The organism is Microbispora sp. NPDC049125, assembly GCF_040802045.1.
GTDB lineage: Bacteria > Actinomycetota > Actinomycetes > Streptosporangiales > Streptosporangiaceae > Microbispora.
In genome coordinates, this window is the sequence record NZ_JBEZDW010000009.1 from 54665 (window position 1) to 169696 (window position 115032).

Consider the following 115032-nt stretch of genomic DNA (forward strand, 5'->3'; position numbering starts at 1 on the left):
CCTCGTCGTCGACGACCTCGACACCGAGATCAGCCGGCTCCGCGACGCCGGCTTGTCCTTCCACAGCGACGTCGTCTCCGGCCCCGGCGGCCGCCAGATCCTGCTCCCCGATCCCGCCGGCAACCTCGTCGAACTCTTCGAACCCGCCCACACTCCAGCCGCCACCCCACCGGCCCGAGCCTGACCGGCGCCCACCGCGACCGCGTCCGCGTCCCGAATCGCCTTCACGCAGCGCCCACGGAGATCGGTCAGGAGGAGGCGATGAACTGGTCGTACGCGAGCTTCGCCACCAGGGCGGCCACCACGCACAGCAGCACGATCCGCACGAACCCGGAACCCCGCTTCAACGCCATCCGGGCGCCGAGCTGGGCGCCGGCGATGTTGCAGACGGCCATGCCGAGCCCCAGCGCCCACAGCACGTGCCCCTGGGCGGCGAAGACGATCAGCGCGCCGAGGTTGGTGCCGGTGTTGATGACCTTCGCGGTGGCCGAGGCGTGGACGAAGTCCATCCCGAGGATCGAGGTGAAGGCGATCAGCAGGAACGTCCCCGTCCCCGGGCCGAGGATGCCGTCGTAGAAGGCGATGCCCACCCCGGCGGCCGCGACGGCCGCCAGGACCCGCGCGCCCGTCCTCAGGTGCGGGTGCGGCATCCGGCCGAAAGCCGGCCGCAGCGTCACGAACGCCGCCACCCCGATCAGCACGACCATGACCAGCGGTTTGAGCACCGCCGCGTCCAGCAGGGCCGCCGACAGCGCGCCCACCCCGGCGAACACCACCGCCAGCGCCCCGGCGGGCACGGCCACCGCCCGGTCGAACTTCGTCTTCCGGGCGTACGTCACGGCGGCGGAGGCCGTGCCGAAGATGGCCGCGGACTTGTTGGTGGCGAGCCCCTGGACCGGGGTGAGGCCGGCCAGGAGCAGCGCCGGGAGCTGCAGCAGGCCTCCCCCGCCCACGACGGCGTCGACCCACCCGGCGGCCAGGGCCGCGACGAGCAGGAGCACGATCTGACCGGCATGCATGTGGCGGGCCCCCTTTTGCCTCCGCTTGGCCCATGGAGACTATCGGGCGAGGCCCGGCTGCGGATCGCGCGGTCCAACGCCCCTCCGACCCCCGTTTCCGCCGGTGAGAGCCGCCGTGCGCCACGCCGGCCGGGGCCGCGCGCTCCCCTCAGCTCGTACGGGGCTCAGATCGGCCCGCGGCCGTCGTCGAGGTCGTCCGGCGCCGGGCTCCGGCTGCCGGAGCCGCTCGACGAGGGGATCGGGGACGGCTGCTGAGGCTCCGGCGTGGTCGGCACGGGCGGCGGGGTGGGCACGAAGTTCGTCGCCGGAAGGGGCCGCGGCGACGTCTGGCCGTCGCCGCCGCGGAACAGCAGCAGCCACAGCGCCGCCGCCATCACCAGCACGAGCGTGGCCAGCAGGGTCGACGCCAGCACGACCGACCGCCGCGACGACACCGGGGGCGGCGCCGGAGCGGGCGGCGCCGGCAGCGCCGGGCTGCGGTCGCCCAGCCAGTAGGGCACGAAGTCGGGCCCGTGCCGCTGGCCGATGAGCGTGCCCGACACCATCACCTGATCAAGGAAGCGCTCGGCCCCCGGCCCGCCCGGCACGTACGGCACGGCCACCCACGGCGCGTGCCCGTCCTCCATGGCCACCACGGGAGGCGTGTCCGCCCCGACCCGTCCCCTCACCCGGTCGACCAGCGAGGCCCCCCAGCCGCGGACGCCGGTGCGGTGGTGCCGCTCGGCGTTCCTGACGGCGGTGACGAAGCGGTCCCTGGCGGCGGCGTCGAAGGCCGCGCCGCTGGTGAGGACGGCCACGGACACCACCCGGCCGTCCGGGCCCTGCCCCAGGTAGACCAGCCCGGCCGGGGCCGTCTGGAGGCGCGCCTGCAGCACGTACGGCCCCAGGCGGGGCGGATCGCCGTACTGCAGCGGTGTGACCATCACCCCACATCAAAACACACCAGGCCGCGAGGAGTGTGGCACGCGGCCGGGCGGGCAAATGGGAGAGAAATGGATTCTCCCGCCGAGTCACGATTGAATAACGCGCATGACCGTTGCCCATGAACGCAGTGACCCGGAGCCCCGCAAGAGCATGACCGCACAGGAGACGACCGGAGACGGCGGGCCGGAGCTGGAGTCTCTGCGCGAGGCCCTGGCCGAGGTCCGGCGAGTCATCGTCGGCCAGGACCACATGGTGGAGCGGCTCCTGGTGGCGTTGCTCGCCCGCGGGCACTGTCTCCTGGAGGGAGTGCCCGGCGTCGCCAAGACGCTCGGGGCCTCGACGCTGGCCACCGTGGTGGGCGGCACTTTCGCGCGCGTCCAGTTCACCCCGGACCTGGTGCCGAGCGACATCGTGGGCACCCGCGTCTACCACCCCAGCACCGAGCAGTTCGACATCGAGCTCGGCCCGGTGTTCGTCAACTTCCTGCTGGCCGACGAGATCAACCGGGCGCCGGCCAAGGTGCAGTCCGCGCTGCTGGAGGTGATGGCAGAGCGGCAGGTGACGCTGGCGGGGCGCACCCATCCGCTGCCCAGGCCGTTCATCGTGCTGGCCACGCAGAACCCGATCGAGTCCGAGGGCGTCTACCCGCTGCCCGAGGTGCAGCGCGACCGCTTCCTGTTCAAGGTGCGGGTCGACCACCCCAGCGCGCACGAGGAGCTGGAGATCCTGCACCGGATGAGCGTCCGGCCACCGGTGCCGCGGCCCGTGCTCGATCCTGAGCGGCTGCTCGCGCTGCAGGACATGGCCGAGGAGGTGTCGGTCCACCAGCTCGTCGCCGACTACGTCGTACGGCTGGTCATGGCGACGCGCAACCCCGCCGACTACGGCCTGCGCGACCTGGAGGAGACCATCGAGATCGGGGTCAGCCCCCGGGCGACCCTGGGCCTCATCGCGGCCGGCCGGGCCCTGGCCCTGCTGCGGGGGCGCGACTACCTGCTGCCGGACGACGTCCGCGACGTGGCCGTCGACGTGATGTCCCACCGGCTGATGCTGACCTTCGACGCGCTCGCCGACGACGTGGACGCGAGCGACGTGGTCCGCAGGATCCTGCAGGCCGTCCCGCCGCCCCTCGTCGTGTGGAACCAGGGTCAGCGTTGAACGGCACGACGGGGGTGACGGGCCGATGAGCGGGCCGAGCCCCGACGACGCGCTGCGGCGCCTGGAGCTGACCGTGCTGCGGCGGCTCGACGGGCTGATGCAGGGCCGCCACCAGGGGCTGATCCCCGGCCCGGGCAGCGAGCCCGGCGACACCCGGACGTACGTGCCCGGCGAGGACGACGTACGGCGGATGGACTGGGCGGTGACCGCCCGCACGACCGTCCCCCACGTGCGGGACCTGGTGGCCGACCGGGAGCTGGAGACCTGGGCGCTGGCCGACCTGTCGGCCAGCATGGAGTTCGGCACGGCCGACGTCTCCAAGCGCGACCTGGTCATCGCGGCCGTCGGCGCCATCGGCATCCTGGCGGGACGGGTCGGCGACCGGTTCGGCGCGTACATCCTGCACGGTGAGGACGTGCACCGTTACCCGGCCAGGCCGGGCCGTCCGGCGCTCTACGCCCTGCTGCACTCGCTCCTCGGCGCGCCGCCGTCGGCGGGGTCGGTCGATCTGGGGCCTGCGCTGGAGATGATGTCGGCGGCCCATCGCAAGAGGGGGCTGCGCGTCGTCGTCTCCGACTTCCTGGAGGACCCCGGCTCCTGGGAGCGGCCGCTGCGCCGCCTGGCCGCCCGCCACCAGGTGCTGGCCGTCGAGGTGATCGACCCCAGGGAGCTGGAGCTGCCCGACATCGGGTTCGTCACGCTCACCGACCCGGAGACCGGCCGCTCCCGGGGCATCCGGCTGACCCGCCAGATCCGCGACCGGTACGCCGAGGCGGCGGCCGAGCAGCGGGAGACGACCCGGATCGCGCTTCGCCGCGCCGGGGCGGGGCATCTCGTCCTGAGGACCGACCGCGACTGGGTCTTCGACATCGCCCAGTTCGTGTTGCGGCAGCGGCGCGCCTCGCACCTGATGCGCCGCCTCGCCACCACCAGAGGAGCGGGCTCGTGACGTTTCTTTCCCCCGGCTGGCTGTGGCTGTTCGTCGCGGTGGCCGCCTTGGTGGCGGGGTACGTGGCGGTGCAGTTCGCCCGCCGCCGCTACACCGTGCGGTTCACCAACCTGGCATTGCTCTCCCTGGTCGCTCCCGAGCGGCCGGGGTGGCGGCGGCACATCCCCGCCGTGCTGTTCCTCGTGATGATGAGCCTGATGATCCTGGGGGCGGCCCGCCCGGCCGACGCCGTCAAGGTGCCCCGCGACCGCGCCACCATCATGATCGCCGTGGACGTCTCGCTGTCCATGGAGGCGGCAGACGTCGCGCCCACCCGGCTCGTGGCGGCCAAGGCGGCGGCCCAGCAGTTCGTCAACGACCTGCCGGAGCGGTTCAACGTGGGCGTGGTGGCCTTCGCCCGGTCGGCGGCGGTGGTGATCTCCCCCACCACCGACCACGCCGCCGTCACCACGTCGATCGCGAACCTGACCACCCGGCCGGGCACGGCGATCGGCGAGGCCGTGTTCAACTCGCTCGACTCGATCAGGTCGTTCGACCAGCGTGCCGTCAACGACCCGCCGCCGTCGGCGGTCGTGCTGCTGTCCGACGGCGACAACACCTCGGGCCGGTCGGTGAACGAGGCCATCGAGGCGTCCGTCGGCGCGAAGGTGCCGATCTCCACCATCGCGTACGGCACGCCGGAGGGCACGGTGACCATCGACAACCGTTCCGTTCAGGTGCCGGTCAACAAGGCGACGCTGAAGTCGCTGTCGGACGGCACGGGCGGCCGGGCCTACACGGCGGAGTCGGGCAGCGAGCTGCGGGAGGTCTACGCCCAGATCGGCACGTCGCTCGGCTTCAAGATCGTTCATCAGGAGGTCACCCAGCGGTTCGTCGTCGCGGCGGTCGTGGCGGGGCTGCTGCTCGGCGCCGCCGCCATGGTCCTCGGCTCGCGCATCCCCTGACCGTCGTCCACAGGCGGCCGCCGCGGGAGATCGGCGTCCCCGGGCGTTGGTACGTTTGGGCACGTGGCCCATTACTTCGAGGAGCGTCCCCAGGCGGCCAGCCGCCCCGGCACGGTCGCCCTGGTCCTCCCGGACCTGCACCTGCGCCTGGAGACCGATCGGGGCGTGTTCTCCCCCGACCGGATCGACCACGGCACCCGCGTGCTCCTGGAGAGCGTCCCGCCGCCCCCCGCGGACGGCGATCTGCTCGACCTGGGCTGCGGTTACGGGCCCATCGCCCTGACCATGGCGTCGAGGGCGCCGGCGGCGACGGTCTGGGCCGTCGATGTGAACCGCCGTTCGCTGGAGCTGTGCGAGCGCAACGCTAAGAGCGCCCGCCTTGACAAAGTAAGGTCGGTTCACGTCGACGAGGTGCCGCAGGACGTCAGGTTCCGGGCCATCTGGTCCAACCCGGCGATCCGCATCGGCAAGGAGGCCCTCCACGGGATGCTCACCCGGTGGCTCGACCGGCTGACCCCGGACGGCGCCGCGTACCTGGTGGTGCAGCGGCACCTCGGCTCCGACTCGCTGCAGCGATGGCTGAACGACCAGGGCCGGCCCACCTCCCGCCTCACCTCCCGCGCCGCGTACCGGGTGCTCGAGGTCGGCGCCCGACGAGAAGGAACCGTGAGCGACCGATGACCACGAGCGGCGAGCGCGCCACCACCACCAGCAGCGCGGGCGCGGGCACGAGCACAGGCGGCGAGCGGCCCGTGAGCGGCGCGAACCCGCGCAGGCAGCTCAGGCCGACCGATGTGAAGCGGCTCAACCGGACCTGGCGGCGCGGCACCGAGGCCCGGCTCGCACTGATCCTTGAGTCGGTGACCGGCCCGTTCAACATCGGGTCGATCTTCCGCACGGCGGCGGCGTTCGGGGCGGAGACGATCTGGCTGGCGGGCAACGCGACCCCGCCCACCAACCCGAAGGCGCAGAAGACGGCGCTGGGCACGGACCGGCTGGTGGAGTGGCACGAGCCCGTCCCGGTGGGCGAGGCCGTGAGGACCGCCAGGCAGGAGGGGTACACGGTCGTCGCGGTCGAGCTGACCGGCGACGCCGTCCCGCTGCACGAGGCCAAGCTGGACGGAGACGTCTGCCTGCTCCTCGGCGGCGAGGACCACGGCTGCTCCCCCGCGTCCCTGGAGGCGGCCGACGCCGTCGCCTACATCCCTCAGGTCGGCCGGGTCGGGTCGTTCAACGTGGCGGTGGCCGCCGCGATCGCGATGGCCGAGGTCAGACGGCAGGAATGGACGTCAATGGGCCGCCCGTGACCCAAATGTTCACCGCCGCGCGCTGACGTCCCGCCCCGCCAACCGGCATACTCCTGCTCGTGCACCGCCGTTTCGCGTTCCTCGACCATCCCGGGCCGCTCGCCTTCGCCCACCGCGGCGGAGCGGCCGAGGGCCGCGAGAACACCATGGCGGCCTTCTCCCGGGCCGTCGACCTCGGCTACACCTACCTGGAGACCGACGCCCACGCCACGTCGGACGGCGTCCTGCTGGCGTTCCACGACCACACCCTCGACCGGGTGACCGACCGGAGGGGACGCATCTCCGAGCTGCCCTACCGCGAGGTCAGCAAGGCGAGGATCGGCGGCCGGGACGAGATCCCGCTGATCGAGGACCTGCTCGGCACCTGGCCGGACGTCCGGGTCAACATCGACGTCAAGGAGACCCCGGCGATCCTCCCCCTGGCCCGGGCGATCCGCCGCACCGGCGCCTACGACCGGATCTGCCTCACGTCGTTCTCCGACCTGCGCCTGGAGCAGGCGCGCCGGGTGCTCGGCCGTGAGGTGTGCTGGTCCCTCGGGCCGCGCGGGGTCGCCGCCCTCCGCACCGCCGCGCTCGGCGGCGGGTACGGCAGGCTGCTGGCCAGGCTGGCGCAGGCGGGGGCGCCGTGCGCACAGGTCCCGATCGGCTTCCGCGGGCTGCGGGTCACCACGCGCGCCCTGGTCCGCACCGCCCACGCGATCGGCATGCAGGTCCACGTATGGACCGTCGACGACCCGGGGTGGATGGGCCGCCTGCTCGACCTGGGAGTCGACGGGATCATGACCGACAACATCACGGGCCTGCGCGACATGCTCAAGTCACGCGGCCAGTGGCATCCGCGAGCCCAGTAGACCACCACAAGCCCACCGTGCGAACGACCGCCCATCAGGCGAGGAGACAGCCATGACCGCCCCCCAGGTCGTCGACGAGGAGACCCCCGGCGCCCGCCGGCGCGAGCAGCGCGGCTGGTACTGGTACGACTGGGCCAACTCGGCCTTCCAAGCCACCGTGCTGACCGTCTTCCTCGGGCCGTACCTGACCTCCGTCGCCACCACGGCGGCGGGCGGCGAGGGCGGCTTCGTCTCGTTCCTCGGGCTGGACCTGCGGCCGAAGGCGTACTTCACGGCCCTGGTCACGATCTCGGTGCTCCTGCAGATCGTGGTCATGCCAGTCGTCGGGGCCCTGGCCGACCACACCGGCCGCAAGAAGCAGATCCTCACCTTCCTCGCGTATCTGGGCGCATCGGCGACGCTGGGGTTCTACTTCGTCTCCGGCGGGGCGTACCTGCTCGGCGGCCTGCTGTTCCTCGTGGCGAACGTCGCCTTCGGCGCCTCGATCGTCGTGAACGACTCGTTCCTGCCGCAGATCGCCGGGGCGGAGGAGCGCGACACCGTCTCCAGCAAGGGCTGGGGATTCGGCTACCTCGGCGGCGGGGTGCTGCTCGCGGCGAACCTGGTGCTCTACCTCGCCAGCGGGATCGAGGAGGGCCTGGCCGTGCGGATCAGCCTGGCGTCGGCCGGGCTGTGGTGGGCGGGCTTCACGATCATCCCGCTGCTGCGCCTGCGCAACCGCCCGGTCGCGTCGCACGACACCGGCCCGGCGCAGGCCGTCGCCGGCAGCATCCGCCAGCTGGGCCGCACGATCGGGGACCTTCGGCGCTTCCCCCGGACGCTGCTGTTCCTCGCCGCGTACCTGATGTACAACGACGGCGTGCAGACCGTGATCGGCTTCTCCGCGACCTACGCCGACCAGGAGCTGGGGCTGGGCAAGACCACCCAGATCAGCGCGATCCTCATCGTGCAGTTCGTCGCGTTCGGCGGCGCGCTCGCCTTCGGCCGCCTGGCGCTCCGGTTCGGCACCAAGCGCACCGTGCTGGGCAGCCTCGTCGTCTGGACCGCCGTGGTGGGCGCGGCCTACTTCCTGCAGAAGGGCGCCGCGGTGCAGTTCTACGCGATCGCGATCCTCATCGCCATCGTCCTCGGCGGCACGCAGGCGCTCTCGCGCTCGCTCTACTCGCTGGTGATCCCGCCGGGCAGGGAGGCCGAGTACTTCAGCCTGTACCAGATCAGCGACAGGGGGTCGGCGTTCCTCGGCTCGCTCACGCTGACGCTGGCCCTCCAGCTCACCGACAGTTACCGCGTCGCGATCGTGTCGCTCGTGATTTTCTTCGTGATCGGCTTCGTCCTGCTCGCCGCCGTCAACCTGCCGAAGGCCATCAGGGAGGCGGGAAACGAGGTACCGGAGCACATCTGAGACCAGTGAGCCGCAAAAAGCGCGATTGGATCAGGTCTCAGCTGGGAATCCACACACGGTATCAGGCGTTGTACGCGGTGGCGAACGAACCCCTCTCAAGGCGGGGACCTCAGGAGGCTTAACAAAATGGGCGAGCGTGCACTTCGCGGTACCCGGCTCGGCGCGACCAGCTACGAGAACGACCGCAACACCGACCTGGCTCCTCGCCAGGAGGTGTCCTACACGTGCCCGAAGGGCCATCTCACCACCGTGCCCCTCGCCGCGGAGGCCGAGATCCCGACCACCTGGGAGTGCCGGAGCTGCGGAAGCCCGGCGCTGCGGGTGGACGCGGAGCAGCCCCAGCAGAAGAAGGCCAAGCCGCCGCGTACGCACTGGGACATGCTCCTGGAGCGGCGCTCCATCGAGGATCTTGAGGAAGTGCTCAACGAGCGCCTCGCGATCCTCCGTGAGCAGCGGCGCAAGAGCGCGTAGGACGCCCAACCGGAACGCCCCCGAACGGCATCGCCGTCGGGGGCGTCCTCATGCCGGGGCGCATTCACATCGGGTGCCCGTGGTGATCGCGGGCGTGGCTTTCGCCGTGGCCGAGCTCGGCGATGATGTGAGCGGCGAGCACGATGGCGAACAGGACGCGGGCGGCGGCCGATCCGCCCCGCCCGCACCTGCCGCGCGACACGCCGGTCAACCTGTGCGGACGACGGCGAGCGGGCCCCGGGCGTGGTGGAGCAACGCCTGGCTGACCGACCCGAGGACCAGGCCCGCGAGCTCGCCGTGCCCGCGTGAACCGACGACGAGCAGGTCCGCGCCGTCCAGCGCCCGGCACAGCGCGTCGACCGGATGGCCCCGGACGACCTCCTCGGCCACCGTGACACCCGGGTGGCGCTCCCTGTGCCCGGCCAGCGCGTCCTGCAGCAGCCGGACCTCCGCCTTCTCGTCGTCGAAGTCGTCCGGCACGGGGACGAGCCCGGCCCCCGCCGCCCAGGGGCTCCACGCGTGGACGGCCCGCAGGCGGGCGCCCCGCAGCTCCGCCTCGGCGAACGCGAAGTCCAGCACCGCGGCGCCCGCAGGGGAGCCGTCCACGCCGGCGACCACCTCGCCGCGCGGCACCGGGGGGACCTCCCGCACCACCACCACGTGGCACGGAGCGTGCCCGGCCAGCCCGTACGCCACCGAGCCGAGCAGCAGGCCCCGGAAGCCGCCGAGCCCGTGATTGCCGATAACCAGCAGCTCGGCGTCGCGGGCCGCCTCGATGAGCGCGGGACGCGGATCCCCCGGAAGCAGCGCCTCCTCGATGGCGACCCGCGGCGCCACCTGGCGCGCCCGCTCCACCGCCGCGGTGAGCACCCCCGCGGCGCCCTGGCGCATCCACCTCGCCACGCCCGCGTACGGCTCGTGCCCCTCGCCCCCGCAGGCCCACCGCGGCAGGGCGTGCCCCACCTTCAGCGGGACACCGCGGAGATCGGCCTCCCTGGCGGCCCAGGCCGCCGCCTCCAGACCGGCGAGCGACCCGTCCACCCCGACCACGATCATGACGCCCCCCTGCGTATGCCCCCTCCCCTTCCATCCCCCGGCGGCCGCCGGATGCAACGCCGAAGCCCCGCGCCAGGTCAGGCGGGGGGTGCGACGGCCGATTCCCGCCAGCCCGCCCCGTAGGGCCCGGCGGACGATGGGGGCATGACCTACCAGATCAGTGCCATCGAGCCCGGCGTGACGGACCGCCTCAGGAAAGCCGACGACGCGGGGCGGGAGCCGCGGGTCGTCACCGACGACGGGGGCGGCAGCCCGCTGCGCTGCTGCCTGCGGCGGTCGGCGCCAGGAGAGACGATCATGCTGGTGTCGTACGCCCCGCTGCGCGGCTGGGCGGCCGAGACCGGCGCGGATCCGGGGGCGTACGAGGAGGTCGGCCCGGTGTTCGTCTGCGCCGAGCCCTGCGAGGGGCCGGACGACGGCTATCCCGTGGCGATGGGCGGGCCGCGGCGCGTGTTCCGCGCCTACCGGGCGGACGGGTCCATCCTCGCCGGCCACCTGCTCGGCGATCACCTGTCGGCGGACGCCTCGGCCGCCGGGTCGCTGCTGGACACGCTCTTCGCCGACCCGGAGGTCGCCCTGGTCCACGTGCGGGCCGTCGAGTTCGGCTGCTTCCTCTTCGAGGCCCGCCGGGCCCGGGATCTCGTCCCGGACCCCGCCGGGTGACCGTGCGGTGAACCACGGTCGCCGGGCCGTCCGCGCTCGTGGGCGTGGAACGCGGCGCAGCATGCCAGCAGGGCCAGCGCGAACACCGGCAACCAGGCCAGGCGGGCGAGCACCCAGCCGGGGTCGTCGGGGACGGTGCCCAGGCCGGGCAGCGGGCCTCCGGCGAGCAGGCCGAGCGCGGTCACCACGATGAGGGCGGTCTGGTGCCAGAGGAAGATCGTCATCGCGGCGAGGTTGACCAGTGCCACCACGGCCCAGACGGCGGGGCGCCGCAGCACCCGGCGCAGCGGGTCCAGCAGGAGCAGCGCCGCCCCGCACTGGGCGAGGCCGAACGTGACCGCCGCGAGGGTGGGTGGGGACTGGTTGGAGATCCGGGCGCCGGGCACCCCCACCATGGCGGCCGGGTAGCCGGCCCAGAGGACGAGTGCCGCGGTGGCGGCGCCTCCGCCGAGCAGCAGCGCCCATCCCGTCGTGCGGCCGCGCAGGTCGCCGCGGGCCCAGGCCGCGCCCAGGCAGTACGGGACCAGCCAGCCGCCCGCCACGTTGGCCCAGCCGAGCCAGCCGGGCCCCCCGAGACCGTAACGGATCACGTCGATCAGCGCCACGGCGGCCAGCGGCCACACCGGGTGCAGCCTGGCCACCTGCGGGGTCGCAGCCGTCAGCGCCGCGAAGACCAGCAGGAACCACATCGGTGACAGCACCAGTTTGACCAGGACGCGCACGGTGTCCAGGTCGGCGCCGGCGGCGAGCATCACGCCCGCCACGACGCTCCAGATCACCAGCACGACGGTGACCGGCCGGAACAGCCGGGCCATGCGGGTGGTGAGCCACCGCCGGTAGGTCAGGCCCCGGCCGCGCGCCCTGACGTGACTGTCCGCCGCCATCTGCCCGCCCACCAGGAAGAAGACCGCCATCGTCTGCAGCAGCCAGGAGGCCGGGGCGAGCTGGGGCATCTGCCGGAGGGGGCTGCCGACGCGCACTGTGCCGCTGTCGGCGACCAGTGCCGTCACCAGCCAGTGGCCGAGCACCACGCCCGCGATGGCCGCGGCGCGCAACGCGTCGACGGCACGGTCGCGGCCTGGCCCGGTCTCCGCCTCGATGCGCCGGATGAGGTCACGCACCACGGCTCCCCTCGGAAGGGGCCTGCCCTGTGACGATCCTGGCGATGTTGTCCAGGGCCACGCCGGGTCGCAGGTAGTCGCTGTGGCCGCCGTCGCCCGCGGCGAAGACTCTCGCGCCGAACGCGGGCGAGAGCGGGTCGGCGCCGAATCCGATGGTGGCGAAGGGAAGGCGAAGCCGCGTGTTCGGCACTCTCGCCGTCCAGTCTCCGGTGCCGCGGCCCGCCCAGACGGCCGCCCGGGTGTGGAGCTCCGCGACCGTGCCGGCGGTGGTGCCCACGCTGCCGAACAGGACGATGCCGTCGACGTCCAGCCTGGAGGCGGCCCGGGCGCAGACCACCGACCCATAGGAGTGGCACAGCAGGAAGACGCGGGCGGCGGGCCTGACCGTGCCCAGCTCCCGCACGAAGGCGCGCAGGTAAGGGACGGCCTCGTCGGCGCGGCCGGGTGTCAGCGTCGCCAGGCTCACGGTGCTCGGCGTCCGGTACCCGAGCCAGGCGATGACGGCGGACCGGTCACCGATCTCCTGCCGGAGCCTCATCGCGCCGCCTCGCAGGAGTCCGTACCTGTCCAGGCTGGTGCCGGCTCCGGGAACCAGCACGGCGATCCGCTCGGCGTCCGGCAGTTCGCCGAACACCTCCGCGGCCCGGCCGCCGTCGCGGCCGTCGAAGAACAGGAAGGTGCGGGCCGGGTCCGCCATGGCGCGCAGCATCGCGGCCCGCCACCGATCACCATGACCGGCGGCCATCCGCTCAGCCGCTCGCATGCCGTCCCGGCTCTCGGCGTATCGGACGGCCAGGGCGGCGGGGGTCGCGGCCCTCAGCGGGACGAGCGGGCGGGGAACGGGCGCCGGGACGGCCGCGGGGCGTGCCGCGCCCGTCATCGGCGCCACCACCGAAGCGGCGATGAACGCCGCCGTCAGCGCCCGGCACCGGGGGGAGGATTCGATCACCTGCCCGACGGTGCCGCAGGCCCTGCCCGCGCCGCATCGGACCGCCGGCGGCATTCGCCGCAGCGCCGGTGGACCGGGGGTGTACACCCGTGGTCCGATGCCTCGGCGGGGGGCGGGCGGTTACGCTCCCGGCATGCACGTCACCTCACCGCTGCCGCTGCTGAAGCGCGTGCCGCCCGGCGCCTGGACGGTGCTGACCTGGTGCGCGGGCATGGCGTTCACGTTCCTCACGGGCATGAGGCTGCCCGGTGAGTGGGAGCCGGCCGCGCGTCTCGCGGTCCAGTTCTACCGGATGGACGGCCTGGCGTTCCTGGTGGTGGCCACGGCCTTGGTGCTGGCCGGCGGCGTTCTGCTGCGCCGCAGGCCGCTGCCAGCTCTGGCCCTGCTGCTCGCCGCGTCCGCCGTCGCGCCGACCGCCCTGGGAGTCGGGGAGATCCCTCTGCCTCAGTTCGTGGCGGTCGAGGTCGCGCTGTACTTCGTCTCGGCTGCCGGACCGCGCCGGACCGGGATCATCGCCGTCGCCATGGCGCTGGTCGTGCTCGCCGGGTACCTGGCCACACGGTTGCTGTTCGGCTGGCCCATCGGAACCTCCGCGGAGCTGGCCGTGGCGCTGACCGCCGTCGTCGCCTGGCTGCTCGGCAATTCCGTGCGCCAGGCCCACGAGTACGCCGAGGGACTGCGCGCCAGGGCCGCGGCCCAGGCGGTGACCGACGAGCGGCTCCGCATCGCCCGCGAGTTGCATGACATGGTCGCGCACAGCATCGGCATCATCGCCCTGCAGGCCGGGGCGGCGCGCCGGGTCATCGACACGCAGCCGGTACGGGCACGGGACGCGCTGGCCGAGATCGAGACGGCCGGCCGGGAGACGCTGTCGGGGCTGCGCCTGATGCTCGGCGCGCTCCGCCGGGCCGATCCGGGGCAGCCGTCACAGGAGTCACAGTGGTCGTCACCCATGTCACAGGTGCCGCCGTACGGTCCGGCGCCGGGCTTGGCCGATGTCGACCGGCTGGCCGCGACGACGACGGACGCCGGCCTCCACGTCGACGTGCGGTGGAGGGGCGAGCGGCGTCCGCTGCCCCCGGACATCGACATGTCCGCCTACCGCATCGTCCAGGAGGCGCTGGCCAACGTGGTGCGCCACGCCGGCACGCGGTCCTGCCGGGTGTCCATCGACTACCGGGACGAGGAGCTGTCCATCGAGGTCCTCGACAGCGGCCGCGGCCCTGCAGGCGGAAGCGGATACGGCCTGATCGGGATGCGTGAGCGGGTCGGCCTGCTGCGCGGCACCCTCTCCGCCGGGGCGCGCCCCGAAGGCGGCTTCCGGGTGGCGGCCCGCCTGCCCGTTCCGGCGGGAGCCGGATGACCGTCCGCGTCGTGCTCGCCGACGACCAGCCGCTGGTCCGCGCCGCCCTGCAGATGGTCATCGCCGACGCCCCGGACCTCGAACTCGTCGGGGAGGCCGGAACCGGCGCGGAAGCGGTGCGGCTGGCCGGGGACCTGGCCCCCGATGTCGTGGTGATGGACATCCGCATGCCCGGCATGGACGGCATCGAGGCCACCCGGCTGATCACCGCTGGTCCCGGCACGGCGCGCGTCATCGTTCTCACCACGTTCGACGACGACGACTACGTCCACGGCGCGCTGCGCGCCGGCGCGTCGGGATTCCTCGTCAAGGACATGGCCCTGGAGGACATCCTTACGGCGGTCCGGGTCGTCGCCGCCGGTGACGCCCTGATCGCGCCCAGCGTCACCCGCCGCCTGATCGAGGAGTTCGCCGGACGGCCCGCCTCCGTCCCCCGCGCCCGTGAGCTCGACGGCGTCACCGCGCGTGAACGCGAAGTGCTGACCCTCATCGGGCGCGGCATGTCCAACACCGAGATCGCCGCCGAGTTGGTGATCAGCGTCGCCACCGTGAAGGCGTACGTGACGAGGTTGCTGGCCAAGCTCGACGCCCGCGACCGGGTCCAGCTCGTCATCATCGCCTACGAGGCCGGTTTGACGTCACCGTCTTCCTGACCGGAGGGACGGGGAGCGATCACGCCGCCGGCCGTTCAGGCGAGGGGAAGCCGCAGGACGAAGCGGGCGCCGCCCGCCGGGGCGTCCTCGACGTGGACGTCGCCGCCGTGGGCCTGCGCGATCGCCCGGGTGATGCTCAGCCCCAGGCCGGCGCCGTCGCGGTCCCGCCGCCGGCTCTCGTCCAGCCGCGCGAACCTGTCGAAGACGCGCTGCCGTTCGGCCTGGGGGACGCCGTCGCCGTCGTCGTCGACCACCAGCCACGCGTGACCTCCCTGCCGGCGCACCTCCGCCTCGACGCGGTGGCGGGCGTGCCGCTGGGCGTTGTCGAGCAGGTTGGTCGTCGCCTGCCGGATCTGCTCCCGCACGGCGGTGACGACGACGGCGTCCGCCTGGCGCACCTTGACGGCGAGCCGGTCCCGCCGCCGGTTCACCTCCTGCTCGACCAGGTCGCCGAGGTCGATCAGCTCCCTGTCGCGATCGGTGTACGCCTGGGTCCGCGCCAGCATCAGCATGCTCTTCACCACGGCCTCCGCCCGGTCGAGGCTGGGCAGCGTACGGCCGACCAGCCGGGCCACGTCGGTCTGGTCGTGGTGCATCCCCGCCTCCTCCAGCTCGGCCCGGACCGCCGTGAGCGGGGTGCGCAGCTCGTGCGCGAGGTCGGAGGCGAACCAGCCGAGCCGGGAGGCCAGGTCGATCGTGGCGTTGATGTTCTCCGTCAGCCTGGCCAGCTGAGCCGGCGGCCCGGAAGGGCCGCAAGGAGCGGGAGCGGGCAGCGGCCTGGGCACCCCGCCCGCTTCGACCCGGGAGAGGTGGGTGCTGATGGCGTCCATCAGGCGCCGCGTCCGCCATTCCCTGATCCTCGAAACGGCGGAGTATCCGACCAGGCAGAGCAGTGCCGGTATGTAGATCAAACGAGCGAGCCTTCCGCGCAGGGCCGTGGGAAGACCGAGACCCGGCCGCCGAGCGGTCCTGCCCGCCCCGGCGCGCGGCACGCGCCACGGCGGACGATCGTCCCGTGTCATGGCATGCCCCCGTGCTCCGCACCGGCGGGCGCAGCGCGCCGTTGCCGATGACTTCCCTACCTGTTGTACGGGCACTCGGACGCAGGGGGTTGCGAGGGCGGCGCTTGGCCTGGGTAAAACCTGCCGCTCAGCCGGGGTCCTCGTCCCCGGCCGTCCGGCGGGGCCGTACGACCGCGACCGGGCAGTGGGCGTGATGCAGGACGCCGTGGCCGACGGAGCCGAGGACGGCGGCGGCGACCCTGCCGAGCCCGCGCGAGCCGACCACCACGAGATCCGCCTGGCGGGAGGCGTCGGACAGCGCCGCGACGGGGTGGCCGGACACCACCGACTCGGCGACTTCCACGTCCGGGTGCTTGTCCCGCCACGGCTCCAGGCGCCGGCGGAACCCGGCCGACTCCCGCTGGAAGACCTCGTCCAGCACGTCGGCGTAGCCGAGGGCGAAGGGGGACGACGCCGGGATCTGCCAGGCGTGCACGGCGCGCAGCCGGGCCTTTCGCAGGCGGGCCTGGGCGAAGCCGTACTCAAGGGCCGCCTCCGAGTGGGACGACCCGTCGAGCCCCACGACGACCTCGCCGTGCACCGCCTGCGAGGGGCCCCGGACGACCACGACGGGGCAGGGGGCGCGCCCGGCGACGCCGATGCTCACCGAGCCGAGGACGAGCCCGGTGAAGCCTCCCATCCCCCTGCTGCCGAGGACGATCTCGCCGGCGTCGCCGGCCTCCGCCATGAGGCTTCCGATCACCGTGCCCTCGGCCAGGGCGGTCGTCACCTCGACGCCGGGGGCACGCCCGCGGGCACGTTCCGCGGCGGCGCCCACCACGCCCTCGCAGTATTCGGTCAGGGACTCGTCGAAGCCCGGCACGGCGTGGAAGGGGTACTCGTGCGCCCACTCCTCCCGTACGTGCACGACGCGCAGCGCCGCGCCCCTGCGGGCGGCGTCGTCGGCCGCCCACTCCACCGCCGCCGTGGCGGCCGGTGAGCCGTCGACGCCGACGACGATCCTTCCGGTCATGCTCATCTCCTTGTCGGGCCGGCCGGAGCCGGGCCGGCTCCGGGGACGCTCCACTTGAGGCGGGTGCCGCCGGGCGGGGGCGAGGTGACGGGGAAGGCATGCCCTCGTTCTCCGCCATGACACAAGCCTTCCACCCGGGACGCGACGGCGCCCATCCCCCTTCGCGGGGGACGGGCACCGGCCGATGGCGGCTACTTGAGGATGGGGTGGCGCTTGACCAGGCCGGTCGCGCCCCACAGCTTGCCGAGGCCCAGGGTGTCGCCCGCGCCCACCAGGGCCAGGCCCACCAGGACGATCGCGTAGACGATGTGCTCGTCCAGGAAGGGGTTGGTCTCCAGGGGGAGCTCCGCCGCCCACATCATGAGCAGGAGCAGGCCGCCCGCGCCGGCCGCGATCCGCATGCCCACACCGAGAATGAGGGCGGCGCCGATCCCGGCCAGGCCGATCATGAACAGCCAGTCCACCCAGGCCTGCCCGGCCAGGCCGTTGAAGAAGCCGCCGAACGTCTTGTCGGCGGTCCCCTTGAGGAAGCCTGTGGTGGGGCTGCCGCCTTCCAGCCAGGCGCGCTTCGCGGGAGTGGCGAAGCCCCAGCCGAAGGTCTTGTCAAGGAAGGCCCAGAGGAAGATCCAGCCGACGGCGATCCGGGCGACGGCCCAGACGTGGTCCACCGTGCGCGTCTCCCGCTGGAGGGGGGCGGCGTTCGTGACGGGGAGTGCGGCGTCGGCGAGACGCTGCTCGCTCTGGTGACGCCCGTGGATGGTGGCCATGGCCGGCCCCTTTCAATGCTGTCGTCTTCTGTCGCACCTCCATGACACCGTTTCCCGCCGTCCCGCAGCAGTGCCGTACGGCTCTCACTCGCGCAGCCGAGGTCCCCCTGCTTCGGGACCTTGGTCCTTCAATCGCCGGCGACTCCGGGAAACGCGCAGGCGAGCCGTCCGGCGACGCGAAAGCCCGGCCGGGGCGCGCGAAGTCCGGGGCCGGGCGTGGGGGCACAGGCCGCGCCGGGTGGGATCGGCTTTCCCGCGCGGCGGCGCCGGAGGGCGTCAGCCGTCGTCGTCCAGGACCTCGGAGGAGGTGCGGCGGACGCTGGCGAGCTCGTCCAGGACGAAGCCCAACCTCATGATCGTCTGAGGGTGTTCACCCGAGCACACATGTCTGCGGATGAACTCCCGCAGCTCCTCCATCTCCAGCGCCTGCGTGTGGAAGGCGACGCTCAGCCCGTACGCCGAGCCGTGCAGCAGGACGCGCTGCAGCGCCTGCCCGGCGGCCAGCCAGTCCGCCGGCAGGTCGCCGGGGGTGGTGAGCACGGCGACGAGGCCGGTCGCGCTGGACAGCCGATCGTCGGTCTCGCCTCCCCACTGACGGCTCCCCGCGTAGTCGCGCTGGGCGAAGTGCTCCGGATAGGTGCGCCGCGGCTCGGCCGGGTACGCGGCGGCGGGCACGCCGTCCCGCCGCCCGCTGTCCGGCGGCCGGGCCCAGCGCATGATCTCCAGGCGGCGCGGGCGGTCCTCCCCCTGGACGGCCTGCGCCGCCCCGGTCAGCGAGGCGAGCACCCGGACGGCGGCGTCCGCCCTGACCGGCGTCAGGTGGGCCGCCTCGGCGGCCGCCTCCGCGACCAGCGCCTCGATCAGCCGCTCGGGCACCGACAGCGCGGTGAAGCCGGACCTGTGGGTGCGGCGGCGCTCCACCTCCGCGTGCAGCAGCCGGGTGTGCTCGTCCGGCGGCGCGCCCGGGCGCACCCGGACGGTGGCCAGCAGGAGAGGCCGCTCTGGATCGGGCAGCAGCCGCACCTCGGGCTCGCAGCCCTGCGCGCGCAGCGCGATCCGCACGGTGAAGAGCGCTGCGCCGCAGCTCACCAGCATCTGCCGGCCGGCGGCGTCGGCGAGGCGCAGCTTCCTGTCCGGGTCGGCGCGCAGGCTGATCTCGTCGCCCGACAGGGCGAACGACCATGGCTGGGTGTTGTGGATCGAAGGCGCCCATATCGCCGCGTCGACCGCGGTGCGAGCGGCGCGGGAGATCGCCTCGGACGTACCGGTGTTCATGACTGCCCCCCATCTCCCGTCCTCCATGCCAGCGTGCCTCGCGGTGCCGTGCCTGGTCAGCGATGAAAGTCCCAAAAGGGGGGGACTTTCGGCCACGGATCGGCCGCCGATCGGCTCAGGGCGTGCCGTCCGGCGCCGGGGCCGCCGGCTCCGTCCGCGCCGCGACCGCTCTCAGGGCGACCACCAGGTCCTCGCCCGATGGGACGCTCGCCGGATCCGACAGCCACAGGGCGGCCGTGCCGACCAGCAGCGCCTGATAGAACGCGCCGACCGCGAGCGCCGTGTCCACGTCCGCACCGTCAGTGCCGCCCTCGTCCGCACTGTCACCATCAGCGCCGCCGTCAGCGCCGCCACCGACTGCGTGTCCGAAGAGGTGGGCGAGCCCGAGCCGCGCCTCCCTGGTCGACTCCGGGAAGGCCACCCGCATCTCGGGTGTGCGCTCCAGGTGGGCGATCGTCTCGAACTGGACGGCCCACAGGGGCCGGGAGGCGCCCAGCGACTCGACCACCTTCGTCCACGTGGCCACGAAGGATCCGGCGCCGCCGGAGGCGCTCTCCTGCGCCAGAAGACGGCCGAGGTCGGCGCCCCACTCCTCGATGGCCTCCACGAGGGCCGCCGTCAGCAACGCCTCCTTTGACCCGTAGTGGTAGCCGATGGCGGCGAGGCTGACGCCGGACGCGACGGCGATGTCACGCGCCGTCGTCCGCGCGTAGCCCTTCTCAAGAAGGCAGCGTTTGGCACCGGCCAGCAGATCTTCCCGATTACCCATGCGACCAGCATACCCTCGCCTCACACATATGTATAAGACGAATGTCTTGCGCATCTGTCTTATACATCCAGGCGGTCATCCCAGGTCACCCGAGCAGGAGGCCACGCGCCGCCCTGAAGCGGCTCGTCCCCTTCCCCCGTTACGTTCAGGTAAGCGATCGGAGGAATCGTTGAAGGCCCGCCGGAGGGAAACGTACTCTCCGCTGGGAGGCCCGCCATGGCCAAGATGTTCGACACATCCCTTCGTCTCGACGCCCCCGGACCGCGGGGCATTCCGATGGTCAACAACCTGAGGTTCCTCGCCCACCCCGCCTGGTACACCCTCGACCGGCTGGCCCCGCTCACCCCCGGGCCCGTGCTCGCCGCCACCGGGGGCAACGGCTCGGTCGCGCTGGTCAGGGGCGAGGAGCCGGTGCGGCGGTTCTTCACCGACAACGACACCTTCCACAGGCTCAGCGACGGCGTCTTCAGCGTCCCCCAGGGGCGGCCCTGGTCGAAGATGTTCGAAGCGGTCATCACCTTCAACGGAGAGCGGCACGGGCGTTCACGCAGGCTGCTCATGCCGATCATGCACAAGAGCGTCATGGAGCACTACGGGGAGGTGTTCGCCGGCACCTTCGCCCGGTCTCGCTTCGCCCGGGCGGACGGCGAGCCGTTCGACATGGCCGCCGAGTTCCTCGCCATCACCAGGGCCAACATGCTCACCGGCCTGCTGGGCCTGGAGGCCGACGCGGCGAACGTCGAGCTCGTCGAGCAGGTCGTGGCGCTGCTGCAGACCACGCTGAACCCGGCGGTGTTCCTCTTCCAGGTCGAGCGCGCCTGGACGCCGTACGGCCGCTGGACGAGCCGGGTGGCCGGGATCTACGAACGCTTCGCCGCTCTCGTGGAGCGCAGGCGGGCCGAGGAGCCCGCACGGGACGCGCTGTCGATCCTGTGCCACACCGTGGACGGGGAGGGCGACGCCCTCACCACCCCCGAGATCGCCGGGGAGCTGCACGGGCTGCTCGCCGCCGGGTTCGAGACGACGGCGATGACCATGACCTGGGCGATGCTGGCGCTGGCCGGCACCCCTGACGTCCGGGCCGACGACGACGAGACGCTCGACGCCGTGGTCAAGGAGTCGCAGCGGCTGATCCCCACGGTGCCGCTGTCCCTGCCCCGCCGGGTGACGCGGGACGTGGAGATCGGCGGCTCTGCGCCGGTGCCCAAGGGGGCGCTGCTGTTCGCCTCCCCCATGCTTGAGCACCTCGATCCGGAGGTCTTCCCCGACCCTCACGTCTTCCTGCCGTCCCGGTGGGCCGGATTGCGGCCCTCGCCGTACCGGTTCCTGCCGTTCGGGGTGGGACAGCGGCGCTGCCTGGGAGCGGCCTTCGCCGACCTGCAGGTGCGCACCACCCTGGGCCTCGCGCTGGCCCGGGGGGAGCCCGAGGTCGTGACCCCCCACGTGGACTACCGCATCAAGAGCGGCGCCACCGCGTTCCCCGCGAAGCCTCTGATCATCAGGTTCGCCCGCCGGCCCGCGCGCCACACACCGATCACCGGAAGCGTGCGCAAACTCTGGGCCGCCTGACGCGAGGACGCCGGGCCCGGGGTCAGGCGCCGGGGCGGCGAGGGTCGCCGGGCTCGTCCCCGATCACCTCGCCGTGCACCACACGTCCGTTCGCGGCGCCGCGGCCCGTACGGCCGGCCCGGTCCGGGCGCCCCGCGTCGTCGCCGAACGCGCCGAACGCCCCGGTCCCGCCGAGCAGCGGCCCGTACGGCGAGCGGGCGGCCATCGCCTGCACGCGGCGGCCGAAGAACCACGACAACAGCCGCCGGGCGACGGGCCGGGTCACCGGCAGGATCAGGAAGAAGCCGAACACGTCGGTGAGGAAGCCGGGGGTCAGCAGCAGGGCGCCCCCGGCGACGATCATCGCGCCGTCGGCGAGCTCACGGTCCGGCATGCGGCCGGACTCGACGGCCCCCCGCAGGGCGGCCCAGGCGCGGCGGCCCTCCCGGCGCACCAGCCAGGCCCCCAGCAGGCTGTCCGCGATCAGCAGGGCGACCGTCTGCCAGCCCCCGATCACCGAGCCGACCTGGATCAGCAGCCAGATCTCCAGGACGGGAACGACCAGGAACGCGAGGAACAGCCCGATGCGCAGCATTTCTTCAGCCTCATTCAACCGGCGGCGTACGACTCGTCAACGTCTCCGCCTCCGCCGAGGTTCCTTCCGGGCCGTCCCGGCGTCTATCGCCGGTGGCGAAACCGCTCGCGGAACCCGGTCACGCCCCAGTACGCGACCCGCCAGTAGGCCTCGAAGATGACGTTGCGGCTCATCTTGCTGGTGCCCACCGTGCGCTCGACGAACGTGATCGGCGCCTCGGCGACCCGCAGGCCCTGCCGTACGGTGCGGAGGGTGAGGTCGACCTGGAAGCAGTAGCCCTGGGACTCGACGTCCTCCAGGCCGATCTTGTCGAGGGTGGCGGCGCGGTAGGCGCGGAACCCGGCGGTGGCGTCGCGCACCGGGATGCCGAGCATCAGCCGCACGTAGACGTTGGCCCCGCGCGACAGCAGCTCCCGCCGGAACGGCCAGTTGACGACCTTCCCGCCGGGCACCCACCGGGAGCCGATCGCCAGGTCGGCGCCGTCCGTCGTGAGGTCGAGCAGCTTGTGCAGCTCCTCCGGCTGGTGGGAGCCGTCGGCGTCCATCTCGACCAGGACGTCGTAGCCCTCGGCCAGCCCCCACTTGAAGCCGGCGATGTACGCCGCGCCGAGGCCCTGCTTGGCCGGCCGGTGCAGCACGTGGATGTGGTCGTCCGTGGCCGCCAGCTCGTCGGCGATCCCGCCCGTGCCGTCGGGGCTGTTGTCGTCGGCGACGAGCATGTGCACGTCGGGCAGTGCGGCACGCAGGCGCCGCGCGATCACCGGCAGGTTCTCCCGCTCGTTGTACGTCGGGACGATCACGAGCACCCGCCCGGGAGTACGCTCCATCAGCTCTTCCTCCGCCTAGAGATCGCCACCGTCACCGCTCCGGCCCCCATCAGTATCAAAATCCACTCGGGTAGCGCACCTACCCGGCTGGCCAGCGTGTTCTTCGTCCTGATGGGGACATCGACCACGTTCATGCCGGCGACCAGCTCGCCGGTGTGCCACCCCACCCGCCCGTCCGGGGCGACGTACGCCGAGATCCCCGTCGTCGCGGCGGTCACCACGGCGCGGTTGAACTCGACCGCGCGCAGCTGCGACATCGCGAGCTGCTGGGGCGGCAGATTGGTGAGCGCGTAGGCGGCGTTGTTGGTCTGCACGACCAGCGGCGTCCCGCCCGCGTCGACGGTGTCGCGCACGATGCCGTCGAAGGCCACCTCGTAGCACTCTACGGTGCCGACGGTCACCGGGCCGATACGCAGCGTCCCGGGCCTGTCGCCGGAGACCGACTGGCGGCCGACCAGGTTGGCCCGCGAGGACAGTGCAAGCACCAGGTCCTTGAACGGCGTGTACTCCCCGAACGGCACCAGCTTGCGCTTGTCGTAGTACGCCCCCGGGCCGGTGACCGGGTCCCACACCAGGCCGCGGGTGGCCCTGTGCTCGGTCCCGATCTTCACGACCGCGCCGACGAGGATCGGCACGCCGACGTCCCGGGCCGCCGCGCTGATCAGCTGCCGGGCGTAGTCGCTGGTGTAGGGATCGATGTCGGTGGAGTTCTCCGGCCAGACGACGATGTCGGGGCGCGGCATGCTCCCGGCCCGTACGGCCTGCGCGAGGCGATGCGTCTCGTCGGCGTGGTTGCGCAGCACGACGGCGGGCTCGTCACCGAGGAAGTACATCCCCCGGCCGGGCACGTTGCCCTGAATGACCCCGATCTTCACCGACCTGCCCTCGTCACCGGGCCGGGGCACCGCAAACCCCAGCACTGGTACGGCTATCGCGGCCAGGACCGTTCCCGCAATCACCCTGTCCCATCGCGGGGGGGACGCCAGGCGCCTGACCAGCCACGCGAGCAGCACGCCCGTGAGCGCGACCGTGAAACTTACAAGAGGCGCGCCGCCCAGCGCGGCGTAAGGGGTGAACGGCGACTGGCCCTGGCTGAAGGCGAGCCGCGCCCAGGGGAACCCGCCGATGGGGAACAGGCCGCGGGCCCACTCCTGCGCGACCCACAGGCAGGCCACCCACAGCGGCCACACCGGCAGGCGCATGACGAGCACGGCGGCGCACGCGAGCGCGGCCCAGAACAGGCTCTCGATCCCGGCGAGGGCGAGCCAGGCGTCGTCGCCGATCGGGCGGACCCACGCCAGCGTGGGCAGCAGGAACGCGAGCGCGCCGGCGTACCCGATCCAGGCGGCCCGGCGGGGGCGCGTGCCGTACAGGGCGAGGGCGAGCAGCGCGACGCCGGCGGGCGCGCAGGGCCACCATCCGATCGGCGGGAACGCGAGGTAGAGCACCAGGCCACCGGCGACGGACACGGCGAGGCGCGCCAGGGCGCCGGGCACCCTCGGCGCGCGCCCCTCGGGGACGGACGGCGGCGCCTCGTCTGCCAGCTCTAACGCCACGGGGCGGTCTCCTCGCCTGTGAGTGTGCCCGCCGGACGCCCGCGCACACGGCAGGAGGGCGCCGGGTGGCTGCGGGTGTGGCGGATTACGGTTCGCGGGTTCGTTTCGGACACCGCCGAAACGGGCCCATGCCACTGTACGGCGGCCGTGCGGGGGGCAGATCCCCGCCATGGCGCGCGCCGGAGGTCCCGGAGGCCGCCGGAAGGCCGCCGCGGGGACCGGAAAGGTCACGGCGCGGGGAGACCGGCGCGCGGAGATATCGAAGCGGGACGTCCAAGGGACGTTCAAGGGAGGCCCGGACTGCCCTTCGGACCGGTTCCGTCCCGTCGGCGGCGGGCGCGGAGCTCCGTTGTCTACTGGGTGTCCGGGCCCCTCCCGGGTCCAACCCCCCGGCCGGCTGGGGTGCCCCGGCCCGGCGGAACACCGGCCTGCGCCTGGCTGTGCAGACGGAGTGACGCTCCGTCACGGACGCAGAAGCCGGTGGCGCCTAGGACGGCCAACCAGTCAGTCCCGTGCTGGACTCCGCAGCAAACTACCGACCTCAGCGCAGATGTCAACCGGGCGCCGATCAGGGACGACACCGGGTTTTCCCAGGTGGGCACGGACGGCGGGAACGCCGATACCGGCGGGCACCGCTATGCCCGCCCGTCTCCTTCCGATCCGGCCGTCCCGCCGGTCCTGCCGTCACGCGGCGGGCGGCTCCAGGCCGGACAGCACGGTGGGCAGCTCGCCGGTGTGGACCACTCCGAGGCGCCGCGTGGCGCGGGTGAGCGCGACGTAGAGGTCGCTGGCGCCGCGCGGCGACTCGCGCAGGATCCGCTCCGGGTCCACGACGATCACGGAGTCGAACTCCAGGCCCTTGGCCTCCGTCACCGTCAGCACCGCGACCGGCGCGTCCAGGGTGGCCGGTCCCCGCCCCGCGACGGCCTCCGGCACCGCCGCCGTGACGACGGCCCCGAGCTCGGACTCCAGACCGGCGGGGACGATCACGACGAGGCGGCCGCCCTCCACGATCTCCTCGCGGACCACCGCGCCGGTGTCCGCGAGGGCGCCGACCCGCCGCGCCCACGGCCGCTCGCCGGTCTCGCGCACCGACTCCGGCGCCTTGAGGTCCGGCCCGACCAGCTCCAGGACGCGGGCGGCGACCCCCATCAGCTCGGCGGGTGTGCGGTAGTTCACCGTCAGCCGCTCCTCGCGCCACCTGCCGCTGACGTACGGGTCGAGGACCCGGCCCCAGCTCGCCGCGCCCGCCGAGGACCCGGTCTGCGCGATGTCGCCGACGATCGTCATCGAGCGGGTCGGGCAACGCCGCATGACGGCCCGCCAGGCCATCTCGGACAGCTCCTGCGCCTCGTCCACGATCACGTGGCCGAACGCCCACGTGCGGTCCTTGGCGGCCCGCTCAGCCGTCGTCAGGTACGTGTCCTCGGCCTGCTGGCGCTCGGCGAAACGCTCGGCGTCCATGACCCCGGCGAGCCCGGTCAGCTCCAGGACCTCCCGGGCGTAGGCGATCCGCTCGTCCCGCTCCTCCTCGACCCGGCGGGCGGCCCGGAGCACCCCCTCGTCGATGTCGCCGAGCAGCTCGGCGGCCTCGTCGAGCAGCGGCACGTCGGCCTCGCTCCACCAGGCCTCCCCCGGCGCGGGCGGCTGCCTGAGGAGCGCCCGCCGGTCGGCGGCGTCCAGGCCGGCGCCGGCCATGCGCTCCTCGGAGGTCAGCAGGCCGATGAGGAGCTGCTGCGGCGTGACGTAGGGCCAGATCCGGTTGAGCGCGATCCGCACGGGCTCCTCGGTACGCAGGTCCTCCCTCAGGTCGGCGAAGTCGGCGTCGTCGAGCATGCCCCGGCCGAGCTGCCGGCCCGCCTGGCGGGCCAGTGCGTTCAGCAGGTGCCTGACGACCAGGCCGCGAGCCTCGTTGTGCGGCTTGCGCGACCGCATCGCCTTGGAACGCGCCGCCTCCAGCGTCTGCCGGTCGAGCGTCAGCGTGAACTTGTCGAGCCGGATCTCGATCGGGGCGCGGGGCATCCGCTGCCGCTCCCGCACGGCCCGGACCAGCACGTCGGCCATCGCTATCGAGCCCTTGACCGCGGCGGCCTCCGGGCGCTCGGGACGGTTCGCCACGACGCCCGGGTAGAGCTCCCCGACCGTGGACAGCATCACGTCGGTCTCGCCCAGCGAGGGGAGGACCTGCTCGATGTAGCGCAGGAAGGTCGGGTTGGGCCCGAGGATGAGCACACCCCGGCGCTCCAGCCGCTCCCGGTAGGTGTAGAGGAGGTAGGCCGCCCGGTGCAGGGCCACCACGGTCTTGCCGGTGCCCGGGCCGCCCTGGACGACGAGCACGCCGTTCAGGTCGCTCCGGATGATCTTGTCCTGCTCGGACTGGATCGTCGCCACGATGTCGCGCATGCGCCCGGTGCGCTTCTCGCCGAGCGCCGCCAGCAGCGCGGCCTCGCCGTTCAGCGAGGCGCGGTCGGCCTCGGTGAGGCGGTCGAGGTCGAGCAGGTCGTCGTCGATGGCGGTGACCTTGCGGTCGCGGGTGTGCAGGTGACGCCGCCGCGTTACCCCCATCGGCGCGGCCGGCGTGGCCCGGTAGAACGGCTGGGCCACCGGCGCCCGCCAGTCGATGAGCAGCCTGTGCTGGTCGTCGTCGGACAGGCCGAGACGGCCGATGTACAGCCGGCTGTCGTCGGCGTGGTCGAGCCGGCCGAAGCACAGGCTGTGCTCGACGGCCCACAGGCGGGCCAGCCGCTGGGCGTACATGCCGGCGAACGAGTCACGCTCGGAGCGGTTCTGGTGCGTGCCGGAGGCCCCCTGGGCCAGCACGCCGTCGAGCTGCCCGCGCGTGCGTTCCCGCAGCACGTCGAGGCGCTCGTAGAGCGCGGCGACGTACTCCTGCTCGCGGGCCAGCTCGCCCGCCAAAGAGTTCGACATAGGCCGCAAGATTCTACGTCCCGCCGGGCTCTTGTCCCGCATCGGCGCCGCCGCGCGTCACGGTCCGCCGGCAACGGATGGGCGCACGCGCGGTCACAGGTCGGTTTCGAGGCCATGGGCCCCTTGACTGCCCGAGGCGGCGTGCTTACGGTCCTCACCAGTTAGGAAACTTTCCTAACTCCCGCGCTGGGAGGAGCAGGTCATGAACGCGTGGAGCGAGACGGCGTACGGGACCCCGCGCGGCCCCGGGGCCCCCTCCCTCCCCGCCCTCCGACGCGCCTCACGACCCGCCTTCCGGCCCGTCCTCCGGCCCGTCCTCCGGCCCGCGTCCCGCGCCTCTTCCGGCGGCGCGCGATGAGCCGGCCGACGCCGGGCACGCCGAGCCTGCTGCGGGCGATCAACGACCGCGCCGCGCTGACCGTCCTGCTCGAACGCGGCGCCCTCACCCGGCCGGAGCTGGGCGCGCTCACCGGGCTGTCCAAGCCGACCGCCTCCCAGTTGCTCGCCCGCCTCCAGGAGGCCGGGCTGGTCGTCCTGGACGGTATCCGCGAGGGCCTGCCGGGCCGTACGGCCGAGCTGTACCGGATCAACCCCCGGGCGGCCCACGTCGCGGCGCTGGACGTGACCCCGGGGCGGATCGCCGTGGCGGTGGCCGACGTGACCGGCACGGTGACCGGCGAGCACCGCCTGCCCACGCCCGGCCGTACGGCGGGCGACGTGGTGGAGCGGGTCAGGGCCGCCCTCGCGGGTGCCTGCGGGCCCGCCGGGGTGGATCCGGCGTCGCTCAGCCGGGTCGTCATCGGCATCGGCGGCGCCGTCGACCCGTCGACTGGCAGGCTCGGCTACGCCGCGCACATCCCCGGATGGCACATCCCCGACCTGGTGGGCACGCTGCGCGCCGGGATCGGCGTCCCGGTCGACGTGGAGAACGACGTCAACCTCGTCGCCCAGGCCGAGCAGGCGCGGGGAGCCGCCCGCGGCCACCAGGACTACGTGCTGCTGTGGGCCGACGAGGGCCTCGGCTCGGCCCTGGTCCTCGGCGGCAGGCTCCACCGGGGCGCGACGGGCGGCGCCGGCGAGATCGGGTACATGCCGGTGATCGGCGCCCCCACCGCCCGGGACGTCGGCAGGCGCGCCAAACACGGCTTCCAGGCCCTTTCCGGCGGGCCGGCCGTGCTCGCCGCCCTGCGCGCCCACGGCGTCCGCGGCTCGACCGGGGCGGGAGCCGTACGGAACGCCGTGACGGCGATCGAGCGGGACGCTGCGGGAGGCCGGGCCGGCACGGGGGCCGGCGCGCGGGCGTCCCGTGAGGCCCATCAGGCGCGTGACGCGCTGCGCGACGTGGCCGGGCGGCTCGCGCTGGGGCTCGCCGCGATCACCGCGGTGGTCGACCCCGAGATCGTCGTCCTGTCCGGCGGCGTGCTGCTCGCCGGCGGCGAGGTGCTGCGCGGCCTCGTCGAGCAGGAGCTGCACGCGCTCACGATCCCGCGCCCCCCGGTGCGGCTGTCCACCGTCGAGGGCAACCCCGTCATCGCCGGCGCCCTCGACCTCGCGCTCGACACTGCCCGCGACGAGCTGTTCGGCGCGGCCATCCGTCCCCTCTCCCCCGTCCGACCCTCCTGATCCCCACATGCACCGAGGAGGCACCCCCGTGAAACGACTGCTGGCCATCTCCGCCGCGGCCGGCCTCACCCTGCTGACCGCCTGTACGGCGGGCACGGAGAACGCCGCACCGAAGATCGAGAAGAGCGGGGCGACCCACGAGCCGGTGACCATCGAGTTCTGGCACGGCTTCAGCGCCGACAACGAGCTCAAGGCCTTCGAGGACACGCTGGCCGGGTTCAAGCAGAAGTACCCGTGGATCACGGTCAAGCCGACCAAGGCCGTCCAGGACACCCAGATCCTCTCGTCCGTCCGCGGCGGCTCGCCGCCCGACGTGGCGCTGTCGTTCACCACCGACAGCGTCGCCCAGTTCTGCAAGGCGGGCATCTTCCAGGACCTGAACCCCTACCTCAAGGCGAGCGGCATCGACGCGGCCGCCCTGTTCCCCAAGGTCATCGCGGAGTACACGCAGTACGACGGCAAGCGGTGCGTCCTGCCCATGCTGGCCGACACCTACGGGCTGTACTACAACAAGAAGCTCATGAAGGGCGAGCAGCCGCCGAAGACACTGAGCGAGCTCGCCGATCTCACCAAGAAGCTCACGGTCAGGAACGCCGACGGCACCATCAAGGTCGCCGGGTTCGTCCCGACCAGCCAGATGTACGAGAACGCCCCCATCCACAGCGGCGTCATGGTCGGGGCCAAGTGGACCAACCCGGACGGCACCTCCGCCATCGGCTCCGACCCGCAGTGGAAGAAGCTGATGACCTGGCAGAAGGACCTGACCGACTGGTTCGGCTACGACAAGCTGGAGAAGTTCCGCAAGGGCTTCGGCGACGAGTGGTCGGCGGAGAACCCGTTCAACCAGGGCAAGGTCGCGATGGCGATCGACGGTGAGTGGCGCAACGCCATGCTCGCCGCCGACGCGCCGGACGTCGACTACGGCACCGCGCCGATGCCCGTCGCCGACGACCAGCCCCAGCGGTACGGCGCCGGGTTCATCACCGGGACGATCATCGGCATCCCGCGCGGCGCCAAGCACCCCGAGGCGGCCTGGGACCTCGTCAGGTACCTGACCACGGACACCGGCGCGCTCGTCGGCCTGGCCAACGCCATCCGGAACGTGCCGAGCACGCTGCCGGCGCTCCAGTCACCCGACCTGAAGAAGGACGCCAACTTCCAGACGTTCCTGGACATCTTCGCCAACCCGAACAGCACGACGCAGCCGGCCCACATCAACGCCGTCTTCAACCAGCAGACGCTGCAGGAGGCGCAGATCAAGTGGGAGTCCGGCCGGGCGCCCGACCTCGACGCGCTGCTCGGTCAGGTCGACAAGACGATCAATGACAAGCTCAAGCTGACGGCCGGCTGAGCGATGGCATCGACGGCGCTCGGGCGCCGCGGCCGCACGGCGCCGCCCTCCCCCGTCGGGGGGCGGCGCCGCGCGAACCTTCGCGCCCTGCTCTACCTGTCGCCCTGGCTGGTCGGCTTCGCGGTCTTCTTCCTCTACCCGCTCGGCTCCACGGTCTACTTCTCGTTCCAGCGGTACAACATGTTCACGCTGGAGCCGGTGGGGCTGCTCAACTACCGGTACTTCCTGCAGGACGAGGCCGCCTGGACCGCGATCAGGAACACGCTGTGGCTGGTCGTCGTCATGGTGCCGCTGCGGGTGCTGTTCGGCCTCGGCGTGGCGCAGCTCATCACCAAGATCAAGGCCGGGGCGGGGGTCTTCCGCACGATCTTCTACCTGCCGTCCCTCGTGCCGCTGGTCGCCGGGACGCTCGGCTTCGTGTTCCTGCTCAACCCCGCGACGGGGCCGCTGCAGACGATCCTGTCGGCGGTCGGGCTCGACTCGCCCGACTGGTTCGGCGACCCGGCGTGGTCGAAGTGGGGCCTGACCATGCTCGCCATGTGGTCCGTCGGCGACCTGATGGTCATCTTCATGGCGGCCCTGCTCGACGTGCCCAAGCAGCTGTACGAGGCCGCGTCGATCGACGGCGCCGGCGCGTGGCAGCAGTTCGTCTCGATCACGCTGCCGGTGATCCGGCCGGTCCTGATGTTCGCGGCGGTGACCGGGGTCATCCAGACGTTGCAGTACTTCACCCAGGCGGAGGTCGTGGCGCGGGCCGCGTCGGGCGCCACCGACTCGGCGGGGTCGGTGTTCACCCCCGGCTACCCGGACCAGTCGACGCTCACGTTCCCGCAGTGGCTGTTCCAGCAGGGCTTCCGCGACTTCGCCATGGGATACGCCTGCGTGCTGGCGCTCGTGCTGTTCGTGGTCTCGATGCTGTTCACGGCGGTCCTGCTGCGGCAGTTCCGCGGCTTCGCGGAGGAGGAGGCATGACGACGACGCTCGCGCGCCCGCGGCAAGCGGCCACCCGCCCCGCCCCCCGCGCCCCGCGGGGCCGTACGACGCTGTACTGGATCGCCAAGCACGCCCTCGCGATCGCCCTTGCCGTCATGTTCCTCGGCCCGCTGGTGTTCATCGCGCTCACCGCGCTGATGAGCGACCAGCAGGCGCTCACCTCGCAGCTGTGGCCGAAGACCTGGAACTGGGGCAACTTCGCCGAGATCTTCGAGACGGCGCCGCTGCTCACCTGGATCCGGAACACGCTGATCTACTCGATCCTCGCCACCGTTTTCATGCTGGTGTCGTCGATCCCCGTGGCGTACGCGCTGGCGCGGTTCCGCTTCCGCGGCAGGAAGCTGGCGTTCCTGCTGGTCGTCACCACGATGATGCTGCCGCCGCAGGTCGTCGCCGTCCCGATCTACCTCATCTGGGCCAGGTTCCACCTGACGGGCACGCTGTGGCCGCTCATCCTGCCCATGCTGCTGGGGGACGCGTTCTCGATCTTCCTGCTGCGCCAGTTCCTCGTGACGATCCCGCGTGAGTACTCCGACGCCGCCCGGGTCGACGGGTGCGGCGAATTCCGCACGCTGATCCGGGTGATCGTCCCCATGGCCCGCCCCGCCATCGCCGCCGTCGCCCTGTTCCAGTTCTTCTACTGCTGGAACGACTACTACGGGCCGCTGATGTACGCGGGGACCGACCTGGACAACTGGACGCTGTCGCTGGGCCTGGCCGCGTTCCGGTCCGTGCACCGCGTCCAGTGGAACCTCACGATGGCCGCCACGATCCTCGCCATGGCGCCGGTGATCGTGGTCTTCTTCTTCGCGCAGAAGGTCTTCATCGAAGGCGTCAAGCTCACCGGCGTCAAATGAACGGGGTCACGTGACCGCACATCACACTCACGAAGGGAGGACGGCGCTCCGCCGGCCGTGGCCGGTCAGGGCGCCGTACACCACATGAAACTGGCCGTTGTCGGGGGCGGTTCCACGTACACACCGGAGCTGATCGACGGTTTCGCCCGCCTGCGCGACGAACTGCCCCTGTCGGAGATAGCGCTCGCCGACCCCGACGAGCGCCGGCTGGGCCTGGTCGCCGGCATGGCGTCCCGGATGCTGGCCCGCGCCGGGCACCCGGCGAAGGTGACCACGTCCACCTCGGTCGAGGAGGGCGTCGAGGGGGCCGGCGCCGTGCTGCTCCAGCTCCGCGTCGGCGGGCAGGCGGCCCGGAACGTGGACGAGACGCTGCCCCTGGAGTGCGGGTGCGTCGGGCAGGAGACCACCGGGGCCGGGGGCCTGGCCAAGGCGCTGCGGACCGTGCCGGTCGTGCTCGACATCGCCGAGAAGGTGCGCAGGCACGCTCCGGACGCGTGGATCGTCGACTTCACCAACCCGGTCGGCATCGTCACCCGGGCGCTGCTGGACGCCGGTCACCGGGCCATCGGCCTGTGCAACGTGGCGATCGGCTTCCAGCGCCGCTTCGCCGCCGCGCTGGGCGTCGCCCCCGAGCGGATCTCGCTCGGCCACGTCGGGCTGAACCACCTCACGTGGGAGCGCTCGGTCCACCTCGACGGCGAGGACGTGCTGCCCCGGCTGCTGGACGGGCACGCGGAGGAGCTCGCCGACGGCCTCGGCCTGCCGGCCTCTCTGCTGCGTCATCTGGGCGTGGTGCCGTCGTACTACCTGCGCTACTTCTACGAGCACGACCAGGTCGTGGCGGAGCAGCGGACCTCCCCCACCCGGGCGGCGGAGGTCGCGGCCATGGAGTCGGCGCTGCTGGAGATGTACGCCGACCCGTCGGTGGACACCAAGCCCGAGCTGCTCGGCAAACGGGGCGGCGCCTTCTACTCGGAGGCCGCCGTCGCGCTGATCGCCTCACTGGCGGGCGACCGGGGTGACGTGCAGGTCGTCAACACCCGCAACGCCGGGACGCTCCCGTTCCTCGACGACGACGCCGTGATCGAGGTGCCCGCCCGCGTCGGCGCGGGCGGAGCCGTCCCGCTGCCCGTCAGCCCCGTCGAGCCCCTCTACCGTGGCCTGATCGCCCACGTCTCGGCGTACGAGGAGCTCGCCCTGGACGCGGCGCTGCACGGCGGCGAGGAGCGGGTGAGGGACGCCCTGCTGGCCAACCCGCTGGTCGGCCAGGCGTCCCTGTCGGACGACCTCGCGCGGATGCTGGTGGAGGCCAACCGGCGGTTCCTGCCGTGGGCGGTGTCCCGATGACCCGCGCCGGCCGGCCCACGCGGACCGTCCTCGCGGTGGACGGTGGCAACAGCAAGACCGACGTCGCGCTGGTCCGCGAGGATGGCGTCGTGCTGGCCGCCGCCCGCGGCGGGGCCTTCCTCCCCCAGACCGCGGGGGTGGGCGCGGCCGTGGACGTGATCGCCGAGACCGTGCGGCAGGCCCTCGCGCCGGCCGCCGGGGCGCCGCCGTACGCCGACCACATCTCGGCGTACCTGGCCGGGGCGGATCTCCCGATCGAGGAGGAGAGGCTGCGCGACGAGCTGATCGCCCGCGGGTACGGCGGATCCGTGGTGGTGGGCAACGACACCTTCGCCCTGCTGCGGGCCGGGGCGCGCGACCCCTGGGGCGTCGCCGTGGTGTGCGGCGCCGGCATCAACGCGGTCGGCGTCTCCCCCGGCGGCGAGGTCGCCCGCTTCCCGGCGCTCGGCCGCCTCAGCGGCGACTGGGGAGGCGGCTACCACCTGGGCGAGGAGGCGCTGTGGCACGCGGCGCGCGCCGCGGACGGCCGGGGCCCGGCCACCGCCCTCGCCGACGCCGTGCTCGCCTGCTTCGGCACCGCCACGGTCGAGGAGGCGGTCATCGGGCTGCACCTCGGCGGGCTGCAGATCGCCCGGCTGCACGCGCTGGTGCCGCCCCTGCTCGCCGCGGCCTCCGCGGGCGACCCGGTCGCCCGGTCGCTCGTCGAACGGCAGGCCGAGGAGGTCGCCCTGCTCGGCGTGGTCGCGATGCGCCGCGTCGGCCTTCTCGGTGAACCCTGCGAGGTCGTGCTGGGCGGCGGCGTGCTGACCGCCCGCGACCCGCTGCTGATGTCGCTGATCGAGCGGCGCTTCGCCGAATGCGCCCCGCACGCCCGGCTCGTCGTCGCCGACGTTCCGCCCATCGTCGGGGCCGTGCTGCTCGGCCTGGACCGGCTCGGTGCGCCTCCGGAGGCGTACGAGCGGGTGCGGGCCCACTTCTCCGGCGCCGCCGGGCGGGCGGCCGGGGACGCCTCCGGCGAGGAGGTGCTGACGGCCCCCGCCGGCTGAGCCCCCCCTCTGACGGGTGCCGGGACGACGATGCCTGAAAGGTTCACCTGCGACGCCCGGACCCCGCCGAACCGCTGACCCGCCGCCGGGGGAGATCGCGCTAATCAGGCCGTCGCGAGCACATGGCGGACGGCGCGCCCAGCGCTCCGCGCCCCCGGTCACCGGCCGCGCCTGTCGACAGCCCCCGGTGCTGGATCTACGGTCGGGGCCGGTCGATCAAACGGAGGAAGAACGCGACAGATCGGGGGCATCGCGCCATCCAGTCGTCGTGCAGGGCTGCCCCGTGAAGATCTCGTACGAACGGAGTGGAGAGCCCATGGCGAGGACCGGACACATGGCCGCCTGGAGATGGCGGAGGCTGTGGGCGGCGGTGCCGCTCGCGCTCGGCTTCGCCGTGATCGTGACGCCGCCGGCGTCCGCGGCCACCGTCGACACCACCGCGTACTACCAGCTGGTCTCGCGCTTCAGCGGCAAGGCCGTCGCCGTCCAGGACGCCTCGGCCGCCGACAACGCGCAGATCGTGCAGTACAGCACCGGAACCGCGACCAGCCAGCAGTGGCAGTTCGTAGACTCCGGCAGCGGCTACTACCGGCTGAGGGCGCGCCACAGCGGCAAGGTCGTCGATGTGACCGGCCGGTCGACCGCCGACGGGGCGAAGGTCATCCAGTACACCGACAACAACGGCGCCAACCAGCAGTGGCGGCTCGCCGACACCGACTCGGGCTACGTCAAGCTGATCAACCGGAACAGCGGCAAGGCGCTGGACGTCTGGGGCCGGTCCACCGCCGAGGGCGCGGTGATCTCGCAGTACACCGACAACAACGGCACCAACCAGCAGTGGCGGCTCGTCCGCGTCGACGCCCCGCCGGCGAACGCGCACAACCCCGCGCTGCCCGGCTACAACGCCGACCCGCAGGTGCGTTACCTCGACGGGAAGTACTGGATCTATCCCACGAGCGACGGATACGCCGACTGGGGCTCCACCTCGTTCAAGGCGTACTCCTCACCGGACCTGGTGAGCTGGACCGACCACGGCGTGGTCCTGGATCTGGCGAACGTGAGCTGGTGCCACGCCAGGGCGTGGGCGCCGACCATCGCGTACAGGGACGGCACGTACTGGCTGTACTTCAGCGCCTGCCAGCAGATCGGCGTGGCCAGGGCCACCAGCCCGTCCGGCCCGTTCACCGACGCTCTCGGCCGCCCGCTCGTCAGCACGAGCCAGTACGGCGAGCAGGAGATCGATCCCGACGTGTTCATCGACGACGACGGCACGCCGTACCTGTACTTCGGGTCGGGCAACGCCGAGGTGGCCCGCCTGAGCACGAGCATGACCGCGCTGGCGACGACGCCGGTCAGGATCACGCCGGCGAGCTTCCGCGAGGCCTCCAACGTGTTCAAGCGCAACGGCCGGTACTACCTCATGTACTCCGAGAACGACACCCGGGACGAGAACTACCGCGTCGACTACGCCACGTCCAGCTCACCGCTCGGCCCCTTCACCAAGGCGGCCGGGAGCCCCGTGCTGGCGAAGGACACCACCTTGGGGATCCTCGGCACGGGCCACAGCTCGGTGGTGAAGGTTCCCGGCCGCGACGAGTGGTACATCGCCTACCACCGCTTCCGCATCCCCGGCGGTGACGGCACCCATCGCGAGGTCTGCATCGACAAGATGACCTTCGCCTCCGACGGGTCGATCAACAAGATCCAGCCCACGCTCACGGGGATCGCCCCAGTCGTCCCATGAAGCCCTCCACCGTCACCCGAGGCGCCGGCGGACGGCCCGTGAGGTGACCACCCGGCCCCGTCCCCCTTCCCCGGGGGGCGGGGTTGCCGGCGGGTCAGTTCCCGGCGGCGTCCGGGGCCCGCTCCTCTCCCCGGATCGCGGGCGAACGGTAGTCGTACGGCGTGCTGAGCACGACCGTGGTGCGCGTGCTGACGTGGGCGGACGCGCGGATCTGCTGGAGCAGCTCCTCCAGCGCGAGCGGCGAGGCGACCCGGACCTTGAGGATGTAGCTCTCGTCCCCGGCCACGCTGTGGCAGGCCTCGATGGCGCTGAGGTGGCTCAGCCGTTCCGGGGCGTCGTCGGGGGCGGCGGGGTCGTTGGGCTTGATCGAGACGAAGGCCGTGAGGGGAAGGCCGACCTCGTCGTAGTCGACCAGCGCCGAATAGCCGCGGATCACGCCGCGTTTCTCCAGCCTCCGTACGCGCTGGTGCACCGCCGAGACGGACAGGCCGGTCTCCTTGGCCAGATCGGTGAAGCTCATCCGGCCGTCCCTCGCCAGGAGCGTGACGATTCGGCGATCGATCTCCTCCACCCGTGCAACGGTAGCGGCGCGCGGCCCCGCCTCGGGTTCGGAACTGGTCACGGCATGATTCCATCCGCACCGGGTCAGGTAGCCGTCATCCGGCGGACCGGCGAGACGCACGACTTGCGCTGGGACGGGGCCGGCGACTCGAACCGGACCTGCCAGTCGCCGGTGGACGGCACCTTCTTACGCAGGGTGAACTTGCCCTGCGACCCCGTGGTCACCGTCCCCTGCTCGCTGAAGCCCCCAGCTCCGGCGGGATCGAACCACAGCCGTACCGTCTGCTGCGGGAGCGGGTCCCAGCGGGCCGGCTGGCCCGACGGCTTCACCCGGACGACCAGCGTGCCCTTGTGGGTGGCGGTCCTGCGGCGCTTGCCGTTCTTCGGGCTGGCCGAGTAGGCGATCCTGGTCACGGCCCCCGCTCCGCGTACGGTCGAGTGGACCTCGGCGCTTCGGGTGGAGCCCGTCCGCGCGACGTCCCGGGCCTCGCGCAGATTCCAGGCCTCCCGGAGATCACCTGCATCCCCCAGGTCGGCGGCACCGCCGTCCCCCGCGTCCCCCGCGTCCCCCGCGTCCCCGGCGTCCCCCGCGTCCCCGGCTTCCCGGCCGTCCCCGCGGAACTCGGCGGACCAGAAGCCGGACTCCTCGGCCGTGACCGTCACCGTGAACCCGCCGGACCTGTCGGTCCGGGTCCTCGCGGCCTCCTGCCTGACCAAGGTGTCGTCGGCGCGGAAAATAAGCGCGACCTCCCGGCCCGCCAGCCCGGTCCAGTCGTCTCCGCCGTCCGGCGAAGCCTCCAGGCGTCCCGTCAGCAGCAGCGGGCTCCCCTCGTCCACCGGGTCGGGCGACAGGCCGAACCCGGTGATCCTCGACGGGCGCCACGCCGCCCGCGTCCCGACCTCGAACCGCCGCTCCGCGTCCGCGTCGCCCGCCCGGACCACCACCCGCCAGGTCCCGGGCCGGACGTCCCCGCCCAGATCGTGCCGGGCCTCCCATCGCTCGTCGAAGAGGGTGCGCTCCACCTCGTCGAACCGCAGCGCCCCGCGGGAGCCGTCCGGCGCCACGAGCTCGCCCTCGACGAGAGCCGCGCCGCTGGTGACCACCTCGATCGTGACCTCGGCGGGGGCTCCGCCCTCCGCAAGCACGGGATCGGGGGCGACCTCGACCGTCTCCACGTTCGCGAAGCCGCTGTCGGGACCGTCGCGCAGAAGGCGCACGAGTGGTCGGAGAAGTCTCCGGATAATCGTCATGGGGGTCAGCACACCTTCCGGTAGGGCACTTCGGGGATGAGGCGACGCCAGTCGCCGGAAGTCAGCGGGCCGTCCGCCCGCGCGCACACGCCGGCCGCGGCCCGCGCCGGATCGACGGTGTAGCGCCGCAGCGTCCCGTCTTCTCCCGCACTGTAGAGGTCCCCGCCGTCCGCGCCGAAGGCCAGCGCGAGCACCGGCCCGGTGTGCGCCGTGTACGGCAGGCCCAGCGGCGCCCGCGTCGCGGCGTCCCACAGGCGGACCTCGCCGCTCGTGCCCCCCGTCGCGATGAGGCGCCCGTCGGGCGAGTAGGCGACGGCGACGACGTCGTCGAACCGGCCCTGGTCCGGGGCGAGCGTCCCCAGCCGGCGGTGGGTGGAGGCGTCCCACAGGCCCACGCCGAGCTGGTGGAAGCCGGTGGCCACCGTGGAGCCGTCGGGGCTGAAGGCCAGCGACCGCACGCCGTCGAGCTCGGGCCCGAACGGACGGTCGGCGACGGCGCCCGTGGGGAGATAGACGAGGGCGGCCTCCCGTCCGCCGATGGCCAGGATCCGGCCGTCGGCGCGGAACGCCATGACGTCCCACCCGTCCCGGCGGGGAACGGCGGCCTCGGTGCGCCGGGTGAGGTCCCACACCCGGACGGGCCCCCAGTCCTCCTTCACCGGCGCCGCGGCCAGGGCGTCGCCGCCGAGGGCGACGCCGCCGACGGAGGTCGCGCCGTCGACCGGGATGCTCGCGACCGGCCGTCCCTCCGGAACGCTCCACAGAAGCACGGCCGCCGCCGCCTTCCCCTCGGCCGGCCCGGCCGTGCCCGCGGCGAGGGTGCGCCCGTCCGGGCTGAACGCGAGAGCGGCGGCCGGGGGTGACCGCAGGGGCGGCCCGAGCCTGCGGCCGGTGGCCGGGTCCCACAGCTCCGGCCCGCCGCCGGACGTCACGGCGAGCGCCCTGGCCCCGGGGGCGAAGGCCGCCGCGACCGCTCGCGGGGCGACGGCGGTGGACCGGGCGCCTGCCCCGACGTCCAGCGTGGCCACCCTTCCGCCGCCGAGCAGGTAGCGAATCACCCGGTGGTCCGCCCCGATCCTGATGGCCGGCATCCCGGTGGTGTCGCCGGGCGCGGAGTAGGCCAGCGGACCTCCTCCCCCGGCGCTCCACAGACCCACGCCGGTGTGGTCGTACGTCAGCAGCAGGCGGCCGTCGTCGCTGTAGGCGAGCCACGCGGCGGCGGCGCCCTCCAGCACGGCGGAACGGCGGCGTCCGGACACGAGGTCCCAGAAGCGGACGTCGCCGCCACGGCTCACCGCGAGCGTCCGGCCGTCGGGGCCGAAGGCGACGGCCTCCGCCCGCCCGCTTCCAGGAGCCCGGACGCGCACGGCGGCGCGGCCGGGGCCGGGAAGCTCCCACAGCCGGTAACGCCCGTCGCGCAGCAGGACGGCCGCGCGTCCGGGGGAGCCGGGAGCCACGGTGACTCCCTCCACCAGCTCGTCGCGCACGTCCAGCAGCCGGGTTCCCGTGGCGGTGTCCCACACCTGGCCCCGGTGCCCGGGCGCGACCACGGCCAGGAGCCGCCCGTCCCGGCCGAACTCCATGTCCACGGCGCCGTCGCCGAACGCAGGGCCGACCGGCCGGCCCGTGCCGAGGTCCCACACCCGCAGGCGGCCACCGCCGGCGACCGCCAGCAGACTGGCGTCCGCGCTCAGCGCCACCGCGCCGACGTCCGCGCCGATGCCCTGGGCGCCGCCCGTGGCGCGGTGGGCCGCCACGTCCCAGCGCACCGCCCTGCCCTTGTCGGCCACGGCGAGCGTCCGCCCGTCCCCGCTCAGGTCGAAGCGCGCGCCAGCGGTCACCGGCGGTGGAAGGTCGATCCGCCGCTCCGGCTGGGCGAGCGAGCTGTAGAGGGCGGCCCGCGCCTCCGGGACCGCGGCGAGCCGCCAGGCGGCCACGCTCAGCGCCATCGCCGTCGCGGGGTCGGCCGAGCGCATGGTCCCGGCGAGGGCGGCGAGCCGGCGGGCGACCGCGGTGTCACGCTGCCTCTCGGCGGCGGACTTCTGGTTCACCGCCAGCCCCGTGGAGGTCAGCGCGACCGACGCCAGCACGACCAGGGCGGCGGTCAGCCGGCGGCGCCGCCGGGCCCGGACCCGCGCCAGAGCGCTGGATGCGTCGAGGAACGCCTTCTCCAGCATGTTCAGCGTCACGTGCTGACGCCCGGTCGCCGCCCACCCGAGGGCCCCCTCCAGGGCCGTCCCTTGATAAAGGTCCCCGGGACGCCGCCCGTTGGCGTCCCACAGCCGCGCGGCCTCGGTGAGCGGCCGCTGCACCCGCAGCCCGGCGCGGTCGGCCTCGACCCACGTCCGCAGCCGGGGCCACGCCCGCAGCAACGCGCCCGCCGCCAGCGAGACGGCCTCGCCCTCCCGCGCCACCAGCTCGGCCCCGGCGAAGGCCGACAGCACCCGGTCGGCCGTCGCCGCGTCGACCACGCCGTCGACCAGCTCGTCGGCCGGCACCCGCCGGGGCACGTCCTCGGCGCCTTCTCCCGGGGTCACCATGCGGAGCAGGATCCGGGGCACCACGGCCTGGTCGGCCGGGACGAGCCCGCCGTACACCTCCTCCGCGACCGCGGCGAGGGAGGGCGGCGCCGGCTCGGCGGACGGCCGCACCCCCTCCGCCGTGCGGGTCCCCTCCGCCAGCAGCACCGCGCCGTACGCCGAGGAGTGCCCGAGCAGCGTCATCAGCAGCTCCGGCGCGCCGGGCCTGGCCGACGGGTCCTTGTCCAGCGCCCGGGCGACCAGGCCGCGCAGCGGCTCCTCGAGCGCGGACAGGTCCGGCTCGGCGGCCAGGATGCGGTGCAGCAGGGCGGCGACGCCGGTCAGGTCCGCACCGCCGGCCCGTCCGCCGTCTCCCGCCTCCGCGTCCTGCGGGGCGCCGTCCGGCACCACGTGCCGCGCGGCGTCCACGGAGAACGGCTCGCGACCGGTGGCGGCGAACAGCGTGACGGCGCCCCAGGCCCACACGTCGACGGGCGGCCCGGCCCGGCGCCCGAGGACGGTCTCCGGCGCCATGAACGCCGGCGTCCCCGCCACGTGACCGGTGGTCGTGAGCGACATGTCGGCCGTCCTGGCGATGCCGAAGTCGATCACCCGCGGGCCGTCGGGGCCGATCAGCACGTTGTCCGGCTTCAGGTCGCGATGGACGACCGATGCCTCGTGGATCGCCACCAGAGCGGTGGCGATCCCCGTCGCGAGCCGGTGCAGCTCCCCCGCCCCGTACGGCCCGTCCCGCTCGACCGCCCGGCGCAGGCTGGGCCCGGCGACGAACTCGCTCACGATGTACGGCTGGACCGCCTCCAGGTCGGCCGCGATGACCCTGGCCGTGCAGAACGGCGCGACCCTGCGGGCGGCGGCCACCTCCTTGGCGAACCTCGCCCGCGAGTCCGCCTCACCACCGCCGCCGGCCATCCGCAGCGCCTTGACCGCCACCCGGAGCCCCGACTCGTCGTAGGCCTCGTAGACGACGCCCTGCCCGCCCTCGCCCAGCCGGCCGGCGAGCCAGTAGTCGCCGAGGCGGCGCGGGTCGCCGGGGAGCAGGACGGTCGCCATCCGGACCTCCCGCACACCGAAGACCGCGTCGTCTCGATGTTGCTATGCGGTCCCGGTTCCCGCCAAGAGGTCCGCGCGACCGGATCCGGCTGGGGGCCCCCTGGCGGGACCGGAGGTTTCTGTGGGGGGCCGAGCACACGCAAGCGGTCAACCGCCTGAGCCGATCCGCCTGAGCCGCACCATCTGAGCCCACCGCCTGAGCCGCACCGTCTGCGCGCGCCCCCCTGAGCCGCGCCATCTGAGCCCACCGCCTGAGCCGCACCGGCAAGCGAGCGCCGTCTGAGCGCGCCACCTGAGCGCGCCACCTGAGCGCGCCGCCTCCGCGCGATGGTGTGTCAGTCCCGCGACCACTGGGTACGGGCCTGACTAGGCGTTTCATCCGTTTTATGCCTATATATCCGAATCTGACGGCTTTCGTGGGCGGTGCGCCGGGCGAAACGGCGCGGCGGATCGCGTCGCCCGCGGCCGGACAGCGACCAGCCATGCGAGGACGACATGAGGGAACGACACGAGGACACGTCCGACCGCCTCGCCCGCACGCTGGCCTGGGCCGGCCTGGGCCTGGGTGTGGCACACATCGCCGGGCCGCGCGTGGCCGCCAGGATCGGCGGCGCCGGCGGCTCGCCCGCGGCCCGGCCGCCCTTCGCGGGCATGCGGGAGCTGCTCCACGCCGGAGTCCTGACGAGCGCCCGCGGGCCCGCCACCCGCATCTGGTCCCGCGTCGCGGGCGACGCCGCGGACCTGACCCCGGCCGGCGGGTCCGCGACCCCCCGGTTCGACCGCAGACGCCGCCGGATCGCCGCCGTCACAGGCGTGATCGTCGCCGTCGCCGCCGTCGACGCGTACGCCGCCATGCGGGCCGGGAGGAGGCGCGCCGGGACCGCGGGGCCCGGCCAGGCCGGCGGGGCGCGGGGCGTCCTGGACCTGCACGCCGCCATCACCGTCAAGCGGCCCCGCGAGGACGTCTACCGGTTCTGGCACAACTTCGAGAACTTCCCCCGCTTCATGGTGCACGTGGAGTCCGTCGAGGCGAGCGACGGCCAGACGCACTGGAGGGTCCGCGGCCCCGCCGGGAAGGGTGTCGAGTGGGACGCGGAGATCGTCGAGGATCGCCGCGACCAGCTCATCGCCTGGCGCTCGACTCATGGCGCCCTCGTGCCGAACAGCGGCTCGGTACGGTTCGCCGACGCCCCCGGGGATCGCGGCACCGAGGTGCGGGTGAGCCTGCGCTACCACCCGCCCGGCGGCAGGGCCGGGCTCGTCTTCGCCCGCCTGATGGGCGAGCACCCCGAGCAGCAGGTCCGCGACGATCTCCGCCGCTTCAAGCAGGTCATGGAGACCGGCGAGGTGGTCAGGTCCGAGGGCAGCCCCGAGGGCACCCGAGCGCTGCGTCAGGTCCTGCAGCGGCCCGCGCAGCCGGTGGGATGAGGAGGATCTCATGAAGGCCAACTGCTGGATGGGGCGCAACACCGTCGAGGTGCGCGAGGTGCCCGACCCCACGATCATGAACAGCCGCGACGCGATCGTCCGCGTCACCTCGACCGCGATCTGCGGCTCCGACCTGCACCTCTACGACGGCTACGTCCCCACCATGAAGAAGGGCGACGTCCTCGGCCACGAGTTCATGGGCGAGGTGGTCGAGGTGGGCCCCGGTGTGCCCAATCTCAAGGTCGGGGACAGGGTGGTCGTCCCGTTCCCCATCGCCTGCGGCGACTGCACCTCGTGCGCGCACGGCATGTACTCCGTGTGCGAGAACTCCAATCCCAACGCCGGCCTGGCGGAGAAGTTCATGGGCCACGCACCGGCCGGGATCTTCGGCTACTCGCACATGCTGGGCGGATACCCGGGAGGCCAGGCGGAGTACGCGCGGGTGCCGTTCGCGGACGTGGGACCCATCAAGATCGAGAGCGGCCTGCCGGACGAGAAGGTGCTGTTCCTGTCCGACATCCTGCCCACCGGATGGATGGGCGCCGAGATGTGCGGCATCAGGCCGGGCGACGTGATCGCCGTGTGGGGCGCCGGCCCGGTCGGCCAGTTCGCGATCGCCAGCGCGTTCCTCATGGGCGCGGAGCGGGTCATCGCCATCGACCGCTTCGCCTACCGGCTGAGGATCGCCGAGCGGGCGGGGGCGGAGACGCTCAACTATGAGGAGGCCGACGTCCGGGACGCGCTGCAGGACATGACCGCCGGCCGCGGCCCCGACGCGTGCATCGACGCCGTGGGCATGGAGGCCCATCACGCCCACCCCACGATCTACGCCTACGACCGGACGAAGCAGGCCACGCGCCTGGAGACCGACCGGCCGTACGCCCTGCGTGAGGCGATCATGGCCTGCCGCAACGGCGGGACGGTGTCGGTCATCGGCGTTTACGCGGGCTTCCTCGACAAGTTCCCGATGGGCGCGATCATGAACCGGTCGCTGACCCTGCGCAGCGGGCAGTGCCACGTCCAGCGGTATCTGAAGCCGCTGCTCCAGAAGATCGAGGACGGCGACATCGACCCGAGCTTCGTCATCACCCACCGCCTGCCGCTGAGAGAGGCGCCGCGCGCCTACGACATGTTCAAGAACAAGCTGGACGACTGCAACAAGGTCGTCCTGTCGGCCTGACACGCTCGCGCCCCGGTCACCGCGCATTCAGCAGTGCCTCGACCAGGACGCCGGGGTCGGCGCCGGACGGCCAGTCGCTCACCTGGCCGTCGCCGACCTCGATGACCCGCCAGACTCCGTCCGCCCGGCGCACCAGATCGGTCGTGACGAACCGCGCGGCGAGGCTCCGCACGGCCTCGCGGATCTCGCCGAGGTCCGCGGGCGGCGTCGTGACGTCATCGGGGCTGTCCGGATGCGGACCGGCCAGCACCGGCTCGCCGTCCACCCACCACACACGCACCTGCGCCCCGGTGAGCTGCTCGAAGCGGCGGATCACCAGCCCACCGGCCAGATCCTCGCCCTGCAGCTCGGCGAAGCGCGCGGCGACCCGTTCCAGCGCGTCCAGATCGGGCGCGTAGCAGGCCTCCAGCCACTCGTGCTTGCGCGACTTCACATAGTCCTTGACCACGTAACCGTCTCCGCCGAGCCCGCCGGCCAGCGCCGCCAGCCGCTCCCCGCGCGGCGGCGCTTCGCCCGGCGCCATCGGCACGACCACCGAGGGCGGTGTCAGATCGCGGAAGGAGGCCAGCCACCCGGGCAGCTCATGACCGCGGCGGTAAGCGGCGGCGTCGGTGAGCGGACGGCAGCCCTTCGCACGCAGGGCTTCCTCAAGCGCCGCGTACTGTCCGGAGGTCACCATCCAGCCCCGGTACCAGACCGCGCCGAACCCGTCCGGCACCCGCGCGACCGCCTCCTCCGCCCGGCCGGCGGTGAGCGCGTCGTGATCGATCAGCGCGCGCAGGCCGTCTCGATCCCGTACGGCGAGCGCCTGCGCGGCGAAGTGCGGATCGGCCCGGCGAGGCTGGAGCGGATCCGCGCAGAACAGGAAACCCACCGCCATGATCAGCAGAATACGGGGCCTCGCCCCCGCCTTCATCTGGTTTGTCGGACGGTTTGTCCGGGCGGTCTCCGGTGATCGCACCTTGGTGAGGCTGCTATGGGCAACCGGCCCGAGCCATGTCGGCCACGGCGCGCCGCCATCCGGGGAGCGGTCCGTCCTTCCAGGCGACGCGCACCTCGTAGCCGCTCTCCCGGCCGTACGCCACCATCTCCAGGCGCCATTCGCCGGGCTCGGATCCGCATGGGACGTCCAACTCCAGGACGAGCGGCCGGGCTCCGCCGGCGGGGAGCGTCCAGCCTCCGCGGGGAAGTACAAGAAGGCCATCGGGCATGCCATCATGCGGGTCGACCACCCGGACGGGAAGGGTCGTTCCCGGCGAGATCGAGGAAGGCGTGGCCGGGACCAGGCCTTCGTTGCGCAGGTCCACATGAAGGCGGACCCGGCCGGCTACCGCTCCCGGCTCGACCAGTGTGGGCGTGGCGCTCAGCCAAGGGACGGCGGCACCGCTCCACCAGGCGGCCACCGCGAGCAGGGCCATGACGGCGACGATGGACACAATGACGGCGAGCCGCCGCCGCCAGGACACGCGAGGCGCGATCATCACCCACGTCCCGTCACTGATCACCGACGCCACACGACCTTCCAATGACATAGATGTATTAACATATTGATACAGTGGGAGCCTTGCCGCAATGCCGGGGAGAGTCCTATATGTCCATGTCATCACTGGGACAGCTCGCCTACACGCTCGCGTGGATGTTCGCCGTCCCCACGCTGGCCCTGCTGGCCGCGTTCGCGCCGGTCAGCAGGCGGCGGCTCACCGCCTTCGGCCTCCGGCGCGACATCACCGTCACCGTCGGCAACGGACCGATCCTGATCGGATACCTGGCCAGGGTCGCCCGATGGCGGGCACTCGGCGGAGCGGCCGGGTGGATCGCGGGTGGCGCCCTCGCCCTCCCCGGCGGCTGCTACTTCTGGGGCGCGGCCGGATACCTGACCGGCGCGCTCACCGCCGAGGTCAAGACGTCGGTGCGGCCTTCGCCGGGACTGCGACGGGCCGCTTTGACCGTGCGCCGCTCCCGCGACTACCTGTCCTGGGGCGCCCGTTGGGGCCCGGTGCTCATAGTCACGGCCCTCGCCTGCCAGATGGCCATCTATGTGCGCTGGCCGAACGCGGGCCTTCCAGACGTTCGCCCGGCCAGGGCGGCCGCCGATCTCGCGGCCATCACCGTGCTGGTCATCGTCATGGGACTGTCGCGACGGCTCATCACCCAGCGTCCCCGGCCCGTCTTGGCCGCCGACCTGAGCGCGGCCGACGACGCGATCCGCGCCGGCTCGCTGCAGACCATCAGCGGGGCGTCCCTGGCATTGATGTGCCTGGCCGCCACCGACGCGATGTGGGCGGCCCTGCTCGATCTCGACGCCCCGGAGCCGTTTAACTGGATCTCCACGTGGCTGAGCATCGCGATGTACGTGTTCGCCCTTTACTCCTGGTTCGGGGTCCGGGGGCGCGTGCGCCGGCCGCGGCGGAGGGCGGCGGCGTGATCGTCGAGATCGACCCGGGATCGTCCACCCCGCCGTACGAACAGCTCAGGACGCAGATCGCCGCCCTTATCCGCAGCGGTGATCTGGCGGTGGGCGCACGCCTGCCCAGCATCCGGCAGCTCGCCCGAGATCTCGGCCTGGCCTCCGGGACGGTCGCGCGGGCCTACCGGGAGCTGGAGGCCGCCGGATACCTGCGGGGAAGGGCCGGTCAGGGCACCGTCGTGCGGGAGATACCCGAGATGACCGAGACCGAGCGCGGCGCACGGCTCGCGGAGGCGGCGCGGGCGTACGCGACGGCCGTGCGCGAGCTCGGCGCGGACATCGAGGCGGCCGTGAGAGCCGTCCGGCACCAGCTCGCCGACTGACCCCTCGCAGGCGGCCGGGCGATCACCCCTTGGTGACGGCGCGGGCGATGACCACTTGGTCTAACGTCTCTGCCCCAATGCCGACTTGCACTATTGAGACGATATGAAACGTCTGATGTGGATACGCTCTGGAGTGTCCACCGCAGTGGCGTCGTGACGCCCCCTCCCCCGTGGACCAGCCCCGTGAGAAGTGGAGCTTTTCGCCATGGCTAAGGAGGCCGCAGACGCTGGAGCGGCCAGGGCCGTCGTCGCACGAATGGGCTGGGCGACAGTGGCTGTGGCGCCCCCCGCCGCGGCCGCCGTCTGGTGGCCGGGACTGGCCGGACGCCCCTGGTGGACCCTGACGGCTGTGCTGGTCTACGAGAGCGTGCTCCTCGCGGGGGCCCTTCTCAAGGGTGTCGCCGGAAAGCTGCTAGGCCGATGGGAGCAGCGGCTGACGGACCAAGCCGACGACGCCCTACGCCGCCGGTTCTCGCGCTTCCGGAGCCGATACTTGGAGCATCTGCACTACAGCACGCGCGGCATCGAGCAGGTGGGCGTCCCCCGCAAGACGGCCTGGACCCCGCCCTTGGACAAGGTGTACGTCGACGTCGCGCTCGTCCACCGCCCAGCACACGAGACCTACCGCGACGCGCTTGTCGCGCAACGGCAGGTGCCGGGGCCGCGGCGGTCGCTGCGCTCCTTCCTGGACGAGGGCGAGTCGATCGTCATAGCGATCCTCGGAGCGCCCGGGATCGGCAAGACCACGCTGCTGCGCCGGACCGCGCACGAGTTGAGTTCGCCCAGCCGACTGTCCTGGGGCCGCCGCCGTACTCTCCCGGTTCTCTTGAGGTTGCGCGACCACGCGCGACTCATCACCGAGGGCGGCGACACGACGCTACCGGGCCTCATCGTCGCGGACATCAACGGGCGCTGCGGCCAGGAGCCGCCGGGATGGTTCGAGCGCCAACTGAAGGACGGCGCCTGCCTGGTCATGCTCGACGGGCTCGACGAGGTCGCGAGCGAAGCCGACCGCGCGAAAATCGTCTTGTGGGTGGGCGAGCAGGTCAATCGGTATCACAAGAGCAGCTTCGTACTGACGTCGCGCCCGCACGGCTACGTGGACGTGGAGGGAGCGGTGGTCGTTCAAGCGCAGCCGTTCACCTCCGACCAAATTACGGAATTCGCCTACGCCTGGTATACGGCGCACGCGGAGGAGAAAGTCGGACAGCGCCACCTCGACGCCGAGGCACGGCAGACCAGGATCGCCGCAAAGGTCGCTGCCGGCCACCTGCTGGAGGATCTGCATACGCGCCGGGACCTGTGGCTGCTGGCCACCAACCCGCTGCTGCTGACCATGCTCAGCATCTTGCACGAGAACAACTCCGCACTTCCGCGGGACCGCGCGCAGCTTTACTCCGACATCGTGGAGCTCCTCGTCTGGCGCCGCCAGCGGGACAAGCGGGGCGGTGTCGAGCTTCACGGAGACCTGCCGGGCAAGCAGAAGGAGCTGGTCCTCAGCGAGCTGGCGTTCGCGATGATGGCGGGGGGCGTCACTGTGATCGACGCCGCCGACGCCCGGGAGCTCGTCGACGAACTACTGCCCGACATCTCCTGCGACCGCGACGCGGCCACGTTTCTGGCCGACTCCGTTGCTGCAGGCCTGCTGATCGAGCCGTCGGAGGAGACGTACGCCTTCGCCCACAAAACCTTCCAGGAGTACCTGGCGGCCGTGAACGTCAAAGAAAACGCCCGGGTCGACAGGCTGGCCGCCGAGGTCGGCTCCGACTGGTGGCGGGAGACCATCCTGCTCTTCGTCGCCCGATCTCCCGCTGATTCGATCATCGAGGCGTGCCTCGACCGCGACGACGTCGACAGCCTCGCCTTGGTCTTCGACTGCGCCGAGACGCTGCACAAGCTGGACCGGCGGCTGAAGAAACGCCTGTCGGCGGTCCTCGCCGAGGCGGGGCATCCCTCCACATCCCCCGCCCGGCGGCGGCTGCTCACAGCGGTGACGGTCAAACGGGCTGTGCGGGGAGCCGTCCCCCTTCCGGGCGGCGCCGAGTTGTGCGCACGTCCACTCAGCCAGGAGGTCCATCGCCTCTTCCTCCGCGACCTCTCGATGGAAGAAATCGCCCGGCTGGTCCTAGCACCTGGGCCCGCGGCGCCCGCCGGCGCACCTGGGGACACGCCCGCCGTCTACGCCAGCGCGATCGAAGTGTCCGCCGTCCTAACCTGGGTGCGGTCACTCCTCCCGGACGGCCCGGCCGTGCGGCTGCCCACCGCAGCCGAGCTGAGCAGCCCGGAAGTGCGCGCCATGATGGAGCGCCGCGGCCACGGCGTCTGGATCGCGGACTCCCGCGACACGTCCCGCCCGTCCCTGTGGCTGCCCGAAGGGACGCCGAACCCATGGTCCACTACCGCCGACCGCGTGCTGACCCGGGCGACGGCAGACGCCGAGTCCTTCGACAAGATCCTGAAGCGCGCCGAGGTGCTGCGGCTGACCGTGACGGCACTCGACGTCGTCGGCGTCGAGTACGCGCGCGACGCCCTCTACACCGCCCTGCGAGAGCTGCGGTCGGGCTCTAAGACGGGTGCCCCGCACGCCGCTCTGGGGCCGGCCCGCGAGGTTGTCGAGATCCCCACGACCATCGGGAGCGCCGAGGGCAGGGACGCGGCCGCGGTCCGCGTCTTCGCGGACGAGCTTTTGGACCGCGTCCGGGACTGCCTCTCCCACCTCGGGGCGCCCAGCGCCGCGGACACGACGGGCGACGTCGCCTCCGCCCTCGGTCCGGCGCTGCACCGCCGTCACGACATCGTCATCACGACGTCCGGTGGTCTGGCTCACGAGTACCTGTCCACTCTTGAGAGTGCCTTCGAACTGCGCAGACTGCTCGCCCGCGCGGTGGACCAGGCCCGGAGACTCACCACCGAGCTGGGGGTCGGCCCTGTACGGCACCGCCTGGGCACCCGCGATCGCGCCGGCGCGATCGCCGAGGCACTGAGCGGGGCGTACGACCACATTTCCTCAGACCCGGGCTCGCGGTGGGCGTCCTTGTCCTACCGCGCTGTGGTCGGCGTGATCCGAAGCGCACTTCCGAACGCGCTTGAGATTTCCAGCGATCTCCTGGTCGAGGGGGACCCCGTCGCTCACGCCAGGCAGCTGGCCGAGAGCCTCGCTGGCGGACTGGGCGACGCCGCATGGAAGGTGGACGGCCTGGCCCGGGCGGCCGCGCTCAACGACGCGCTTTACGATGCCTGCTTCAGGATCTCGTTCGCCGACGCCCCGGCGTCGTCTCCGGGGTCGTCCACAGGGCCGGACGATCCCCGGGCCCTGGCGCTCCTCGACGTCGTCCGCTTCGAAGTCGCGGACGTGGAGCGGCTCGCCGCGCTCCGCGCCGTTCTCCGCGAGCAGCTCTCCGAGCTCGCCGCGTTCCTGGAGCTGAGCCAGATCCTGCAACGACTCGACCACGACAGCCCTCGCACGAGACCCGGCAGGTGGCATTCGGTGCTGGAGACCATCGCCTCCGGTGTGATCGTAGATCCGTCGCGCACAGCTCACCTCCTTGGCGCCGGGCTCAACCTGCTTGCGGGGATGCGTATCGCGGGCGCCGGTGACCAGCCCGAGCTCGCCCGGCATCCCGATCCGGCGGTCGCCCTCGCCGCCCTCCTGGCCCGCGTTGGCCTTCCGGAGCTCACCGGAAAGCGTCCACCAGCTCGACGGACCGCGGCGATGGTGATGTTTGGTGCCCTCGCGGCGGCGTTCACGCTTGGACAGCGTCCCTCCGAGGCCATGCGATCGGCGGGCGGAATGTACGTGGAGGTAGCCGCCGGGATGAGCACGCTGCTGGACCGCCTGGAGGGACGAACCGTCGCCGCTGAGACGATCACGCTGGTGATGGAGAAAGGAGAGACCGTTCTCCCCGCCTGATCCAGCTCCGGTCACCCCTTGGTGACGGCGCGGGCGATGACCACGCGCTGGATCTGGTTGGTGCCCTCGACGATCTGCAGGACCTTCGCCTCCCGCATGTGGCGCTCGGCCGGGAAGTCCTCCACGTAGCCGTAGCCGCCCAGCACCTGCACGGCGTCGGTCGCGACCTTCATGCACATGTCGGTGGCGAACAGCTTGGCCATCGCCGCCCGCGTGCCGTACGGCCGCCCGGCGTCGCGCAGCCGCGCGGCCTCCAGGTAGAGCGCCCGCGCGGCGGCGATCGACGTGGCCATGTCGGCCAGCATGAAGCCGATCCCCTGGAAGTCGGCGATCCTGGAGCCGAACTGCCTGCGCTCCCCGGCGTACGCGGACGCCACGTCGAAGGCGGCCTGGGCCACGCCGACGGCACAGGCCGCGATGCCGAGCCTGCCGCCGTCGAGGGCGGCCATCGCGATGCGGAAGCCCTCCCCTTCCGAGCCGATCAACGCGTCCCCCGGGAGCCGTACGGCGTCGAACCGCACCTGCGTGGTCGGCGACGAGCGCATCCCCATCTTGCGCTCGGGGACGCCGTACGACAGCCCTTCGAGGCCCGACGGGACGTGGAAGCAGGAGACGCCCCGGGCGCCGTCACCGGAGGTGCGGGCCATCAGGGTGTAGAAGTCGGCGACACCGCCATGGGTGGTCCACGCCTTGACGCCGTCCACCACGTAGCCGCCGGCGTCGGCCACCGCCCGGGTGGTGAGCGCCGCCGCGTCCGACCCCGACTGCGGCTCCGACAGGCAGTAGGCGCCGAGCAGCTCCCCGCCGGTCATCGACGGCAGCAGCCCGGCCCGCTGCGCCGCGGTGCCGTACGACGCGACCGGGAAGCACGAGAGCGTGTGGACGGAGACGCCCAGCCCGACGGCCAGCCACGCTCCGGCGAGCTCCTCGATCACCTGGAGATACACCTCGTACGGCTGGGCCGACCCGCCGTACTCCTCCGGGTAGGGCAGGCCGAGCAGACCGGACGCGCCGAGCAGGCCGAACAGGTCGCGCGGGAACCGGCCCGCCGCTTCGTCGGCGGCCGCGCGCGGCGCGACCTCCTTGACGGCCAGCTCACGGGTTAGATCCAGCAGGTCGTGCGCCTCGGGCGTGGGCAGGACTCGGTCGACGCTCATCAGGTGCTCCCGTCGGGGTACGGCGGTTCGAGGATCGGGGGCCGGGATCGCCGGCCCGCCCGATTGTCACATTCTTCCCGAACTACGCCGTCCCAGCGGATCACACGACGATGAGCTCCCTGCTGGTGTGGTTGAGCCGTTCGCCGGCGGTCTCACCGCAGATGACGATGTCCTCGATGCGGGCGCCGTGCCGTCCGGCCAGGTAGATGCCGGGCTCGACGGAGAAGGCGTATCCCGGCCGCATGGGCTCGGTGTTGCCCGACACGATGTACGGCTCCTCATGGGTCTCCAGCCCGATGCCGTGGCCGGTCCTGTGGATGAACTCGGCGCCGAAGCCCGCCTCCGTGATCACCTCCCGGGCGGCCGCGTCCACGGACTCGCAGGTCACCCCGGGACGGACGTGGGCGCAGGCCGCCTCCTGGGCCTGCCTGAGCACCTCGTAGTACGCGGTGAACTCGGCCGGCGGCTCCCCCACGCAGTAGACGCGGGTGGAGTCGGAGCAGTATCCGCTCGGCATGGTCCCGCCGATGTCGACCACGACGGGCTCGCCCGGCTGGATGACCCGGTCGGACAGCTCGTGGTGGGGGCTGGCGCCGTTCGGGCCGGAGCCGACGATCACGAAGTCCACCCTGGCGTGCCCGGCCTCGATGATCGCCTCGGCGATGTCCTTGCCGACCTCGCGCTCGGTCCGTCCCGCCTTGAGGAGCCCGGGGACGAGGCCGTGCACGGTGTCGATGGCCGCGCCGGCCTCCGCCAGGGCCGCCGCCTCAGCGGGGGACTTGCGCATCCGCAGCTCGCGCAGCACGCTGCCGGCCAGCACCTGCTCGGCGCCCGGCATCGCGTCGCGGAACCGCAGCGACTGCAGCGCCCACATCCGGTCGGCGAGGCCGACCCGCCCCACCGGGCCGATCCGCCGGGCCACCAGCGCGTACGGATCGTCCGTCTCGTCCCAGGGCACGAACTCCAGGCCCAGCCGGGAGGCCGGCGAATGCTCGGCGGCGGACAGCTCCAGGCGCGGGACGACCAGGAACGGCTCTCCCGACGCCGGTACGGCCAGGCACGTCAGCCGCTCCAGCGGCATGGCCTCATAGCCCGTCACGTAACGCAGGTCAGGGCCGGGAGTCAGCAGCAGCGCGCCGAGACCGGCCCGGCCGGCCGCCTCGGCGACGGCCGCCACGCGGGTCGTGGGATACAGCTCGGCGGTGTCGAAGGACGTCGATGTCACGGCATCCAACTTATCGAGGGCGCACCCCCCGGGGCACATCCAGGGTTCCGAAGGCACGTCGCCGACGGCGCGGCCCGGCACTTTCGGGCGAACGTCAGCACCCCGGCGCCGCTGGGGCGACGCGCCCGGATGGGCCGATCGTGAGGCCGCGCAGAAGACATAGCACAGGTCCGCCGCGGCACACGGACAGGTGAAGGCGTTCCTTCCACCCGGATAGAAGAAATGCCATCCCGAGGGTGGGAACGACTGCTACGCTCCGCGCAAGGACGATCACCCTGCGTCCGATCACAGGTCAGTGACAGTCATCTTCGAGAGTGAGTTACATGGTCGGCGTAGCGGGCGGCCCTCAGCCGCCCCACCCCCCAGCGGACGACCGCATCCGGAGCGCGACGACCGGAGCCGTCGGGCCCGCGCTCCTCGCCCACGCCACGCGGCCGGTCCGTGCCGAGCCCCGCATCCGCAGAAGCGGGGGCCTGCGGAGCCTGCGCGCCGTGCTGGAGCCCGCCGCGTCAGGCGTGCACGGGGTGATCCAGGACATCACGGCGCGCAGACAGGCGGAGCGGATCGTGTCGGACTCCACACGCCGGCTCTTCGAGACGCGGGAGACCGCGGCGGAGGAACGCCGCGTGACGCTGGCGCTGCGGGAGGCGATCCTGCCCGAGCCCGGCGCCTCCGTCGACCTGCCGTACGCGCGGATCGCGGTCCGCTACGTCCCCGCGGGAAGGGCGGCCAGCCTCGGGGGCGACTGGTACGAGGCGGCCCCCCTTCCCGACGGGCGGATGTTCCTCGCCGTCGGCGACGTGTCCGGGCACGGCCTGCCCGCGATCGCCGAGATGGCCCAGCTGCGCCACGCGCTGCTCGGCCTGACCATGACGGGAGCCTCCCCCGGCCTGCTGCTGTCCTGGCTGAACACTCTCGTCCTGAACCGGATGGCCGACACCACCGCGACCGCGGTCTGCGGCCACTTCGACCCGGGCAGCCGGATGTTCACCTGGGCTCAGGCGGGCCATCCGGCGCCGATCCTGGTGCGACGCGGGGGCGCGCGCCAGCTCTCGGCGCCGCGAGGGGTCGTCCTCGGGGCCGTGCCGGAGCTGCGGTACGGAGTGTCGGACGTCCGCCTGGAGCCGGGCGACGTCCTGCTGATGTTCACCGACGGCCTGGTGGAGCGCCGTTCACGTGACATCGGCACGGGGCTGTCGATGATCGTCGAGGCGGCCGGGCGGATGGCGGACGGCGCCGGCCTCGACGCCGCCCTCGACCGCCTCCTCGACGAGATCGGCGGCCCCAACCCCGAGGACGACACCTGCCTGCTCGCGGTTCGCGTCACCGGAGGCGGCGCGGACGCCGGCTGACCCTCCAGCGGGTGCCGGGGTCAGGTACGGGGGAGCAGGGCCCCGGCCAGCTGCCGCCATCGCGGCATGGCCGACCGGCCCGGTTCGACGCCGAGAACCTGGACGGCGACATGATCCGCGCCCGCGTCGAGCTGGCCGTGCAGCTTGCCGACGATCGTGTCGAGGTCCCCCCAGAACACGAGGTCGTCGACGAGCCGGTCGCTGCCACGGCCGCTTGCCGACGATCGTGTCGAGGTCCCCCCAGAACACGAGGTCGTCGACGAGCCGGTCGCTGCCACGGCCGCCGTCGATGTCCGCTTCGGTGTAGCCCAGGCGATGGAATTTGGCGATGTTGTACTTCGTGGTGAGGTACACGTGCAGGTGCTCACGTGCGATCTCACGCGCCTTGCCCGGGTCGCTCTCGAAGAGCACCGCCTGCTCGACGCCGAGGAACGGGCCGTCGCCCAGCACCTCCCGCGCCTGTGCCGTGTGCCTCACCGTCACGTGGTAGGTGTGCGCGCCTTCGGCCCGATCGCGGGCCATCTCCAGCATCTTCGGCCCGTACGCGGCCAGGAGGCGCCGCATCGGCGCCTTCGGCACGGGATTGGCGCTCGTCGTCGCGTCCATGGCATCCAGGTACTCGCTCATCGCCCCCAGCGGCCTGGTCCGGGGGCGCTCACCCCCGAAGCCGAGACCGAGCAGGTGGCGATCCGGGTAGGCGTCCGCCAGAAGCAACGCCGCGCCCCGGGTCCACCGCGGCTCGCGGGACCAGATCCGGGCGATGCCGTTGACCACGCTGATGCGCCGGGTGCAGGACAGCAGGAACCCGGCGTGGGTCATCGCCTCGCGTCCGTCCCTCTCCGGGATCCAGAACGCCGGCCAGCCGAGGTCTTCGAGCTCCTGTATGGACTCTCGCATCATGCTCGCCGGCTGGTCCTCGAAGTCGAACGTCCAGACCCCGAAGCGCCCCAGACTCATCCCGTCGATCACGCCCATGTCTCCTCCTGGCCGAAGGCGCGGAACCACCCTTCGTGGAGCCCGCATCCATCGAAGTATCGCAGAATCTCGATATGATCTGGACGCCAGCGCCGTCCATGCCGACGGCGGACGTCCATGCCGACGACGGCGTCCCGGTCGGCACGACGAGCGCTAAAGCGAGCGTCCCAGCACGTCGACAAGCCGGGCGATGCGCTCCTCGTCCCGCCGGTAGTGCGTCCACTTCCCGATGCGAGTGGAGCGGACCAGCCCGGCACGTTCCAGCGATGCCATGTAGGCGGAGACGGTCGACTGCGCGAGCCCGGTCTTGGCCTGAATGTGGCTCACGCACACGCCGGCCTCGTACGGGTCCGCGATCGCCTCCTCCACCGGGAAGTGACGCTCGGGATCGCGCAACCACTGGAGCACCTGGAGCCGCACCGGGTTCGCGAGCGCCTTGAACACGGGGAGCAGCTGGGCGAGGGCGTCCAGCGAAGGCTCGGTGTGTGTCGTCATGACCCGTCAAGAGAAAGAGGAAGTAAGCCGCAACATCGAAGAACTTCGATATGATACCCCGCCCTCAACCACCCAGATCAGGTGCGGCGCGCCCGCAGCGGCGGCACCGGCGCGCGACAGCGGAGCCGGATGGCGGCCCACATATGCGGCCCTTCGCACCGGCCCTCCGCACCGGCCGTTCCGCTGGCCGCACTCCTCGGCGGCGTGGACGGGCGACAATGGGAGGGTGCTGATGCTTCTCGACACCCCGTCGCTCTACTTCCGCGCGTTCTACGGGATCCCCGAGTCGGTGACCGCCCCGGACGGCATGCCCGTGAACGCCGTGCGCGGCCTGATCGACATGATGGCGACCTTGGTGCGGCAGCACTCCCCCGACGAGATCGCCGCCTGCATGGACGCCGACTGGCGGCCGGCCTTCCGGGTGGCCGCGATCCCGTCGTACAAGGCGCACCGGGTGGCGAGCGGCGCCGAGGAGTCGGTGCCGGACACGCTCGCACCGCAGGTCCCCGTCATCGAGGAGGTACTCGACGCGCTGGGCGTCGCCCGCATCGGCGTGCCGGGCTACGAGGCCGACGACGTGATCGGCACGCTCGCGATCGCCGCGCCCGGGGCGGTCGACATCGTCACCGGTGATCGCGATCTTTTTCAGCTCGTCGATGACGTCAAACCCTGCCGTGCCCTTTACACAGTAAGGGGGATTCGGAACCTGCAGATGGTGGACGAGACGTTCGTCAAGGAGAAGTACGGCATTCCGGGCCGCGCGTACGCCGACTTCGCGACGCTCCGCGGCGACCCGAGCGACGGTCTGCCGGGGGTCGCCGGGATCGGTGAGAAGACGGCGGCGGCTCTGATCACCCGCTTCGGATCCCTCACGGCGATGCTCGCCGCACTCGACGAAGGCGGGACCGACGGCTTCCCCGCGGGCGCCCGCGCGAAGCTGGCGGCGGCCCGCGACTACCTTGAGGTGGCGCCCGCCGTGGTGAAGGTGGCCCATGACGTCCCGATCCCGGACGTGGATCTGACCTGCCCGGCCAAACCACGCGACCCCGAGCGGCTGGTGGCCCTCGCGGACCGCTACAACCTCGACGGCCCGCTGAACCGCCTGCTGGCGGTCCTCTCGGACCGATGACGCTCCAGGGACTGTCCGGATCTCCTGGCCGGCCGGTGACGGCGGGCGATCCGGCGATCGAACGGCAGAGAGCCCTGGCTAGAGCGGCCATACGTGTCAGGGCCGCCACGCGACCGCACAGCGCCGTATCACGACAAGGCCGACGGATCGGGTGAAGGCCTGGCGAAGCTGGCGGAGTAGGTTGATCGCGTGGTCAACATGAGGATCCGCCTTCACGCCGAGCACGGCACGGGGAGCCAGAACGGACAGCGCTCCGACGGGCAGGCCGAGCAGGCGCGCGGGCAGCGCCCACCCGAGCAGAAGCACGAGCAGAAGCACGTCGCGGCGGACAGCGGGCCTGGCGCCGGCTTCAGCGGGCTCAGCGCCGGATTCGCCCGTATCCGACGGGAGTTCGATCTGCCGGACGGCTTCCCGCCCGCCGCGCAGGCGGAGGCCGAGCGTGCCGCCACGTCGGCGGCCCCGCCCGATGAGGACCGCACCGACCTCCCGCTCGTGACGATCGACCCGCCGGGCTCGATGGACCTGGACCAGGCGCTGGCCATCGAGCGTCGCGGCGAGGGTTACCGGGTCTGGTACGCGATCGCCGACGTGGGCGCGTTCGTCCGGCCGGGCGGGGCGGTCGACCGGGAGGCGCGGGCGAGGGGCGAGACCGTCTACCTCCCGGACACGCGCGTCCCGCTGCACCCCGCGGTGCTGTCCGAGGGGGCGGCCAGCCTCCTGCCTGGCCAGACGCGCCCCGCGGCGCTGTGGCGCATCGACCTCGGCGCGTCCGGAGAGGTGGAGGCGGTCGATCTGCGCCGCGCGCTGGTCCGCAGCCGGGAGCGGCTCGACTACGACGCCGTCCAGGCGGCCGTGGACGCCGGGACCGCCGAGGGGACTCTCGCACTGCTCGCGGAGGTGGGGCCCCTGCGGCTCGGCCTTGAGCGGGCCAGGGGCGGGGTGTCGCTTCCGACGCCGGAGCAGCGGGTGGTGCCGGACGGCGACGGCGGCTACGCCGTCGAGTTCCGCTCCGGCCACCCCTGCGAGGCGTGGAACGCCCAGATCTCCCTGCTCACGGGGATGTCGGCGGCGCGGCTCATGCTGGACGCCGGGATCGGCGTGCTCCGCGTGCTGCCCGAGGCCGGGCCCCGGGACGTCGCGACGGTCCGCAGGATGGCCGCCGCCCTGGGCGTCCCCTGGCCGGAGGGCGCGTCGTACGGAGACGTCGTCCACGGTCTCGACCCCAAGATCCCCGGACACGCGGCCTTCCTCAACGAGTCGGCCGTCCTGCTGAGGGGCGCCGCGTATGTGTCCTTCAACGGCTCCCCGCCCGAGCACGCCGTGCACGCGGCGGTGGCGGCGCCGTACGCGCACGTGACGGCGCCGCTGCGGCGCCTGGTCGACAGGTACGCCACGGAGGTCTGCCTGGCCGTGGCGGCCGGGACGCCGGTGCCGGAGGAGGTCGCCGGGGCCCTCGCCGCGCTCCCCGAGGAGATGGCGTCGTCGGCCAGGCGCGCCTCGGGTGTCGAACGGGCGTGCGTGGACCTGGTGGAGGCGGCCGTCCTGGAGCCCCGGGTGGGCGAGGTGTTCGAGGCCGTCGTCATCGACGTCGAAGAGGGCCGGCCGGGCGGCCGGATCCAGATCGCCGAGCCCGCCGTGATCGCCCGCTGCGACGGCGACGGCCTGCCGCTCGGCGAGCGGATCCCGGTACGGCTGACGCGCGCCGATCCCGGGACCCGCGAGGTCCGCTTCACCGCCGCGTCCTGAAGTCCCCGCCGGGCCGGGCGGCTCAGGCCACGGAGGAGTAGGCGACCACGCCGCGGCGCATGGCCTCGATGGCCTTCGCCGCGGTGTCGCCCACCTTGCTGCCCTTGGGCGCGGCGTCCTTGAGCTGGCCCAGCAGGTCGAGCAGCTGCTTCACCCACCGGACGAAGTCGCCCGCGGCGAGGTCGCTGTCGGTCAGCACGGCGTCGAGGCTGTGCCCCTTGGCCCAGCGGAAGGCCGGCCAGGCGAAGCCCAGGTCGGGCTCCCTGATGAACGACAGGCCGTGGTCCTCCTCGACGCCCTCCAACTCGCCCCACAGGCGGATCATCTCGGCCAGCGCCCCCCTGGCCGCCCCCGCGGGGATCTTCGGGCTGCGGGCGTCGTCCGACTGGCGCGACTCGTAGACGAGCGACGACACACAGGCGGCCAGCTCCGCCGGGTCGAGGCCGTCCCAGACGCCGGAGCGCAGGCACTCGGCGGTCAGCAGGTCGAGCTCGGTGTAGAGCTTGGCGAGCCGCCGCCCCTCCTCGGTGACCGTCTCCCCCCGCAGGTAGCCGAGCTGGTCCAGCACCCCGCACACCCGGTCGAACGTACGGGCGATGACGTGGGAGCGGCCCTCCACCCGGCGGCGCAGCCCTTCGGCCTCCCTGAGCAGCTTGTAGTACCGCTCGGCCCACCGTGCGTGGTCCTCGCGCTCGTCGCAGCCGTGGCAGGGGTGCTGGCGCAGCTCCCGCCTGAGCCGGTTGATCTCCTCGTCCTCCGCCGCGTGGTCGCGGGCGCGGGCGGGCTTGCCCAGGTCACGGTCGCCCAGCTTGGCGTGGACGGTGGAGACGAGGTCGGCGCGCTCCTTCGGCGACCGGGGATTGAAGCCCTTCGGGATCCTGATCTTGTCGACGGGCTCGACCGGCACCGGGAAGTCCGCGGCCGCTAATCTCTTCACCTGCTTGCCGATGGTCAGGACCAGCGGGGACGGTCCCTCGCCGCGGCCGTTGGTCCCCGGGTCGAGCACGACCGCGATCCCCGCACGGCGTCCCCCGGGCACGCGGATGACGTCGCCCGGCCTGAGCGCCTCCAGGGACTGCACGGCCTGCGCCCGGCGCGCCGCCCCGCGCTGGCGGGACATCTCGGCCTCGCGGTCCGACAGCCGCCGGCGCAGCGCCGCGTACTCGGGGAAGTCGCCGAGGTGGCACGTCATGGCCTCGGCGTAGCCCTCCAGGGCCTGCTCGGACTTGCGGAGCTGGCGGGCGAGGCCCACGACGGCCCGGTCGGCCTGGAACTGGGCGAAGGAGTCCTCCAGGAGCGTCCTGGCCCGCTCGCGGCCCACCTGGCCGACCAGGTTCACCGCCATGTTGTACGACGGCTGGAAGCTGGAGCGCAGGGGGTAGGTCCGGGTGCTGGCCAGGCCCGCCACGCTGAGCGGGTCCATCCCCGGCTGCCAGACGACCACGGCGTGGCCCTCGATGTCGATGCCCCGGCGTCCGGCCCGCCCGGTGAGCTGCGTGTACTCCCCCGGCGTGAGATCGGCGTGGGTCTCGCCGTTCCACTTGTCGAGCTTTTCGATGACGACGGAGCGCGCGGGCATGTTGATGCCCAGCGCCAGCGTCTCGGTGGCGAAGACGGCCTTGACCAGCCCCCGGGTGAACAGCTCCTCCACGACCTCCTTGAAGGCGGGGAGCATGCCGGCGTGGTGGGCGGCCAGGCCGCGCTCCAGACAGTCGCGCCACTCCAGGAAACCGAGGACGGCCAGGTCCTCGTCGGGCAGGTGCGCGGTGCGCTCGTCGACGATCTGGCGGATCTCGTGCCGCTCGTGGTCGTTGGTCAGCCGCAGCCCGGAGAACAGGCACTGCATCACGGCCGCGTCGCACCCGGCCCGGGAGAAGATGAACGTGATGGCGGGCAGCAGGCCCTCGGAGTCGAGCTTCTCGATGACGTCCGACCTGCTGGAGGTGTTGCCCCGGGGGCGGGAGTAGCCGCGCCGGCCGCGGGTCTGCGCCAGCCGGGACTCGTCGCGGGAGATCCGCATGAGCGACGGGTTGATCCGCAGCGTGTCGTCGCCCTCGTTGACGAACAGGTCGTACAGGCGGTTGCCGACGAGCATGTGCTGCCACAGCGGGACCGGGCGGTGCTCGTCCACGATCACCGTGGTGTCGCCGCGGACCTCGCCGAGCCACTCACCGAACTCCTCGGCGTTGCTCACCGTGGCGGACAGCGCCACCACGCGGACCGACTCCGGCAGGTGGATGATCACCTCTTCCCAGACGGCGCCGCGGAACCGGTCGGCGAGGTAGTGGACCTCGTCCATCACCACGTAGCCGAGGCCCGCGAGGGTGGCGGAGCCCGCGTACAGCATGTTGCGCAGCACCTCGGTGGTCATCACCACGATCGGCGCCTCGCCGTTGACGCTGTTGTCGCCGGTCAGCAGGCCGACCTTGCCCGAGCCGTAACGCCGGACGAGGTCGTTGTACTTCTGGTTGGACAACGCCTTGATGGGCGTCGTGTAGAAGCACTTGCGGCCCTGCTCGAGGGCGAGGTGGACGGCGAACTCGCCCACCACGGTCTTGCCCGAGCCGGTGGGCGCGGCCACCAGCACGCCGTCCCCCGCTTCGAGCGCCTGACATGCGTCGAGCTGGAACTCGTCCAGCTCGAACTCGTACAGGTCGCGGAACGAGGAGAGAGCGGGACCAGAGCCGGCCTGCCCCTCACGGAATGCGGCGTAGCGTTCCGCTGGCGTACTCATACCGTCAACCCTACCGATAACGGGATTGCGGGCGTCCTTCATCGCCTTCCGTAATCGCCGTTTCCCTGTTTCCGCAGGTTGCCGGCGTATGTGGGCGAGCCGGCATGCGTCGTATGACGGCCACGGCTTCGCCTTTACAATGTAGATTCGGGAACGAGTACGCGCAGCGCGCCGGGCGCCACGGTGCACGTCACCGGCGCCGGGCCGACGCGTTCCCCGTCCGCGTACGCGACCACGTCGGCCGCCTCCACCGTCACGCTCGCGGCCCGCCGGACGGTCACCGAGGGATGCCCCACGTGGCTTCCCCGGTAGACGCGCGGGAACGTACGGAGGAACTCCCCGGTGGACATGGCGCCGAGGATCAGCACGTCGAGCAGCCCGTCGTCCGGCCGCGCTCCGGGGCAGATCCGCATGCCGGCGCCGTACGAACTGGTGTTGGCCACCGCGACCAGCATGGCCTCCCGCTCGATCACCCCGCCGTCCAGGGTGATCCGGAAGGCGATGGGCCGGAACGAGCGCAGCTCCTGCGCGAGCGCGACCAGGTACCTGGCCATGCCGGGCGGACTGGTCATCGCGTTGGCCCGCTCGTTGACCCGGGAGTCGAAGCCGCAGGCCACCACACCGGCGAACCACTCGTCCGCGACGGTCGCCGCGTCCACCACCCGGTGAGCGCCGGCGGCCACGACGTCCGCCGCCGCCAGGGGATCACGGCGCGGAAGGCCCAGAGCGCCGGCGATGTCGTTGCCGGTCCCCGCGGGGACGATGCCGAGCGGCACCGCCGTGCCCGCCACGGCCTGCACGGCGATGTGCACCAGCCCGTCCCCGCCGAAGGCGACCAGCGCTCCGGGGCTCCCGGCGACGGCCGCGCGGGCCCGGCCGAGGGCGTCCTGGGGAGAGGTCCCGACGATCACCGAGACGGGGCGCCCGCCTTGGCGCAGCCGCCGCAGGACGGGATCGAGGAGGCGGAGCGTGCGGCCGCCACGGGCAGCGGGGTTCACCAGGACGACCAGCTCATCGGACACAGGGGGAACCTATCGCCGGGGAGCGGCCGCGACCAGGCCCGCGAGCGGCGGCCACGAACGGCCGGCGGCCGAGCCGCGGCGGCGCCGGGTCACCTCCGGTCTCCGCCGCCCGCGGCGGCGCCGGGTCAGTCCTGGTCTCTGCCGTCCGTGGTGCCCACGGCGTCGGCCGAGCCGGTGGACGGGCCGTCCAGCTCCTCCTCGATGGCGCGGGCGCGCGCCGCGTCGAGCGCGTCCCGCTTCTTGTCGTGGAAGTACATGAACGCCTCGGCGACGAAGAACAGCCCGACCATGGGGAGCGCCAGCGCCAGCATGGTCACCGGGTCCTGGCTGGGAGTGGCGATGGCGGCGAAGACGAACAGCAGGAAGACCACCATGCGCGTGTGCTTGGCGACCAGGCTGTAGCGCACGACGCCGATCACATTGAGGAAGACCAGGAGCAGCGGCATCAGGAAGGAGATGCCGAAGATGGCGAGCATCGCCAGCGCGAAGCTCAGGTACTCGTTGATGCTGACCAGCGTCAGCGTGCCGTCGGGCGCGAACCCGAGGAGCAGGGCGAGGCCCTTGTCCATCGTGAAGTACGCCAGGGCGGCGCCCGCCGTGAACAGCGGCACGGCCAGCCCGAGGAACGCCACGGTGTAGCGCCGCTCGTTCTGGTAGAGCCCGGGGGTGACGAACGCCCACACCTGGTAGAGCCAGAACACGGCCGACACCACCAGGCCGAACATCACGGCGACCTTGAGGTTCACCATGAACGAGTCGAAGACCCCGTTGACGACCAGGGTGCACTTGCCCTTGTCGAACTGGTGGGCCTGGGGAAGCCGGCAGTACGGCTGTTTGAGGAAGTTCCAGATCGGGTCGAAGTAGATGAACCCGACAATGGTCCCGACGACCACCGCCAGTATCGCCTTGATCAACCGGTTGCGCAGCTCCCGGAGGTGCTCCATCAGCGTCATGCGCCCGTCGTCGAGCGTCACGGGAGTAGACCGTTTCAGAAGCGCCATCTGGCTCGTCCTCGTGGGAGAAGGCGGTTGTCAGGCATGCGGGGAGTCGGGGAGGCGCCTAGCTCGACCGCTGCTCGTTCTGCGAGAGCGGGGTGCCGTTCACCGTCTGCTGCCCCTCCCGGAGCCGGCGGTTCTCCTCCTCGAGAAGGCGCAGCCGGTCCTCGACGGAGGGGGTGACGGGCGGCAGCGAGGCGGGCGCGGGCGCGACGGTCTCGGTCTGCACCTTGACCACCTTCTCCTCGTCCTCCTCGTGCATCTTGCTCGTCTCCTTCTTGAACATGCGCAGAGACTGCCCCAGCGCCCTGGCGGTGTCAGGCAGCTTCTTCGCACCGAAGAGAAGGATCAGAACCAGGAGGATCAGGATCCATTCCATGGGTCCCAGGTTGGCCATGTCGTGTCCTTAGAGCGAGGGACGTGCTATCTCATCACGATCGTACGCGCACTCGCGGCCGGTGTTCACCTGTGCCCGGCCCGCATCGTGCGGTTGTCCGCGTGAAGTTCACCGTCCGGTCGGTTCAGGCGCCGCCGGGCGCGGTCGAGCTCGGCGCCGAGCCCCCGGGCGGCGGCCGACACCCGGACGGCGAGGACCGCGAGGACGGCGAGCCCCGCCGTGGCCAGCCCGACGGCCGCGAAGATCCACGTCATGCCGGTCATGGTAACCGCCGGCGACGGCGGCCGTGCGGTCAGGCGACCGATTCGTAGGTGGCGAGCGCGGCCTTGGCGGCCTCCTCGACCCGGCCGGCCAGGGACGCGGGCGACAGAATGCGGCCGCTGTCGCCCAGCCGGAGCGCGAGCCGTACGACCCATGACTGGTCCCTGGCGCGGAGCGAGATCCGCAGGCGCCCCTCGCCGATCTCCGTGACCTCCTCGCAGGGGTAGTACTCGGCCACCCAGCGTCCCGCCGGGGTGACCTCGATCTCGACGATCTCGTCGCTGTCCGACGGCCGGAAGACCCCCTGGGCGACGTCCATCGGCTCGGCCTCGGCGGGAGGGTCGGCCGGGACGTCGAGCACCTCGACCTCGACGATCCGGTCGACGCGGAACATCCGCATCGCCTCGGCGCGGTAGCACCACCCCTCCAGGTAGTGATGGCCGTCGACCAGCACCACCCGCAGGGGGTCGACCTCGCGCGGGGTGATCTCGTCGCGGCCGGGGACGTAGTAACGCAGGGACAGCCGCCGGCCGCGCCGCGCGGCCTCGGTGATGACCGCGTGTGCGTCCGGCGCGGCGCCGATCTCCACCTGGAACTGGCTGCTGACGGTCGCCGCGCCCTCGCCCGCCGCCTGCTCCAGCTTGGCGATCACCCGTCCGAGCACGTCGCGCTCGGAGAACTCGGGCAGCTCGCCGAGCATGCGCAGCGCCACGAGGAGGGCGCTCGCCTCGTCCACGCCGAGCTTCAGCGGCCGGGCGATCGCGTCGGCGTTGTCGATGAGGATCTCGCCGCCGTCCCACGACACGTCGATCAGGTCACCCGGCGTGTGTCCGGGCAGCCCGCACATCCACACGAGCTGGAGGTCGTCGACGAGCTGCTTCTCCGACAGGCCGAACAGCCGCGCCACCTCCGGCACCTGCGCGCCGGGATGGGACATCAGGTAGGGCACGAGCGCGAGCAGTCTCGGCAGCCGGTCGGAGATCACTGCAGGGCACCTTTCAGCCGGCGGATCACGGCGTCGCGCGCGTCCGGCGGGTCGACGACGACGGCGTCGGCGCCCAGGCTCGCCATCCAGCCCGCCAGGCGCTCGGGGTCGGCGAACGTGACCTCCACCTCGTCCCACCCGCCGGACCCGGGCCGTACGGCCTGGGCGGCGTGCCGCAGACCGAGACAGGTGCCCTTGCGCACCCGGACCAGGGCCACGCGCTCGGCCTGCAGCTCCTGGTAGCCGACCATGGCCCGCAGGTCGAGATCCGCCGGGACGGTGAAGGCGCCCGGCCGGCCGACGGTGGAGACCGGGCCGGTGACGCGGCTCAGCCGGAAGACCCTCGGCGCGCCGCGGTCGCGGTCGTGGCCGGCCAGATACCACCGGCCGCGCCGGCTCACCACGCCCCACGGCTCCACGACCCGCCTCAGCACCGACTCGCTGCCCGCCGAGCGGTACTCGAAGGTCACCGCCCGCCGGTCGCGCACGGCCTCCCACAGGGCGGGGAAGGCGGGGTCGCGGGTGTCCACCCGCAGCTCCAGCGGGCTCTCGGCCAGGTCGGTCCGCACTCCCCCGGCCCGCAGCTTCAGCAGCGCGCCGCTGGCCGCGTCCGCGAGGCTGGCCCGCTGCCACACCTGGGCGGCCAGGCCGATGACGGCGGCCTCGTCGGCCTCCAGCGTGATCTCGGGCAGCTCGTACGCCTCCCGGACGATCCGGTAGCCGGGGTCGTCCTCCCACGGGTCCCGGTGGACCTCGATGGGGATGCCGATCTCGCGCAGCTCGTTCTTGTCGCGCTCGAACATGCGCTGGAAGGCCTCGTCGTTGTCCGGGTCGTAGCCCGGGACGGCCTGCCGGATCTGCTCGGCGCTCAGCGGCCGCCGCGTCGCGAGCAGGCAGATCACCAGATTGAGCAGCCGCTCGGTCTTCCGCCGCGACATGGGGCCTCCCTCCAACCGTGAACGCTACCCTTTCGGGCGTGATCAGATGGCGCAAGGGCGAGGTGGTGCGGGTGCGGCGCGAGTGGCCGGGGGCGGTGGAGCTCGACGTCGCCCTCGCCGAAGGCGAGTGCCGGGCCCTCGCCTACCCCCCGCTTGTGGGCCGCCCGGAGCCGGGCGACACCGTGCTGCTCAACACGACGGCCCTCGCCATGGGCCTCGGTACGGGAGGGTACGCCATGGTGGTGGCGATCCCGGACCGTTTGCCGCAAGATCCCTCCGGCCCGGGCCATCTGGTCAAGGCTCGCTACACGCCGTTGCAGGCCACCGTACTGGGAGCCGACGAGCAGGGCTCCCCCCACCACGAGGCGCTCAGGGACGCCGACTCCGTCGACGGCATGCCGGTCGTCATCGCCGATCTGCACTCGGCGCTGACCCCGATCCTGTGCGGCCTGTACGCCTCCGCTTCCGGCCCCCGGCCGAGAGTCGCGTACGTGATGACCGACGGCGGCGCCCTGCCCGCCTGGTTCTCGATGTCGTGCGCCGAACTGCGGGCGCGGGACTGGCTGTGCGGGGTGGTGACGGCCGGCCAGGCGTTCGGCGGGGACGTGGAGGCGGTGACCCTCCACACCGGCCTGCTCGCGGCCAGGCACGTGCTCGGCGCGGACGTGGCCGTGGTCGCCCAGGGGCCGGGCAACCTCGGCACCGGCACCCGCTGGGGCTTCTCCGGCGTCTCCGCCGGGGAGGCGGTCAACGCGGCGGCCGTGCTGGGCGGGCGGCCCGTCGCCGCCCTGCGGGTGAGCGAGGGCGACAAGCGGGAGCGGCACCAGGGCGTCTCCCACCACTCGCTCACCGCCTATGGCCGGGTCGCGCTCGCCCCCGCCACAGTCGCGGTGCCGGAGCTCGCCGGCCCGATCGGCGACACCGTACGCGCCCAGGCCGCCGCCCTCGCCGTACGGCACGAGCTGGTGCCGGTGCCGGTGGACGGGCTCATCGACGCGCTGAGGGCGTCACCGGTCCGGCTGTCCACCATGGGCCGCGGCCTGGACGAGGACCTGGCCTACTTCCTGACGTCGGCGGCGGCCGGGCGCGTCGCGGCCTCGCTGCTTGCTTCGTAGAACTCCTTGAACGTGAACGCGTCGGGGCCGGGGCCCCGTTCGCGCAGCGTGCCGAGGCGGGCCATGCCCTCGGCGAGCGGCGGCCGGTGCCCCGGGGGCACCCACCACATCACCGAGTACGGCTCGACCGCCTGGTGGAACCACTCGCGGCGGTGGCGCAGCACCTCGAGGTGCGGGCTGCGGTAGATGAAGTTCCACAGCGCCTCGCGCGACTCCCACACGGACATGTTGGTCAGCAGGAAGTCGCCGTACTCGTGGCGGACGACGTCGGTCGGGGCGTCGCCGCCCTTGAGGCGCCAGACGAACCCGGGGGCCGCGTCGGCGATGTCGTTGATCGGTTCCAGTGCGGCGACGAAGCCGGCCAGCTCGGGGCCGTCCAGGGGGGCCACGAGGTGGGCGACGTTCAGCTGGGCGAGATGCATGCCCCGCATTCTATGTCAGTCGTGATTGTTTTTAGAAGAGCCGTCTCGGCGCACCAGGGCGACGCAGCACTCGTCCGGCCGCGGGTCCAGCACGGCCTCGATCCCGTCGTCGCCCGCGCCGTCCAGCAGGCCGCGGCACAGGGCCAGGTTCAGCGAGCACACCAGCAGCGGATGTGTCCGCGCCAGCAGGTCGAAGGGGCAGTTGCGCATCCGCACCCGCCCGCCCTCCTCGTACGGCTCGTAGCCGCGGGCGGCCAGCAGGGCCACCGGATCGGCCCCCGGGCTCGCGGCGGCGAGACGCTCCCCCGCCCGCCGGGCGGCGGCCTCGGCCTGCTCCTCGGCGCCGAGCAGGTCCACGACCTCGGCGAGCACGAGCGCCGGAGTGCGGTAGTCGCGGGGCGGCAGGCTGACGCTCAGCTCCCCGGCGGCCCGCCGGTAGACCTTCGCCGGGCGGCCGCTGCCCGGGCCGCCGCGCTCGGTGAGCCGCTTGAAGCCGGACTCCAGGAGCCCGGCGCCGACCAGCTTGTCCAGATGGAAGGCGGCGAGCGTGCGCTGGATCCCGGCCGCCTCGGCCGCCTCGTTCCTGCCCACGTCACGGCCCTGCGCCACGACGAACCGGTACAGCTCACGCCGTACGGGGTCGGCCAGCACGCTCATCGACTCGAGGTCGTCGCTCCCCACAGCCGGAGTCTAGGCCTCGTGGCGTGGCCTGGGTCCCTCGCCCGCTCCGTGCCGCTTCTCCGGCTCTCGTGCCCTGTGCCCGGCCTTCCGGATTCGGCGTGCGCATCCGGACGCAGGCGGCGTTGACAGCCTGTCGGCCCTACTGCTTTCATCAGGAAACCTTCCTAACTGGTCTCCGAAGGCTCGTTCCTTCGGAGACCCGCCACCCTCTCCCCGACGGCGCCCTCCGGATGCGGCCATCCCCTCGCGTTCCCCCGGATTCCCTCGCATCCCCCGCTTGCTCCCGCACCCTCCGTACGATCCCGGGCGACGTCGGCGACACCGGCGGAGAACGGAGAGACATGAAAGACCTGCTGTCACGGCGGGCCCCCCGCCACACAGCTCTGCTCCTCCTGGCCGCGACAGCGGCCGTCCTGCCCGCCCAGACGGGAGCCGCGGCGGCCTCCGCGCATACCGCGCGATCCGGCCATGGCGCGTACGGCACCCCCAGCCTCGTCGTGCAGGTCGCGGCCCCTGCCCACGCCGACCTGACGGACCCGGAGAAGAAGGAGATCGCGATGGAGCTCGTCTCCAGCGCGGAGAACTCCTCACTGGACTGGAAGGCCCAGTACAAGTACATCGAGGACATCGACGACGGGCGCGGCTACACGGCGGGCATCATCGGGTTCTGCTCGGGCACCGGCGACATGCTGGACCTCGTCGAGCTCTACACCGGCCGCGAGCCCGGCAACGTGCTCGCCAAGTACCTGCCCGCGCTGCGGAAGGTGAACGGCACCGACAGCCACAAGGGTCTCGGCGCCGGCTTCATGAAGGACTGGCGCGCCGCGGCGGCCGACCCGGCCTTCAGGCAGGCGCAGGACGACGAGCGCGACCGGGTCTACTTCAACCCGGCGGTCAAGCAGGCCAAGGCCGACGGCCTGCGGGCCCTCGGCCAGTTCGTCTACTACGACGCCATCGTCATGCACGGCCCCGGCACCGACCCGGTCAGCTTCGGCGGCATCCGCAAGACCGCCATGAAGAAGGCGAAGACGCCCGCGCAGGGCGGTGACGAGGTCACCTACCTCAACGCCTTCCTCGACGCCCGCAAGGCGGCGATGAAGACCGAGGAGGCGCACAGCGACACCAGCAGGGTCGACACCGCCCAGCGGATCTTCCTGAAGAAGGGCAACCTCGACCTCGACCCTCCGCTGAGCTGGAAGGTCTACGGCGACAGCTACCACATCGCCGGCTGAAAGAGTCGCGAGCTCACGGAAAGCGCGAAGGCCTCTGCCGCCCGTCAGGGGCGGCAGAGGCCTTCGCCGTGTTCACGGGCTCACGGGCTCGACGGGCTCACGGGCTCGACGTGCTCGACGTGCTCACGTGGCCGCGGGCGACCGAACGTGGTCCGGCCGTTCGGTCGCCGTCACAAGGTGTTTCCTTCACCACCGGGGCCGCCTTCACCACCGGGGGTCGCGACATCGACGTCCCGGCAGGACGCCGTGCCGTGAGGCGTGCCGTCAGGGCGCGCCGCTCAGACGGCGCCGAGGACGTCCACGACGAAGACGAGGGTGTCGGTGCCCTTGATGCCGCCCTGCTTGTTGCCTTCCTTGCCGTACCCGAGCTCCGGCGGGATCGTGATGAGGACGCGGCTGCCGACGGGCACGCCGGTCAGCCCCTGCGACCAGCCCTTCACGACCTGGTTGAGGGCGAACGTCGTCGGGGTGCCGCGCTGCCAGCTGGAGTCGAACTCCTTGTCGGTCCCCCAGATCTTGCCGGTGTAGTGCGCCAGAACCGTCTGGTCGGCCTTCACCTTCGGGCCCTCGCCCTTGATGACCGTCTTGACGACGAGCTTCTTCGGCGGCTTGGCCTCGGTCTTGGTGGTGAGCGTCGGAGCCTTGTCGCCACCGGGGTTGTCCAGCTTGACCCCAGAGACGTCCGGGTCGACGGCGGTGCCCTGAGCGGCCTTGGCCGGCGTGCCGACGACGTCGACCACCAGCACCTGGGATGTGGTGTTGAAGTCGGTGCCCTGCTGCTTGGCCTGGGTGACCTGATCGGCTGTCAGGTTGTCCTTGGCGATCACGGCGAGCACCCGGCCACCCGGCTTGGCCCCGACCAGCGCCTCGTGCAGCGCCTTGGGCAGTTGCGGGCTGACCGTGACGAACTCCGACTTGCCCTGGTCGTAGTCGGAACCCGGAGACTTGTTCTCCTTGCCGTCCCAGTTGTAGACGGTCACGTTGGCGGTGAGGACGTCACCGTCCTTCGCCGCGGGCCCCTGGCCCTCGACAATCTTCTGTGACGAGGAGGTGAGCGGTGGCTTCCCCGCGGGGAAGGTGAGAGTGGGCTTCTTGCCGCTCTCGCCGGCCACCTTGATGGCGGACGCGGCGGCGGCTTGCTGGGCGGGGCTCGCGCTCGGAGCGCTCTTCTGCGCGGTTCCGCAGGCGGCGGCGAGCATCAAAGGAAAGGCGGCTACTAGTGCCGTACGGCGGCGCATGTGGGAATCCTCGGACAGACAGCGGGTCCGGGTCACCCTACCCGAACCCGCCGTCAGGGCGATGTAAGGAGATCACATACCGGCGATCAGCTTGTCGACCCTCTCGTCAACGCTACGGAACGGATCCTTGCAGAGCACGGTGCGCTGAGCCTGGTCGTTGAGCTTCAGGTGGACCCAGTCAACGGTGAAGTCACGCCGCTTTTCCTGAGCCTTCCTGATGAACTCGCCGCGCAGCTTCGCCCTCGTGGTCTGCGGCGGGACCGACTTCGCCTCGAAGATCTTGATGTCGCTCGCCACCCGCTCGACCGCCCCCCGCTTCTGCAGGAGGTAGAACAGGCCGCGCTTGCGGTGGACGTCGTGGTAGGCCAGATCGAGCTGGGCCACCCTGGGTGACGACAGCGGGAGGTCGTACTTCTGCCTGTAACGTTCAATCATCTGGTACTTGGTGACCCAGTCGATCTCCCGCGCGACGAGGTCGAGATCGCCGGTGTCGACCGCGCGGAGCGTACGCTCCCACAGCTCAAGCACCCTCTTGCTCGTCTCGTCGCCGCCACGGCGGTCGACGAAGTCCCTCGCCTTGGTGAGGTACTCCTGCTGGATCTCCAGCGAGGAGGCCTCCCGGCCGTTGGCCAGGCGGACCCTGCGGCGGCCGGTCATGTCATGGGAGACCTCGCGGATCGCCCGTATCGGATTCTCCAGCGACAGGTCGCGCATCACGACGCCCGCCTCGATCATGCGCAGCACCAGGTCGGTGGCGCCGACCTTGAGCAGTGTGGTGGTCTCGCTCATGTTCGAGTCGCCGACGATGACGTGCAGCCGGCGGAAGCGCTCGGCGTCGGCGTGCGGCTCGTCCCTGGTGTTGATGATGGGCCGGGAACGGGTCGTCGCCGAGGAGACGCCCTCCCAGATGTGCTCGGCCCGCTGGGACACGCAGTAGACCGCGCCGCGCGGGGTCTGCAGCACCTTGCCGGCACCACAGATGATCTGCCGCGTGACGAGGTACGGAATCAGGACGTCGGCCAGGCGCCCGAACTCTCCGTGCCTGCCGACGAGGTAGTTCTCGTGGCAGCCGTAGGAGTTGCCGGCCGAGTCGGTGTTGTTCTTGAAAAGGTAGATGTCACCGGCGATGCCCTCCTCGCGGAGCCGCTTCTCGGCGTCCACGAGCAGGCCCTCAAGGATTCGCTCCCCCGCCTTGTCGTGGGTCACGAGCTCCACGACGTTGTCGCATTCGGGGGTGGCGTACTCGGGATGACTCCCGACATCCAGATAGAGGCGTGCGCCGTTGCGTAGGAATACGTTGCTCGACCGGCCCCAGGACACCACTCGCCGGAACAGGTACCGCGCCACCTCGTCCGGTGACAGCCTCCGCTGCCCGCGGAACGTGCAGGTGACGCCGTACTCGTTCTCAAGCCCGAAGATGCGTCGATCCATCACCTCACCCTATTCCCAGAAACCGGCAAACGAACAGGGATCACACGCCTTATTGCTTCCACGCGCCCCAAGGCGACAGTCAGGGGGCGTAGATCTCCACGACCTTGACGATCTGCCCGCCCTTCGCGGTGATCAGCGCGTAGAGCTTCCCGCCGTCGGCCCGGCGGATCAGCTTGTCGCGGGAGCAACGCTCGGTGCCGACGTAGCTGCTGTCGATCGTCTGGTCCTTGCCGTCGCAGCCGACGGCGCTGAGGAAGACCACGTCCGGGGCGATGGGCGCGGCGAACGCCATCCCGTCGCCCTCGGGCGGCCCCTCGAAGTGGCCCGCGGTCTGGCCGCTGGCGTCCTTGACCCAGCGGACCGGGACGTACTCGACGACGTTCGCGTCCTGCATGGTCCTCATCAGGCCGCGCAGGATGCCGTCCCGGCTCGGGCTGATTCCCCTGGTGAAGTCGTGCCCGGGGTCGGACTGGAAGACGCCGCCGAAGATCGGCGGGGTGGCGGCCGAGATGGGAGGCCGGGTGTCGTCGCCGGGGGGATCGGCGACCGGCGACGTGGGGGCCGTGGCCGGCGCGGTGGACGTGGCGGCGGGGGCCGCCGCCGACGGCGAGACGGTCACCGTCACGGTGGCCGTGGGAGCCGCGGCGGAGCCGGCCGTCCCGGAGCAGGCGGCCAGCGAGAGGAGGGCGACGGCGGCGGCCGGAGCAGCCATCCATCGAATCAGTTCAGAAGTCGTCACAAGCGGATGAGACTAGCGAAAACGGGGTTTGGTTGTGCCCGGAAAGAGGTGATCTCGCCCACCCGTGATCCCCACACCGTGATCCCCCACCATGGCGCCACCGTCGATCCCCGCCAAGATCCCCGCCAAGATCCCTGCCGCGTCGCAGCCGCGTTCCCACGGCGTCAGGACGGCGTCCTCGCGGCGTCCTCGCGCGCATCATGGCCGCATCCCCGCGCGCGTTCGCGTGGCGTCATGGTCGCGTGCTCGCGCGCGTTCTCGCCGCGTCCGCGCCGGAGACGGCGGGGACGCGGCGAAACGGCGCGGGCTAGCCGGCGGAGCCGGTGTCGATGTCGCCCTCGGGCGCGGTGGGCGGCCCGGGAGGCGCCGCCGGAGGAGTGGTGTCCTCCACGCCTTCCGCACCCTCCGCGGGGGCCTCGGCGGCCGTCTCCTGCGCGGGAGCCTCCAGCAGCCGCTCCAGCCGGGAACTGGTGAGGCGGAGGAACTTGCGGTGCTCGCGGCCGCGGTCGAGGACCGCCACCTCAAGCTGGGCGGCCGGGGGCCGGTCGCCCCCCGGCTCCGTCAGGGCGGCGAGGGCGGCGTCGAGGGCCTGCCGGAGCGGCAGCCCCTCGCGGTAGCGCTCCTTGAGCCGCCCGGCGACGGCCTCCGCCTGGCCTCCGATGACCGCCATGCCCTGCTCGTCGAACACGGAGCCGTCGAAGGTCAGCCGGAAGATCTGGTCCTCTTCCGGGCCGTCCCCGACCTCGGCGACGACGATCTCCACCTCGTACGACTTGATCGAGTCGGTGAAGATCATGCCGAGCTGCTGGGCGTACAGGTTGGCGAGCCCCCGGCCCGTGACGTCGCTCCGGTTGAACGTGTAGCCGTAGGTGTCGGCGTAGCGGATGCCCGCCAGACGGAGCATCTCGAACTCGTTGTATCTCCCGACCGCGGCGAACCCGATGCGGTCGTAGATCTCGCTGATCTTGTGCAGGGCCTTGGACGGGTTGGGCGCCACGAACAGGATGCCGTCGGCGTACTGCATCACGACCACGCTGCGGCCTCGGGCGATGCCCTTGCGGGCGTACTCCGCCCGGTCCCGCATGATCTGCTCGGGTGAGGCATATCCTCCGAAGGGGATGGACACCGGGGGTGATCCTCTCTGGTTAGCGCAGCGGGGCGGTCGGGCCGTCGGGGTTGGTCATCCGCTTCTCCAGCATCGCCTGGACATATTCGGCGACCTCGTCGTCCGGCAGCCGGCGGAAGCCGTCCGCGGTGATCACGGCGACGATCGGCCAGATCCTCCGCGTGACGTCGGGCCCCCCGGTCGCCGAGTCGTCGTCGGCGGCGTCGTAGAGCGCGTGCAGGCAGGCCAGGACGGTGTCCTCCGAGCTGGCGCCCGGCCGGTAGAGCTTCTTCAGCGACCCCCGGGCGAAGATCGAGCCCGAGCCGATCGAGTGGTAGTCCTCCTGCTCGTACGGCCCGCCGCCGACGTCGTAGCTGAAGATCCGGCCACCGTCGCGGCTGGCGTCGTAGGCCGCGAACAGCGGGACCACCACCAGGCCCTGCATGGCCATGGGCAGGTTGCCGCGGATCATGGTGGCCAGCCGGTTCGCCTTGCCCTCGGTGGACAGCTGGCGGCCTTCGGTCTTCTCGTAGTGCTCCAGCTCCACCCGGAAGAGGCGCGCCACCTCGATGCCGGTGCTGGCGGTCCCCGCGATGCCCATGCACGAATAGTCGTCGGTGCGGAACACCTTCTCGATGTTGCGCTGCGCGATGATGTTCCCGGCGGTGGCACGCCTGTCGCCCGCCATCACCACGCCCCCGGCGCAGGTCGCCGTGACGATCGTGGTCGCGTGCGGGATCAGGTCGCCGACCGGGGCCGCGAGCGTCTCATGGCGTGTCGGCAGCAGGTTCGGCGCATGCGCGCCCAGGAACTCGGTGAACGACGACGACCCCGAATATGCGAAGAGGCTGTTCATCCAGGCTGGCTGAGATGCCACGCGACTCCCTCCAAGCGTGCGTTGTTACGCCCGACCCTACTCATGTCACAGCATTGGTTGCACTCTTCCCGATCAGCTCAGCGCGAACCGGGCTTCCCACGGTTCGGCCGGGCAACGGAGCTAACTCCTACACCAAACCGTTTCTTTACGGGTTAGTAATCGCGTGCGAGTGTCGTTTTGTCTGTACGTCCTGACGTGACGAGGAGGTCACGGATGAGACCAGCGCTCGCATGGGTGACGGGAGCCGTGCTGGCCCTGGCCGCCTGCGGCACCGGCGGCGGATCCGGGGACGACGGCGTCACCCTCACCATCACCGCCAACGCCATCTCCGGGGGCAAGAACGCCGAGACGGCCGACTGGACGACGAAATGGGTCATCCCCCAGTTCGAGGCCGAGCAGAAGGCCAAGGGCCGGCAGGTTCACGTGCGGTTCCAGCCCAGCGGCGTGGACGACGAGCAGTACAAGACGAAGATCGCCCTGGACCTGAAGTCGCGGGCGGGCGCCGACGTCATCGACCTCGACGGGATCTGGGTGGGCGAGTTCGCCCAGGCGGGTTACATCAAGCCGCTCACCGAGGTGGCCGGCCCGGAGGTGGAATCCTGGGAGGGCTGGGGCCAGATCCCCAAGGCCGTACAGGGGCTCGGGACGTTCGAGGACAAGAAGTACGGCCTGCCGCAGGGAACGGACGGCCGGGTGCTGTTCTACAACAGGGACCTGTTCGCCAAGGCGGGGCTGCCCGCCGACTGGCAGCCGAAGAGCTGGCAGGAGATCGTCGACGCCGGCACCGCGCTGAAGAAGGCCGGAGTGCCCATCCCGATCCAGATCGACGCCGGGACCGCGATGGGCGAGGCGACGTCCATGCAGGGCGCGCTACCGCTGCTGGCGGGCGCGGGAGCCGAGATCTACGCCGGCGGCAAGTGGACGGGCGCCTCGCCCGCGCTCAAGGCGGTGCTGGGCCTCTACCGGCAGATCTACACCACCGGGCTCGGCGACCCCCGGCTGCAGCAGGAGGCGCAGGGACGCGACAAGTCGTTCGCGCAGTTCGCCGAAGGCAAGATCGGCATCCTCGCTGAAGGCGACTACTTCTGGAGGGCCGTGGTGGAGCCCAAGGCGGGCGTCGCCCCTATGCGGAACAGGGACCAGGCCGTGGGGTACGCGCTCATCCCCTCCCAGCGGCCGGGGGCGGGCATCCGCGGGCAGGACTTCGTCAGCATGTCGGGCGGCGCCGTACGGGTGCTGAACCCGAACTCCAGGAACCCGAAGCTCGCCTGGGAGCTGATGTCGTTCATGCATTCGGCCAAGGCCACCACCTCCCAGCTCGCCGGGGCGGCGAGGATCACCTCGCGGTCGGACGTGAACGACCAGGTGCTCGGGGCGGACCCGATGTTGAAGTTCGTCTCCGACAGGGTGCTGCCGATCACGGCGTACCGTCCCCCGCTGGCGGTCTACCCCCAGGTGTCCGTCGCCCTCCAGGAGGCCACCGCCGCCGTCGTGTCCGGCAAGAGCGTCGACGAGGCGGCCGCCGCCTACCAGCGCACCGTCGAGTCGCTCGTCGGCGGCCCCGCCCATGTCGCCGGCTGATCTGCCACTGCCGACCGCGCCCCGAGCCCGCGCGAGCGAAGCGAGCGCAATGGGCACAGACGCGGCGGGGCTGGGGCGGGGGCGTGCCCTGGGGTTCGTCCTGCCGGCGCTGGTGCTGATCGGGGTGTTCCTGGTCTTCCCGGCGCTCTGGACGATCTATCTGGGGCTCACGGACTACCGGCTGACGGGGCTGGCGGCGGCCGATCCTCAGGTCGTGGGGGCGGCGAACTACGCGGAGGCGGTGGGGGACGAGCGGTTCCGCTCGTCGCTGTGGCTGACCGTCCAGTTCGTGCTCGGCTCGGCGGTGGCGGGCCAGGCGGTGCTGGGGTTCGCGATCGCGTGGACGCTGCGCGACCGCCCGGGGCCGGTGAAGCGGCTCACGGAGGGGCTGGTGCTGCTGGCGTGGATCCTGCCGTCGTCGGTGGTCGCGTTCTTGTGGATAGCGCTGCTGGATCGCGACGAGGGCACGCTGAACGCGATCCTGCACACTCCGGGGTTCGCCTGGCTGCTCGACCATCCGATGGGGTCGATCATCGTGTTCAACGTCTGGCGGGGGACGGCGTTTTCGATGATGCTGTACGGCGCGGCGCTGGAGAACGTGCCGCCGTCGCATCTGGAGACGGCCCGGCTGGCGGGGGCCTCGACGTTCCAGCAGCTCAGGGACGTGGTCCTGCCCAGGATCAAGGGCCATGTGCTGACCAACCTGCTGCTGATCAGCCTGTGGACGTTCAACGACTTCACGTCGTTCCAGATCACGGCCGGGGGGCCGGACGGGCGGTCGGAGATCCTGCCGGTGTACATCTACAACGTCGCGCTGAGCGGCGGGCGGCTGGGGTTCGGGGCGGCGATCTCGTTCCTCGTGCTGCTGGTCAACCTGGTGTTCGCGTTCGCGTACCTCCGGGTCCTGCGGGACCGCCGCGAGGTGGTGGTCAGGTGAGCGGCGCGCGGCACGCGGTGGGGGTCATCGGGCGGGCGACGTTCCTCGCGGCGGTGCTGGGGTTCTTCGCGCTGCCGCTGCTGTGGCTGGCGTCGGCGCCGTTCGACGCGCATCCGTCGATCACGACGTCGGTGCCGGAGTTCACGCTCGGCAACTTCCGGTCCCTGCTGGGCAACCCGTACGTGGTCAGCTCGCTGCGCAACTCGCTGCTCCAGGCCGCCGGCAGCGCGGCCCTGGTCGTGGTGCTGGCGGCCCTGGCGGCGTACGCGCTGTCCCGGGTTCGGGTGCCCGGCCGGGACGCCCTGCTGTACGTGCTGCTGCTCCTGTCGTCGGTGGTGACGGGGACGGCGGCGATGGTGCCGCTGTTCGAGCTGGCGACGCGGCTGAACCTGATCGACACCCATCTCGGCGTGGTGCTGACCTTGTCGGGCGGCCTGCTGCCCGCCGCGATCTTCATTCTGAAGGACTTCATGGACGGCACCCCGCCCTCGTACGAGGAGTCGGCGCGGGTGTTCGGCGCCTCGCCGCTGCGGATCCTGCGCGACATCGTCATCCCGCTCGTGCGGCCGGGCCTGGCGACGATCGCGGTGTGGGCGGTGGCGAACGTCTGGGGGAGCTTCCTGCAGCCGTTCATCCTGTTGCGCGACCCGGACAAGGCGCCAGGGGCGGTCATCCTCTACACGCTCTACACCGAGGGCGGCTCGCCGCGCCTCGACCTGATCTCGACGTTCTCGCTTCTCTACTCGCTGCCGGTGGTCGTGATGTACGTGTTCGTCAGCCGCAGGTACGGCTTCCGCTTCCATGGGGGGATCAAGAGGTGATCTCGCTTCGCGGCCTGACCAAGGAGTTCCCCGGCGGGGTGCGGGCGCTCGACTCCCTGGATCTGGAGATCGCCGACGGGGAGTTCTTCGCGCTGCTGGGCCCGTCCGGCTGCGGCAAGACGACCCTGCTGCGGACGATCGCCGGCCTGGAGACGCCGACGTCGGGGAGCGTCGGCATCGGCGGGGCCGACGTCACGGGGCTCCCTCCGGGGCGGCGTGACGTGGCGATGGTGTTCCAGGACTACGCGCTGTTCCCGCACATGGACGTGACGGCCAACATCGCCTACCCGTTGCGGATCAGGAAGGTCCCCCGGACGCGGCGGGAGGCGAAGGCGGCGGAGACGGCGTCCAGGCTCAGCCTGTCCGAGCTGCTGACCCGCAGGCCGGGACAGCTTTCCGGCGGCCAGCAGCAGCGGGTGGCCCTGGCGAGGGCCATCGCCTGCCACCCGAAGGCGTTCCTGTTCGACGAGCCGCTGTCGAATCTCGACGCGCGGCTGCGGCTGGAGGCGCGGACGTTCCTCAAGCGCCTCCAGCGGGAGCTGGCGGTCACCACGGTCTTCGTCACGCACGACCAGGGCGAGGCGCTGGCGCTGGCCGACCGGATCGCGGTCATGTCGGCCGGCCGGATCATGCAGCTCGGGACGCCGTCGGAGGTTTTCCAGCGCCCCGCCACCACGTTCGTCGCGTCGTTCATCGGCTCGACGCCGATGAACCTGCTGCCCGGCGCCGCCGAGGGCGGCGCACTGCGCGTGGCCGGGGCGGTGCTCCCCCTGCCGGACGGCGTGCCCGAGGGCCCGGTCGTGTACGGCCTGCGCCCGGAGTACGCCGATCTGTCTCCCACGCCGCCGGACGACACGTCGGGAGGCCCTTCAGGAGGCCCCGCGGGAGGCACGGCGGCGTTCTCGGGGAAGGTAGCCGTGGTGGAGAACCTCGGCACCGCCCACCTCGTCACGCTCGAATGCGGCGAGCACCTCGTCCAGGCCGTCGTCCCCGAGGGCGCCGAGCCGGAGCCGGGGTCGGCCGCCTGGGTCGTCCCCCGGCCGGGCCGCGCCCTCGTCTACCGTGACGACGAGCTCGTCTCCCGGGCGTGACCATGGCGCCGATCACCGGGACGTGGACGCTGGACGACCGGCTGGCCGGGCCGGTAAGGGAGGTCAGCTTCGAGGTGGGGCCGCGGACCGCCGCGCTGACGGTCCGGCTGGCCTACGACAGGTCGGCCGGCGTGCTCGACCTCGGCTGCGCGGGGCCGTACGGCTTCCGCGGCTGGTCGGGCGGCGCCCGCTCGGAGTTCACGATCTCCCCGGCGTGGGCGACGCCGGGCTACCTGCCGGGCGAGGTCGAGCCTGGGGTGTGGCGGGTGCTCCTCGGCCTGTACCGCGTGCCCGCCGCCGGCCTGCCGTACGAGATCAGTGTGATCAGGCACGCGCGCCCGCCGGCCGTGCCGCGGGCCCATCCGTCGCGTTGCGCGCGTGTGCCGCGGGCCGCGCACCGTGAGCCGGCGGCGGCCCGGCGCGGCCTGCCGTCGCTGGGCGGCTTCCAGTGGCTCGCCGGGGACCTGCACGCCCACACGACGCACTCGGACGGGTCGCTCAGCGTCTACGAGCTGGCCTGCGTGGCGGCCGACCGGGGGCTGGACTTCCTCGCGGTGACCGACCACAACACGGTCAGCCACCACGCCGAGCTGCCGTCGGCGTCCGCCCTGGCCGGCATCGTGCTCGTGCCCGGGCAGGAGGTGACGACGGATCTCGGCCACGCCAACGCGCTGGGCGACGTCGGGTGGGTCGACTTCCGGCGTCCGCCGGACGAGTGGGCGAGGGCCGTACGGGATCGCGGCGGCGTGCTGTCGGTGAACCACCCGGTGGCGGCGGACTGCGCGTGGCGGCACCCGATGAGCGAGCGGCCGCGGACGGTGGAGCTGTGGCACTGGAGCTGGTGGGACCGCACCTGGGGCGCGCCGCTGGCGTGGGGACAGGCGTGGGGTGAGGACGGGGAGCCAGAAGGGACGGGCGACGTGGTCGCCGTCGGCGGCGGCGACTTCCACCGCCCGGAGGAGGGGCATCCGCCGGGAGCGCCCACGACCTGGGTGCTGGCCGAGAGCGGAGGCAGGGGCGCCGAGGCGGCCGGCGCCGTGGTGCGCGCCGTGGCCGAGGGCCGCACGGCGGTGTCGGCCTCACCCGGCGGCCCGCTGCTGCTGCGGCACGGCGAGGAGTTCCTGGCGGTGGACGCCGACGGCCTGGTGCTGTGGGGGCCGCGAACCCGCGCCGTCGTCCGGGGAGACCTGGTGCGCCTGCCCGCACGCCCCGGACTCCACCGGCTTGAGACGCCCGCCAACGAGGTGATGGCGATGTGCTCCTGAACCGGCGGCGGCACGGCGGCGGCACGGCGGGCGGTTGTGCGCACGGGCGGACGGGAAGCACCGGAAACGCTCGCGCCCTTCACCAGGGAAGAGTGCCTTCGACGTCGAAGTAGCCTCCGGTGGGGCCGTCGGGGCCCACCTGTGCCATGCGGACGATGATCTCGGCGCCCTCCTCGACGGTCTGGGTGCCCGTGCGACCGTTCAGGTCGGTGGCGGTGTACCCGGGCTCCACCGCGTTGATCCGTATGTTCGGGAACGCCTTGGCGTACTGCACGGTGACCATGTTGACCGCGGTCTTCGACGCCGGATAGGCGACTCCCGGGTACGCGTACGCCGGCGTGCCATGGGCGGTCACCCGGGTCAGCGAGGCCAGGCCGCTGCTGACGTTGACCACGACGGGGGCCGCGGACCGCTGCAGCAGCGGCAGGAACGCGTGGGTCACGCGTACGACGCCGAAGACATTCGTCTCGAAGATCTCCCGCATCATGTCCGCAGTCGTGCCCGCGGCGCCGACCACTCCCCCGTCCCGTGCCCGTCCTTCGATGCCGGCGTTGTTGATCAGCACGTCCAGTCCGCCGCCGGCCTCGACCGTCTTGGCCGCCGCCGCGACGGACGCGTCGTCGGTGACGTCGAGGAGGACCGGCCGGGCGCCCAGCGCCTCGGCGGCCACGCGGCCGCGTCCGGCGTCCCGGCTGCCGACGTAGACGGTGTGGCCCGCGGCGATGAGCCGGCGGGCGGTCTCGAAGCCGAGACCCTTGTTCGCTCCGGTGATGAGTGTCGTCGTCATGGCTCCAGGCTGCCGCCGCGCTTCACCGACCCCCAGCCGTCCCTTCTTCCTGGGACCACCAGTGCCAGGAAGGCCCGCGACCGGCGGTGCACACTGGTGGGCATGGCGACGACGGAATTCGGGCGGGCGGTGCACCGCTGGCGCGACCGCGTCTCGCCCGAGGCCGCCGGGATGCCCGCGGGCGGGCAGCGGCGCACGCCCGGCCTCCGCCGTGAGGAACTGGCGCTGCTGGCCGGGATCTCCGTCGACTACGTCACCCGCCTCGAACAGGGTCGCGCGTCGAACCCGTCCCCGCAGGTCGTCGAGGCGCTCGCCAGGGCCCTGCGACTGTCGGGCGGTGAGCGGGCCCACCTGTTCGGCCTTGCCGGGCTGGCGCCGCCGGGGCCGGACACCGTGCCCGCGTACATCACCCCGAGTGTTCAGCGGCTGCTGGACCGGCTGACCGGGACACCCGTCGCGGTATACGACGCGTCCTGGACCCTGCTGATCGCCAACCCGCCGTACGCCGCGTTGATGGGCGATCCGTCCGGATGGCGGGGCAACGAGCGCAACGGCGTGTGGCGGAACCTCCTGTGTTATGAGAGCCGGGTCCGGCAGACGCCGGAGGCCCGGCGCGCGCTCGAGACGGCCCTGGTCGCCGACCTGCGCGCGACCGCCGGCCGGTATCCGGCCGACCAGGCGCTACGGCGGCTGATCGCGGACCTCCACGCCCACAGTGACCGGTTCGCCGAGCTGTGGGACTCCGGTGCCGTCGGCCGCCACGAGGCCGCGCGCAAGACCGTCGACCATCCGCAGGCGGGCGCGGTGACGTTGGACTGCGACGTGATCACCGTGGCGGGCAGTGACCTGCACATCATGATCTACACGGCCGAGCCCGGCACCGAGGACGCCGAACGCCTGGCCCTGCTGACCGTGCTCGGCACCCAGTCGCTCGTCGGTTGATCGGCCCCGTCCACGCGGCGGCCGCCGGGTCGATCGAGGTGGCGAATCGCCGCGCCCACGTCGCCCGCACCGTCGTCCGGGGAGACCTGGCGCGCCTGCCCGCACGCCCCGGACTCCGCCAGCCTGAGACGCCCGCCAACGGAGTGACGGCGATGTGCTCCTGAGCCGCCTCCCGGGCGGCCACGGCACGGCGGGCGGTTGTGCGCACCGGCGGATGGGGAGGAGCAGGTCACGAGGATGCCGAGCTGGAGGAGGCCGTCGTGGACACGGTGAGGGTGGGTATCGCCGGGCTCGGGGTGGTCGCGCAGGTCGTCTACCTGCCGCTGCTGGCGCGGCGCCGCGACATCTTCCGGATCGCCGCCGTCTGCGACCTGGACGGCGGGCACGCCGGGATGTTCGGCCGGGAGCTGGGGGTGCCGGCCTACGACGACCCGACGACCATGCTGGACAGAGGCGGCTTCGACGCGCTGCTGGTGCTGACGCCGGGGTCGCACGGGCCGCTGGTGCGGGCGGCCCTCGACCGCGGCCACTGGGTGCTGTGCGAGAAGCCCCTGGCCTACAGCCGGGCCGAGCTCGACGGCGTCCCCGCCGACCGGCTGATGGTCGGTTACATGAAGCAGTACGACCCGGCCGCCCAGCGGCTGCTGGAGGCGCTCCACGAGGCCGGGGGCCCGTCGGGCATCCGCCATCTGGACGTCACCGTGCTGCATCCGTCCGACGAGTCGCAGTTGCTGTTCGCGCGGGCCCGCCCGTCGCGGCCCGCGCTCGAACGGCTCGCGCCGTACGTGGAGGCGGACGAGCGGGCGCTGACCGCCGCCCTCGGCACGCCGTCGGAGCGGCTGCGCAGGCTGTACTCGCGTGTCGTGCTGGGCAGCGTCTGCCACGACCTGTCGCTCATGCGGCTGTTCGCCGGCCCGCCGGACACGGTCGACCACGTCGCCGTGTGGCCGGCGGACGCGTTCCCGCCCTCGGTGGAGGTGAGCGGGGTGCTGTCCGGCGAGGGAGCCGGCCGGTTCGGCCTGCGCTGGCACTACCTGCACGGGTACCCGGCGTACCAGGAGACCGTGACCCTGCACCACGAGCACGGCTCGCTGGAGCTGCGCTTCCCCTCCCCCTATCTGCTGAACGCCCCCACCCGGCTCACGGTCGTGTCGCGCGTGGGCACCACCGAGCGGACGACCGTCCATCAGGACGTGGCGGAGGCGTTCGAACGGCAGCTCCTCGCCTTCCACCGGTTCGTGACCCAGGACGAACCGCCGCTCACCGGACTCGGCGGGGGGCTGGAGGATATCGTCACGGCCCAGCGGATCATCCGCCGCTACGCCCGATGGGCGGGGATCCCCGTGAGCGGCGAGTGCGCGGAGGAGGGCCGCGGCAGGCCGTCCTCGCGGACCGGCAGGAGCGACCTGGTCGAGGAGAGCGTCGATGGACCCAACGGAGAGAGTGTCGGCAACCCCTTCGGAGGAGGCGCCGGCGGAGTCTGACGCCGGGAGCGCGCACGAGATCGTGGTGGTGCCCCACACGCACTGGGACCGGGAGTGGTACCTCCCCTTCCAGCGGTTCCGGATGGGCCTGGTGCGCATGCTCGACGAGGTGCTCGACGCGATGGCCGCCGATCCGCGCTACCGGTTCACGATGGACGGCCAGCTCGCCGCCGTGGAGGACTACCTGGAGATCCGCCCGGAGCGCCGCCCCGACGTCGCCCGCCTCGTCGCCGGGGGCCGGCTGGCCGTCGGCCCCTGGCTGATCCTCGCCGACGAGTTCCTCTGCTCGGGCGAGACGCTGCTGCGCAATCTGGAGTACGGCATACGGGGCGCCGCCGCGCTGGGCGGCGCGATGCGCGTGGGCTACCTGCCCGACCAGTTCGGCCACTGCGCCCAGATGCCGCAGATGCTGTCGCTGGCCGGGCTGCGCCTGGCCTGCCTGTGGCGGGGGGTGCCGGCGAGCGTGGGGCGCGACACCTTCGACTGGACGGGCGCCGATGGCACGACGATCCGCACGAGGTATCTCCCCGGGGGGTACGGCAACGCGGTCGCGCTGTTCGGCGGCCCGCGTGAGGGCCTGCCCGACCGGCTGGCCGCCTTCGTCGCCACCATGCGGCCCTGGGCTTCGGGCCGGCGGCTCCTCGCCATGTACGGAGCGGACCACTCGGCCCCCGCCCGCGAGATCACCCGGTCCGGCCTGCGCCTGGCGACCCTGGAGGAGTTCCTGGCCGACGAGGACGCCGGGCCGTACGAGGAGCGCCCGGAGAACGGGGAGCGCCCGGAGAACGGGGAGCGGCGGGAGGCGGGAGGTGTCCCGTCGGTGCGGGGCGAGCTGCGTTCGCACGCCCGGGCGAACATCCTTCCAGGCGTGATCTCGGCTCGGGTGCCGCTGAAGCAGGCCATGGCGCGGGCCGAACGGGTGGTCGCCCGGTACGCCGAGCCGCTGTCCACGCTGTGGCTCGCCGATCGCTCGGCGTCCGGCCGGATGGTCGACATGGCGTGGCGGCGGGTGGTGGCGTGCAGCGGGCACGACTCGATCACCGGCTGCGGGTCCGACGAGACCGCCCAGCAGGTGGCGGCCCGGACAGCCGAGGCGGAGCAGATCGGCCAGGCGGTCGTGGACCTGGTGAGCGCCGGCCTCGCCGCCTCGTCTCCGAAGGGCTCGCTCGTGGTCGTCAACCCCTCGCCGTTCGAACGGACCGGGCTGGTGCCGGCCGACCTGCCAGGCCATCGGGCCCGGCTGGTCACCGCCTCCGGCGACCCCGTCCCCGTGCAGCGGCTGGAGCACGCCCCGACGCTGCTGGACGAGACCGTGATGGACGATCTCACCCGGCTCCTCGGCCGGGTCCACGAACGGGAGCTGTTCGGCCACGAGATCGTCTCCTGGGGCGCCGTGGAGCGGGTCTTCACGATCACCGTGAGCCGCCACGCGTCCGGCGTCTACGCGTACGAGGACCTCCGGCGGGCCGTCGTACAGGCGGGCCCGGGCCCGTGGCTGGTGCGGACGCTGGCAGAGCCGGTGATCACGGTCGCCGCGCTGGTGACGGTGCCGCCTCTGGGGCGTGCCGTCCTGACCACGCCCTCCCCCGTCCTCGGCGACGACCCGCTGGACGGCGACCTGGACGGCGACCTGGACGGCGAGTGGAACGACGCGGCGGACGGGCTGGGCCCGCTCGACGGCACGGCGGAGGGCGGGCCGGGTGCCGGCTGGTGGCCGGGCCGCGACGACTTCGAGGACCTGCCGGACCAGGACGTCCTCGACAACGGGCTGCTTCGCGTGGGGGTGGCGGCGGACGGCACCGTCTGGCTGAGCGGGGTCGACGGCGGCGAGGTCCACGGCGTCGGCCGGATCGTCCACGGCGGCGACGTGGGCGACACCTACAACTACGCTCCCCCGCCGGGCGATCGCCTGCTCGACGCGCCGGTGTCCGTGGCCGTCGAGGAGATCTGCTCGGGCCCGCTCGTCTCCGTGCTGGAGATCGCCCGTACGTACGACTGGCCGGCACGGGCCGGCGATCCGGAGGCGACGACGCCCACGGTGGTCACGACCCGGGTCGAGCTGCGGGCGGGCGAGCCGTACGCGCGGTTCGAGATCGGCATGGACGTCCGCTGCCGGGACCACCGGATCCGCTGGCACGCGCCGTTGCCGCGCCAGGCGCGGGAGTCGTACGCCGGGGGGCAGTTCGCGGTCGTGCGGCGGGGCCTCACGGCTGAGGGCGGCTGCGGAGAACGGCCGGTCCCGACCTTCCCGGCGGAGACCTTCGTGGCCGCCGGGGGGCTGGCCGTCCTGCTCGACCACGTCACCGAGTACGAGCCGGTCAGCGAACCCGGCCACGTCGACGTCGACGGCGGCCACGACCTCGACGGCAGGGACGCTGGAGACACGGGACGCACGGCGACCGAGCTGGCGCTCACCCTCGTCCGGTCGGTCGGATACCTGTCCAGGAACCGCAATCCGTATCGGGACGAGCCCGCGGGGCCAGAGCTGGCGACCCCGGCGGCGCAGTGCCAGGGGCCGCTTTCCACACGGTTCGCCGTGCTCCCCTACGCGGGGGAATGGCAGCACGCAGGGCTGCCGCGGCTGGCGGAGGAGTACCGCCATGAGCTGCTGGCCGTGACGGGGACCGGCACGGCCCCCGCACCCGAGAGCCCCCGTGGGCCCCGAGGCCCGCAGGACGCGGGAGCCGGCGAAGCCGCCCACCATGGGGCCCGGGCGCCGGAGGACACTCCACTCGCCGGCCGTCCGGTGCGGGGGCCGGAGATCTCCGGCGAGGGGGTGGTGATGGCGGCATTGCGCGAACGTGAGGGATGGCTGGAGGTCCGCCTGGTGGCCGAGCATCCGGCGCCCACCGAGGCCGTGCTCAGCGGGGGCTTCGCCGCGGCCCGCACCGCCGGCGTACTCGGGACACCCGGGACCCGGCTCACGGTCGTGGGCGGGACGGTCCGGATCCCGTTGCGCCCCTTCGAGATCGTGACGATTCAGCTGCGCATGGAGGGGCCGCACGACCGGGCGGCCGGACGGTAGGACCGGCGAGGCGTCCGTTTCACCAGTCCTCCGCTCGTCTCCGGGGGCCTTCGGCCTCCGGCGTAAGGGCACGTCATCCGGCCTTCGGACCTCACCCGGCGGTGAGCCTCACGCGGCGTCGACCCCCCGCCGCCGCGGGCCCGGCCCTCAGGAGGTCAGGCCTCAGGAGGTCGGGCCGGCGGCGGCCGGAAAGGGTCGCGAGCCACCGGGCGTCGGGAAGCCACGGCCCGGGTGCGGCGGGGAGGCGGTGCCGTCGGCACCGGCCTCGCCGCGCGCCTGCCCCGGCCTGGCCGTGGGGCGCCGGCCTACTGGCCGCCCTTCTGGACGTAGGAGCGGACGAACTCCTCCGCGTTCTCCTCGAGGACCTCGTCGATCTCGTCCAAGATCGCATCGACATCGTCGGTGAGCTTTTCGTGGCGCTCCTGCACGTCCGGGGACGCTTGCGCCTCGACCTCCTCGACCTCGTTCTCCTGGCGGCCAGTCTGCTTCTGGCCGCCGGTCTCCTTGGTCGCCATCCCTGACACCTCCGCTGCTCGGGGGGACGCCTCTTTCTCTTATCTTCCCCGAACCGACCGACATTGCGCGCGAAAGGCCTTGTGATCTTTCTTCGACCTGCGAGGTTTGACAGATAGCCAAGCTATCCAATAATTAGATAGCGCAGCTCTCCAACGAGACTCGTCCCCCTGACACGAGACGGAGCCCCCATGTCCCCCGCTTCGATGAGCACGGCCGGCGTCCTGCTGGTCACCGTGACCGGCGTCGGCTTCGGCGGCCTGACGCTGCTCAACGCCATCCTCCGCAAGGTCCCCGGATACCTCGACAATCCCGTACGGCGTGGCCTGTGGCGCGCCGGGCACGCCCACGCGGGCGTTCTCGTGCTGTTCTCGCTCGTCGCCCTGCTCTACATCGACCAGGCCGACCTGTCGGACGGCATGCGATCCCTCACCCGCACGCTGATCGTGGCCGCGCCGATCCTGATGCCGCTCGGCTTCTTCCTGTCGGTCGTCCGGCCGTCGGACACCAAGCCGAACCGTCTGATCCTGCTCACCGTCCTCGGCGGCGTCTGCCTCGCGGCGGGGACGATGATCCTGGGAATCAGCCTGCTGTAGACCGGATTGTTATGGATGTCGCACCCGCGGTAACCGCCATTCGGCACCGCGCCGGACCGTTCCGGACCACAATGTTGAGGATCTCGAAAGCGGGGGCCGGATTCGAGCGCACGCGGGTGGCTGATGGGTACGGGTGCACGGCAACTTCTGGCGGATCGCTACACGCTGCTGTCCCCCTTGCGCCGGGACGGCGGGGGGATCATGTGGCATGCCCACGATCTGCGGCTCAAACGCGACGTGGCGATCAAGGAGGTGCAGCCTCCGTACCGGGTGGACGCGGCGGACCTGCGGGCCGCGCGGCGGCAGGCGCTGCGCGAGGCCAGGTCGGCGGCCAGGCTCAGTCACCCGGCGATCATCACCGTGCACGATCTCCTGGAGGACAGGGGCCGGCTCTGGATCGTTACAGAGCTACTGAAGGGCCTGACGCTCACCGAGACCGTGCAGCATCTGGGCCGGCTGCCCGTGCACTGGGCGGCCTGGGTGGGGTTCCAGCTTCTGTCGGGGGTGCGGCACGCCCACGCGATGGACGTCGTCCACGGCGACATCCGTCCGGGCAACGTGGTCCTGACCGAGGATCGGGTGGTGCTGACCGACTTCGGGATCTCCGCACTGGAGAAGGACGCCGGCTCCTCGACCACGGTGCCGATGACCCGCTCGGCGGCCTACCTGTCCCCGGAGCGCATGCGCGGCGAGGCCCTCGCGTCCGCCATGGACCTGTGGTCGTTCGGGGCCACGCTCTACTTCGGGGTGGAGGGACGGCCGCCCTACCCCGGCATGGGCCCCCTGTCGGCGGGGATGGTGCTCACGAGGGAGCCCGAGCCGCCGCGCCGGGCCGGGCCGCTCGGCGAGGTCCTCGAAGGCCTGCTGCGGCGCGACCCGGACGAGCGGCTCGGCGCCGAGAGGGCCACGGCGATGCTCGTGGACATCCTGCGGCGGCAGGGCATCCCCGCCGCGGCCCCCGGCCGGAGCAGCCGCAGGGACCTGCCATCCGGGTACGGAAAAGGATGGCCGCACGTCGACGGGGTGCCGCGGCGCGAGACGGATCCGCCGGCCAGGCCCGCCCAGCGGATTCCGCCGGTTCCCGAGACCGGCCGGCCGGGCATGCCGTACGGCATCGCCGCACCCGAGCCCGAGACGGACCCACAGGGCAGGCTGTACGACATCGTCATGCCCGGACACCAGGCCGGCCGTCCGGGAATGAACCACGACACGGCTCCCCCGTCAGGGCAAGCCGGGCGCCCCCAGCGCGGGCCGTCCGACCTGCTCCCGCCTGGGCGCGGTACGAGCCGCCCTGACCGGGCCGCCGACAGGTCGGCACAGGCCGCGGAACGCGACAGGCAAGATCGGCGGCGCGAGATCCGCCATCCGGAGGCGGCCCCGAGGCCCGCGCCGCACGACGGGTTCCTCCCGTTGACGGGAGCGGGCCTGCCCTGGCCCGAGCCGCCGGGCGGATGGCGCGCGCGGGAGCGGGGCGTTCCTCCGGCACCGGGCGAGCGCCTTTACAATGTAGATTCGCAGCATCCCGACGACCTGCCGGGCGCTCCGCAGGCCACCTGAACCCGCCGTTCCGAGGATGGGACCGCGGCCCGCTCAGGACGCCGCGGTCGGCAGTCGTGAATCGATGTGCCGCGGAAGCCGCCGGCCCCGGCCGGTGTACGGCTGGGGCGGCTCGTCGCGCATGGTGACTTCGCCGGCCGGTGCGGCCGTCAGCTCTCGCCGGTGAGAGCGGCCACCAGGTCGGCGGCGGTGCGGCACCGGTCGAGAAGGTCGCCGACGTGGGCCTTGGTGCCGCGCAGGGGCTCCAAGGTGGGCACCCGCTGGAGGGACTCGCGGCCCGGGATGTCGAAGATCACCGAGTCCCAGGAGGCCGCGGCCACCGAGTCGCTGTACTGCCGCAGGCAGCGCCCGCGGAAGTAGGCGCGGGTGTCGGTGGGCGGCATCTCGACGGCGCGATCGATCTCGTCGTCCGAGACCAGCCGCTGCATCCGGCCCCGCGCCACAAGGCGGTTGTAGAGCCCGCGCTCGGGCCGGATGTCCGAGTACTGCAGGTCCACGAGCTGGAGGCGGGGATGCGACCAGGACAGGCCGTCCCGGGTGCGGTACCCCTCGAGCAGCTCCAGCTTGGCGACCCAGTCGAGCTCGCGGGACAGCTGCATCGGGTCCTCGTCGAGCCGGGTGAGCACGGACTCCCAGCGGTTGAGCACGTCCTTGGTCAGGTCGTCCACGCTGGAACCGAAGCGGTCCTCGACGTACTTGCGCGCCTGCTCCAGATACTCCATCTGCAGCTGCACCGCGGTCATCTTGCGGCCGTTGCGCAGCGCGATCTCGTACCGGCAGGTGGGGTCGTGGGACACCGCCCGCAGCGCCGCGACGGGAGAGTCGGGCGTCAGGTCGGTGGTGAGGAACCCCTCCTCGATCATCGCGAGGACCAGGGCCGTCGTGCCCAGCTTCAGATATGTCGAAATTTCCGACATGTTGGCGTCGCCGATGATCACGTGGAGCCGGCGGTACTTCTCCGGGTCGGCGTGCGGCTCGTCACGCGTGTTGATGATGGGCCGCTTGAGCGTCGTCTCCAGCCCGACCTCGACCTCGAAGAAGTCGGCCCGCTGGCTGATCTGGAAGCCCTCGCCGCGCGAGTCCTGCCCGATGCCGACCTTCCCCGCCCCGGCGATCACCTGACGGGACACGAAGAAAGGGGTGAGGTGCCGCACGATGTCCGCGAACGGCGTCGCCCGGCGCATCAGGTAGTTCTCGTGACAGCCGTAGGAGGCGCCCTTGGCGTCGGTGTTGTTCTTGTAGAGCTGGATCGGGGCGTTGCCCGGCATGCCGGACGCGCGGACCGCCGCGTCGTGCATGACCCGCTCGCCCGCCTTGTCCCAGATCACCGAGGCGCGCGGGTTGGTGCACTCCGGCGTGGAGTACTCCGGGTGGGCGTGGTCCACGTACAGACGCGCGCCGTTGGTGAGGATGACGTTGGCCAGGCCCAGATCCTCGTCGGTGAGCTGGCTCTGGTCGGCCACCTCTCTGGCCAGGTCGAACCCCCGGGCGTCGCGGAGCGGGTTCTCCTCCTCGAAGTCCCACCGGGCCCGCCGGGCACGGGCGGCCGATGCCGCCAGATAGGCGTTGACGACCTGCGATGAGGTCACCATCGCGTTCGCCCCCGGTTGACCGGGCACGGAAATACCGTACTCGGTCTCGATGCCCATCACCCGCCGAACCGTCATTCGCACCCCGCCCGCATCAGGCCATCGTCGTCATAACCGAGCCTAGCCCTTTCTCTATGCCCTGCTACCAGACAGTTACGGCACAGATGCCTCGGGACTTTGCGCCATAACGGGCGAACGCCTCATAGATGGATCATCCGAGCCCGGCCCGCGCGACCGTCCCGAACGGCGGGTCAGCACCCCCAGGCGGGCCCGCAACCACCGCTGACCAGGCCTGTCGACGATCCGGTAGATCAGGTAGCCGAGCACGACGGAGACCGCCATGGTGATCGCGGTGAGCAGCCAGGGGTCGACGTCGTCCCGATACGCGGGGATCAGAACCGCGGAGACGGTCTGGTGCAGCAGGTAGAGGGGGTACGTCAGGGCGCCCACGGTGACCAGGATGCGCCAGCGCATCCAGCGCAGCCAGCCGAGGGACACGGCGGCCATCAGCAGGAAGATCAGCGTGACGGCCACGATCACGTTCTCCGGCGGGGCCGGGTAGTGGTCGATGCCGAGCATGTCCACCCGCTGCCCCACGCGCTCCATGGCGGCGAACAGGGCCCCGGCGTAGCCGCCGGCCACGAAGAGCCAGGGCAGCCCGCCGGCGACCCTCGCACCGAACCGGTGGATGAGGAAGAAGGCCATGCCCGCGATGAAGTACGGCGCCTGCGTGGGGATGAAGACGAGGGTGAGCGTCTCGTTCTGGGTGATCTGGGCGGCCAGCGCCAGCGCCCCCCAGGCCCCGAGGAAGACCAGGCACCGCCGTACGGTGATCCCGAAGAGGGAGAGGACCGCGATCAGGAGGTAGAAGCGCACCTCCACCCAGAGGGACCAGAAGACGCCTCCGGCGTGGCCGACCCCGAACGCGCCCTGGAACATGGTCAGGTTGAGCAGGTACTCCCCCGTGTCGAGCTTCGGGTCGAAGCCGGACACCCCGCTGAAGCGGTACATGATGAAGATCACGACCACGGCGAACCAGTAGGCCGGGTAGAGCCGGGAGATCCTGGACACCGCGAACTGGCCGATCGTCCGTCCCCAGACACTCATCAAGATGACGAAGCCGCTGATGAGGAAGAACAGCTCCACACCGAGGATGCCGAGGGTCGTGAGCCGGTTCACCGGCGCGAACACCGTGGTCGGGTACTCGACCCACAGCGACTTGCTGGCCGCCATGTAGTGGAACGACATGACGGCGAAGGCCGCGACGAACCGCAGGAAGTCCAGCTCGGCCAGACGTGGACGCTTCGCCGTCTCACCGGCCGCCCGGCCGGCGGAGGGCCCGGCAGCGGGTTCCTGTGAGGGTACGGAGGGTACGGAGGCCCGGCGCTGACCGGAGGTAGGCACAGGAGTCACCCGCGCACGCCTAGGTAGATCACGCACCTTTGACGCGATCGCGCCCGTCCCGGTTCCCTCCGATCGCCTCCCCGGACCGAACTCATCCACCGATGGGTTGCCCGCCCGTCCGGCTACTCGGCGGGTGACCGGCTGCCGCTCGTGGTGACGGGCGGGCCGGTGGGCGGATGGCGGTGCAGGGGCAGGACACCGGTTGTGGTCAGGCGGGCGCGGGCGGCGGTGATGGCTTCGGGGGTGGTGGCGAAGACCTGCCCGGCCGCGTCGAGGCGGGCGATCGCGCCCAGGGCGTGCAGGGGTTGGTGGTGGCCGTCGCGGATGCCGGAGACCAGTACGGTGATCGCGCGTCGCTCCAGGCGGGTGATGGCGTCGCCGAGGACCAGGGCGCCGCTGGCGTCGATGGTGGTGACGCGGGACATGCGCAAGATGATCACCGAGACGTCGGCGACCTCGGACAGCTGGAGCAGGAAGCGGTGGGCGGCGGCGAAGAACAGCGGCCCGTCCAGCCGGTAGGCGACGATGTGCTGGGCCAGCAGCGCGTGCTCTTCATCGCTGTGATCGTCGGGCAGGTCGGGTTGCAGCGGCGTCTCCTCCAGCCGGACGTTTCCGGCGATCGTGCGCAGAGCCAGTGCCCCGGCCACGATCAGGCCCAAGATGACGGCGGTCACCAGGTCCAGGGCAAGGGTGGCCAGAGCGGTCAGTGCCAGCACCAGCGCATCGGCGCGGGTGGAGCGCAGCATGGCCCGGAGCGAGCCGGCCTCGACCATGCGCACCGCGGTGGCCAGCAGCACTCCGGCCAGCGCGGCCAGCGGGATGCGGGCGACCAGGCCGGCGGCCGCGAACACGATCACCGCCAAGATGGCGGCGTGGGCGAGCGCGGCCAGCCGGGAGGAGGCGCCGGCGCGGACGTTGACCGCGGTACGGGCGATCGCCCCGGTGGCCGGGACGCCGCCGAACAGCGGGACGAGCAGGTTGGCCAGGCCTTGGCCGAACAGTTCCCGGTCCGGGTCGTACCTGTGGCTGACGCTCATCCCGTCGGCCACAGCGGCCGACAGCAGCGACTCCAGCGCGGCCAGGGCCGCGACCGCTATGGCGGGGGCGATCAGCGAGCCCAGCGCGCCCATCTGCAGAAAGTCAAGCGACGGCGCGGGCAACCCCGCGGGCAGAGCGCCGATGCGGGTGACCGGCAGCCGCGCCAGCTCGGCCACCAAGGTCGCGGCGGCCACAGCCAGCAGCGAGAACGGCACCCCCGGCCGCCAGTGCGCCCCGGCCAGCATCGCCACGGCCACCAGCACGGTCATCGCGGGCGCCGCCCAGCTGGGGCGGGCGGTGAAGTCGAGCACCGCCTGCCAGGCCACGGCCACCACCTTGTCCCCGTGCGGGGCGGGCACGCCGAGCGCGGCCGGCACCTGCTGCAAGGCGATCACGCAGGCGATGCCGAGGGTGAAGCCCTCCACCACCGGGGCCGGCACCAGCGTCATGTACCGGCCCGCCCGCGCCAGCGCCAAGCCCAGCAGCATCAGCCCGGCCAGCACGCCGACCGTCAACACACCGGAGGCCCCGTGCTGGTGCATGATCGGCACCAGCACCACGGTCATCGCCCCGGTCGGGCCGGACACCTGCAGGGCCGACCCGCCGAACAGCGCCGCCAGCGTCCCGGCCACCACCGCGGTCACCAAACCCGCCTGGGCCCCCAGCCCGGAGGAGATGCCGAACCCGAGCGCCAGCGGAAGCGCCACGATCGCCACCGTCAGCCCGGCCAGCAGGTCCCGGCGCGGATGACGGCCCATCGCCACCAGATCAGCACGGCCGGGCAGCACCGAACGCAGACGGTCCCCAAGCCCCGACACCACCGCGCTCACCTGTTCACCATGCTGACCGTGTCCGCCGTGTCCGCTGTGTTTGTCGTATTTGTGGCGTTTGTCGTGTTCACCCTTGTCTCGTCTCCGCCTGCTCCAGCTCCAGCTCCGTCAGCAGCTCACGCTGCCCCTGCAGCTTTGCGCTCAGCAGTTGACGAGCCGCGCGCAGCAACTCGGCCACATCCCCGCCCGACAGCGCGTACACCACGGTGGTCCCCTCTCGGTGGGCGGTGACCATGTCCGAGCGGCGCAGCACTGCCAGGTGCTGCGACAGCCCCGTCGCCTCCACCTCGATCGCGGCCAGCAGATCCCGCACCGGCATCGGCCCGTCCTGCAACAGCTCCAGCACCCGGATCCGGACCGGATGGCCCAGCAGCCGAAACAGCTCCGCCTTGGCCTCATACAACGGCACCGACATCATGCGCCCGCCCCTCCACCTGGCACGGCCTGATCACCGGGCGGGGCCGGCCTCGGCTTCAGCGCCACCCCGTGGCGGCGGGCGAAGCGTGTCAGGTCCTCCCACTGATCCTGGGCCTGCTGCTGCGCCTCGGCATCGCCGCCGTCGCGGGCGGCCGCCAACGCCGCCTCCACCTCAGCCAGCCGCGCCCGGACCGCGGCTGCGAACTCTCCGCTCACCCTGTCCATCCCTTCCGCGGTGCCGAACCGGCCACGACCACCGATCGCACCGCCTATGCAATTGCGAAACTTCGCAACTCTTTGATTCTAGCGAACGGAGCGAGGTTTCCCGACGGCAGGCGGTGCGATCGGCCGCGCGGCCGGACGAGAGCCGGCGAAGATCCGGTCCGGGGGCGGGAGGAGTCCGCCCGGAACACGGGAGGAGCGGTCCGATCCGTGGATCGGGCCGCTCCTCGTGGTGCCGACGGGCCGGCCGGTTCCGCCCGGCCGGCGGATTCGGCTAGAGGTACTGGCCGGTGTTGGCGACCGTGTCGATCGACCGTCCGGCCTCGGTGCCCTGCTTGCCCTGCACGAGCGTGCGGATGTAGACGATCCGCTCGCCCTTCTTGCCGGAGATGCGGGCCCAGTCGTCGGGGTTGGTGGTGTTGGGCAGGTCCTCGTTCTCGGAGAACTCGTCGACGCAGGCGGCCAGCAGGTGGGCGATCCGCAGGCCCTTCTGCCCGGTCTCCAGGAACTCCTTGATGGCCATCTTCTTGCCGCGGTCCACGATGTTCTGGATCATGGCGCCGGAGTTGAAGTCCTTGAAGTACAGGACCTCCTTGTCACCGTTGGCGTAGGTCACCTCGAGGAAGCGGTTCTCCTCGCTCTCGGCGTACATGCGCTCGACGACCCGCTGGATCATCGCCGCGATGGTCGTGTCCCGGCCGCCCCCGTGCTCGGCGAGGTCGTCGCCGTGCAGCGGAAGGTCGGTGACCAGGTACTTCGAGAAGATGTCCTTGGCCGCCTCGGCGTCCGGCCGCTCGATCTTGATCTTGACGTCCAGGCGGCCGGGCCGCAGGATCGCCGGGTCGATCATGTCCTCGCGGTTGGAGGCGCCGATGACGATGACGTTCTCCAGGCCCTCGACGCCGTCGATCTCCGAGAGAAGCTGGGGGACGATGGTGTTCTCGACGTCGGAGGAGACGCCGGAGCCGCGGGTACGGAAGATCGAGTCCATCTCGTCGAAGAACACGATGACCGGGGTGCCCTCGGAGGCCTTCTCCCGGGCCCGCTGGAAGACCAGGCGGATGTGCCGCTCGGTCTCGCCCACGTACTTGTTCAGCAGCTCGGGGCCCTTGATGTTGAGGAAGAAGCTCTTGCCGGACTGGCCGGTCTTCTCCGCGACCTGCTTGGCCAGGGAGTTGGCGACGGCCTTGGCGATCAGCGTCTTGCCGCAGCCGGGCGGGCCGTACAGCAGGACGCCCTTGGGCGGGCGGAGCTTGTGCTCGCGGAACAGGTCGGCGTGCAGGTAGGGAAGCTCGATCGCGTCCCTGATCTGCTCGATCTGCCGCATGAGGCCGCCGATCTCCTCGTAGGAGATGTCGGGGACCTCTTCCAGGACGAGCTCCTCCACCTCCGACTTGGGGATCCGCTCGTACACGTAGTTGGAACGGGGTTCGAGCAGGAGGGAGTCGCCCGCGCGGATCGGCTGGTCCATCAGCGAGGCGGCGAGCTTGACGACCCGCTCCTCGTCCGCGTGCGAGATGACAAGGGCCCGGTCGCCGCTCTCCAGCAGCTCCTTGAGCATGACGATCTCGCCGACGTCCTCGTAGCCGAGCGCCTCCACCACGTTGAGCGCCTCGTTCAGCATGACCTCCTGGCCACGCTTGAGCGACTCGGCGTCCACGGCTGGGCTGACGTTCACCCTGAGCTTGCGGCCGCCGGTGAACACCTCGATCGTGCCGTCATCCCTGGCCTCCAGGAAGACCCCGAAGCCGGACGGCGGCTGTGCGAGCCGGTCGACCTCCTCCTTGAGGGCGACAATCTGATCCCTGGCCTCCTTGAGGGTGGAAACCAGCCGCTCGTTCTGGCTGGTGAGGGCGGCCACCTGGGCTTGCGCCTCATGGAGACGTTCTTCGATGACCCTGGCCTGCCGGGGAGACTCGGCCAGTTTCCGACGCAACGCGGTGATCTCCTCCTGCAGGAAGGAGACCTGTGTTGTGAGATCAGCGACCTCCCGTTCGCGCTGCGCGGCCCGAGCCTCAGCGTCGTCGCGAGCTGCCACGCCCCGTCACCTCCTTCCCCGTCGAGAACGACTACTCAAGACCCTACCTATCTTGGCGCTGTACGTAACCTGGCCGGGCAGTGTTCGTGTAGTTACGTTGGGTGTTCGGCGTTTGGTACCTTATGGAGCGAATATGCGGGTTAGCACCGGCCACACATGTATATGTTCCCGTGTCACGCGGTTTTGCCGGGGTTGTGGCTGAATCGTCACACTTGCTCGGTCCCCTCCCCATAGGCCCCCTTCGACGGGCGTCTCCTCCTCGGCGGGGGCGTCACGCCGTCCGCCATCCGACGGGCGGTGACGAGAAATCCGGTGTGGCCAACCATCCGGTGATCCGGCCGTACAGCGAGTCCCTCGACATGCCAGTCGCGAACCAAGGTCTCCCACGCGTGGGGCTCGGTGAAACTCCCGTGCTCCCGCAGCGTTTCCACCGTTCTGGACATTTGAGTCGTGGTGGCAACATAACAGCAAATAACTCCGCCCGGTGTGAGCGACTTCGCGGCCGCGTCGACGCACTCCCAGGGAGCGAGCATGTCGAGGATCACCCGGTCGACGTCGACCTCGTCGAGCGCCGAGACGAAGTCGCCGACCACCAGCCGCCACTGGCTCATCGGCCCCCCGAAGAACTTCTCCACGTTCTTGGTGGCCACCTCGGCGAAGTCCTCCCGGCGTTCGTACGACGTGACCGTGCCCTCGGGCCCGACGGCGCGCAGCAGGAAGCAGGTCAGCGCGCCCGACCCGACGCCGGCCTCGACGACCCGGGCGCCGGGGAAGATGTCGGCCATCCCGACGATCTGCGCCGCGTCCTTGGGGTAGATCACCGCCGCGCCGCGCGGCATCGACAGCGCGTAGTCGGACAGGAGGTGCCGGAAGGCCAGGTAGGCGGTGCCGCCGGACGAGCGGACCACCGAGCCCTCGGGCTGCCCGATCAGGTCGTCATGCGGGATCCACCCCTTGTGCGTGTGGAAGACGCCGCCCTCTTTCAGCGTCACCGTGTGCCGCTTGTTCTTCGGATCGGTGAGCTGGACCTGATCTCCGGCCTCGAACGGGCCGTGCCTGCGAAAACCCATGCGGAAAAGGCTAGTGCCATCACTCGGTGCGGCGGCCCGGCGAGCCGCCCCGAGCCGGGTGCGGCCCCCCTCCCCACGGCCGCGGGGCGAATAAGCGATGGGCCGGGCGGCATTTCGGCTGGTACCAATAGGACATGCTGCCCTACGACGTCATCTCCGCCGGCCCCTCGGTCCTGCGCCTTCCCGAAGAGAGGGACGCCGAGGCCGTCACACGGGCGTGCTCCGACCCGGAGGTCGTCCGGTTCATCACGCTGCTCCCCTCGCCGTACTCGCGGGACGACGCGTTGTTCTGGATCACCAAGATGACGCGCGCCACCTGGGACGCAGGCGGCGCCGACTTCCTGATCGCCGACCGGGTGACGGACGAGCCGCTGGGCACGGTGGGGATCAAGCCGCCGGACCGCTTCGGCAACAGCGAGGTGGGCTACTGGCTCGCGCCCTGGGCCCGCGGCCGCGGTGTGATGACCGAAGCCGTCCGCGCGCTGTCCTCCTGGGCCTTCGAGCACGGAGTGCCGCGCATCACGCTGCTCGCCGACGTGCGGAACCTCCCGAGCCAGCAGGTGGCCCTCCGCAGCGGGTACGCCCTGGAGGGCGTGCTGCGCGGAGGCGGCAGGGCGCGTGACGGATCGCGCGACGACATGGCGGCGTACGCCCGGCTGGCCACGGACGCCGGCGACCCGATCAGCCCCTATCTGCCGTTCCTCCCCGGCGGCTTCCCCGGCGGCGCGCTCACCGACGGCGTCGTGCGGCTCACGCCGCTGACTCCGGCCGACACCGCCGGCTACCACCGGCTGAGGACCGTCCCGGACGTCGCGGCCCACCGGGTGCCGCCCACCCCTGTGCCGTACGCCGAGAGCGAGGAGGTCTGCCGGCACGCGGGGCACTGGTGGCTGTCGGGGCGGAAGGCCGAGCTCGTGATCAGGGACGCGGCGACCGGCGAGCTCGCCGGCGACATCCAGCTCAGCAACGTCGTCCCGGGGCTGGACCAGGCGATGACCGGCTACAGCCTGCTGCCGGGCTTCCGCGGCCGGGGGTTCACGACCAGGGCCGTCCGGCTGCTGGTGGACTGGGCCTTCGAGAGCACGCCGCTCAGGCGGATCATCGCGGGAACGTCCCCGGCGAACACGGCGTCGCAGCGCGTGCTCGAACGGGCGGGATTCACCAGGGAGCTCCTGGTGAAGGGCCTGCTGCCGGGCCCGGACGGCACCCGCGTCGACGACATCCAGTGGGCCCGCGCACGCTGACCCTCAGTCGGCGCCGTACGCCGCCCGCAGCTTGGCGAAGGCGGCGTCGGTGCCCTGGAGTGCGCGGTCGATCTCCTCGTCGGTGTGCGCGGCCGACAGGAACCAGTTGTGCCACGGATGGAGGTAGACGCCCTCCTCCAGGCAGGCCCCCGCCCAGTGGATGCCCTTCTCCAGGGTGGCGTCTCCCTCGAAGGACAGCCACGGCACCTGCACGGGGCCCGTCTGGCGGACGGTGAAGCCGTGCGAGGCGGCTTGGGCGGCGAGCCCGTCGCGCAGGCGCGTGCCGGCCCGGTGCATCAGGGCGACGCCGTCCGTCTCGCGCAGGATCTCGATGGTCGCCTTCGCCGCGGCCATGGCGGTGGCGGAGAACCAGAACGAGCCGGTGGAGTAGAGCGACTGGGCGGCGCCCCGCAGGGCGTCCGTGCCGGTCAGCGCGGCGATGGGGAAGCCGTTCGCCATCGCCTTGCTCCACGCGGTCAGGTCGGGGCGTACGCCGAGGGGCTCCCAGGAGCCGCGCAGGTCCAGCCGCCAGCCCGCGCGCACGTCGTCGATGACCAGCGCCGCGCCCAGGCTGTCGGCGAGGGCGCGCACGCCCCGGGCGAACTCCGCGTCGGCCGGCTCCTGGTCCTCGAACGAGTCGTGCTTGAACGGGGTGACCAGGATCGCGGCGACGTCCCCGCCGGCCTGGTCGGCGGCGGCGCGCGCGCTCGCCAGGTCGTTGTAGGCGAACTCGACGGAGTCGGCCCGCTGGTTGGGGGTGACGCCGGACAGGCCGGGGGTGCACCAGGGGTCGGCGCCGTGGTAGGCGCCGTGGGCCACCAGCACCTTGGTCCTGCCGGTGGCCGCCCGGGCCACCATGAGCGCCTGGGTGGTGGCGTCGGTGCCGTTCTTGGAGAACATCGCCCAGTCGGCGGACGGGATCAGGTCGACCAGCAGCTCGGCCAGCTCGACCATCACCGGGCCGGGGCCGTTGAGGCAGTCGCCCTCCGCCTGCTGGGCGGCGGCGGCCGTCTCGACCCGGGGGTTGCGGTGGCCGACGATCATCGGACCCCAGCTGCACATCAGGTCGACGTACTCCCGGCCGTCGGCGTCCCACTGCCGCGTCCCCTCGGCCCTGACGAAGAACTGCGGGTAGCGCTCGCCGTGCAGCGCCGCGTTGAGGTGGCCGTACATGCCACCGGGGATGACTTTCGCGGCGCGCTGCCGCAGTGAGGCGTCGGCGGACATGGGGAGCACTCCTCGAAGCGGGGGAACCGGGGGAACAGAGGGGACGTCAAGGGGGCACGGGATCGGAGGCGGTCGCGGGGGTTCAGGCGGTCACAGGGCCGTCCAGGCCGGCGTCGGAGCCCAGGCCGCCGGCGACCCGGGCGGCCACCGCCGTGCCGAGGCGGGCCGCCGCCACGACGTCACGGCCCTCCAGCAGCCCGGCCACGAAGCCGGCGCAGTACGCGTCGCCGCATCCCGTGGTGTCGACCACCGGCACGTCCAGCGCCGCGACCCGTGTGACGTCCGACGGGGTGGCGACCAGGCTGCCGTCGGCGCCCAGGGTGATCAGCGCCCCGCGCAGCCCCTCGCCGAGCAGCGCCCGCGCCGCCTCGGCGGCGGTCGCGGCGCCGGTGAGCATGAGCGCCTGCTCCTCGTTGGGCAGCAGATAGTCGATGTGGGGCAGGAAGGCGCGCACCGCCGGCATCAGCTCGGCCATGTTGGACAGCAGGTCCATCGTCACGACCGTGCCGCCGGCCCGCGCCTTGTCGAGCAGCGCGAAGAACGCCGGGTCGTGCAGGCCCCAGGTGACGTCCATGCCTCCGAGGTGCACGATCGGCGCGGCCGTGATCCGGTCCTCGTCCAGGTCGGCGAGGCCGAGGCCGAGGTTGGCGCCCGGCACGTGGAACGAGGGCCGCCCGCCGTCCGGCCGGATGGGCAGGATCGACGCCGCTGTCTGCTCGCCGGCCCTGCGGACGACTCCGGAGACGTCGACACCGCGCCGTTCCATGATCATGAGCAGGAAGTCGCCGAGCTCGTCGTCGCCCACCGCGCCCATCGAGGCGACGGGCACCCCGATCTTCGCGAGATCGACGGCGGTGCCCGCCGCGGCGCCGGCGGCGGTGATGCGGATCTGCTCGAGAAGGTGGGTGTCCTGCCCGGCCGGGATGGACTCCACGGGCCGCGCCAGGACGTCGACGATGTGAACGCCGACCGTGACAACCGTCATGTGCGGATAATAGACGGGCGCCCGACTAAAATGTCAACAGAGACGGGAGGTGCCATGCCGAAGATCGTCGATCACGGGGTGCGCCGCGACGAGGTCGTGGCCGCGGCGACGCGGATCATCATGCGCGACGGCATCGACGCCGCGACCACGCGGGCGATCGCCAAGGAGGCCGGATACTCCAACGGCGTCCTCACGCACTACTTCGCCGACAAGGACGAGATCCTCGTGTCCGCGCTGGAGGCGTCGCACCGCCGGATCACCGAGCGGCTGCGGGAGAAGCTGGCGGGCCGCACCGGGCTGGACGCGCTGCGCGAGGTGCTGCTCGACAACGTGCCGCTCGACGACGAGCGGGTGAGGGAGACCGGCCTGGAGGTCGGCTTCTGGGGGCGCAGCCTGGCCAGCGCGGACCTGCTGGAGGTTCAGCGGCGGGAGGCGGCCGACCTGCGCCACCTGGTGGTGAGCCTGCTCCAGGCGGCCGCCGAGGCGGGGGAGATCCGTTCCGGTGAGGACCTCGACGACGTCGCCGAGCGGCTGCTCGCGCTCGTCGACGGCCTCAGCGTGCACCGGCTGCTCTACCCCTCCCGCCTGACCGGCGGCCGGCTCGAACGGCTCATCCTGCGCGAGATCGACCTGCTGGCCGCCTGACCGCAGGCCGGGCCGAAGCCGCCGCCGCCGATCGCGGCGCCCGGCGGCGGCACCGCGACGGCCCTGTGGCGGCCCTGTGGCGGCACTGTGGCGGCCCGGCTACGCGCCCCGGTGGGCCTCGTACCTCATCGTGCGGGAGACGCCGATGCGCACGGTCGTGCCCGGCATGATCGGAACCGGCTCGTTCGGCGGGATGTCGTAGAAGTTCGGGTCGCCGGGCGGCTGGATCTGGGTCCCGTTGACCGAACCCAGGTCGACCAGGTCGACGTCCCAGTTGTCCAGGAAGACCCTCAGGTGGCGCCGGGAGACCGAACCGTCCGGGCTGGTGACCCTGGCGGGGCGCGCCTCGCCCGCCTGGACCTCCGACGCCCGTTCCGGGTCGCGGCCCAGAACGTAGTCGGCGTCCAGGGGAAGCGCCATCCCGTCGTCGAGCAGCAGCACGCCGAGCTGCGGGCGGGGCCCCTTGTACGGCACGACCGACCGCTGGTCGATCCCGACGCCGCAGACCGCGCAGTAGGGCGCCCTGGGGTCGTTGAAATGGTCGTTGCTGCAGTCCACGCCGTACACCATGGGGCGCGGCTCCATCTCGGGCGCAGCGTCGAGCTGGGTGGCGTCCCCCACGTCCTCCTGGGCGTGCGACGGGGGCGGGCCGAACGGACCCCCCGGCCCGCCGGGGCCGCCGTCCTGCTGCGCGGGACGGTCGTCGCCGTAGGGCCGGTCCCCGCCGTACGGGCTGTCCACGCCGTACGGCCGCTCGTCGACGTACGGCCGGTCGTGGGGCGGGGGGTCCTGCGCCGGGTGCGGCTCCGACGAGGGCCCCGCCTCCGGCAGCGGCTGGGACAGGTGCCGCGGGGGCTCAGGGGACGGACCGGGCTGCGGACCCGAGAGAGGGCCGGACAGAGGGCCGGGCTGCGGACCGGAGAGCGGGCCCGGTTGCGGGCCCGACAGTGGGCCTGGCAGAGGGCCGGGCTGCGGGCCCGGATGCGGGCCGGACAGCGGATCGGGCTGGGGGCCCGATTGGGGGCCGGACGGGGACATCGGAGAGGAGAGCGGCTGGGACGCCGGAGAGTTGGCACCCCCCTGCTCGGGCGGCCCTCCGTACGGGCCCGGGCCGGTCGGCAGGGGCGAGACCACGGGCCCACGCGCGGCGATCGGCTCGGGCGGGCCAGCCGGCGGAGGCTGCACCGGCTGGTGACCGCTGTGGGGGTGCCGGGGCGGCGGCGGGGGGAAGGCCGGCTCCGCGCTCCGGGTGAGGTCGCACTCCACGCCCGCGCCGGTGACGACGCCGCCGTCGAGACGGGCGTACGGGCTGGAAGGACCGGCTCCCGGAAGGCGCAGCTCGATCCTCGACACCGGCCCGGCGACGAGCCTGTCGGTCCAGGTGAGCGCCTCCCGCCCGGCGAGGCGGACCTCGCCGTCGGGACCGGTCACCGTGGCGAGCGCGGCACCGCTGACGAGCACCGCGACACCGCCTCCGGCCGGCCCGGCGACGGCGCAGGCCACCGGCTCCCCTCCGATGGACCTGTCCATCGCGCGCGCCAGGATCTGGGCCGCGCGGCGGGCCAGCGCCCGGCCGTCGCCGCCGGTCGCCGCCGTCTCGCCAAGCGCTCCCAGCAGCTCGTCGACCTGGTCACCGGCCGCGCACACGAGCAGTAACCCGTTCAGGTGGGCGACCACGCCATCCCCCGGCAGCGGGCGGACCACCCCTACGCCCTGTTCCGTCACAGAACTCTCCCTCCGGAAACGCCACCGGATGACCGGCACCCGCGTGCCGGATCGATCACCCCAGAAAGTAGCAAAAAGAATGGTGGAGCGGCCTTCCGGAGGGGCTGCCGGTACGCCCGGGGGCTCCGGCGCCCGCCGCCCGTATCGCCGACCGCCGTGCTGACACCGGCCGGGCCGCCGCCCGCCGTGCCGCCTGCGGCCGGGCCGCCGCAGGCCGTGCGGTCGCCGGCCGGGTGGCCGGGCGCGGCGGGCCGGGAACGCGGACGCCGGCGCGCACGCGCACCTCCGGCCGCGGGCTCAGACACCGGTGAACATGCGGTTGACGTCGGCGGTCACGAGCACGCCGTAGATCTCCCCGCCCCGCTCGACCAGCAGATACTCCGCGGCCGGGGTGCCCCTCATGGCGTCGAGGAGGGACTCCCCTTCGAGGTCCGCCGCGAGCACGAGCGAGGGGTCCAGGTTCCGCGCGAGCGAGCCGACGTTCACCCACGGCCTGCGGTGCTCGGGGACGGCGTTGACGGCGGTCTCGTTCACGATGCCCACCGGCCGCTGGTCGTGGTCCATCAGCACCATCGCGCCCGCGCCGGCTTCGCGGGCCCGGCGCAGACCTTCCGACAACGGCACATCCGCGGTGACCGGGATCGCCCTGCGGGCCAGCACCCGGGCCCGCAGCTGCGGCAGCCGCGCCCTGACCCGCGCGACCCGCAGAGACTGCGACGCCCCGACCCAGACGAACGAGGCCAGCACCACCGACCAGAGCGTCCGCCCCAGGCTGGGCTCCTGCCCGGACATCACGCTGAGGAGCAGGGGGACGGCGACCACCGCGACCGCCACGCCGCGGCCGACCCACGCGGCGGCCACCGTGCCGGTGCCGGAGTCGCCGCTGACCTTCCACACGGTGGCGCGGAGCATCCGGCCGCCGTCGAGCGGCAGCCCGGGCAGCAGGTTGAAGACGCCGACCACGAGGTTGGACGTCCACAGCTGGAAGACCAGCACGGGGACGATGCCGTGGGGCGGGAGGGTGTAGGTGGCCAGGAGGTAGCCGACGCCTCCCAGCACCAGCGACAGCAGGGGCCCGGCGAAGGCGACGTTGAACTCGCGGCCGGCCGTCTCGGGCTCCCGCTCGATCTCGGACACGCCGCCGAGGAGGTAGAGGGTGATGCGGCGCACCGGGAGGCCGTAGTGCTTGGCGACGACGCAGTGGGCGAGCTCGTGCAGCAGCACCGAGACGTAGAGCAGCACGGCGAAGGCGAGCGCGAGCGTGTAGGTGACCACGTCCCCGTAGCCCGGCAGCATGGCGGCGAACACGGGCTGCAGGCTGATCGTGATGAAGGCCGCCACGATGAGCCATGTCGGGGAGACGTACACCGGGATGCCGAACGGGCGCCCCATCCGCAGTCCCGGGGACTCCTTGACAGGTGTGCTCATGATAGCCGCCTTCCCTCCCTTGGCCTCGATGCTACGCGCCGCGAGGTGAGATCAGCCTAAGAGCTCGCGGGTCCCCGCGGCGCAACCGCCCGCCGCCCCGTGCGCGGAGTCCGGGGACGTCGCCGGGGACATGGCCGGGGTTGTGCCGGGGGCATGACCGAGGCACGGCCGCCGGAACGCTCCGTCCTGTCGGTCGGGTGTCCTACAGTGCGGGACATGACCCTCGCCGAAGAGCGCGCGATCATCGGCGCGCTGTCCCCCTCCCGCGCCGGCGACTTCATGACCTGCCCGCTGCTCTACCGGTTCCGGGTGATCGACCAGCTTCCCGAGCGGCCCTCCCCCGCCGCGGTGCGGGGCACACTCGTCCACGCCGTGCTGGAGCGGCTCTACGACCTGCCCGCCGAGGGGCGGACGGTGGCGGCGGCGCAGGGCCTGCTGGAGCCGCAGTGGGAGCGGCTGCTCGCCGCGGAGCCGGAGTACGCCGGGCTGTTCGAGGGGGACGAGGAGCGCGACGCCTGGCTCGCCCAGGCCAAGGGCATGCTGGAGCGCTACTTCACGCTGGAGGACCCGCAGCGGCTTGAGCCGGCCGAGCGCGAGATGTACGTCGAGGCCGTCCTCGACAGCGGCCTGCTGCTGCGCGGCTACATCGACCGGCTCGACGTCGCCCCCACCGGCGAGGTCCGGGTGGTGGACTACAAGACGGGCAGCGCGCCCGGGCGTGACTTCGAGGCCAAGGCGCTGTTCCAGATGAAGTTCTACGCGCTGGCGCTGTGGCGGCTGAAGGGCGAGGTGCCGCGCATGCTCCAGCTCATGTACCTGGGCAACGGCGAGATCATCCGGTACGTCCCCGACGAGGCCGACCTGCGCGCCACCGAGCGCAAGGTGGAGGCGCTGTGGGCGGCGATCGAGCGCGCGCTGCGCACCCGCGAGTGGCGGGCCCGGCGTTCGCGCCTGTGCGACTGGTGCGACCACCAGGCGCGGTGCCCCGAGTTCGGCGGCACGCCGCCGCCGGTCCCTGACCGTCAGCCCGGCCTGTCGTCGCGCGCACCCAGAAGAGCGGCCACCGACGAACTGTGAGATGAGGACGCGCACGTGGACGACCGCACGCCCTTCCTCGAGGGCCCCTTCGACAGCGACGAGGCCGCGGACGCCGTCGCGGAGCTGGAGGACGGCGAGGACGTCGCCGCCGGGATGGCCGAGATGCTGGACGACTTCGTCCGGGAGAACACCGATCACGTCCATGAGGGCGACGTGGAGGCCGCCCTGGCCGTCGCCTGCCTCGTCGCCGCCCGGATCTCCGGGATCGCCCCCGACGAGGCGGCGCACCACTGGCTGGACCGCAATCCCTTCACCCCCACCGATGGGCTGCGCGGACGGGCCGCGGCCGCCTTCCGGCTGGCGACCCGCGGCGAGGACAACGACCTCGGCGAGATCCGCGCCGGAGACTGGGAGGAGTTCCTGGACCACCTGGAGCCCTACCGCAAGGCCCTGCACGGCGAGCCTCAGGAACCGCCCGCCCCGTTCGTCCCGGACCTTTCCCACCGGGAGCCCTGGCTGCGGGCGTTCTGGAGCGTCGCCGGCCGCGACCTGCCGCACGACGTCCCCTACGCGAGGGCCGCGGAGCGCCTCGTCTCGGCCGTCAACGGGGCGTCTGACTGGCTCGGGCGGTGGCGTCCGGCCGGGCTGCGCGAACTGACCGTCTTCGGACGGCTCGTCCCCGGCGCGCGCGCCGAGCGGATCTCGCGCGGCCGCACCACGGCCGAGGCGTGGATCGACTTCGGCCACCCGCCCGAGGCCGCCGGGGACACCGCCGGGGGAAGCGTCCATGCGTCCGCCGCCCGGCAGGCCCGAGAGGACCTCCACGGGGCCCTGGCCGCCGCGGGCCGCCGTCTGGGGCTCGGCCCCGTTCCGCCGCTCCCCGTCCCGGCGGACTGATCCGCCCGCCGCCCGCGGGAGACGGTCGCGTGCCACCGCCTCCCCCGGCTCGCGCCTCTCGCGTCTCTCCTCCCCTCGGAGGATGCGCATATCCCTCCTGGGCAGGGTGGTGACCGCAGGTGACCGCTTACATTTGGTACGTGCGCCCCACCCCCGCTGTCTCCTGGTCCCGGCTTCGGGCCCATCCCCTCTTCGCGGACTCGGCCCTGGCGGTGGTGCTGACGGTCGCGTCGCTGACGATCATCCTCGTCGCGACGCCGGAGTCGCTGGCGCGATGGCAGGACATGGCGCCGATGCGGCTGCGCCCCCCGGACGCGGCCAACCTGCTCCTGGCGTCGCTGTGCACGCTCTCGGTCGCCCTGCGGCGGCGGTGGCCGTTCGTCCTGCTCCTGATGACGTACCCGCCGGAGTGGACGCTCCAAGGCCTCGGCTACAACATGGGGCTCAGCTGGGTCGGGAGCCTGATCCTGCTCTACTCGGTGGCCTCCTGCCGGGGGCTGGCGCTGAGCCTGGCCGCGCTGGCGGTCGCCCTGCCCGCCTCCGCCGTGGGGGTCACCCTCGGCGCCTACGACCTGTCCTGGACCGATCAGGCCGTGATCGTCGTCGTCATCATGCTGTGCTGGGTCATCGGCCGGACCGTGCGGCTGCGCCGCGCCTACATGGCCGAGCTGACGCAGCGCGCCGACCGGCTGGAGCGGGCGCGTGAGGCCGACACCCGGGCCGCCCGGGCCGAGGAGCGCTCACGCATCGCCCGCGAGCTGCACGACGTCGTCGCCCATCACGTGAGCGTGATGACCGTGCAGGCGGCGGCGGCGCGCAAGATGCTCGACAGCAACCCCGACGTGGCCCGCGACGCGCTGACCGCCATCGAGGAGATGGGCCGTACGGCCATGGTGGAGATGCGCAACATCGTCGGCGTGCTCCGCACCGACGGCCCGGCCGAGCGGGGGCCCCAGCCCGGCATGCAGGACCTGCCGACACTGGTCGAGCAGATGCGGGAGGCGGGGCTGCGCACCCAGCTCTGGATCGAGGGCGACCGGCGGGGGCTGCCGCCGGGAGTGGACCTGGCGGCCTACCGCCTGGTGCAGGAGGCGCTGACCAACAGCCTCCGGCACGCCGGCCCGGCCGCCCGCGCCTGGGTCACCGTACGGCAGGAGCCGAACGAGCTGTCCGTCCAGATCGAGGACGACGGGCGGGGCGCGGCCGACGCGGCGGCCCGGCCGAACGGAAGCGGCCACGGCCTGGTGGGGATCCGCGAGCGCGTGGCGCTCTATGGTGGAGTCCTGCGGATCGGCCCTCGCACCGGGGGCGGGTTCGAGGTACGGGCCCGGTTCCCTCTCAAGGACACATCATGACGATCAGGGTGCTCCCCTCCACCCGCACCACGACGGCGGCCCCATGACGATCCGGGTGCTTCTGGTCGACGACCAGCCGCTGCTGCGCACCGGCTTCCGGTTCATCCTGGAGGCCGAGCCCGACGTCACCGTGGTCGGCGAGGCCGGCGACGGCGCGATGGCGATGGAGCAGTCACGGGCGCTCCTCCCCGACGTCGTCCTGATGGACGTGCGGATGCCGGGGACGGACGGCATCGAGGCGACCCGGCGCATCGTCAGGGAGGCCGCGCCGAGCGCGCACGTCCCGAAGGTGCTCGTGCTGACCACGTTCGACCTCGACGAGTACATCGTGGAGGCCCTGCGCGCGGGGGCGAGCGGCTTCCTGCTGAAGGACGTGCCGCCGGACGACCTGGTGCAGGCGATCCGGGTGGTGGCGGCGGGTGACGCGATCGTGTCGCCCAGCGTGACGCGGCGGCTGCTGGACAGGTTCGCCGCGCGGCTGCCCTCGGCCCACCAGCCGGTCACGCCCGCGCGGCTCGACCGGCTCACCGATCGGGAGCTGGAGGTCCTGCGCCTGATCGCCAAGGGCATGTCCAACGCGGAGATCGCCGCACAGCTCGTGGTGAGCGAGACGACCGTCAAGACCCACGTGGGGAACGTGCTGACCAAGCTGGGGCTGCGCGACCGCGTCCAGGCCGTCGTGCTCGCGTACGAGACCGGGCTGATCATCCCCGGCGCGTTCTCCTGAGGCCCGCGCCGGCCTCCCCGGCCCGCGCCCGCCTCCGCTCCTGAGGGTCGGCGCCTCGCCGCCACGCGGCCCGCCGGCGTACTCCTGCAGGCGTAGGCCGGGCGCCGTCCTCCTGCCAGAGGCGCAGGCCGATGCGGTCCCGCAGACCGATGGCCGCAGGCACCCGCGCGGGTAGCGTTGAGATCGCAGAGGGGTCAGGGGCGCGGCCGTACGGCCGCACACCACGCCGGTACGGCTCCCGCGGACCGTCTGGGGGGATGACCTGCGGGAGCGGTACCGGCGGACCACCTGCCGGCGCGGCGTGGGGCCGCACCGGGGCGCTCCAACCGGCCGCTCCAACCGGCCGCTCTAAACGGCCGCGGGACCTTCCGCGCCGGGGGACGCCGAGGTGGCCGCCGCGACGCCCGAGGACCCGGCTCCGGCCGGAACGGGAGCGTTCTCGGGGAAGTGGCAGGCCACCTGGTGGCCGGCGGCCAGGAACGCCAGCGGCGGCTCGACCGTCCGGCAGATCTCCTGCGCCTTCCAGCACCTGGTGTGGAAGCGGCACGCGGGCGGCGGGTTGAGCGGGGACGGCACGTCTCCCTGGAGGCGGATGCGCTCCCGTTCGGTCCGCCGCTTGGGGTCGGGGACCGGTACGGCCGACAGCAGGGCGTTGGTGTACGGGTGCATCGGCGACTGGTACAGGTCCTTGCGGTCCGCCAGCTCGACGATCTTGCCGAGGTACATCACGGCGACCCGGTCGCTGATGTGCCGCACCACCGACAGGTCGTGCGCGATCACCACGTAGGTGAGGTCGAGCTCGCTCTGCAGGTCCTCCAGCAGGTTGACCACCTGCGCCTGGATGGACACGTCCAGCGCCGAGACCGGCTCGTCCGCGATGATCAGCTTCGGCTTCAGCGCCAGCGTGCGCGCGATGCCGATGCGCTGCCGCTGGCCGCCGGAGAACTCGTGCGGGTAGCGGTTGTAGTGCTCCGGGCTGAGACCGACCAGCTCCAGGATCTCCTGGACCGCCTTCTTGGTGCCCTGCTCGGTCTTGATCCCCTGGATGCGGAACGGCGCCCCGACGATCGCGCCGACCGTGTGGCGCGGGTTGAGCGAGCTGTACGGGTCCTGGAAGATCATCTGGACGTCGCGGCGGAGCGGGCGCAGACGGCCCTGCGACATGTGCGTGATGTCGTTGCCCTCGAAGACGATCTTGCCGTCGGTGGGCTCGATCAGCCGGGTGATCAGGCGCCCGGTCGTGGTCTTGCCGCAGCCCGACTCGCCGACCAGGCCGAGCGTCTCGCCCTTGTGCACGTCGAAGCTGACGCCGTCGACGGCCCTGACGGAGCCGACCTGCCGCTGGAGCAGGCCCTTGGTGACCGGGAAGTGCTTCTTCAGGCCCTGGATCGACAGCAGCGGCTCGCCGGCGCGCTCGCTTGGCTCGCTGCTCATGAGGCCTCCAGGTTCGGCTTGATCTCTTCGGTCCAGATGGCCCGCCTGGTCTCGCGCGGCAGATGGCAGCGCACCAGGTGCCCGCCCTCCGTCTCCAGCAGATCGGGCACCTCGGTCTGGGCCCGGCCCGCCGTACGGCCCTCGAAGGCGCAGCGCGGGTGGAAGGCACAGCCGGAGGGCACGTTGATCAGCGACGGCGGCGAGCCCTTGATCGGCAGCAGCCGCTCGGTGGGCTCCCGGTCCAGCCGCGGCATCGAGCCGAGCAGCCCCCAGGTGTACGGATGCTCGGGACGTTCGAAGATGTCCTCGGCCGATCCGTACTCGATGCACTTGCCGCCGTACATCACCAGGATGTCGTCGGACAGCTCGGCGACCACGCCGAGGTCGTGCGTGATGATGATCAGCGCGGCGTTGAAGTCGCGCTGCAGGTCGCGCATGAGGTCGAGGATCTGCGCCTGCACGGTCACGTCGAGCGCCGTGGTGGGCTCGTCGGCGATGAGCAGCTCGGGGTCGCAGCTCAACGCCATCGCGATCATGGCGCGCTGCCGCATGCCGCCGGAGAACTCGTGCGGATAGCTGTCCACGCGGCGGTCCGGCTGAGGGATGCCCACCCGGCCCAGCATGTCGATCGCGTGCTTGCGCGCGACCTTCTTGCTGACGTCGTTGTGGATCCGGTACGCCTCGATGATCTGCGAGCCGACCGTGTAGAACGGGTGCATCGCGGACAGCGGATCCTGGAAGATCATCGCCATCTTCTTGCCGCGCAGCTTCCGCACGTGCTCGGGGGACGCCCCGACGAGCTCCTCGCCGTCGAGCCAGATCTCACCGGAGATCTTCGCCCGGCCGCCCTTGTGGAGGCCGAGGATGCCGAGGCTGGTGACGCTCTTGCCCGAGCCCGACTCCCCGACGATGCCGAGGGTCTTGCCGCGCTCAAGGCCGAAGGACAGCCCGTCCACCGACCTGACGAGGCCGTCGTCGGTCGGGAAGTGGATACGAAGGTCGTTGAGTTCGAGGAAGCTCATCCCAGCCTCACCCTCGGGTCGACGACCGCGTACAGCACGTCCACGATCAGGTTGGCCATCACCACGAAGAACGCGGCGAAGATGGTCACGCCCATGACCTTGGGCAGGTCGTTGTTGGTGATCGCCTCGATGGCGTACTTGCCGAGGCCGGGCAGCGAGAACGCGGTCTCGGTGAGCACCGCGCCGCCGAGCAGGAGCCCGACGTCAAGGCCGAAGATCGTGAGGATCGGCGTGAGCGCGCCCCGCAGGCCGTGCTTGACCACCACGACCCGTTCTCGGACGCCCTTCGCCCGCGCCGTCCGGATGTAGTCCTCGTTCATCGTCTCCAGCATGCCCGCGCGGGTGAGCCGCGCGTAGCCGGCCGCGAAGAGCAGGGACAGGGTGATCCAGGGCAGCAGCAGGTAGTACGCCCACTGCGCCGGGTTCTCGGTGAAGGGCGTGTAGCTTCCTCCCGGAGCCGTCCAGCCGAGGCCGTAACTGAAGATCACCAGTGACATCAGGCCGGTCCAGAAGATGGGCAGGGACACGCCGGCGAGGGCGACGCCCATCGCCGACCGGTCGAAGACCGATCCTCTTCGGAGGGCGGACAGGACTCCCACGGCGACGCCCGCGATCAGCCAGATGACCGAGGCGCCGGCCGCGAGGGACAGCGTCACGGGGAGCCGTTCGAGCAGCTCCGGCCACACGGGCCGCCGGGTCAGGAAGGAGTAGCCGAAGCACGGGGGCGCGCAGTGCTCGACCACCGGGCCGTTGGTGTAGTCCTCCCCGGCGACGACTCCTTTGAGGAACCGGCCGTACTGGACCACCACCGGGTCGTTGAAGCCGAGCTTCTCGGCGATCCCCTTGACGGTCGCCTCGGTCGCCGTCCGGCCGACGTACCGGGTGGCGAGCGTTTCCGGTGTCGCCCCGGCGATCCTCGGCACCAGGAAGAAGATCGCGAACGTGACCATGCTGACGACGACCAGCATCAGCGTCGACGCGATCAGGCGCCTGATGATGAAAGTGACCACAGTGCCCGGCTCCGGCGCCCGGCCCCCGGGTGCCTCGTGGGCACCGGGGGCCGGACGCCTCCCGCCTTCACCTGCCTAACTTGATATTGGTTGCGCCCGAGTGGTTACTGGACCCCGAGGGCGACGTAGTCGTACATCTGCTGCGAGTCGCTGATGAAGACGTTGGTCAGGCCCTTGCCCCGCAGGAGCAGGGACTTGGCCCAGACGCCCGGCAGGATCACGGCCTCTTCCATGACCCGCTTGTCGATCTGGCCCCACAGCGCCTCGCGCTTGGCGGTGTCGGTCTCCATGTTGGCCTGGTCGATCAGCTTGTCCACGTCCGGGATGCGGACGCTGACGTTGGACGAGCCGCCGGTCTCCCGGATGACCCGGCTGTCGACCATCTGCTGGAGGAAGCCGTAGCCGTCGTTCCAGTCCGAGCCCCAGCCGTTGACGGCGAGACCGATCTTGTTCTTCTTCACGAACGGCGGGTTGCCGGCGAAGGAGGCGAAGTACTCACCCTGCGGGTACGGCTGGAGGGTCAGCTTGATCCCGACCCGGGCGAGCGACTGCTGCAGCGACTCGGCGGTCGCCTTCTCCTTGGGCCGCTCGGCGCGGTAGGCGATGTTCGTCTCGAAGCCGTTCGGCTGGCCGCAGGCGGCCAGGGCCGCCTTGGCCTTGGCGATGTCGCCCTTGCCGCCCTCGCTCGGGTACAGGTCGATCTTCTGGTGGCCCGGGATCGTCGGGGGCAGCAGGTTGGTGGCGATGTCGCCTCCGGAGAGCGGGCCTCCGTACGCGGTCTGGTAGCCGGTCAGGTCGGCGCCGTACATCACGGCCTTGCGGCAGTCGATGTTGTCGAACGGCGGGACCGTCGTCGGGATCGACGTGTACCACAGGCGCGACAGCGTCGGGTTGTCCGCCCGGGCCTTGAGGGCCGGGTCGGGCAGGACCTTGCTCAGCGACGCGGGCTGCAGGCCGGTGCCGGCCACGTCGACCTGGATGTCGCCGTTGATGAGACGGTTGTCGAGGTCGTTGGCCTCGACGTTCACCTGGACCTCGATCCGGTCCGGCAGCGCCGGGCGGTTCGGGTCGGTCGCCGGGTCCCAGTTCTCGTTGCGCACGAGGGCGAAGTTCTTACCCGCCGGCGCGTCGCCCTCGAACTTGTACGGGCCCGAGGAGACGACGTGGTCGCGGTACTTGGCGCCGGTGTCCTTGGCCTGCGGCACCGGGGCCGTCGGGGACATCTGGGCCAGGTAGTCGAAGCCGGCGAACGGCTGCTTGAGGTGGAAGACGATCGTCTTGTCGTCGGGCGTCTCGATCGCCGAGCTGACGTCGGCGCCCTTCGACTTGTACGGGCCCTTGTAGTCCTTGGGCCAGGCGAGCAGCTCGTTGAGGTACGTCGGGCCGTTCGGGTACGTCTCCTTGTCGAACGACCGCTCGACGCCGTACGCCACGTCCTTCGACGTGATCGGCGTGCCGTCCTCGAACTTCAGGCCGGACCTCAGCGTGTAGGTCCAGGTCTTGCCGTTGTCGCTCGGCTTGCCGAGGTCCTCGGCGAGGTCCGGGACGACCTTGTTGCCCTCGCCTCCGGGGGCGGTCTTGAAGACGGTCAGCGTCCGCCAGTAGAGGCGGCCGAAGTTCCACGCGTAGCCGTAGTACGTGTTGGCCGGGTCGAGCGAGTCCCAGTCACCCGAGTTGGCGAACTTGAGGGTGCCGCCCTTCTTGGTGGAGGGGTTGAAGATCTTGCCCCCGTTCGCCGCGTCGAACGCGTCCTGGGCCGCGGCGCCGGCGCCCTGCCCGGCGCTCTGCGAGGCCTGGCCGCCACCGCCGCCACCGCCGCCGCAGGCGGAAAGGCCCAGGGCCAGGGCGGCCACGGCCGCCGCGGCCAGTGTGGATTTCTTCTTCATCTACTGATGCACCCCTTGGTGTAGTGCTGGAGGGTTGGGGAACGACGCCGGAGGGTCAGCGCGCCCGCGGGTCGAACGCGTCACGCAGGCCGTCTCCGAACAGGTTGAACGCGAGCACGGTGATGAAGATCGCCAGCCCCGGGAAGAGGGC

General features: G+C 72.3%; 101 protein-coding genes and 2 pseudogenes (2 of these 103 only partly in view). 47 read left to right on the top strand and 56 right to left on the bottom strand.

Annotated elements, in window-relative coordinates; genetic code table 11:
• Positions 1–184 carry the 3' portion of a VOC family protein gene (locus AB0B72_RS13380; RefSeq protein ID WP_367738903.1) on the top strand. The gene continues 224 nt to the left of window position 1, outside the view, so only the last 184 of its 408 coding nucleotides appear in the window; the start codon falls outside the window, past its left edge; it ends in the stop codon at positions 182–184.
• A 64-nt stretch (positions 185–248) separates the two neighbouring features.
• On the opposite strand, the gene AB0B72_RS13385 is transcribed toward AB0B72_RS13380, so the two are convergent.
• Both AB0B72_RS13385 and AB0B72_RS13390 read right to left on the bottom strand, forming a co-directional pair.
• Positions 249–1019 carry a sulfite exporter TauE/SafE family protein gene (locus tag AB0B72_RS13385; RefSeq protein WP_367738904.1) on the bottom strand — a complete coding sequence of 257 codons (771 nt, stop codon included), beginning with the start codon at positions 1017–1019 and terminating at the stop codon, positions 249–251.
• 164 nt (positions 1020–1183) lie between these two features.
• Positions 1184–1942, bottom strand: coding sequence for a hypothetical protein (locus AB0B72_RS13390; RefSeq protein WP_367738905.1), 759 nt, complete (start codon positions 1940–1942; stop codon positions 1184–1186).
• A gap of 151 nt (positions 1943–2093) precedes the next feature.
• Between AB0B72_RS13390 and AB0B72_RS13395 the strand changes: the two genes are divergently transcribed.
• The 8 genes from AB0B72_RS13395 (at position 2094) to AB0B72_RS13430 (ending at position 9025) form a co-directional block, all read left to right on the top strand.
• Positions 2094–3101, top strand: a complete 1008-nt coding sequence (locus tag AB0B72_RS13395) for an AAA family ATPase (protein ID WP_367739135.1) — start codon at positions 2094–2096, stop codon at positions 3099–3101.
• A gap of 25 nt (positions 3102–3126) precedes the next feature.
• Positions 3127–4050 (top strand): DUF58 domain-containing protein, encoded by a 924-nt coding sequence (locus tag AB0B72_RS13400; RefSeq protein ID WP_367738906.1) that lies wholly within the window; start codon positions 3127–3129, stop codon positions 4048–4050.
• Positions 4047–4994: a VWA domain-containing protein gene (locus tag AB0B72_RS13405; RefSeq protein ID WP_367738907.1), complete on the top strand. Its 948-nt coding sequence runs from the start codon at positions 4047–4049 to the stop codon at positions 4992–4994. Before AB0B72_RS13400 ends, AB0B72_RS13405 begins: the two co-directional genes overlap by 4 nt.
• Before the next feature lie 63 nt (positions 4995–5057).
• A complete protein-coding gene (locus AB0B72_RS13410) occupies positions 5058–5675 on the top strand; it encodes a class I SAM-dependent methyltransferase (protein ID WP_367738908.1) in 618 nt (205 codons plus the stop codon).
• The gene (locus tag AB0B72_RS13415) at positions 5672–6301 is read left to right on the top strand and encodes a TrmH family RNA methyltransferase (protein WP_367738909.1); all 630 of its coding nucleotides are present in this window, start codon (positions 5672–5674) and stop codon (positions 6299–6301) included. The genes AB0B72_RS13410 and AB0B72_RS13415 overlap by 4 nt, the downstream gene beginning before the upstream one ends.
• 59 nt (positions 6302–6360) lie before the next feature.
• Entirely contained in the window at positions 6361–7152 is a 792-nt protein-coding gene (locus tag AB0B72_RS13420; protein WP_367738910.1) for a glycerophosphodiester phosphodiesterase, read from the top strand.
• A 52-nt stretch (positions 7153–7204) separates the two neighbouring features.
• Positions 7205–8554 carry an MFS transporter gene (locus tag AB0B72_RS13425; RefSeq protein ID WP_367738911.1) on the top strand — a complete coding sequence of 450 codons (1350 nt, stop codon included), beginning with the start codon at positions 7205–7207 and terminating at the stop codon, positions 8552–8554.
• 126 nt (positions 8555–8680) lie between these two features.
• A complete protein-coding gene (locus AB0B72_RS13430) occupies positions 8681–9025 on the top strand; it encodes an RNA polymerase-binding protein RbpA (RefSeq protein WP_367738912.1) in 345 nt (114 codons plus the stop codon).
• Between the two features lie 64 nt (positions 9026–9089).
• Here the strand turns inward: AB0B72_RS13430 and AB0B72_RS13435 are convergent, their stop codons facing one another.
• Positions 9090–9227, bottom strand: a complete 138-nt coding sequence (locus AB0B72_RS13435) for a hypothetical protein (protein ID WP_367738913.1) — start codon at positions 9225–9227, stop codon at positions 9090–9092.
• 5 nt (positions 9228–9232) lie between these two features.
• Positions 9233–10081: a universal stress protein gene (locus tag AB0B72_RS13440; RefSeq protein WP_367738914.1), complete on the bottom strand. Its 849-nt coding sequence runs from the start codon at positions 10079–10081 to the stop codon at positions 9233–9235.
• A gap of 297 nt (positions 10082–10378) precedes the next feature.
• On the opposite strand from AB0B72_RS13440, the pseudogene AB0B72_RS13445 reads away from it, so the two are divergent.
• Positions 10379–10651: pseudogene (locus tag AB0B72_RS13445) on the top strand (DUF1203 domain-containing protein); the annotation flags it as partial.
• Here AB0B72_RS13445 and AB0B72_RS13450 read toward each other — a convergent pair.
• On the bottom strand, positions 10588–11865 hold the full coding sequence (locus AB0B72_RS13450; RefSeq protein ID WP_367738915.1) for an acyltransferase: 1278 nt from the start codon (positions 11863–11865) through the stop codon (positions 10588–10590). The pseudogene AB0B72_RS13445 and the gene AB0B72_RS13450 overlap by 64 nt on opposite strands.
• Entirely contained in the window at positions 11858–12814 is a 957-nt protein-coding gene (locus AB0B72_RS13455; RefSeq protein WP_367738916.1) for an alpha/beta hydrolase, read from the bottom strand. The genes AB0B72_RS13450 and AB0B72_RS13455 overlap by 8 nt, the downstream gene beginning before the upstream one ends.
• 133 nt (positions 12815–12947) lie before the next feature.
• Between AB0B72_RS13455 and AB0B72_RS13460 the strand changes: the two genes are divergently transcribed.
• Positions 12948–14177, top strand: a complete 1230-nt coding sequence (locus AB0B72_RS13460) for a sensor histidine kinase (RefSeq protein ID WP_367738917.1) — start codon at positions 12948–12950, stop codon at positions 14175–14177.
• Positions 14174–14830, top strand: coding sequence for a response regulator (locus tag AB0B72_RS13465; protein ID WP_367738918.1), 657 nt, complete (start codon positions 14174–14176; stop codon positions 14828–14830). The genes AB0B72_RS13460 and AB0B72_RS13465 overlap by 4 nt, the downstream gene beginning before the upstream one ends.
• A 35-nt stretch (positions 14831–14865) precedes the next feature.
• Here AB0B72_RS13465 and AB0B72_RS13470 read toward each other — a convergent pair whose 3' ends face one another.
• From AB0B72_RS13470 to AB0B72_RS13490, 5 genes are all read right to left on the bottom strand, one after another.
• Positions 14866–15741 (bottom strand): sensor histidine kinase, encoded by an 876-nt coding sequence (locus AB0B72_RS13470; RefSeq protein ID WP_367738919.1) that lies wholly within the window; start codon positions 15739–15741, stop codon positions 14866–14868.
• 238 nt (positions 15742–15979) lie between these two features.
• Entirely contained in the window at positions 15980–16864 is an 885-nt protein-coding gene (locus tag AB0B72_RS13475; protein WP_367738920.1) for a universal stress protein, read from the bottom strand.
• A 191-nt stretch (positions 16865–17055) separates the two neighbouring features.
• On the bottom strand, positions 17056–17631 hold the full coding sequence (locus tag AB0B72_RS13480) for a hypothetical protein (RefSeq protein WP_367738921.1): 576 nt from the start codon (positions 17629–17631) through the stop codon (positions 17056–17058).
• Between the two features lie 276 nt (positions 17632–17907).
• A complete protein-coding gene (locus tag AB0B72_RS13485; RefSeq protein ID WP_367738922.1) occupies positions 17908–18906 on the bottom strand; it encodes a hypothetical protein in 999 nt (332 codons plus the stop codon).
• 115 nt (positions 18907–19021) lie between these two features.
• The gene (locus AB0B72_RS13490) at positions 19022–19675 is read right to left on the bottom strand and encodes a TetR/AcrR family transcriptional regulator (RefSeq protein ID WP_367738923.1); all 654 of its coding nucleotides are present in this window, start codon (positions 19673–19675) and stop codon (positions 19022–19024) included.
• A 216-nt stretch (positions 19676–19891) separates the two neighbouring features.
• Here AB0B72_RS13490 and AB0B72_RS13495 point away from each other — a divergent pair, with 216 nt between their 5' ends.
• Positions 19892–21244 carry a cytochrome P450 gene (locus tag AB0B72_RS13495; RefSeq protein ID WP_367738924.1) on the top strand — a complete coding sequence of 451 codons (1353 nt, stop codon included), beginning with the start codon at positions 19892–19894 and terminating at the stop codon, positions 21242–21244.
• Positions 21245–21266: 22 nt separating this feature from the next.
• On the opposite strand, the gene AB0B72_RS13500 is transcribed toward AB0B72_RS13495, so the two are convergent.
• From AB0B72_RS13500 to AB0B72_RS13515, 4 genes are all read right to left on the bottom strand, one after another.
• On the bottom strand, positions 21267–21818 hold the full coding sequence (locus tag AB0B72_RS13500) for an FxsA family protein (RefSeq protein WP_367738925.1): 552 nt from the start codon (positions 21816–21818) through the stop codon (positions 21267–21269).
• An 83-nt stretch (positions 21819–21901) separates the two neighbouring features.
• Positions 21902–22645 (bottom strand): polyprenol monophosphomannose synthase, encoded by a 744-nt coding sequence (locus AB0B72_RS13505; RefSeq protein ID WP_367738926.1) that lies wholly within the window; start codon positions 22643–22645, stop codon positions 21902–21904.
• Positions 22645–24201 carry an apolipoprotein N-acyltransferase gene (gene lnt / locus AB0B72_RS13510; RefSeq protein ID WP_367738928.1) on the bottom strand — a complete coding sequence of 519 codons (1557 nt, stop codon included), beginning with the start codon at positions 24199–24201 and terminating at the stop codon, positions 22645–22647. The genes AB0B72_RS13505 and lnt overlap by 1 nt, the downstream gene beginning before the upstream one ends.
• 684 nt (positions 24202–24885) lie before the next feature.
• Complete coding sequence (locus AB0B72_RS13515) at positions 24886–27129, bottom strand: ATP-binding domain-containing protein (protein ID WP_367738930.1); 2244 nt, start codon at positions 27127–27129, stop codon at positions 24886–24888.
• 354 nt (positions 27130–27483) lie between these two features.
• Here AB0B72_RS13515 and AB0B72_RS13520 point away from each other — a divergent pair, with 354 nt between their 5' ends.
• The 7 genes from AB0B72_RS13520 to AB0B72_RS13550 all read left to right on the top strand — a co-directional run bounded on the left by AB0B72_RS13520 (position 27484) and on the right by AB0B72_RS13550 (position 36090).
• Positions 27484–28752, top strand: a complete 1269-nt coding sequence (locus AB0B72_RS13520; RefSeq protein ID WP_367738932.1) for an ROK family protein — start codon at positions 27484–27486, stop codon at positions 28750–28752.
• A 28-nt stretch (positions 28753–28780) separates the two neighbouring features.
• The gene (locus tag AB0B72_RS13525; protein ID WP_367738934.1) at positions 28781–30103 is read left to right on the top strand and encodes an extracellular solute-binding protein; all 1323 of its coding nucleotides are present in this window, start codon (positions 28781–28783) and stop codon (positions 30101–30103) included.
• Between the two features lie 3 nt (positions 30104–30106).
• Complete coding sequence (locus tag AB0B72_RS13530) at positions 30107–31075, top strand: carbohydrate ABC transporter permease (RefSeq protein ID WP_367738936.1); 969 nt, start codon at positions 30107–30109, stop codon at positions 31073–31075.
• Positions 31072–31953 carry a carbohydrate ABC transporter permease gene (locus tag AB0B72_RS13535; RefSeq protein ID WP_367738939.1) on the top strand — a complete coding sequence of 294 codons (882 nt, stop codon included), beginning with the start codon at positions 31072–31074 and terminating at the stop codon, positions 31951–31953. Before AB0B72_RS13530 ends, AB0B72_RS13535 begins: the two co-directional genes overlap by 4 nt.
• A gap of 84 nt (positions 31954–32037) precedes the next feature.
• Positions 32038–33300, top strand: coding sequence for a 6-phospho-beta-glucosidase (locus tag AB0B72_RS13540; RefSeq protein ID WP_367738941.1), 1263 nt, complete (start codon positions 32038–32040; stop codon positions 33298–33300).
• Positions 33297–34346 carry an N-acetylglucosamine kinase gene (locus AB0B72_RS13545; protein WP_367738944.1) on the top strand — a complete coding sequence of 350 codons (1050 nt, stop codon included), beginning with the start codon at positions 33297–33299 and terminating at the stop codon, positions 34344–34346. The genes AB0B72_RS13540 and AB0B72_RS13545 overlap by 4 nt, the downstream gene beginning before the upstream one ends.
• Before the next feature lie 316 nt (positions 34347–34662).
• Entirely contained in the window at positions 34663–36090 is a 1428-nt protein-coding gene (locus tag AB0B72_RS13550; protein WP_367738946.1) for a family 43 glycosylhydrolase, read from the top strand.
• A gap of 94 nt (positions 36091–36184) precedes the next feature.
• On the opposite strand, the gene AB0B72_RS13555 is transcribed toward AB0B72_RS13550, so the two are convergent.
• The 3 genes from AB0B72_RS13555 to AB0B72_RS13565 all read right to left on the bottom strand — a co-directional run bounded on the left by AB0B72_RS13555 (position 36185) and on the right by AB0B72_RS13565 (position 41492).
• Positions 36185–36661, bottom strand: coding sequence for an Lrp/AsnC family transcriptional regulator (locus tag AB0B72_RS13555; protein WP_367738948.1), 477 nt, complete (start codon positions 36659–36661; stop codon positions 36185–36187).
• Between the two features lie 74 nt (positions 36662–36735).
• Entirely contained in the window at positions 36736–37902 is a 1167-nt protein-coding gene (locus AB0B72_RS13560; protein WP_367738950.1) for a hypothetical protein, read from the bottom strand.
• A gap of 5 nt (positions 37903–37907) precedes the next feature.
• A complete protein-coding gene (locus AB0B72_RS13565) occupies positions 37908–41492 on the bottom strand; it encodes a WD40 repeat domain-containing serine/threonine protein kinase (RefSeq protein ID WP_367738952.1) in 3585 nt (1194 codons plus the stop codon).
• Positions 41493–41987: 495 nt separating this feature from the next.
• On the opposite strand from AB0B72_RS13565, the gene AB0B72_RS13570 reads away from it, so the two are divergent.
• Together AB0B72_RS13570 and AB0B72_RS13575 are read left to right on the top strand one after the other, a co-directional pair.
• Entirely contained in the window at positions 41988–42920 is a 933-nt protein-coding gene (locus AB0B72_RS13570; protein ID WP_367738954.1) for an SRPBCC family protein, read from the top strand.
• Positions 42921–42930: 10 nt separating this feature from the next.
• Positions 42931–44100: a zinc-dependent alcohol dehydrogenase gene (locus AB0B72_RS13575; RefSeq protein ID WP_367738956.1), complete on the top strand. Its 1170-nt coding sequence runs from the start codon at positions 42931–42933 to the stop codon at positions 44098–44100.
• 16 nt (positions 44101–44116) lie between these two features.
• Here the strand turns inward: AB0B72_RS13575 and AB0B72_RS13580 are convergent, their stop codons facing one another.
• A complete protein-coding gene (locus tag AB0B72_RS13580) occupies positions 44117–44980 on the bottom strand; it encodes an ATP-grasp domain-containing protein (protein WP_367738958.1) in 864 nt (287 codons plus the stop codon).
• A gap of 94 nt (positions 44981–45074) precedes the next feature.
• A complete protein-coding gene (locus AB0B72_RS13585; RefSeq protein WP_367738960.1) occupies positions 45075–45581 on the bottom strand; it encodes a hypothetical protein in 507 nt (168 codons plus the stop codon).
• A gap of 116 nt (positions 45582–45697) precedes the next feature.
• On the opposite strand from AB0B72_RS13585, the gene AB0B72_RS13590 reads away from it, so the two are divergent.
• The 3 genes from AB0B72_RS13590 (at position 45698) to AB0B72_RS13600 (ending at position 50800) form a co-directional block, all read left to right on the top strand.
• Entirely contained in the window at positions 45698–46525 is an 828-nt protein-coding gene (locus AB0B72_RS13590) for a hypothetical protein (RefSeq protein WP_367738963.1), read from the top strand.
• Positions 46522–46890: a GntR family transcriptional regulator gene (locus AB0B72_RS13595; protein ID WP_367738965.1), complete on the top strand. Its 369-nt coding sequence runs from the start codon at positions 46522–46524 to the stop codon at positions 46888–46890. The genes AB0B72_RS13590 and AB0B72_RS13595 overlap by 4 nt, the downstream gene beginning before the upstream one ends.
• 205 nt (positions 46891–47095) lie before the next feature.
• Positions 47096–50800, top strand: coding sequence for an NACHT domain-containing NTPase (locus AB0B72_RS13600; RefSeq protein ID WP_367738967.1), 3705 nt, complete (start codon positions 47096–47098; stop codon positions 50798–50800).
• 11 nt (positions 50801–50811) lie between these two features.
• Here AB0B72_RS13600 and AB0B72_RS13605 read toward each other — a convergent pair whose 3' ends face one another.
• Together AB0B72_RS13605 and AB0B72_RS13610 are read right to left on the bottom strand one after the other, a co-directional pair.
• Positions 50812–51957, bottom strand: a complete 1146-nt coding sequence (locus AB0B72_RS13605; protein ID WP_367738972.1) for an acyl-CoA dehydrogenase family protein — start codon at positions 51955–51957, stop codon at positions 50812–50814.
• A gap of 100 nt (positions 51958–52057) precedes the next feature.
• Positions 52058–53182: a M24 family metallopeptidase gene (locus AB0B72_RS13610; protein WP_367738974.1), complete on the bottom strand. Its 1125-nt coding sequence runs from the start codon at positions 53180–53182 to the stop codon at positions 52058–52060.
• A 323-nt stretch (positions 53183–53505) separates the two neighbouring features.
• Here AB0B72_RS13610 and AB0B72_RS13615 point away from each other — a divergent pair, with 323 nt between their 5' ends.
• Positions 53506–54534 (top strand): PP2C family protein-serine/threonine phosphatase, encoded by a 1029-nt coding sequence (locus tag AB0B72_RS13615; protein WP_367738976.1) that lies wholly within the window; start codon positions 53506–53508, stop codon positions 54532–54534.
• Between the two features lie 228 nt (positions 54535–54762).
• Here the strand turns inward: AB0B72_RS13615 and AB0B72_RS13620 are convergent.
• Positions 54763–55557 (bottom strand): annotated as a pseudogene (locus AB0B72_RS13620) (TIGR03620 family F420-dependent LLM class oxidoreductase); the annotation flags it as partial.
• 105 nt (positions 55558–55662) lie between these two features.
• On the bottom strand, positions 55663–56004 hold the full coding sequence (locus AB0B72_RS13625; RefSeq protein ID WP_367738978.1) for an ArsR/SmtB family transcription factor: 342 nt from the start codon (positions 56002–56004) through the stop codon (positions 55663–55665).
• Positions 56005–56236: 232 nt separating this feature from the next.
• On the opposite strand from AB0B72_RS13625, the gene AB0B72_RS13630 reads away from it, so the two are divergent.
• Both AB0B72_RS13630 and AB0B72_RS13635 read left to right on the top strand, forming a co-directional pair.
• Positions 56237–57133 carry a 5'-3' exonuclease H3TH domain-containing protein gene (locus AB0B72_RS13630; RefSeq protein WP_367738982.1) on the top strand — a complete coding sequence of 299 codons (897 nt, stop codon included), beginning with the start codon at positions 56237–56239 and terminating at the stop codon, positions 57131–57133.
• A 198-nt stretch (positions 57134–57331) separates the two neighbouring features.
• Complete coding sequence (locus AB0B72_RS13635; protein WP_367738986.1) at positions 57332–58879, top strand: RNB domain-containing ribonuclease; 1548 nt, start codon at positions 57332–57334, stop codon at positions 58877–58879.
• Positions 58880–58901: 22 nt separating this feature from the next.
• Here AB0B72_RS13635 and AB0B72_RS13640 read toward each other — a convergent pair whose 3' ends face one another.
• The 7 genes from AB0B72_RS13640 to AB0B72_RS13670 all read right to left on the bottom strand — a co-directional run bounded on the left by AB0B72_RS13640 (position 58902) and on the right by AB0B72_RS13670 (position 66211).
• Positions 58902–61613: a DEAD/DEAH box helicase gene (locus AB0B72_RS13640; protein ID WP_367738988.1), complete on the bottom strand. Its 2712-nt coding sequence runs from the start codon at positions 61611–61613 to the stop codon at positions 58902–58904.
• Between the two features lie 134 nt (positions 61614–61747).
• Entirely contained in the window at positions 61748–62635 is an 888-nt protein-coding gene (locus AB0B72_RS13645) for a diacylglycerol kinase family protein (protein WP_367738990.1), read from the bottom strand.
• 125 nt (positions 62636–62760) lie between these two features.
• Positions 62761–63609, bottom strand: coding sequence for a twin-arginine translocase subunit TatC (gene tatC, locus AB0B72_RS13650; RefSeq protein WP_367738992.1), 849 nt, complete (start codon positions 63607–63609; stop codon positions 62761–62763).
• 85 nt (positions 63610–63694) lie between these two features.
• Positions 63695–64027: a Sec-independent protein translocase subunit TatA gene (tatA, locus tag AB0B72_RS13655; protein WP_367738994.1), complete on the bottom strand. Its 333-nt coding sequence runs from the start codon at positions 64025–64027 to the stop codon at positions 63695–63697.
• A gap of 65 nt (positions 64028–64092) precedes the next feature.
• Complete coding sequence (locus tag AB0B72_RS13660; protein WP_367738996.1) at positions 64093–64281, bottom strand: hypothetical protein; 189 nt, start codon at positions 64279–64281, stop codon at positions 64093–64095.
• A 38-nt stretch (positions 64282–64319) separates the two neighbouring features.
• Entirely contained in the window at positions 64320–65273 is a 954-nt protein-coding gene (locus AB0B72_RS13665) for a helix-turn-helix transcriptional regulator (protein WP_367738998.1), read from the bottom strand.
• Entirely contained in the window at positions 65270–66211 is a 942-nt protein-coding gene (locus AB0B72_RS13670) for a helix-turn-helix transcriptional regulator (RefSeq protein ID WP_367739000.1), read from the bottom strand. Before AB0B72_RS13670 ends, AB0B72_RS13665 begins: the two co-directional genes overlap by 4 nt.
• Before the next feature lie 38 nt (positions 66212–66249).
• Here AB0B72_RS13670 and AB0B72_RS13675 point away from each other — a divergent pair, with 38 nt between their 5' ends.
• Positions 66250–67326: a DUF3866 family protein gene (locus tag AB0B72_RS13675; RefSeq protein ID WP_367739002.1), complete on the top strand. Its 1077-nt coding sequence runs from the start codon at positions 66250–66252 to the stop codon at positions 67324–67326.
• Here AB0B72_RS13675 and AB0B72_RS13680 read toward each other — a convergent pair.
• Both AB0B72_RS13680 and AB0B72_RS13685 read right to left on the bottom strand, forming a co-directional pair.
• On the bottom strand, positions 67269–67757 hold the full coding sequence (locus AB0B72_RS13680; RefSeq protein WP_367739004.1) for a DUF3291 domain-containing protein: 489 nt from the start codon (positions 67755–67757) through the stop codon (positions 67269–67271). The two genes, AB0B72_RS13675 and AB0B72_RS13680, sit on opposite strands and share 58 nt — an antisense overlap.
• A gap of 6 nt (positions 67758–67763) precedes the next feature.
• Positions 67764–68429: a helix-turn-helix transcriptional regulator gene (locus AB0B72_RS13685; protein WP_367739007.1), complete on the bottom strand. Its 666-nt coding sequence runs from the start codon at positions 68427–68429 to the stop codon at positions 67764–67766.
• A gap of 341 nt (positions 68430–68770) precedes the next feature.
• On the opposite strand from AB0B72_RS13685, the gene AB0B72_RS13690 reads away from it, so the two are divergent.
• Positions 68771–69661, top strand: coding sequence for a chitosanase (locus AB0B72_RS13690; protein WP_367739009.1), 891 nt, complete (start codon positions 68771–68773; stop codon positions 69659–69661).
• 278 nt (positions 69662–69939) lie between these two features.
• Here the strand turns inward: AB0B72_RS13690 and AB0B72_RS13695 are convergent, their stop codons facing one another.
• The 5 genes from AB0B72_RS13695 to prcB form a co-directional block, all read right to left on the bottom strand.
• Entirely contained in the window at positions 69940–70899 is a 960-nt protein-coding gene (locus tag AB0B72_RS13695; protein WP_367739011.1) for an FKBP-type peptidyl-prolyl cis-trans isomerase, read from the bottom strand.
• 72 nt (positions 70900–70971) lie between these two features.
• Entirely contained in the window at positions 70972–72330 is a 1359-nt protein-coding gene (pafA, locus tag AB0B72_RS13700) for a Pup--protein ligase (RefSeq protein WP_367739013.1), read from the bottom strand.
• Positions 72331–72409: 79 nt separating this feature from the next.
• Positions 72410–73042, bottom strand: coding sequence for a hypothetical protein (locus tag AB0B72_RS13705; protein ID WP_367739015.1), 633 nt, complete (start codon positions 73040–73042; stop codon positions 72410–72412).
• Between the two features lie 334 nt (positions 73043–73376).
• Entirely contained in the window at positions 73377–74195 is an 819-nt protein-coding gene (gene prcA, locus AB0B72_RS13710) for a proteasome subunit alpha (protein WP_367739017.1), read from the bottom strand.
• A 19-nt stretch (positions 74196–74214) separates the two neighbouring features.
• Entirely contained in the window at positions 74215–75030 is an 816-nt protein-coding gene (gene prcB / locus AB0B72_RS13715; protein ID WP_367739019.1) for a proteasome subunit beta, read from the bottom strand.
• 234 nt (positions 75031–75264) lie between these two features.
• Between prcB and AB0B72_RS13720 the strand changes: the two genes are divergently transcribed.
• Genes AB0B72_RS13720 through AB0B72_RS13740 form a run of 5 tightly spaced genes read left to right on the top strand, consistent with a single transcriptional unit; the run spans position 75265 to position 80746 of the window.
• The gene (locus AB0B72_RS13720) at positions 75265–76632 is read left to right on the top strand and encodes an extracellular solute-binding protein (RefSeq protein WP_367739021.1); all 1368 of its coding nucleotides are present in this window, start codon (positions 75265–75267) and stop codon (positions 76630–76632) included.
• A gap of 49 nt (positions 76633–76681) precedes the next feature.
• A complete protein-coding gene (locus AB0B72_RS13725; protein WP_367739023.1) occupies positions 76682–77569 on the top strand; it encodes a carbohydrate ABC transporter permease in 888 nt (295 codons plus the stop codon).
• Positions 77566–78390, top strand: a complete 825-nt coding sequence (locus tag AB0B72_RS13730) for a carbohydrate ABC transporter permease (protein ID WP_367739025.1) — start codon at positions 77566–77568, stop codon at positions 78388–78390. Before AB0B72_RS13725 ends, AB0B72_RS13730 begins: the two co-directional genes overlap by 4 nt.
• Complete coding sequence (locus tag AB0B72_RS13735) at positions 78387–79481, top strand: ABC transporter ATP-binding protein (protein ID WP_367739027.1); 1095 nt, start codon at positions 78387–78389, stop codon at positions 79479–79481. The genes AB0B72_RS13730 and AB0B72_RS13735 overlap by 4 nt, the downstream gene beginning before the upstream one ends.
• Before the next feature lie 2 nt (positions 79482–79483).
• A complete protein-coding gene (locus AB0B72_RS13740) occupies positions 79484–80746 on the top strand; it encodes a CehA/McbA family metallohydrolase (protein ID WP_367739136.1) in 1263 nt (420 codons plus the stop codon).
• Positions 80747–80825: 79 nt separating this feature from the next.
• On the opposite strand, the gene AB0B72_RS13745 is transcribed toward AB0B72_RS13740, so the two are convergent.
• Complete coding sequence (locus AB0B72_RS13745; protein ID WP_367739029.1) at positions 80826–81533, bottom strand: SDR family NAD(P)-dependent oxidoreductase; 708 nt, start codon at positions 81531–81533, stop codon at positions 80826–80828.
• A 102-nt stretch (positions 81534–81635) separates the two neighbouring features.
• Here AB0B72_RS13745 and AB0B72_RS13750 point away from each other — a divergent pair, with 102 nt between their 5' ends.
• The 4 genes from AB0B72_RS13750 to AB0B72_RS13765 all read left to right on the top strand — a co-directional run bounded on the left by AB0B72_RS13750 (position 81636) and on the right by AB0B72_RS13765 (position 86984).
• Positions 81636–82475, top strand: coding sequence for a helix-turn-helix transcriptional regulator (locus AB0B72_RS13750; protein ID WP_367739031.1), 840 nt, complete (start codon positions 81636–81638; stop codon positions 82473–82475).
• On the top strand, positions 82472–82639 hold the full coding sequence (locus AB0B72_RS13755; protein WP_367739033.1) for a hypothetical protein: 168 nt from the start codon (positions 82472–82474) through the stop codon (positions 82637–82639). The genes AB0B72_RS13750 and AB0B72_RS13755 overlap by 4 nt, the downstream gene beginning before the upstream one ends.
• 96 nt (positions 82640–82735) lie before the next feature.
• The gene (locus tag AB0B72_RS13760; RefSeq protein WP_367739035.1) at positions 82736–83959 is read left to right on the top strand and encodes a Gfo/Idh/MocA family protein; all 1224 of its coding nucleotides are present in this window, start codon (positions 82736–82738) and stop codon (positions 83957–83959) included.
• A complete protein-coding gene (locus tag AB0B72_RS13765; RefSeq protein ID WP_367739037.1) occupies positions 83901–86984 on the top strand; it encodes an alpha-mannosidase in 3084 nt (1027 codons plus the stop codon). The genes AB0B72_RS13760 and AB0B72_RS13765 overlap by 59 nt, the downstream gene beginning before the upstream one ends.
• 305 nt (positions 86985–87289) lie before the next feature.
• On the opposite strand, the gene AB0B72_RS13770 is transcribed toward AB0B72_RS13765, so the two are convergent.
• Positions 87290–87499 (bottom strand): ubiquitin-like protein Pup, encoded by a 210-nt coding sequence (locus AB0B72_RS13770; RefSeq protein ID WP_142647352.1) that lies wholly within the window; start codon positions 87497–87499, stop codon positions 87290–87292.
• Positions 87500–87688: 189 nt separating this feature from the next.
• On the opposite strand from AB0B72_RS13770, the gene AB0B72_RS13775 reads away from it, so the two are divergent.
• Both AB0B72_RS13775 and AB0B72_RS13780 read left to right on the top strand, forming a co-directional pair.
• Positions 87689–88093 (top strand): hypothetical protein, encoded by a 405-nt coding sequence (locus AB0B72_RS13775; protein ID WP_367739039.1) that lies wholly within the window; start codon positions 87689–87691, stop codon positions 88091–88093.
• Positions 88094–88216: 123 nt separating this feature from the next.
• Positions 88217–89650, top strand: a complete 1434-nt coding sequence (locus AB0B72_RS13780; protein WP_367739041.1) for a protein kinase — start codon at positions 88217–88219, stop codon at positions 89648–89650.
• A 149-nt stretch (positions 89651–89799) separates the two neighbouring features.
• Here the strand turns inward: AB0B72_RS13780 and dop are convergent, their stop codons facing one another.
• The 7 genes from dop to AB0B72_RS13815 form a co-directional block, all read right to left on the bottom strand.
• Positions 89800–91317, bottom strand: coding sequence for a depupylase/deamidase Dop (gene dop / locus AB0B72_RS13785; protein ID WP_367739043.1), 1518 nt, complete (start codon positions 91315–91317; stop codon positions 89800–89802).
• Between the two features lie 75 nt (positions 91318–91392).
• Positions 91393–92652: an acyltransferase family protein gene (locus AB0B72_RS13790; RefSeq protein WP_367739045.1), complete on the bottom strand. Its 1260-nt coding sequence runs from the start codon at positions 92650–92652 to the stop codon at positions 91393–91395.
• A gap of 113 nt (positions 92653–92765) precedes the next feature.
• Positions 92766–94439, bottom strand: coding sequence for a SulP family inorganic anion transporter (locus AB0B72_RS13795; protein WP_367739137.1), 1674 nt, complete (start codon positions 94437–94439; stop codon positions 92766–92768).
• Positions 94440–94578: 139 nt separating this feature from the next.
• A complete protein-coding gene (locus AB0B72_RS13800; protein ID WP_367739047.1) occupies positions 94579–94926 on the bottom strand; it encodes an ArsR/SmtB family transcription factor in 348 nt (115 codons plus the stop codon).
• Positions 94926–95144 carry a hypothetical protein gene (locus tag AB0B72_RS13805; protein ID WP_367739049.1) on the bottom strand — a complete coding sequence of 73 codons (219 nt, stop codon included), beginning with the start codon at positions 95142–95144 and terminating at the stop codon, positions 94926–94928. Before AB0B72_RS13805 ends, AB0B72_RS13800 begins: the two co-directional genes overlap by 1 nt.
• A gap of 280 nt (positions 95145–95424) precedes the next feature.
• Positions 95425–97188 carry a proteasome ATPase gene (gene arc / locus AB0B72_RS13810; RefSeq protein WP_367739051.1) on the bottom strand — a complete coding sequence of 588 codons (1764 nt, stop codon included), beginning with the start codon at positions 97186–97188 and terminating at the stop codon, positions 95425–95427.
• A gap of 206 nt (positions 97189–97394) precedes the next feature.
• Entirely contained in the window at positions 97395–98258 is an 864-nt protein-coding gene (locus AB0B72_RS13815; protein WP_367739053.1) for a tRNA (adenine-N1)-methyltransferase, read from the bottom strand.
• 134 nt (positions 98259–98392) lie between these two features.
• On the opposite strand from AB0B72_RS13815, the gene AB0B72_RS13820 reads away from it, so the two are divergent.
• Positions 98393–99502, top strand: coding sequence for a GNAT family N-acetyltransferase (locus AB0B72_RS13820; protein ID WP_367739055.1), 1110 nt, complete (start codon positions 98393–98395; stop codon positions 99500–99502).
• A gap of 3 nt (positions 99503–99505) precedes the next feature.
• Here the strand turns inward: AB0B72_RS13820 and AB0B72_RS13825 are convergent, their stop codons facing one another.
• Positions 99506–100729, bottom strand: coding sequence for an aminotransferase class III-fold pyridoxal phosphate-dependent enzyme (locus AB0B72_RS13825; RefSeq protein WP_367739057.1), 1224 nt, complete (start codon positions 100727–100729; stop codon positions 99506–99508).
• 82 nt (positions 100730–100811) lie between these two features.
• Positions 100812–101714 (bottom strand): carbohydrate kinase family protein, encoded by a 903-nt coding sequence (locus tag AB0B72_RS13830; RefSeq protein WP_367739059.1) that lies wholly within the window; start codon positions 101712–101714, stop codon positions 100812–100814.
• 54 nt (positions 101715–101768) lie between these two features.
• On the opposite strand from AB0B72_RS13830, the gene AB0B72_RS13835 reads away from it, so the two are divergent.
• Entirely contained in the window at positions 101769–102359 is a 591-nt protein-coding gene (locus AB0B72_RS13835) for a TetR/AcrR family transcriptional regulator (RefSeq protein WP_367739061.1), read from the top strand.
• A 99-nt stretch (positions 102360–102458) separates the two neighbouring features.
• Here the strand turns inward: AB0B72_RS13835 and AB0B72_RS13840 are convergent, their stop codons facing one another.
• On the bottom strand, positions 102459–104084 hold the full coding sequence (locus tag AB0B72_RS13840; RefSeq protein WP_367739063.1) for an FHA domain-containing protein: 1626 nt from the start codon (positions 104082–104084) through the stop codon (positions 102459–102461).
• Between the two features lie 297 nt (positions 104085–104381).
• Entirely contained in the window at positions 104382–105512 is a 1131-nt protein-coding gene (locus AB0B72_RS13845) for a site-2 protease family protein (protein ID WP_367739066.1), read from the bottom strand.
• A 216-nt stretch (positions 105513–105728) separates the two neighbouring features.
• On the opposite strand from AB0B72_RS13845, the gene AB0B72_RS13850 reads away from it, so the two are divergent.
• The 4 genes from AB0B72_RS13850 (at position 105729) to AB0B72_RS13865 (ending at position 109529) form a co-directional block, all read left to right on the top strand.
• Positions 105729–106589, top strand: coding sequence for a RecB family exonuclease (locus AB0B72_RS13850; protein WP_367739068.1), 861 nt, complete (start codon positions 105729–105731; stop codon positions 106587–106589).
• 15 nt (positions 106590–106604) lie between these two features.
• Complete coding sequence (locus AB0B72_RS13855) at positions 106605–107447, top strand: DUF4259 domain-containing protein (RefSeq protein WP_367739070.1); 843 nt, start codon at positions 106605–106607, stop codon at positions 107445–107447.
• A gap of 119 nt (positions 107448–107566) precedes the next feature.
• Positions 107567–108802 carry a sensor histidine kinase gene (locus AB0B72_RS13860; protein ID WP_367739072.1) on the top strand — a complete coding sequence of 412 codons (1236 nt, stop codon included), beginning with the start codon at positions 107567–107569 and terminating at the stop codon, positions 108800–108802.
• A 43-nt stretch (positions 108803–108845) separates the two neighbouring features.
• Positions 108846–109529: a response regulator gene (locus tag AB0B72_RS13865; RefSeq protein WP_367739073.1), complete on the top strand. Its 684-nt coding sequence runs from the start codon at positions 108846–108848 to the stop codon at positions 109527–109529.
• A 348-nt stretch (positions 109530–109877) separates the two neighbouring features.
• On the opposite strand, the gene AB0B72_RS13870 is transcribed toward AB0B72_RS13865, so the two are convergent.
• The 5 genes from AB0B72_RS13870 to AB0B72_RS13890 all read right to left on the bottom strand — a co-directional run.
• The gene (locus AB0B72_RS13870; RefSeq protein WP_367739074.1) at positions 109878–110963 is read right to left on the bottom strand and encodes an ABC transporter ATP-binding protein; all 1086 of its coding nucleotides are present in this window, start codon (positions 110961–110963) and stop codon (positions 109878–109880) included.
• Entirely contained in the window at positions 110960–111985 is a 1026-nt protein-coding gene (locus AB0B72_RS13875) for an ABC transporter ATP-binding protein (protein ID WP_367739075.1), read from the bottom strand. The genes AB0B72_RS13870 and AB0B72_RS13875 overlap by 4 nt, the downstream gene beginning before the upstream one ends.
• Entirely contained in the window at positions 111982–112995 is a 1014-nt protein-coding gene (locus AB0B72_RS13880) for an ABC transporter permease (protein ID WP_367739076.1), read from the bottom strand. The genes AB0B72_RS13875 and AB0B72_RS13880 overlap by 4 nt, the downstream gene beginning before the upstream one ends.
• Before the next feature lie 104 nt (positions 112996–113099).
• Positions 113100–114881, bottom strand: a complete 1782-nt coding sequence (locus AB0B72_RS13885) for an ABC transporter substrate-binding protein (protein WP_367739077.1) — start codon at positions 114879–114881, stop codon at positions 113100–113102.
• A 55-nt stretch (positions 114882–114936) separates the two neighbouring features.
• Positions 114937–115032, bottom strand: partial view of an ABC transporter permease gene (locus tag AB0B72_RS13890; protein ID WP_367739078.1) — the 3' portion only. 909 nt of this gene lie beyond the right edge of the window; only the last 96 of its 1005 coding nucleotides appear in the window; the start codon falls outside the window, past its right edge; its stop codon occupies positions 114937–114939.

Bases quoted from the DNA above. Each gene is read 5' to 3' on its own strand.
- AB0B72_RS13385 (WP_367738904.1), bottom strand. From the start codon at position 1,019: ATGCATGCCGGTCAGATCGTGCTCCTGCTCGTCGCGGCCCTGGCCGCC.
- AB0B72_RS13390 (WP_367738905.1), bottom strand. From the start codon at position 1,942: ATGGTCACACCGCTGCAGTACGGCGATCCGCCCCGCCTGGGGCCGTAC.
- AB0B72_RS13395 (WP_367739135.1), top strand. From the start codon at position 2,094: ATGACCGCACAGGAGACGACCGGAGACGGCGGGCCGGAGCTGGAGTCT.
- AB0B72_RS13400 (WP_367738906.1), top strand. From the start codon at position 3,127: ATGAGCGGGCCGAGCCCCGACGACGCGCTGCGGCGCCTGGAGCTGACC.
- AB0B72_RS13415 (WP_367738909.1), top strand. From the start codon at position 5,672: ATGACCACGAGCGGCGAGCGCGCCACCACCACCAGCAGCGCGGGCGCG.
- AB0B72_RS13425 (WP_367738911.1), top strand. From the start codon at position 7,205: ATGACCGCCCCCCAGGTCGTCGACGAGGAGACCCCCGGCGCCCGCCGG.
- AB0B72_RS13430 (WP_367738912.1), top strand. From the start codon at position 8,681: ATGGGCGAGCGTGCACTTCGCGGTACCCGGCTCGGCGCGACCAGCTAC.
- AB0B72_RS13440 (WP_367738914.1), bottom strand. From the start codon at position 10,081: ATGATCGTGGTCGGGGTGGACGGGTCGCTCGCCGGTCTGGAGGCGGCG.
- AB0B72_RS13460 (WP_367738917.1), top strand. From the start codon at position 12,948: ATGCACGTCACCTCACCGCTGCCGCTGCTGAAGCGCGTGCCGCCCGGC.
- AB0B72_RS13465 (WP_367738918.1), top strand. From the start codon at position 14,174: ATGACCGTCCGCGTCGTGCTCGCCGACGACCAGCCGCTGGTCCGCGCC.
- AB0B72_RS13475 (WP_367738920.1), bottom strand. From the start codon at position 16,864: ATGACCGGAAGGATCGTCGTCGGCGTCGACGGCTCACCGGCCGCCACG.
- AB0B72_RS13480 (WP_367738921.1), bottom strand. From the start codon at position 17,631: ATGGCCACCATCCACGGGCGTCACCAGAGCGAGCAGCGTCTCGCCGAC.
- AB0B72_RS13485 (WP_367738922.1), bottom strand. From the start codon at position 18,906: ATGAACACCGGTACGTCCGAGGCGATCTCCCGCGCCGCTCGCACCGCG.
- AB0B72_RS13490 (WP_367738923.1), bottom strand. From the start codon at position 19,675: ATGGGTAATCGGGAAGATCTGCTGGCCGGTGCCAAACGCTGCCTTCTT.
- AB0B72_RS13495 (WP_367738924.1), top strand. From the start codon at position 19,892: ATGGCCAAGATGTTCGACACATCCCTTCGTCTCGACGCCCCCGGACCG.
- AB0B72_RS13500 (WP_367738925.1), bottom strand. From the start codon at position 21,818: ATGCTGCGCATCGGGCTGTTCCTCGCGTTCCTGGTCGTTCCCGTCCTG.
- AB0B72_RS13505 (WP_367738926.1), bottom strand. From the start codon at position 22,645: ATGGAGCGTACTCCCGGGCGGGTGCTCGTGATCGTCCCGACGTACAAC.
- AB0B72_RS13515 (WP_367738930.1), bottom strand. From the start codon at position 27,129: ATGTCGAACTCTTTGGCGGGCGAGCTGGCCCGCGAGCAGGAGTACGTC.
- AB0B72_RS13520 (WP_367738932.1), top strand. From the start codon at position 27,484: ATGAGCCGGCCGACGCCGGGCACGCCGAGCCTGCTGCGGGCGATCAAC.
- AB0B72_RS13530 (WP_367738936.1), top strand. From the start codon at position 30,107: ATGGCATCGACGGCGCTCGGGCGCCGCGGCCGCACGGCGCCGCCCTCC.
- AB0B72_RS13535 (WP_367738939.1), top strand. From the start codon at position 31,072: ATGACGACGACGCTCGCGCGCCCGCGGCAAGCGGCCACCCGCCCCGCC.
- AB0B72_RS13540 (WP_367738941.1), top strand. From the start codon at position 32,038: ATGAAACTGGCCGTTGTCGGGGGCGGTTCCACGTACACACCGGAGCTG.
- AB0B72_RS13545 (WP_367738944.1), top strand. From the start codon at position 33,297: ATGACCCGCGCCGGCCGGCCCACGCGGACCGTCCTCGCGGTGGACGGT.
- AB0B72_RS13550 (WP_367738946.1), top strand. From the start codon at position 34,663: ATGGCGAGGACCGGACACATGGCCGCCTGGAGATGGCGGAGGCTGTGG.
- AB0B72_RS13560 (WP_367738950.1), bottom strand. From the start codon at position 37,902: ATGACGATTATCCGGAGACTTCTCCGACCACTCGTGCGCCTTCTGCGC.
- AB0B72_RS13565 (WP_367738952.1), bottom strand. From the start codon at position 41,492: ATGGCGACCGTCCTGCTCCCCGGCGACCCGCGCCGCCTCGGCGACTAC.
- AB0B72_RS13570 (WP_367738954.1), top strand. From the start codon at position 41,988: ATGAGGGAACGACACGAGGACACGTCCGACCGCCTCGCCCGCACGCTG.
- AB0B72_RS13575 (WP_367738956.1), top strand. From the start codon at position 42,931: ATGAAGGCCAACTGCTGGATGGGGCGCAACACCGTCGAGGTGCGCGAG.
- AB0B72_RS13580 (WP_367738958.1), bottom strand. From the start codon at position 44,980: ATGGCGGTGGGTTTCCTGTTCTGCGCGGATCCGCTCCAGCCTCGCCGG.
- AB0B72_RS13585 (WP_367738960.1), bottom strand. From the start codon at position 45,581: ATGATCGCGCCTCGCGTGTCCTGGCGGCGGCGGCTCGCCGTCATTGTG.
- AB0B72_RS13590 (WP_367738963.1), top strand. From the start codon at position 45,698: ATGTCATCACTGGGACAGCTCGCCTACACGCTCGCGTGGATGTTCGCC.
- AB0B72_RS13600 (WP_367738967.1), top strand. From the start codon at position 47,096: ATGGCTAAGGAGGCCGCAGACGCTGGAGCGGCCAGGGCCGTCGTCGCA.
- AB0B72_RS13605 (WP_367738972.1), bottom strand. From the start codon at position 51,957: ATGAGCGTCGACCGAGTCCTGCCCACGCCCGAGGCGCACGACCTGCTG.
- AB0B72_RS13615 (WP_367738976.1), top strand. From the start codon at position 53,506: ATGGTCGGCGTAGCGGGCGGCCCTCAGCCGCCCCACCCCCCAGCGGAC.
- AB0B72_RS13625 (WP_367738978.1), bottom strand. From the start codon at position 56,004: ATGACGACACACACCGAGCCTTCGCTGGACGCCCTCGCCCAGCTGCTC.
- AB0B72_RS13630 (WP_367738982.1), top strand. From the start codon at position 56,237: ATGCTTCTCGACACCCCGTCGCTCTACTTCCGCGCGTTCTACGGGATC.
- AB0B72_RS13635 (WP_367738986.1), top strand. From the start codon at position 57,332: ATGAGGATCCGCCTTCACGCCGAGCACGGCACGGGGAGCCAGAACGGA.
- AB0B72_RS13640 (WP_367738988.1), bottom strand. From the start codon at position 61,613: ATGAGTACGCCAGCGGAACGCTACGCCGCATTCCGTGAGGGGCAGGCC.
- tatA (WP_367738994.1), bottom strand. From the start codon at position 64,027: ATGGCCAACCTGGGACCCATGGAATGGATCCTGATCCTCCTGGTTCTG.
- AB0B72_RS13660 (WP_367738996.1), bottom strand. From the start codon at position 64,281: ATGACGTGGATCTTCGCGGCCGTCGGGCTGGCCACGGCGGGGCTCGCC.
- AB0B72_RS13670 (WP_367739000.1), bottom strand. From the start codon at position 66,211: ATGTCGCGGCGGAAGACCGAGCGGCTGCTCAATCTGGTGATCTGCCTG.
- AB0B72_RS13680 (WP_367739004.1), bottom strand. From the start codon at position 67,757: ATGCGGGGCATGCATCTCGCCCAGCTGAACGTCGCCCACCTCGTGGCC.
- AB0B72_RS13690 (WP_367739009.1), top strand. From the start codon at position 68,771: ATGAAAGACCTGCTGTCACGGCGGGCCCCCCGCCACACAGCTCTGCTC.
- AB0B72_RS13695 (WP_367739011.1), bottom strand. From the start codon at position 70,899: ATGCGCCGCCGTACGGCACTAGTAGCCGCCTTTCCTTTGATGCTCGCC.
- pafA (WP_367739013.1), bottom strand. From the start codon at position 72,330: ATGGATCGACGCATCTTCGGGCTTGAGAACGAGTACGGCGTCACCTGC.
- AB0B72_RS13705 (WP_367739015.1), bottom strand. From the start codon at position 73,042: ATGGCTGCTCCGGCCGCCGCCGTCGCCCTCCTCTCGCTGGCCGCCTGC.
- prcB (WP_367739019.1), bottom strand. From the start codon at position 75,030: ATGAACAGCCTCTTCGCATATTCGGGGTCGTCGTCGTTCACCGAGTTC.
- AB0B72_RS13720 (WP_367739021.1), top strand. From the start codon at position 75,265: ATGAGACCAGCGCTCGCATGGGTGACGGGAGCCGTGCTGGCCCTGGCC.
- AB0B72_RS13725 (WP_367739023.1), top strand. From the start codon at position 76,682: ATGGGCACAGACGCGGCGGGGCTGGGGCGGGGGCGTGCCCTGGGGTTC.
- AB0B72_RS13740 (WP_367739136.1), top strand. From the start codon at position 79,484: ATGGCGCCGATCACCGGGACGTGGACGCTGGACGACCGGCTGGCCGGG.
- AB0B72_RS13745 (WP_367739029.1), bottom strand. From the start codon at position 81,533: ATGACGACGACACTCATCACCGGAGCGAACAAGGGTCTCGGCTTCGAG.
- AB0B72_RS13750 (WP_367739031.1), top strand. From the start codon at position 81,636: ATGGCGACGACGGAATTCGGGCGGGCGGTGCACCGCTGGCGCGACCGC.
- AB0B72_RS13765 (WP_367739037.1), top strand. From the start codon at position 83,901: ATGGACCCAACGGAGAGAGTGTCGGCAACCCCTTCGGAGGAGGCGCCG.
- AB0B72_RS13770 (WP_142647352.1), bottom strand. From the start codon at position 87,499: ATGGCGACCAAGGAGACCGGCGGCCAGAAGCAGACTGGCCGCCAGGAG.
- AB0B72_RS13775 (WP_367739039.1), top strand. From the start codon at position 87,689: ATGTCCCCCGCTTCGATGAGCACGGCCGGCGTCCTGCTGGTCACCGTG.
- AB0B72_RS13780 (WP_367739041.1), top strand. From the start codon at position 88,217: ATGGGTACGGGTGCACGGCAACTTCTGGCGGATCGCTACACGCTGCTG.
- dop (WP_367739043.1), bottom strand. From the start codon at position 91,317: ATGACGGTTCGGCGGGTGATGGGCATCGAGACCGAGTACGGTATTTCC.
- AB0B72_RS13795 (WP_367739137.1), bottom strand. From the start codon at position 94,439: ATGGGCCGTCATCCGCGCCGGGACCTGCTGGCCGGGCTGACGGTGGCG.
- AB0B72_RS13800 (WP_367739047.1), bottom strand. From the start codon at position 94,926: ATGTCGGTGCCGTTGTATGAGGCCAAGGCGGAGCTGTTTCGGCTGCTG.
- AB0B72_RS13815 (WP_367739053.1), bottom strand. From the start codon at position 98,258: ATGGGTTTTCGCAGGCACGGCCCGTTCGAGGCCGGAGATCAGGTCCAG.
- AB0B72_RS13820 (WP_367739055.1), top strand. From the start codon at position 98,393: ATGCTGCCCTACGACGTCATCTCCGCCGGCCCCTCGGTCCTGCGCCTT.
- AB0B72_RS13825 (WP_367739057.1), bottom strand. From the start codon at position 100,729: ATGTCCGCCGACGCCTCACTGCGGCAGCGCGCCGCGAAAGTCATCCCC.
- AB0B72_RS13830 (WP_367739059.1), bottom strand. From the start codon at position 101,714: ATGACGGTTGTCACGGTCGGCGTTCACATCGTCGACGTCCTGGCGCGG.
- AB0B72_RS13835 (WP_367739061.1), top strand. From the start codon at position 101,769: ATGCCGAAGATCGTCGATCACGGGGTGCGCCGCGACGAGGTCGTGGCC.
- AB0B72_RS13845 (WP_367739066.1), bottom strand. From the start codon at position 105,512: ATGAGCACACCTGTCAAGGAGTCCCCGGGACTGCGGATGGGGCGCCCG.
- AB0B72_RS13850 (WP_367739068.1), top strand. From the start codon at position 105,729: ATGACCCTCGCCGAAGAGCGCGCGATCATCGGCGCGCTGTCCCCCTCC.
- AB0B72_RS13865 (WP_367739073.1), top strand. From the start codon at position 108,846: ATGACGATCCGGGTGCTTCTGGTCGACGACCAGCCGCTGCTGCGCACC.
- AB0B72_RS13870 (WP_367739074.1), bottom strand. From the start codon at position 110,963: ATGAGCAGCGAGCCAAGCGAGCGCGCCGGCGAGCCGCTGCTGTCGATC.
- AB0B72_RS13875 (WP_367739075.1), bottom strand. From the start codon at position 111,985: ATGAGCTTCCTCGAACTCAACGACCTTCGTATCCACTTCCCGACCGAC.
- AB0B72_RS13885 (WP_367739077.1), bottom strand. From the start codon at position 114,881: ATGAAGAAGAAATCCACACTGGCCGCGGCGGCCGTGGCCGCCCTGGCC.